We start from the raw sequence: 115,343 nt of genomic DNA, 5'->3' as shown, positions 1-115,343 counted from the left end.
CCGACCGCCTGGGCGACCGGGTGCCCGCCTGGATCACCCTCAACGAGCCCTTCGTCCACATGGTCTACGGCTACGCCCTCGGCATCCACGCCCCCGGCCGGGCCCTGATGCTCGACGCGCTGCCCGCCGCCCACCACCAGCTGCTCGCCCACGGCCTCGCCGCCGCCGTGCTGCGCGAGCGGGGCCTGGAGGTGCTGATCTCCAACAACCTCACGCCCGTGTGGCCCGCCTCGTCCGCCGAGGCCGACCTCGCCGCCGCCGAGGCCTACGACGCCCTGCACAACCGCCTGTTCACCGATCCGCTGCTGCTCGGCCGCTACCCCGACCTGTCGGCCTACGGCGTCGGCCCCGACCTCGGCGGCAGCGTCCACGGCGGCGATCTGAAGCTGATCGCCGCCGCGCCGCTGGACGGCCTCGGCGTCAACTACTACAACCCCACCCGCATCGCCGCCCCCACCGACCCCGGCCTCCCCTTCACCGAGGCCCCCATCGACGGCGTACCGCGCACAGCCTTCGACTGGCCCGTCGTCCCCGACGGCCTGCGCGAACTCCTCGTCGGCCTGCGCGACCGCTACGGCTCCGCCCTCCCGCCCATCACCATCACCGAGAACGGCTGCTCCGTCGCCGACGAGGTGACCGCGGACGACATCGTCCCCGACCAGCCCCGCATCGACTACCTGGCCGGCCACCTCGACGCCCTCGCCCAGGCCGTCGCCGAGGGCGTCGACGTCCGCGGATATTACACGTGGTCACTTGTCGATAACTTCGAGTGGGCAGAAGGGTTGACTCAAAGATTCGGCCTCGTGCACGTTGACTTCACCACCCAGCGCCGCACCCCGAAGTCCTCTTACGCCTGGTATCGCCAGCTGATCGTGGCCCACCAGGCTCGGCACGCGAGGTAGGCCTGGCGTCGGTCCCGGCCAGGCGATGCGGATCTGCATCGACTGACCGGACAGTGGTAAGACAGTAGGCGGAGATTCCGGCCGCACCAAACGACCACCCGGGCAGGACCCATGCACCACTTCCCTGGACGCAACCGGGCCATGGCAGGCGTGGCTAGTGCCGCATCAAGCAACGTTTGCCCTGTGACGGGCTTGTGGCAGGGGTTTGGCCTTACTGGTAGTACGGAAGCGCTTCGCGTGCGGGCTCAGCCGAATGAGCCGTCGCTCTCCGCGCTCTCGAACCCGCTGGCGGAGGTGAGGCCCTCGACGAAGGAGTGGAAGTCCGGAGCGAGGGCCAACTCCGAGTTGTCGTCCGCGTCGAACCAGGCGACGGACGGTTCCCCCTGCCGGCCACAGGCCCGGTAGTCGAGCCCGATCCAGCAGGGCCCGTGACCCGAGACCAGCACCACAGGGCGGGGAGGTTCCACTCTTCGACCAGGTACGGGCTGTCGAGCAGGGAGATCGTTCGCTCGCGGTGGCCGATGCCCAGCAGACTGTCGAAGGGGACGTGGTCGGCACTCCACCCATGAGGTCGGCCTGCTCGTGGGGCAAGCATTCCGGCTGCTCGTGACCTGGCCCCCGTTCTGCTGTCGCAGCAGGTCGAGCAGGGAGGTGGGGAGCGTGACGTTCAGCAGCCGCTCGGCCGCCAGAATCACCTGGTCGGTCACGGGCGGCTGCACTCCGTAGTCGCTGTCGGTGTCCCACAGGGACTGCTGGAGATCCTCAAAGCGCGCCATGCCTGGCATCGTAGGAGCCGTGCCCGACAGTTGACCGCCCAACCCCACCCCGGACGAGCACAATGCTCAAGTGACTGGACGTGTGCGGGTGCGGGGCATCGATGACGATGAGGGGCGGCGTCTGCTGCGGATCGTCCGGCGGGGCACCGGGTCGGTGGTGACCTGGCGGCGGGCCCAGATGGTGCTGCTGTCCGCCCAGGGCATGCCGGTGGTGAAGATCGACCCCCTGGGCGCGGCCGCGTCGCGCCCAGCTCACTGACGTCGCACCGCCCTGGTGACGCTCACCAACACAGTCGCCCCGAGGAACCACCCTGCGACGACGAGGGCCGAGGCCAGGAATGCGGTCCCGGCATCCGCGGGGTGCCAGCGGTCCTTCTCCCCGAACCCGACCAGGGGGATAAGCAGATCGGCGGGATAGGTGAAATGTTCGACCCAATTCATCCGCGGCAGCTCCGCCCCCTTTGCGGTGATCACAGTCTGCCGAACGTAGGGATCCGGCGGGACGAGGAAGAACACGGTGACGGCGATGCCCCAGAGGAACAAGAGCGAGACCAGCGCCCGGAGCGGTCGGTATCCGTAGCCGATGAGGAATCTCTGGGCGAGATTCCAGACGAAGGTCAGGCCAGCAACCGTGCGGTCCTTGAGCCTCCGCCACCTGGGGATCAAGCGGTCGCGTGGAACGGTTCGACGGTGGAGCTCGATCTCCTCGTTCTTCCTCAGCAGGACGCTCCGGGAGTCGTCGTCCTTGCCTGCCGAGACGTATGCCGCGGCGAACTGGTCGTACGGCTGCGGCGCCGGCGCGCCGAAGCTGTAACTCGCGATCTCCCGCTCGGCCCGGCGGCCCGAGCGTGCGTAGCAGGACGTGGTGGCGAGCCAATCCAGGCGTGACTCGAACGGCACGTCGCTGGCGTGGATAGCCTCGTACCGCAGGCCCTTGAGGACGTAGTAGAGGCCCTCGGACTTCGGCCGGGCGCCCTGCCAGACGTCATCCTGGTCCCAGAGCACGACGAGTTTCGCCTGGGTCAGATCAATCAGCCCACCTTCTGGGGCCCGTCGTACGGATCCATGTTCGCCCGAGAGCCTGAGGATCGTGGTCTGTAACCGGGTGAGATCAGCGATCACCCTCGTGCTGTTCCCGAGGGCTCTGGTTCGGTGGCGGCCAGCTCTGGTGGGCTTGACCTTGGCCCGGTAGAGGTCCGTGCCGCCGCCCTGCACACCGGTGACGTCGAGGTGGACCTCCAGTCCCACTTGAGCGCCAGTCAGGGTGACCGCACCCCTGGTCCAGAAACGCAGTCGTCCGTCGGTCTCTGCTTCGGCCGCTGTGGATCGGCGGTATTCCTGCACGCGCTCGACCACATCGCCGTCGGCCGAGCCGTTCTCCAAGGAGATCAGTGAGCCGATGACCACCCGGTCGAGTTGCAGCGCGGCACCGTCGGTCTTCGGTCCTGCAATGATCGTGGCGCCGTCGAAGACGGCGGAGGCGTTCACCCGCATGCCCTTCGCGTGGAACGTGCCGTAGCAGACGAATCCGTTCGAACAGAAGAGACTCCCGTCGATCTTAGAGCGGTCGAGCATCACGGCGCCCTGTCGGCGTTCGGACCGCCCGCTATCGCGATGAACCAGCGCACCCTGGAGTTCGAATGCTCCGCCGATGGTGGCGCCGACCAGTCGTACCTGACCGTGGGCCCTCAGCCTTGCCCCGTAGATCGAGCCGCCGACGATCATGCCATCCCCGTAGACGGCATAATGTGGTTCGTCTTTGGTCCGACCGAGCATCGCGTCGCTGAGATAGACCGAACCATCGATCCGCGAGTCTTCGAGGATGACTGCTCCGCTGCACTCGAACCGAGCCTGGAGCGGATCCGCAGATCCGTGGGACACCTCCTTGCTCGTGCTGCCGCAGAGATTTCCGCCGAGCCGCATGTTCGTCGCCTTGAGCGAGTAGGTGTCCCCAGGCTTCGCCGCCAGCCGAGCTCCTTCGAGGTGGAGGTCGTCGCGAATGCGGGCCCCACCGAGATCGACGACGCCTTGGAACCCCTTCAGCTGGAGATCACCATCGGTGATACTGAGATGACTGGCGTGGAGTTCCCCCGTCCAGTTCTCGGGCTGACCCACCTTGCAGTTGATCAAGTGAAGTTGCGGGAAGCTCGCCTCCGTCAGCACGATCCGCTCGAAGGTACAGTCCGTCAGGGTGACCGGAGTTCCGATCTTCGCCTGGGCAAGGTCGAGGGAACCCGTCACCTGAAGGTCGCGCATGTCGTGACGCCGCTGTCCAGGCCGGGGTTGGGCAACTAAGCGACGGGCCAACTCGTCCCCGGAGATGGTTTTCAACATCCCGGCTTCACCACCCCTGTGGTACAAATTCGGGGTTCGGTCGCAGTCTGGTTTCCGCTTCCGATTCTACGCGCCACCCACGGCCACTGCGCTGCTTTCCTCCACCCGCCCCTGGCTGGCTGTGAGTCCGTTTCTTGCTGGTCCTTCCAGACGGGCTGGGCCGACCAGCTCCGCCTGGGCATGCCGCAGCGCCACGCCGCGGTCCAGCCGCGGTCTGAACTGGTCGGGGTGGGTGAGGGCGAGCTGGGTGACGGCGAAGGCCGCCGCAGTGGGCCCAAGCAGCTCGCTAGTGTCCTGCGCCGGAGATCGGCAGAATCGGGCGAGGGAGTCGAGGATCTCGTCGGCGGTCTTGGTCCAGGTGAACGGTGTGGGGTCCTCGTTCCAGTTCTTGATCCAGTTGCGGATGTCGCGTTCGAGGGCCTGGACGTTCTTGTGGGATCCGCGGCGGATCACCTGGTCGGTGAGGAAGCCGAACCAGCGCTCGACCTGGTTGATCCATGATGACCCGGTCGGAGTGAAGTGCATGTGGAACCTGGGGTGTTGGGCCAGCCAGGTGCGGATCGCCGGGGTCTTGTGGGTTCCGTAGATGCCCCTATGGTTCGTCAAGCGGCAGCAGGCACCACGCTTGCCGCTGGGTGCCGGATGTGCCGGTAGAGCTCTCGGGTGACGTAGCGTTTGAGACAGCGGATGATCTCGCGCCTGGACATGCCCTCAGCAGTGCGTCGTTGCAGGTAGGCCTGGGTGCGTTCGTCCCAGCGTATGCGGGACTGGACGATGCGGTAGAGCGCGGCGTTGGCTTGCCGGTGGCCACCCCGGTTGAGGCGCCGGTGCTGGGTCTTGCCGGAGGACTGCTCGACGGGACTGACGCCGCACAGGGCAGCGAACGATGCCTCATCTGCGAGTCTGTCAGGGTTGTCGCCTGCGGCGATGAGCAGAACCGCGGCGCTGTCGGGCCCGACGCCCACCAGCTCCAGCAGCTCTGGCCGGCTGGCCTTGACGGCCTTGATGGTGCGTCTGGTCAGCTCCTTGACCTCCTGGGTGAGGTTCTGGACCCGGCAGGCGAGCAGGCGCATCGTGAAGGCTGCCTCGCTGTGATCACCGTCGAGTGCCGCGCAGGTCGCGATCAGCGCCAAGTTGGTCATGCCGCTGAGCTGTTCGCGCAGATCGGGGTCAAGGACCAGGAGGACGGCCTTGAGCTGGTTCATCGCCTGCGTGCGCGCCTTGACGGCCGATTCCTTCGCCAGCCGTAGGACGCGCATGTCGGCTGCCGGACCGTCTGCGGTCTTCGGCGTGGTGGTGGCGCGTCCTGACAGGACGGCTCGTGCTGCTGCGTCCGCATCGATGGCGTCGGTCTTGCCGCGCTTGCGCCGGGTGGCGCGGTCGGGCTGGTTGACCTCGACGACTTCAATGTCAGCCCGGTGCAGGGCTCGGGTCAGTGCGACTCCGTAGGAGCCGGTGCACTCGACGCCGGCACGTCGAACGATGCCGAACGACCGTGCCCAGGTGATCAGTTGGCGATAGCCGACGGCCGTGGTCGGGAACTCCTGGTGGGCGAGCGAGGCTCCCAGGGTGGTGATCACGGCGGCGACGTGGATGTCCTTGTGGGTGTCGACCCCCAGGATCACATCCTCGGCCAGAGCTGGGACGTGCTGCGCGGGCAAAGCGCAACGTCGGAGCCGACGCGGTCGACAGCAGCGGGCGCTACTACGAGATCAAGGCACACGGCGGCCCCCGCCCGAACGAGGTCACACTCACTGCCTCGGAGTTCCAGCGGGCCCAGGAGAAGGGCGAGGACTACGTCCTGCTCCTGGCCGAACACCTCGAAGAAGGCAGCGGCGGCGACCCGGCCCTGATCCTGATCAGCGATCCCCTCCACCAACTCGGCATTGAGCCCGTTTCGGATGTCCGACTCAAGGGCACACGCGGTGCCGGTGTGGAAGCGGCCGTCTGGAGGTGGCCGGCGAGCTGAGCGGGACGGCGACGCCTGAGGCCAGTCGGCAATCCCTCCGGTGGTGCTGTAAGGCGAGGGCCCGAGGGATTCCTGCCAACGCGTTGTGGTCCCCGCCGAGCCGGCGGGGACCACAACGTACCAAGGGGAAGCCGATGTCCTGATACCTGGCGATACGGTCCAGCAGGGCTTCGAGAGCGGCCATGCGAGACCGGTCTCGATGCTCGGACAGCAATCCCTCGGCCCGACCCCGGGATGGCCGGACACACTGCCCGTATCGGGCTGTTCGGACAGTTTCCTATGGGACGAACAGTAGCCGGGGCCCAGAACAGTTCTCCGTTACCACTCGGCGACGATCTGCACGGCGGTCGAGTCGTAGGCCGAGGCGAGCGCCCACGAGTACAGGTGATAGCGGCTTCTCGGCTCGTCCGCCGGGTGCTGGGAGCGCAGGGAACAGACCAGCACGCCGGACTCTATCCATGGCCAAGATGGGGGCTGCTTTCCGTAGGCGAGGCCGTAGTAGGGGTTCTTGGCGACTACGCCGACCGTCCACAGCCGGTCACCGCTTCGCTCAGTCACGAACCCGACGACCTCCAACTCCGGCCGGTCCTGGGACGAGCCCCCCGTAACAGCCCTCGCAGCCAGCGGCCGGTAGAAGCCGCGAAGCGGGACCTCGAACTGCTCCACAAGGTGGCGCAGCGGACCTTGGTCAACTGGCACTCCTTCGAGTTGGAAGGAGAGCACCGCTTCCGCTGCTCGGCGTGCCTCGTCGCAGTCCACGCCTGTGGTGATCGTGTACCAGCCGCCGTCGATCTTGTCGAACAGCGTGATGATCTCAGAGGAGTCTCCGCTACTGGCGGACAGGCGGTCCCGCCACTCGGGCAGGGTGGCGGCGAAGGTCCGAGCTCCGACGCCGTGCCAGACTTGGTCCGCCTTCTGGATTGTCCAGTGTGCGTGCCTGCTGAGCCACCCATGCTCATTGAGTCTTCGGAGGGCATCGAGGAGTTCGATCTCACTTCGGGCGCCGAGCGAGACGTCAAGCGTGACCCCGTAGCCCCACGAGAAGCGCGAATCGACGTTGGGTAGGTCCAGGGTGAAGACGTAGGGCGAGTGGTTGCCGACGGCGGTGACGACGGTGAGCGGCTCGCCGTCCAAGTCGACAATCTGCCGCGTGGAATCCGGGAGGACGTAGTCGGTGTCGACCGCGGGGCGGTGCCAGTACTTGCCGTCGGTTCCAACATGCACGCGGCCGGCCATCTCCAGCTGCATCCGCTTGAAGGAGAGCAGCCGGGAGAGTTCGTGCGGGTTGTTGAGGACGAGATTGATGTCGGTTTCGTCGAGGACGACGATAAGGGCCTCCTCGCGGTAGCGCACGATGCGTGCCGCGCACGGGCCGGTGACTCCGGCAACGGTGATCAGTACGCCTACGGCCTGCCTGCCGACCTCCTTCACCCGCACACGCAGGTTGTCGGCCACGTCCACGTCCGACGGGCTGTTCGTCCACTTCGACTCGATGAGGAAGGTGCCGTCCCGAGAGGAGGCCATCAGGTCGATCTGCCGGTCGGCCGTGGCGGGGTCGTGCTCGACCCGGAAGTGGGCGCGCCTCAGGACCTGCGCGAGCAGCTTCTCCAGCTCGGCGCCTCTGACCCATGGGTTCGACTGGGCCTTCAACCGGTCGAACCGCTCTTCCAGGTCGTCCCACTGGCTTGGTGGCAGCAGCTTCCGCAGGTCGGCATCCAACGCCGCCTCGGACGGGGGTGTATCCGGTCGGGGGGTGTCCGCCATGGGCTGCCATCTCCTGCTGTGCGCACGATGCCGGCTGCAGCCGGAGACAGTGATGCTAGATCCCTCCCATGACAGCGGGGGTGCTCCTCCCCGCTGTCATGGGAGGGATCGCAAACAAGTGCGCCAGCCTAAAGGTCACGGGCTACGGAGCTACTCGATCCGAATCCCATCCACAGCTTGCCCCCAGTGCCCTCTCGGCGTTCTCTGGACACCACCCTTACCGTGCGGCTCATGAGTCAGCAACGGCCACCTTGTAGGGCCGACTTGGGCGCTTCCCAAAAGAGCGTACTCATGATCCAACTACAATGACAGGGTGTCCGGCGGGCCGAGGGGTTCAGCCAGAGGTTCGGGCTTGTCCATGTCGACTTCGAGACCCAGATGCGCACCCCCAAGGCCTCGTACGCCTGGTACCGCGACCTGATCGCCACTCATCGGCCCTATAACGCACAGTAGTTGAGCTCTGTGGTGGCCCGTGGCGCTCGTCAGGACCGATCCGGGTCGGTGAGGGCGCCGTCGAGCGCGGGCCCGTTACCGCGCGCGGCCGTGGGGCGTGAAGACAGGGTGTTCGATGGTTGATAAGGCCGTCACCAGCGGTTCGAAAGTGGCTACGGTCTGGCGGAGGCCCAGTGGTTGGTGGTTCCATCTTGCAAGCCGCTGGTCACAGTTCGATGCGGTGCGATCGCGAGTTCGCGGTCGTCCACCGGCACCTCGGAGAGGGCGGCGGTGAGCGGGCGGAGCCAGAAGGCCAGCCCGGTGCCCTCGTGGGCGACCTCGCCCAGGTTCAGGTGGCGGATGTGGGCGGTGGGGACTGCGTGCAGGTGGCGGAAGCCGAGGCGTGCGGTGATGGCGGCCATGGAATGCACCTCTTTTCGTCAGTACGACGATAATCGCCCCGGCGATGGATATCGTCAAGATGACGAAAATAGGTGCACCCCCGACCGGAATGCCGAACGGGTGATCCATCGTCAGATTCTGCCGACGGTCCGTATCCGAACAAAGCTGCACGTCGAACCCGTTCCGCACCCGCTCGCGCGGGCCTTTGGGCCGCGTGTCGCGATGTCCCGGTCGCGCGGGCCCACCGCCATGGTGGAGGGCATGGCAATCGACTTGAAGCAGACCGCCATCGATCCCGATGCGCCGACCATCCCGCCGACCCGCAACACCCAGGAGGCCGTACGGGCCGCGCTGGGCGACCTCCAGGGCAACATCCTCAAGAGCCACGGCCGGGACCACAGTCGGCACCTGTTCATCACCTTCGCGACCGGGACCCCCGACGAGCGGACGGCGGCCAGGCAGTGGCTGGCCTCGCTGGTGCGGGACGCGTACGTGACATCCGCGCTGACGCAGTGGGGGGAGGCGGCTGGCTACCGCGAGACGCTGAGGACGATCGCCAAGAACGGCGCGCTTACGGCGGCAGACCGGATGGCCCTGGTGCTCTCCGCCAGCGCGCCCTTCGTCGGGGCGATGGTCTCGTCCGCCGGGTACCGCGATCTGCGGCTCGGTGCGGACCTCACCCCGGACGACCCGTCCTTCGCCCTCGGGGCCAAGAACCGGACCGTCCTCCTCAATGACCCGCCGGTGACGGCCTGGGAGCCCGCCTTCCAGGCCACGCTGCACGCGCTCGTCATCGTCGCCGACGACGATCCGACGCAGCGGATCGACCCCCTCGTGGCAACGTTCAAGCAGCAGCTCGCGGCGATCGGCGCCACCGTCGCCGAGGAGACCGGCACCGCGATGCGCTTCGACGCCCAGGGGAACCCGAGCCCGACGGGCACGGTGCACGAGCACTTCGGCTTCGCGGACGGGGTGAGCCAGCCGCTCTTCTTCGCCCGGGACATCGAGGAGGCGAGGGTCAGCAACGGCGGCATCGACAAGTACGACCCGAGCGCGCCGCTGGACCAGCTGCTGGTCAAGGACCCGGCGGGCTGTGGCGACGGCTACGGCTCGTACTTCGTGTACCGCAAGCTGGAGCAGGACGTACCGGGCTTCCGGGCCGACGAGTTGGCCCTGGGCCTGGAGATCGCCCAGCAGGCCGACCCCAAGGCGCAGGAGGCGAGTGATGCCGACGTCGCGCTGGCCGGGGCGTACATGGTCGGCCGGTTCAAGGACGGGACGCCGGCGGTGGACCAGCAGGTCGCGGGACTGACCACGCTGCCGAACAACTTCACCTACGACAGCGATGTCGACGCGGTGCGTTGCCCCTTCGCCTCCCACGTCCGCAAGGTCAACCCGCGCGGGGACAAGCAGCGCCAGTTCGCGGTGCCGCTCACCCAGGAGCGGACGCAGCGGATCGCCCGACGGGGCATCAGCTTCGGTCCGGCGACGCTGGACCCGGCGCCGGGCGACAAGGTCGGGCTGCTGTTCCTGTGCGCGCAGAGCAGCATCCCGGACCAGTTCGAGTTCATCCAGGCGCTCTGGTCGAACTTCGAGGAGTTCCTGCGCCCCGGCACCGGATTGGACGCGGTGATCGGCCAACTGCCGTCCGGGCAGCCGCGCGACGCGGCGAAGGAGCAGCCCTGGCCCAAGGTGTACGGCTCGCACAACCAGCTGGACTTCTCGCAGAGCCCGCCGCTGCCCACCGACCCGTTCTTCCCCAAGCGGGTCGGCCAGTGGGTGACGATGCGCGGCGGCGAGTACTTCTTCGTGCCGAGCCTGAGCGCCCTGCTGCGGTTCGGCACCGTGGCGGAGGCAGTGTGAGCAGCCATCACCGGGCCGTCGACCAGCTCGCCCGGAAGCTGAGCGGGTACGTCTGCGAGCCGGGCAGCCCCGGCTACACCACGGCGATCGAGATCGACAACGGGCGCACCAGGACACCCCCGGCGTACGTGGTGCGCGCCAACTCGGCCGCCGACGTGGCCCTGACCATCGCTTTCGCCCGGGAGCTCGACCTGCCGATGACGGTCCGCGGCGGCGGTCACAGCGCCGCCGGGTACTGCCTCAACCGGGCCGGCGTCGTGCTGGATCTGAGCCTGATGAAGGCCATCACGCTGGACAAGGAGCGCAAGCGGCTGCGCGTGCAGATGGGCGCCATCTGGGCCGACGTGTACCAGTACGTCATCGACCACGCCGCCCCGCTGATCCCCGTCGGCGGCGGGTGCCTGACGGTCGGGCTGCCCGGCTTCCTCCAGGGCGGCGGGTACAGCTTCGTCTCCCGCTCGTACGGGCTGGGCAGCGACAACGTCACCGAGATCAAGCTGGTCGACGCCGCCGGCCGCCTGCGCACCCTCACCGCCGACGCCCCCGACGCGGCCGACCGGGACCTGTTCTGGGCCTGCCGGGGCGGGGGCGGCGGCAACTTCGGCGTCGCCGTCGAGATGACGCTGCAGCTGCACACGCCGGGCGCTTCGACCGTGCTGGGCGGCGGGCTGTCGTACCCGCTGGAGCGCGCCGAGGAGGTGATCGCCGCGTACGACGCCTGGGCCAAGGACCTGCCCGGGGCGATGGCCGCGTACGGCTACGTCGGGCGCGACCCCGACCCGGCCGAGCCGACCCGGAAGATCCCCACCTTCCGGATCACACCGGTCTTCAACGGCGAGTACGCCGAGGGCGCCGATCTGCTGCAGCCGATGCTGCGGCTGAAGCCCTTCGACGTGAACCTCTACTCGATGCCGCTGCCGACCCTGGAAGCCACCATCGGCCGCTCCACCCTGGTCGGCGACCGCCAGGCCTACATCCGCTCCGGCGTGATCGGCGAGAGCGGCTGGCGCCCCGGCATGATCGAGGCCGTCAAGGAGGCCATGGCGAGCGCCCCTTCACCCGACAGCTTCGTGGTCTGGACGCACGGCCAGGGCAAGGTCAGCCACCCGGACGGCGACAGCCACGGGCCCTACCCGCACCGCGACATGCGCTACGTCTTCGAACTCAAGGCGATCTGGGACGACCCGGCCCAGATCCGCGCCAACGTCGAGTGGGCCCACGGCGTCGGCGAGTCGCTCAGCGCCGACTTCCACGGCGCGTACGTCAACTACATCGACCCGCTGCAGAAGGACTGGGCGCGCGCCTACTACGGCGAGTACCTGGACCGGCTGATGGCGATCAAGGCGGCCGCCGACCCGACCGGCTTCTTCCGCTTCCAGCAGTCGGTCGACTCCACCTTCGAGCCGGACCTCAGCCAGCCGCTGGACCTGAGCCCGCTCAACCGCACTCTCCTCCCAACGACGAACGGGAGCACCCCGTGACAGACACCCCGCGTGAGATCTTCACCGAGCTCTCGGTGGCCCTGACCGGCTTCGACCGGGTCGAGCTGGCCGGCACCGGCCTGATCGAGACGTACTACTCGGCCCTGCTGCGGCTCATCGGCGAACGCGAGGCCGGCCACTTCTTCCTGGCCGCCGCCGAGGCGCTGGCCGCCGACCGCAAGGATCCGGGCGGCGACGCGCTGCGCACCCGGGTGCTCGACAGCGAGCGGTACGGGCCGGTCGCGGTCAACCTGATCAAGCTCTGGTACCTCGGCAGCTGGTACCCGCTGCCGGCGAGCTACCGCGACGTCAACGGATCGACCGCCGACGACCTGGAGCACGTCCTCTCGCCCCAGGCCTACCGCGAGGGCCTGGTCTGGATCGCCGCCGGAGCCCACCCGATGGGCGCCAAACAGCCCGGTTTCGGCTCCTGGGCCGAGCCGCCCTACCTGCCCGTCAGCTGAGCCGGAGACAAGCGCCATGAGCAGCAACGAGTACGACCTCGTCATCGTCGGCGGCGGAATCTCCGCCGCCACCATCGCCAAGACCGTCATCGAGAAGGCCGCCGCCCAGACCCCGCCCCGCCACCCGCGCATCCTCATCCTGGAGGCCGGCCGGGCCACCGCGATGAGCGCCGACAAGTACGACACGTACGTGGCGGCCTACCAGGAGACGGTGGCCAAAGTCCCCAATGCGCCCTACCCCGCGAGCAGTTCGGCACCTCAGCCGAACGTGCTGGACATCGGCCGACCGGTGATGGGCCCGGACGGGACCACGCTGGTCCCCAGCGACAACGGCTACTTCGTCCAGATGGGCCCGCTGCCCTTCGGCAGCGACTACACCCGTTCGCTCGGCGGCACCACGCTGCACTGGCTCGGCACCTGCCTGCGGATGCTGCCCAACGACTTCCGGATGAAGTCGGAGTACGGCCGCGCGGTGGACTGGCCGATCAGCTACGAGGAGCTGAAGCCCTACTACGAGCGGGCCGAGTGGGACATCATCGGTGTCGCCGGATGCGTCGAGCACCAGTACTACCCGGGCATCGGCGGCGACCCCGAGCGGTACTTCCGCAGCGCCGACCGCGGGCGCTTCCCCGACGGGGTCTACCACTTCCCGATGGAGGAGATCCCCAGCAGCTACCTCGACCAGTACCTCGCCAAGAAGTCCGCCGGGCTGGTGGTCGAGCTGACCGACAGCAACGGTGACGCGCACGACTTCCCGATCGAGATCAGCAACACCCCGGTCGGCCGCAACTCCCAGCCGTACAAGGACTACCAGGTGGTCGGCGCGGTCGGGAACGCCGACCACGGGCAGCGCTGCGAGGGCAACTCCAGCTGCATCCCGATCTGCCCCGTCCAGGCCAAGTACAACGCGCTGAAGACGCTCTACGAACTGATCGTCAAGTATCCCGACCGCGACCCGGTGGACGGCGGCCCCCGCAAGGCGAGGGTCGAGATCCGCAGCCAGTGCGTCGTCTCACGCGTCCAGCACACCCAGCAACCGGGCGGGACAGGGACGGTCACCGGGCTCACGTACACGCGGTACGCCGACGACGGCAGCGCGTCCGTACAGGACACGGTCACGGCGGACCGGTACGTGCTGGCCGCCAACGCGATCGAGAACGCCACCCTGCTGCTCGCCTCCGGCGCGGCCAACAACAGCGATCAGGTCGGCCGCAACCTGATGGACCATCCGCTGCTGCTCACCTGGGGCCTGCTGCATGAGAACGCCGGCGCCTACCGTGGCCCCGGCTCCACCTCCGGTATCCCGGCCTTCCGGGACGGCTCCTTCCGCTCGGAGCAGACCGCCTTCCGGGTCGAGATCGGCAACTGGGGCTGGAACTTCCCCGAGAACGCCCCGTACGACACCGTCGCCGACCTGGTGGGCGGCGGGGCGCGCGGGCCGGTTGGGTTGTACGGCAAGGCGCTGCGCGAGCGGCTCGGCGAGATCCTGCCCTGCCAGTTCCGGATCGCCTGGGAGCTGGAGCAGGACCCGGAGCCGACCAACCGCGTCACCATCGACGACCGGTACAAGGACGCCTTCGGCAACTACCGCCCGGTCATCCACTACGACCTCTCGGACTACATGCGGGCCTCGCTGCCCTGGGCGGCGGAGGCGAGCCGGCAGCTGTTCGAGCGGCTCGACATCGCCAACCCCGAGCGCCGCCCGGAGTACCGGCCCGGCGACTACACCCACTACGACCCGAACGACCCGTCGGCCGTCTCCTACGACGGCGTGACGTACTGGGTGCGGGGTGCGGGCCACGTCGTCGGTACCCACCGGATGGGCGAGGACGCGAGCAGCTCGGTGGTCGACATCCACCAGCGCAGCCACGACCTGGCCAACCTCTACATCGTCGGCTGCGGCAGCATGCCGACGCTGGGCACCTCCAACCCGACGCTCACCATGACGGCGCTGGCCATCCGGACCGGCGACCGGATCGCCGAGCAACTGAAGGGGACGGACGCATGACCGAGCCGACCGGCATTTCCACCCTTGCGGACCTCAGGGCCGCACTGCAGCTGGCCATCGGGCTGGAGCTCAGCACCATCCCGGTGTACCTCGCCGGCCTGTACTCGATCGAGGAGGGCCACAACACCGACGCGGCGACTGCCATCCGCGGCGTGGTCATGGAGGAGATGCTCCACATGACGCTCGCGGCCAACGTCCTGAACGCCATCGGGGAGGTGCCCAGCACGGCGCCGGTCACCTTCCAGGGCCGCCCCGGCCTCAGCCCGATCCCGGCCTATCCGCTGGACAGCCCGCTGATCACCGGCATCGGCACCCTGGAGCTGCGCCCGCTCACTCCCGCCGCCGTGGACAGCTTCGTCCAGATCGAGCACCCCCTGCACGGCGCCGCCAGCCTGAGCGCCATCTCCTTCGAGCCCGGTTCCTTCCGTACCATCGGCGAGTTCTACCAGGCCGTCGACGCGGCGCTGGCGGACCCCGGGATCTGCCCGGACTCGCTCTTCCGGCCCGTGCATCAGATCCCCGACAGCGACTACTACGGCGGCGCTGGCCACATCATCGAGGTCGCCGATCGGGCCTCGGCGCGGGCGGCTGTATTGAAGATCATCGACCAGGGTGAGGGCCTGCCCGAGGAGTGCCTGCGCCAGCCGGCCTTCACCGTCACCGACACGGACCGGCTCGGCTCCGGCTGGCAGATGTACTCCCACTTCGCCCGCTTCCGCGAACTCCAGGAGGGCCGCCGCTTCCGCCCGGACCAGGCGGCCGAGGAGACCCCGAAGGGCGCCCTGCTGCTGATCGACTACAGCGCAGTCCAGCCGGCGCTCTACACCCCGCGCAACGGCGACTGGGCCGGCAGCCCCGAGGGCCGCGCCATGGACGCCTTCGACCTGGCGTACTCCCGCCTCGTCGACGCCCTCTACCGCGCTTTCGCGGGCGAGCCGACGGAAGTCGCCGACCCGCTCGACGGCCATGAGAAACGGCGTCGGCCCACCCTGCAGCTGGCCGTGCACGCCATGTACACGCTGAAGAACAGCGCCGTCGCCCTGATGCGCACCCCCAACCCGACCAAGCCCGGGCACACGCTCTGCCCGCGCTTCGCCTACGTGCCGCCCGGCGGCGACCGGGACAAGCTCGTCCAACTCGTCGAAGGAGGGCAGTAGCGGTGATCTCCATCGTCACGAAGTGGTGGCACGCCCCCGGCAAGGAGCGGGAGGCGGTGGCCGCCCTCAAGGACCTGGTGCAGCAGGTGGAGGACGGCGAACCCGACACCCTCATGTACTGCCTGCACACCGCCGTGGTCGAGGGCTCGCTCCCGCCGCCCACCCCGAACGAGGTGATCTTCCTGGGTGCCTGGACGGACCGTCAGGCCTTTGAGGACCACAAGAACGGCCCGATCTTCCAGAACTGGCTGAAGCAGCACGTCGACCTCTTCGTGCAGAACAGCGGCAACCTCTACGTCAGCGCCGAATTCGCCGACCGCTTCGCCGGCTTCGTCCGGGGCGAGGCCATCGGCTGAGCGCGTGCACGGGCGGGAACGACGGTGGTGCGCCGACGGGAGCAGACTCCCGCCGGCGCGCCACGTTCCTGCGTTGCGGGCCTACCGGAAGTTCTCCGGACGGGCGGCGATACCTGCCCGGCCTGCGGGCAGCCCCTCCAGCGTCTGCGATCGGCCCGGTGCGACCGTCCACGCTGATCCGGCCCTCCACGCTCCAGTAGACGTCCTGCAGGTCGAGGGGGTGCTGGCCAGCTCGGAGTAGCGATGTTGCCGACGGCCGTTGTCCTGGTCGGAGCTGCTGCGAACGCCCGACCAAGCTGGCAAGGCTCACGTAACCGTCCCCGAGGCCTCCGCCGCCGAGTGGCTGTTGGCCGCTTCGTCCGATCCTGCCAACACGCGAGCTCATCCCTGCGCTGGTGCCCATGGACGGGCAGGGGCAGGCTGGGAAGTACGCCCGCACCCGGCAGCGCAGGCCCCACCGCCGCACGCGCCGCGCCGGCCGGACGTCTCCACGCCCGCCGAATGCTTGGAGGTCACCGATGACCGATCCTCACCTTCCCCACCCGGTCGGCCCGATCGTGGTCGGTACGGACGGTTCGGCCCCAGCCCGGCAGGCTGTGACCTTCGCGCTCCGCGAGGCCCAACTGCGCGGTACCGGCCTACGGGCCGTCTGTGCGTACGAGTACACCCCCACCCGGCACTCCGGCTTCGAATGGATTGCCGCCTCCGACCCCGGCAGCGGCCCTGTCCCGCAGCAGCGCGATCTCGTCACGCAGGCCGTGGCCGACTCCGTCGAAGAACTGCAGCAACAACTCGGCGGACCGTCCGTGGAGGTGGAGATCGTCTGCGAACCCGGCCGTCCGGCTCAGGTCCTCCTCGAAGCGAGCAAGGACGCCTGCCTGCTCGTGGTCGGCTCCCGCGGATCGGGTGCCTGGGGGCGCCTCGCCCTCGGCTCAACCAGTACCGAGATCGTCCACCACGCCCGCCTCCCGGTCGTTGTCATCCCTGCGGAACACGACACCGCACCTTCCTGAACGCTGACTCCAACCACGGCGCCGCAGGCGGCCCCGGGCGGGGCCGCATCGAGCGTGGCGGCCGGTCCGTGGCGCCGACGGTGCTGCCACCGGCGGGACAGCCTGGCAGGCCAGTAAGGTGACAGCCTGTTCGACGCGCTGAGGGGTTCAGCCAGAGGTTCGGCCTGGTCCACGTCGATTTCGAGACCCAGCGCCGTACGCCGAGGGCTTCGTATTCCTGGTACCGCGACCTGATCGCGGCCCATCGGAAGCGGTCCGCCCGCTAGGTCCTTCCTTTGGATCGGGGACAGACACACGAACGCGAAGCAGGTCTCCGGCCAGAAACAGGACATGCGTGAGACGCCGCATCCCAACCGAACGTGATTGCTTGGTTCCCGCTGGTCAGGCATGGCCTGGCTCGGGATTCGGCTGCGTGCGCGAGACGGCGGCCGGCAGCACCCGTGTCGTGGGCTGCCGATCTGAGCCGACGGGCGCAGGGCCGAACCGGACACGCCTGTGCGGCGTCTTCTGAGCCAGCACGCAGTCTGATCAAGGATGGTCCACCGTGAAGATCCACCCCGTTACCGCCCTGTACCCGCCGCTCGGGCCCGACGAGCTTCTTGACCTTGCCCAGGACATCGAGACCAACGGCCAGGCGGAGCCCATCGTCCTTGACGCGGACGGCATGCTCCTGGACGGTCGCGGCCGGGTCGCCGCCTGTGAACTGGCCGATGTCGAGCCCCGCTTCACCACGTACCGGGGTGACGCCCCGTTCAGCCTGATCGTCTCCGCCAACCGCCACCGCCCGAACACCACCCCGGGCCAGCGCGCCATGATCACTGCCATGGGGCGGTCGCTCTCGCAGCACGCTCTTCCCACCGACACCATCCGCTGCGGTATCAACCTCACCCGCCTCTCCATCGCCACCACCGTGCTCGAACACGCCCCCGACCTCGCCGAACAAGTCCGCACCGCTACCCTCTCCCTGAACGCCGCCCACAAGGCCGCCCGCAGGCGCAAGGCCGATGCCAAGGCCGTCCTGGCCCAGCACGCACAGCTGCGCCGGGCCGCTCCCGACCTCGTCGAACAGGTGATCGCCGGCGATCTCACCCTCGCCGAGGCGACCGCGGCACTCGACGTCCGGCGCGAGGAGGAGGTGCGAAAGCATGTCGAGGGGGTCGATCCCGGTCCCGCCGACAACAGCACGAACTGGCGCCACGCCCACCGGCAGGTCGAACAGTTCTTCACCCAGCGGCACGAGGCCGTCCGCGACACCCGGCGCAGCCTGGCAGGTATCGCCGAGGTCTGGAACGCCGTTCAGGATCTTGCCCACCACTCCCGGAACCCGCATGCCCGGGAAATCCTCAAGGGCCTCACCGGCCCCGCCCGCGACCTCGCCAACCGCCTCATCGCCCACGAAGCCGGCCTCGCGGTAGGCGGCATCTGAAGCCGCACTCCGTCGTCCTGACGCAGGCACTCCGGTGAGCGCGGCGGAAGGGCGCCCGCCCGCCGCTCGCGCGGCGGGCGGGCGGGGGCGTGTCGGTCAGTTCTCCAATCCGAGGTAGCTGCGCAGGTAGCCGATGATCTCCGGTGCGTGGGGGAGGAGGGCGGGAATTCCCGCAGTCGCGTGCCGCCCGTGCCCGATCACCGCCGTCCGGTCGCCGCCGAACGGAAACCGATGATTCTGCTTGTTCACCGGACAAATTCGCGGCCGACGTGACCGCCGCGGCCTCGAGACCGACAGAGATCCGGATCCGAGATTCCGGTCCGGATGACCGAGGCGTCCCGGGGCGTGCGGGCGGCGCTCTGCTCCGCGCCGGCTCGGTCGGGCGTGTCCGGTCAGTCGGGCGGGTCCGGGAGCAGCGGGAGGTGCGCGGTGATGGTGGTGCCTTCACCCTCGGTCGAGTGGATCTCCAGTCGGCCCTCGTGGTTGGTCACGATGGTCCGCACGATCGCCAGACCGAGGCCGGTGCCGGGGATGGCCCGCTCGGTGGCGTTCGAGGCACGGAAGAACCGGTTGAACAGATCCTTCTGGTCCTTCTCGGGGATGCCGATCCCGTTGTCCTCCACGGTCAGCATTGCCTCGCTGCCGCAGCGGGAGGTGCTGACCGTGACCAGGCCCCCGGACGGGGTGAACTTGACGGCGTTGGAGAGCAGGTTCATCAGGACGCGGTCCAGCTGGCGGGGGTCGCCGAGGACGAACAGGTCGTCCGTGTCGGACACCTGGTTCAGAGTCACCGAGGCGGCCAGCGCCACCGGGCGGATTGCCTCGACCGACGAGTTCGCGAGCTGGCGCAGGTCGACCGGCAGCCGCTCGGAGGTGAAGGAGCCTGACTCGATCCGCGAGATGGTGAGCAGGTCCTCGATGAGGTTGCGCAGCCGGATCGCGTTTCGGTCCACCACCTCCACCATGTGACGTTGGTCGTCGGTCAGCGGGCCGGAGTCGGTGGCCAGCAGTTCGACGTAGCCGACGATGCTGGTCAGCGGGGTGCGGAGCTCGTGCGAGACGGTGGAGAGGAAGTCATTCTTGGCCTTGTCCAGGGCTGTGAGCCGCTCCACCAGTTCGGTTTCGTGACGGTAGGCCCTGGACTGCCGCACCGCACGGCTGAGCCCTGCCGCGATGGACTCGACGGCCTCGATCTCCATCGGCAGCCAGACGTCGCCCGGCCGGGAGCGGGCGAGGACCACCGCGCCCATCGCCTCCGTGCCCGACCCGAAGGGGGTCGCCAGGACGGCGACCACGCCCATCGCCGTCATCGCGGCGCGGACTTCGGGCGGCAGCCCGATGATCCCGAAGGAGCCGGGGGCTCCCGGCACGGGGGCTCCGGAGGCGAGGAACGGCCGGATGTCGTCGACGGACCAGCTCGTGCCCTGCTTGTAGTGCACCCGGATGTTCTCCGCCGGGGCCGGCGGGAGCCGGTGCAGCTCCTCCGACGGCATGCCGCCGCGCTCCGCGTTCCAGGCCCGGACGACCGGCATTTCGGGTCCGTCGTCGTCGTTCGCGAGCAGGACCAGGACCTGGTCCGCCCGCAGTGCCTCGCCCAGGCCCCGCACGGCGTCGTCGAGGATCTGGTCGAGATCGAGGCCGGACCGGATACCGATTCCTGCCTGCCGCGCGGCCGCCCCCAGCCGGTCGCGCTCGGCGTCGAGACGCCACAACCGGTCGTTCTCGTCGGCGAGCATGTTGACGGAGCGGGCGACGGCCCGGATCTCGGCCGGGCCGCGATCCGGTGCCCGGGCGGCGCGGTCGCCCTGCGTCAGCCGGCCGAGCACCGTCCTGATGTCGGCGAGCGGCTGGGTGATCGCCCGTACGGTGCGCAGGGTCACGATCACGGCCAGCGCCGTCGCCAGTACCAGGAGGGCGCCGGTGACGGCGGCCGTGCTGCGCACGACCAGGACGGCGCGGTCGTACAGCCCGTCGGCATCGTGGGTCAGGCGTCCGTCCAGGTCCTCGTTGGTGGCCTCGAAGGCGTCGTAGGGGGCCTGCGCGGCGGCGACCAGCGCAGCTGCCTCCGGGCTCCCGGGCCCGGCCGTCCGCGCCCGGTCGGCGATCCGCAGGTAGTCCTGGATCTGCCGTTCCTGGGCCGACAGGTAGGGCCTGGCATCGGCCGGCGCGTGCGCGATGGCCTCGGCGAGTGGGGCCTGGAAGGCGTCGCGCGAGCTTCGGAACGCGGCCAGCTGCGCGGGGTCGCCGGTCAGCAGGTAGGCGTTCATCCGCCGCGAGCCGTCGGCGACCTCAGCGTGCAGGCGCAGGTTGGCCTCCTGGGTCGGCACCACCTTGTGCGCCAGGTCGTCGAGTGCCGAGCCCTGGAGCAGCGCGCCGGTCAGGGCCACGGCGCCGGCGAGCACGACGAGTCCGATCAGCAGACCGAATGACCGGTAGAGCTGCCGGACGACCGACCGGTCGTCCCGGTCGGATCGGGCAGGCCGGCGGCCGCTCACCGAGGGCCGCCTTCGGTCGGCTGTCCGGTGAAGCCGCGGCGCGTCATGACGCCCCAGGCCTTGGGAGCGCCGTGGACGGCGTCCCAGATCCCCCGGACCCGCCACCATGCCGTGAACTGGCGGTAGCCGAGGTTCTCGGCAACCGCTCCCAGAACGGCCGAACCGGTGTCCCGCCAGCAGCTGTAGCGGTGGAAGGCGTACTCCTCGGCCAGGAGCGACAGCAGGCTGACCACCATCGCATAGCCGTAGGCGGCCATCAGGAAGCGCCACATGAACGACAGGTCGATCGCCCCGACCAGCAGGCCCAGCGGCACCAGGACCAGGCCGGCGAGTTCGACGATCGGCGAGAGCAGTTCGAACAACAGGTAGAAGGGCAGGGCCACCAGCCCGATCCGGCCGTAGCGGGGATTTCCGACCATGGACCGGTGCTTGAGCAGGATCTCGGTCAGACCGCGGTGCCAGCGCCGCCGCTGGCGGCCGAGCACCCGCAGGGTCTCCGGGGCCTCGCTCCACGAGATCGGCTCGCCCACGAAGACGATGCGGTAGTCGCGGCCCGTTCTGCGCAGGTGCCGGTGGAGCCGGACGACCAGCTCGGCGTCCTCGCCGAGGCAGTCCGGATCGAGCCCGCCGACCGCGACCACGGCGTCGCGCCGGAACATCCCGAAAGCGCCGGCGATGACCAGCAGGCCGCCGATCCGCGACCAGCCGGTCCGGCCGAGCAGGAAGGCCCGCAGGTACTCCACCGTCTGGATCTTCGCCAGCAGCCGGTGGGGCATGCGGACCCGCACGACACGGCCGGCCACGACCGTACAGCCGTTGGCGACACCGATCACGCCCCCGGCGGCCACTACCCGCAGCGGGTCGTCGGAGAAGGGCTTGGAGATCGCGAGCAGCGCCTGCGAGTCGAGGATCGAGTCGGCGTCGACCATGCACAGGAGCGGATAGCGGGCCAGGTTGACGCCGACGTTGAGAGCGTCGGCCTTGCCGCCGTTGCGCTTGCGGGCAACGATCAGCGGCACCGGTCCGCCCCTGGGCAGGTGGACCGACTCCACGGGGCCGCGCACGGCCACCTCGGTGGAGACGACGTGGGGCACCTCGACGAGGTCGAAGGCCTCGCGGAGCCGGTCCAGGGTGGCATCGGTGGAGCCGTCGTCGATCACGACCACTTCGAACGAGGGATGGCGAAGCAGGAGCAGCGCCTGCACCGCGTCCACGATCCCGATCTCCTCGTTGTACGCGGGCACGATGAGCGACACCGGAAGTGTGAAGGGGCTGGCCGAGGCGTCGTCGTAGCCGGCGAAGGGCGCGCGGCGCAGATGCCGGACGAAGTCGCCGGCCGCGATGACGACCAGCAGCAGATAGCCGGTGTTGATCGCCAGGAAGTACCCCAGGACCAGGATGTTGCTGACGGTGATGACCTGTACCGGCAGGTCGTTCGCGCCGTCCGCCGCCCACGTGGCCGTGCCGAGGGCGGCTGTCGCGAGGGGCAGCGTCATGTTCCCACCGCCGCGTACCAGGGAGCGGAGGGCGTCCCGCCCTCACCGATCGCCGCCTCCGCGAGCGCGGCCAGCGCGTGGGCGGCCGCCCGCTCCCCGCAGGCCCCGGCGGCAGCGCGGCGCAGCTCGTCGCGTCCGGCCGGCCTGAGTTGCAGCAGCGCCCGGGCCGAGGTCGCGGCCACACGGTGGACGGGGTCGTCGAGCAGTTCCCCCAGGCGTGGGGCCGCGCCTGATGCCCCCAGGCGGCCCAGCGCCCTGGCCGCCACCGCGCGCAGCGGGTCGGGCCGGCCCCGCCGGACCGCGTCCAGCAGCGGTTCCAGGCCGGCCGGCGTGCCGAGGGCGCCCAAGGCACGCGCGGCCCGGATCCGCACTTCGAGGCGGGGGTCCGCCCCCAGCGCGGCCGCGATCCTGGTGGTCCACGCCACTCCGCCGGTGGCGCCGAGAGCCTCGACGGCCACCGCCCGCACCAGCGGCTCGGCATCGTCCAGACCGGTGGCGACCTGGTCGTGCCCGGCGGACCCGAACGCGGTGAGTGCCTGCAGCACGACCGCGGGCGGTACCGGGTGCGGGCCGTGGAGGCAGTTCAGCAGGCCGGGGATGTCCGCGGGGTCCCCGATGTGGCCCAGAGCCCGGGCAGCGACCGTCCGGACCTCGGGGTCGGCGTCCGAGAGCAGAACGCGGAGCTGCGGGGTGGCCGCCCGGTGCCGCAGCAGCCCCAGCACCTCAGCCGCCCGGCCCTTCCGGACCGACCCGCGCCGTCCCAGGTCCGCGATCGCCCGCGTGGCGACTCCCCGCTGTTCGAACAGGCCCACCAGCGAGGCCCTGGCCTGTCCGCTCACCTTCGCCAGGATCGCTCGCGCCGTGGGTTCGAGGGCGGCCCAGGTCCGGTCGTCGAGAGCGGACAGTGCTCGGAGGCTTTCCGCCTCCTCGCCCTGCTCCGCGCAGAGGAGTTCGAGCAGGAGGACCCGGCGCGGCTCGGCGGCGCGCTCCCTGCGGCGCTGCCGCTCCCGTCGGACGAAACGCACGGAGGCGAGGAGCGCCAGCAGCACCACGACCGCCCCGGCCGTCACCCACAGGCTTTCGTCGACGATGCTCCGGCCGGTCATCTGCTCGCCCTGGCCAGGACCGCTTGCACCCGGCTGCTCAGTTCACGGGGGCTGAACGGCTTGATGATGTAGTCGTCGGCGCCGGCCGCGAAGCCGGTCTCGACGTCGAACTCCTGCGAACGGGCGGTGAGCAGGATCACCGGCAGTTTCTCCATCGCGGGCGTGGCCCGCAATTCCCGGCAGACGTCCAGTCCTGACAACCCGGGCATCCTGATGTCGAGGAGGACGAGATCCACGGTGTGCTCACGGAGAGCTTCGAGGGCGGCCAGGCCGTCGTTGACGGCGGTGACCTCGTGGCCTGCCTGGGTGAGCTTGTAGGCCACCAGGTCACGGATGTCGGGGTCGTCGTCGGCCACCAGAATCGATGCCATCGTCCCTCCTCGGGGCGAGCCGGGCACCAGCGGCTGGGCTACAGCGGTAGTGGCCTGCCCGGCGAGCGAGTGCGGCGGCCTTGCAGGGGTGCGGGTCGGCTCACGTTCGCCCCTTTCCGGCACGGGAGACGCGCGCTCCAAGAATCATGCTAGGAGCGCTCGGTGGGGTGTGCGACACGTGCCGCAGGCGGTTCGCGGAGGCGCTTGACGCAGAGTTACGGCCGAGGCCACGGGGCTGGGTGCACCGGCTGCGTCGCGGGGCCTGCCATGTTGACGCTCTGCTACCCCGCGACCGGCGATGACCGGCACCCAGGGCAGGGGTTGCGGGGACGGGCGTGCCGTCACCCGTTACGGACGGTGCGCACGGCTACGGTCCGTCAGGATTTCTGGGAGACCGGCCGGCGCCCTCGCGGCCGGTGCCCGACCGGCGGAGCCGTCCGGAGCCGGCGGACGGGCAGAGCGTCGGGAGTCATGCGTTCGGCTGTGGCATGCCCCTCGCCCGCGCCAGGAGGTACCACTCCATCACCCGACCCGTCATCGGCCGGCCGAAGTGGAAGCCCTGGCCCCACGGGCAGCCGAGGGCGCGAAGGCGTCCGGCCTGCTCGGCGGTCTCGACACCTTCGGCGACGATGTCCAGGCCGAGGTTGCGGCCGAGGTCGACGATGGTCCGCACGAGTATGTCGTCCCGGGCCGTGTCGGCGCTCCGCGCGAAGCTCTGGTCGATCTTGATGATGTCGACGGGGAAGTCGCGCAGGCAGGCGAGGACGGCTCCGGAGCCGAAGCCGCCGACGGAGATGCGGACACCCAGGTCGCGGAGTGTTCCGAGGTGGGCGGCGGCGGCCGTCCCGTCGGCACTGAGAGTGCGCTCGCTGACTTCGAGAACCAGCGAGCCGGCCGGCAGCCCGTTCTCCCGGAGGACGTCGGAGACCGTGTCGGCGAACCCCGGGTTCCGGAGCTGGGGGCCGGAGATCTTGACCATGACCGCGACTTCCCGCCGGGAGGGGAGAGCCTCGTGCCAGCGGCGGGCCTGAAGACACGCCTGCCGCAACACCCAGGCGCCGATCGGCACGATCATCCCCGTCTCCTCGGCGACCGGGATGAACTCGTCGGGCTGGACGAGGCCGCCCTGAGGCCGTGCCCAGCGCAGGAGAGCCTCCACCGTGGTGACCTCGCCCGTGACCAGATCGACCACCGGCTGGTAGTACACCAGGAGTTCGTCGCGGTTGAGCGCGTTGTGCAGAGGCTCGGCCAGTTGGGCGTGGTCCTGGGAGGTGTCCCGCATGTGCGGCTCGAAGAGCACCATGCGGTTCTTCCCCTCCGCCTTGGCCACGTAGAGCGCGACATCGGCATCACGCAGCGCGTCCGTCGCTCCGGTCGGCTCCCGGATCAGCCGGGCGCCCACGCTCGCGGTCACGTGGATCGAACGGTGATCCGTGATGACGAACGGGTCCCTGAACTGTCCGAGGATCCGATCGGCGTACTCGCCCGGGTTGTTGTCGTTCAGCTCGTCCACCAGTACGGCGAACTCGTCGCCGCCCAGCCTGGCGACCAGATCGCGGCCGCGCACGCCGCCCGTCAGCCGGTTCGCGACGGCGACCAGCAACTCGTCACCGGCCGGGTGCCCGAGGGTGTCGTTGACGTGCTTGAAGCCGTCCAGGTCCAGCAGTAGGAGCAGCCCCACGGAGCGCGGGACCGGCCGCCGGTGGACCACGTGCTCCAACCTGTCCCCGAGCAGCAGCCGGTTGGCCAGGCCGGTCAGCGGATCATGGAACGCCTGGTGGCTGAGCCGCTGTTGGAGCACCGACTGCTTGCGCAGCGACGCCTCCAGGTCCCGGGCCCGCCTGTGTGCCTCGGTCGCCCTGGCCTGGGCGTAGCGGGCCAGGAAGCTGACGCGCAGCACCAGCAGTGCCGCGAGAGCGGCCACCATGCCCACCACGACCGCGACGTGCGAGGGGTCGTCGCGGACCCCTCGCACGTCGCCCACCACGATCGCCGGTCCCATCAGGGCGAGTGCGAGTAGGACCGCCAGCCTGGGGTGGGAGAGGGTCAGCTCTCCGTTCCCCGGCGACTTCATCTTCCCGGCGAGCGAGGGGTGCAGCGCCGCCGCGCCCAGGCAGGCGTAGGAGATCATCCAGCCCACCTCGGAGACGCCTTCCGCGATCGCGCTCCCGGTCGTCGCCACCGTGCCGTAGTAGAGGGCATCGGCACCGAGCGTGGTGACCAGCCAGGCGATCAGCAGCAGGAAGAACGGGCCTCGGGAGCCGGTCGTCAGCACGAGACGGACCGCCAGGCAGAGCAGTACCAGGTCGGCCACCGGATAGGCCACCGATACCGCGAGCGGCACCGGCGGCAGCCCGCTGCGGACGTAGGGGCCGAGGATGAAGATCCAGGAGAGCGTGGCGAATCCCAGCGTGACGATCCCCGCGTCCAGCACGCCCGCCCAGTGCGCCCGGCCGGTCGGCCGCCCCGCCAGCATCAACAGACCGGCGGCGAAGAGGAGATAGGCGACGAGGTACAGGCCGTCGACCGGCCCCGGGAACGGCACCTCCTCTTCCCGCACCTGGTACGCCCCCCAGACCACGTCCGCCGCGGCGTACGGAACCATGCCCGCCGCCAGCACGTACCACGCGACTGCCGTGGCCGGGCGGTTCATGCGCACCCCCGCCACGATCGCGGGGACCGTCGCCACCGACAGCGTCGCGGGCAGGACGTAGCGGACGGAGGAGGACATGAGCGCGAACGCCACGATCATCGCGGTGCAGGCCACCAGGAACGCCGGCCAGATACAGGCGCGGCGGCTCCACCGGCCACGGAGCCAGCCCATACGCCCTCCTAACCGGCGGGTCGGGACCTCGGAACAGCCGGACCCGCCTTGGGGTACGACCGGCACGCGGAGGGTCGCGGGACCGGACACCTCCAGCCAAGAACGAACACCACGAGATCGCAAACCAGGGACACCCGTCTCCAACCGCTCGACCGGCTGAAGGCCGGGCACGGGACGCGGGCGCCGGAATCGGTCCGTGCCGTCGCCGTGGACGTTGACGTCCGCCCAGTTCTTCACGGCTGCCCCGATCCGGCACCGGCGGGCCCCGCATCACCGGCGCGGACATCACGCAGCGTCACGGCGACGGCCCCTCGCCGGCAGCTGGCCGGAGCGGGGCGGCGGCCACTGTCCGTGAACGTGTGAATCCTGCGAACTGGGTATACTGGGAGAAGATTTGCGCCGAAATGTCTGGCCAAGAGCCTCAAGGCGGAGCCTGCCGTTCCACTGCCCCTCCACTTGCGAGGCGGCCTTCTCCGGCTCCGCGTCACTGGTGTCGAGTGCCCGAACGGTCTCGGGCTTCCTCAGGATTCCTCAACGCGACGCGTCGGAGGTGGCTGGGTTGAATACCCAACGGCGCTGGGTCCCCCTGATGATCGTGTTCGGTGTGACGGTGGCCCTGCTCACGGCCCTCTACTATGCGTTCCCGGGCCAACGGCTGATCTTCGTCGGAATCGGGCTGACCGGTGTCACCAGCATGCTCGTCGGCGTCGCCGTCAACCGTCCGTCACACAGGCTGCCCTGGCTGGTGCTAGCCGCGGCGAACTTCAGCTTCGCGGCCGGCGAGGCGACCCAGATCGTCCTCATCCAGTTCCTGCACGAGGAGAACCCGTTCCCGTCTCCCGCCGACGCCTTCTACCTGGCGACGTACGTGCTGTACGCGGTCGGGCTGCTGGGATTCGTCCGCTGGCGTTCGGCCGGACGCGACCGGGCCAGTTTCATCGACGCGCTGACCCTGACGGCCGGCCTGGCCCTGCTGTCCTGGATCTACCTGATCGTGCCCTACACCCACGTCGCCGGTCTCACCTGGCTCCAGAAGGCGATCTCCGTCGCCTACCCACTCGGGGACATCCTCGTGCTGGCGATGCTGCTGCGCCTGCTCGCCCCCCGGGGGGGCAAGAGCCCGGCACTGGTGCTGCTCACCGTGGGCACGGTCGGTCTGCTCACCTCCGACGTCCTGTATGCGCTCATCCAACTGCACGGAACGTGGCACACGGGTTCGGCGGTGGAGCTGGGCTGGGCGTTGTTCTACGGCGCCTGGGGCGCCGCGGCCATCCACCCCTCCATGGTGACACTGACCCAACCCGTCAGGTGGCGCGCCGACACCGCGCCCGGCCGCCTCGGCCTGCTCACGCTCGCCTCACTGATCGCACCGGCCGTGCTCCTGCTGCAGGCGGCGCGGGGGGTCATCGCGAACGTCGGCGTCATCGGGGCCTTCTCGGCCATCCTCTTCGCGCTGGTGCTCTACCGGCTGGCGGGCGTCGCGGCGACCCATCGGCAGGCCGTCGGCCGGGAACGGGTCCTGCGCGTCGCCGTGGCGTCGCTGGGGACCGCCACCGAGATCCGGGACGCGGCCGCCGCGATCCGCGCCGCCGTCGCGTCGCTGCTGCCGGACGCCCAGAACCTCAGTGCGCTGCTCGCCATCAAGGACGCCGACATCCTCCTGCTGCTCGACTTCGAGAACGGGGAGCGCCGCGCGGCGTCCGTGGAGACGGCCCGGGCCGTGCACGCCCTGACGCAGACGAGCGAGGCCCGTCTGGTGAGCCGCGCCGACCTGGACCAGGAGCTCGCCGCGGAACTCGGTGAGGCACACAGTGTCCTGGTGTGCCCGCTGGCCGTGCCGGATCGTCCGGAGGACCAGACGCCGCAGGACGACCATGCGGACCCCGGTATCGGGGCGCTGATCGTGGCCGGGGACGAGCAGCGGCTCGTCGTCCTGCAGGACTCGCTGGTCACGCTGACGGCCCAGGCCGCGCTCGCGATCGAACGGATCGCCCTCAGCGAGGAGGTCGACCGGCGCAAGAGTGAGGCCTACTTCCGGACGCTGGTGCAGAACTCGTCCGACGTCATCCTGATCCTCGACGACGAGGACAGGATCCTGTACGCCAGCCCGTCGGCCGACCAGATCCTCGGACATCCCTCGCTGGAGGGAATGCGGCTGACTGAGATGATCGCTGCGGAGGACACCGGCGGGGTCGTCCAGAGCCTCGCGCAGATGCGGGTCCGGGACTACCAGGGCAGGCGCGAGCACTGGCGGATGACGCGCATCGACCACGCGGTCATCGAGGTCGAGGTCAGGTGCAGCGACCTGAGGGCCGAGACGACGGTCGGTGGCATCGTGCTCACCCTCCGGGACGTCACCGAGCAGCGCATGCTCGAACGCGAGCTCACCCACCGGGCGTTCCACGACTCGCTGACCGGCCTCGCGAACCGAGTGCTGTTCCAGGACCGGGTCTCCCACGCACTGACCCAGAGCCAGCGCGACGGCGCCGTGGTCGGTGTGCTCTTCGTCGACATCGACGACTTCAAGGTCGTGAACGACATGCAGGGGCACAGCGTGGGCGACGAGTTGCTGGTTGCCGTCGCACTGCGCCTGTCGTCAACCGTCCGGGCGTCCGACACCGCGGCCCGCATCGGTGGCGACGAGTTCGCACTGCTGGTCGAGGACTCGGTGACGCCCGGCGACGTCGAGACCTTCGCCGACCACGTGATCAGCGTGTTCGCGGAGCCGTTCCGCCTCAGCGTCGGGCCGGTGAGCGTCTACGCCAGTGTGGGCATCGCCACCACCGAGGACAGCATCGACTCGGTCGAGCTCCTGACCCATGCCGACCTGGCCTTGTATGCCGCGAAGACGGCCGGCAAGCGCCAGTGGCGCGGGTACCAGCCCGTCCTCCAGAGCGGTATGGCCGAGCGGCACCAGCTCCAGGAGAGTCTCGACAACGCGTCCGTCGAATCGTCGTTCGTGGTGCTGTACCAGCCCATCGTGGAACTCACCACCGGGGAGATCGCCGGGTTCGAGGCGCTGGTCCGCTGGCCGCACTCCTCGCGCGGCATGGTGTTCCCCGAGGAGTTCATCACCCTGGCGGAGGAGAGCGGCCAGATCGTCCCGCTGGGCGCCTGGGTGCTCGGCCAGGCGGCGGCCGAGGCCGTCCGCTGGCGGGAGCTGCCGACGCCGCGGCGCGATGCGCTGCGCACCGGGCCGTACGTGAGCGTCAACGTCTCACCGCGGCAGTTCCGGGACGACGGGTTCCTCGAAGAGGTCCACCACATGCTGGAGCTGTCCGGTATCGAGCCGTCGAACCTGATCCTCGAACTGACCGAGACCGTCCTGATGCGGCACGACGACCGTATCCGGACCGTGATGAGGAGCCTGACCGATCTGGGCATCCGGATCGCGATCGACGACTTCGGAACCGGTTACTCCTCGTTGAGCTATCTGCGCGAGTTCCCGATCTCGATCCTCAAGATCGACAAGTCTTTCGTCGACGAACTGGGACGCTCCCCGCAGCAGTACGCTCTGGTGGAGGGAATCACCCATCTGGCGGAGACCCTGGGCGTCAAGGTGATCGCCGAGGGCGTGGAGAACCCGACCCAGCAGGAACTGCTGATCTCGATGGGCTGCCCGCTCGGCCAGGGCTTCCTGTTCTCCCGGCCGGTCACCTCCGACGAGGCGGAGATCCTGATCGCGACCCCGTCCGTCTCGTGGGCCCCGGCCGGCCGGCTGGCGGTCTGAGGCGGCGTCGGCAGGCTCGGCGTCGGCCGGGTCGGTGCCACCGGCCACGGACCCCGACCGGCGCACCGTCGCCCTCGACCCGCCGTGGCGCGGCCGAGGGCGACGGACGCGATGACAGCCCGTTCGACGGGCTGAAGGGTTTCATCAAAGGTTTGGCCTGGTTCACGTCGACTTCGCCACGCAGAAGCGCACCCCGAGGGCCTCCTACACCTGGTACCGCGACCTGATTGCCACCCACAAGGCCCCTTGTGCCCGGTAGTTGGCGTTCATCCGCTGCGAGATGGGTGGCCTCTCGACGCCGGCCGAGAGCCTGGTTGAATGACGCGGACCGTAGCTGCTGCGCCTGGGGTTTGCGCAAATGACAGGCTGTTCGACAAGTCCACGGCCGCCCAGGCCAGGGGACTTGACCGCCCGCCTGGCGGCAGAGGTTCCACAGAACTCGGCGCGACTCATAAAATGATCACCGGCTTACTCACCCCTCGGGAGTTGACCACGGCTCAGCACTCGCCGGGTCGGCCCGCAGATCACCAGCCCAGGAGTCGCGCCCATGACCACACCTGAAGCCGCCACGGAACGGGAGACGTTCGAGGCCTTCCTCTCCTCCCTCGGAGCCGACGGACCTGCGGCTGGACCCGAGTGGCTCAGGGGCGTGGGGGAAGCGCTCTTCGAGGCGATGGAGGCCGACGCGGCGAGGGACTGGGCGCGTCGGGTGCACCTTGAGCTGGTGCGGCTGGACGGGGAGGTGCCGTTCGGCGTCGTCCACGACTGGCACCACCGCAGCGTGCAGCCGGTCCTGGTCGAGGCGAGCGAGCGGCGCGGTGGGGTCGCCGCTCGGCATCAGGCCGTGGCGGACCTGCACGAGCGGGCGTCGAACGGCGAGAGGATCGGCGAGACGGCCTGGACCGCCGAGCTCCGGCCCGCGCTGCGGGAGCTGTACGGGTACGCCTACGCCTATGCCGACGCCTACGCCGCGGCCGCCTCGGCGGCGGGCGCGTACGCGTTGGCGAACGGCTACGGCGAGGCCGAGGCCGCCGCGTACGGTGCGAGCTACGCCGAGCTGAACACCGAGGCCAACGCGCGGGCCCACGCCGACGCGAACGTCCTCGCCAACGCCCCGGCCGTGGCAAGCGCGTTGGCGGCCACGGACCCGGCGGCCTACGCCGCCACGTACCCGGCCGCGCGGGTCCGGGCCGTCGTCCGGGCCCACGCGGAGCAGGACCGGACGCAGACGAGGGACGTCGGCGCGCGGCTGGCCGACGGCCTCGCCGACAGTCTGGCCCGGGTCGCGGGGGCCTGACGGTGAGCGGCGGACCGAACTCCCCGGGCCGCCTCAGCCCATCAGCGGGCCGCCGTTGATCGCCACGCGCTGCCCGTAGCGCGTGAGGGGGTGGTAGTCGTACGTCGCGTGGTGCTGGACGCAGCGGTTGTCCCAGAAGACCAGCGTGTTGGGGGTCCAGCGGACGCGGCAGTGCAGCAGGGGGCGCTCGGATATGACCTTGAAGAGCATGTCGAGCAGCGCCCGGCTCTCCTCGGCGGACAGCTGCGGGATGCGCCCGGTGTAGGCCCGGTTGACGTAGAGGATCTTGCGGTCGGTCTCCGGGTGGCGCACCACCAGCGGGTGTTCGCTCTTCGGGATGACGTAGTCGGCCGGCGGGGTGTAGCCCTGGAAGGCGATCCGGCCGTCGTGCACGGCGGTCAGACCGTCCAGCAGCTCCCGCATGGTCGGGGACAGCATCTCGTAGGCCAGGTGCATGTTGGCGAACAGGGTGTCGCCGCCGCTGCCGCCCTCCGGGATGCGGGTGATGTAGAGCATCGACCCGAGGGAGGGTTCGGCGTCGGCGGTGCCGTCGGCGTGCCAGCCGTTGCCGGCCACGTTCTCGGCCTCCGGTGTGGTGCTGATCTCCAGGATGTACGGATCGGCGTCCACCGGAGGCGGGTTGACGGGGCGGAGCTCGCCGAAGTGGGCGGCGAGGCGCTTGTGGTCCTCGGCCGTGATGATCTGGTCGCGCAGGACCAGCACGTGGTGGTCGAGGAAGGCGGACTTGAGCTCCGCCAGCTGCTCCTCCGGCAGTTCCTGTGAGAGGTCGATGCCGGTCACCTCGGCGCCGATGACCGGGGTGAGGGACTTCACCTCGATGGTCCGGTACTTCCGCGCGGGCCTCGTGGTGAGCTGCTTGACGGCGTCGAGTTCGTACTGCTCCATGGGGGACTCCTGAGTGGGGTGAGGGGGATTCGGGTCGGGGATGGAAGAACTACAGGCCGCGCTCCTGCAGTTCGGCCAGGATCAGACGGCCGAAGGCGAGATTGCCGTGGATCGCGTCGTCGGGTTCGCACAACTCGGGCCGCTGGAAGCCGTGTTCGTCGGTCGTCCGGGCCCGCAGGTCGACCATCTCGACGCCGAGGCCGGTCAGCGCCTCCCGGACGACGTCCTGTGCCGCCATGAAGACCAGGGGGTCGGCGTGCGCCGGTACACGTTGCGGTGGCATCACGGCCAGCACCCGCAGGCCCAGGCTGAGTGCGTGGCTGTAGAAGGCCAGTGCGGCGCGGACCGAGGCGCGGACGATGTCGGCGAACAGCGCGCTGGACAGGAAGCCGGGCATCAGACCGTGCGGGCCCCGGTAGAGCTGCCAGTTGTCGGCGGTGGCGACGAAGTGGACGCTGAGCCCGAGGGTCGAGACCACCGGTACCGCGACCGCTCCGAGACCGGTCACCTGCAACCCGGACAGGAAGCCGCGGTAGTGCTGCTCGGCCTCGGGCGTGCGGAACACGAGGTCCGCGTCGCGCGGTTCGAAGAAGTCGGCGATGAACTCCCGCCCGGCACCGAGCGGTCCGCCCTCGAAGGGCAGGCCGGCCGCGCGAGCGGCCCGCCCGATCGGGCCGGCGTGCGAGTCGCCGAGCAGCAGGAACCTAGCGGGGGCGGTAGTAGTCGAGGACGGCGTCTTCACAGGGGTCTCCTCCCGGTCCTGCAGTGGGGGTCAGGGACGGTCGAGCTGCAGGGCCGGGCGCGCCGAACGCGGCCAGGAAGTGGCGCAGGACGAAGGCGACGCCCTCGGGGGTGACGGTCCGCAGATTCGGCTCGTACCAGGCGCCCTTGAAGGGGGCTCCGGTGATGAGCTCGTACGACGGGAAGTAGTCGATGTGGGCGTGGTCCCGGGCCAGCTGCCCGGCGACCGCACGCAGGACGGACTTGGAGTAACTGTTGGCGCTCAGCACGTGCTCGCCCGTCGCGGTCGCGGTGAGCGGGACCGGCGAGACGGTGAGGAGGATCCGCAGGTCCGGATTGGCCGAGCGGGCAACGGCGATGGCCGCGAGCAGGTCGCGGTGCACCTCGTCGAAGGTGGCGTGGTGGAGGACGTGCCGATCGGCGTCGAAGGTGCCGCGTACGGTACCGGGGCAGACCGGGTAGGTGGTGCCGTCGGCGCGGTCCCGCCACGCCTCGGTCAGACCGAGGGTGAAGACCAGGCAGCTCGCCGTGGTGATGCCACGGCGGATCGCGGCGAGGGTCGCCTCCCGGGCGTCCAGCATCTCCTCGGCGGACGCGTAGCCGTCCGGTTCGACGGCCGGGCGGTAGGGGTCGTAGTGCCGACCGTCCTCCGTCCACGCCGTGCGGGGTGCGGCGGTGTGGCCGAAGGCCCAGGACAGCCACTGGTGCAGGACGGCGGGGGTGTAGATGTTGCCGGTGCGGAACGAGAACAGGCCGTAGCGTCGGTTCCTCCGCTGCTCCCCGGTCAGCCCGGGAGGGGCCGGTTCGGCGTCGTACCAGTTCATGCCGCGTTCCAGCAGGGCGCGGCCGATGTGGGCGGCGAAGCAGGAGCCGGCGGTCAGGACGGGATCGTCCTGGCCGAGGGCGAACTTCGGTGTCCAGAGGCCGTCGATGGCGAGCAGGTCGGGCTCGGCCACGGCCGGGCGCCAGAAGGAGCGAGCCGGCAGTGACTGGTAGGGGTTTGCTGGGCTCACGGCAGTGCGTCTCCGATGGTGGGGCGGCCGGTGACGGCCGGGCAGGTGCGGACGGTGGGCCGAGGCGTCATGAGGGCTCGGGCACCTCGTCCAGAGCCGCGTTGATCGCGGCCGCCACCGCGTGCACGTACGGCGGCCGGACGACGCCGTAGTGGGTGGTGGCGAGCCGGTGCCGGCTGCTCGGCGCCGGGAAGTGCTCCTCCCACAGCGCCAGTTGCTCGTCCGGCGTGCCCTGGTGGGGAAGTCCCTCCACCGGTTGTTCCGCCAGCCACAATTGGCCTGGCGTGGCAGACAGTTGCGGTAGCTCGTGGTCGGCCATGCTCGCCAGGTTGGCTCGGCAGCACTGGGTGAGCCGTTCGGCGTACGCCTTCGCTTCGTCGGTGAACGTGGCGCCACTGTCGCCGAGTTCATGGGCGAACACCGCTTCTAGCTGCGTCTCGTCGTAGCCCTGGAACAGCGGGCCGGAGCCGGGCGCGGGCGGGTCGAGCAGGTAGAGCCCCTGCGCCGGCCGGCCGGCGGCCTCCGCCTCGGCCGCCATGCCCATCGCCGCCCAGGCGCCGAAGGACCAGCCCGCCAGGTACAGGCGCCGCGTGCCGTCGGCGAGGTGTCCGTGCAGCGCGGCGTGGTAGCGGCGGGCGCGTTCGGCCAGCGGCCACGCGGGCGGGGCGGGTTGGTGCGGGCCGGTCCGGCGCAGGGCGGGGTCGGCGATGAGGCAGACGGTCAGCCGCCGGTCGATCGCGGACACCAGGGGCCGGTAGGCCTGGATGTCGCCACCGACCGGGTGCACCAGGCACAGCACGTCGCGCCCGGTACCTTCCTGCCAGATCTCCACCGTCACGTCGTCCGCCTCGCCCGCCCCGCGCGGGGCGGCCTCATCGAGCCGGGTCAGGATCTCGTTGACGGAGACCTGGTGGCTCAGCCGGGACAGTTCGAGTTCGACGCCGAAGTGCTGTTTGACCGAGCCGATCAGGTCGAGCATGGTCAGCGAGTCGGCGCCCAGGTCGTACAGGGCTTCATCCGGGTCTATGTGCTCGACGCCCAGCCACTCGCGGAGCCGGTCGGTGAGGACGTCGGCGGGGGAGAGGGCTTCCTCGGCCGTCGTGGCGGACAGGGCGGTCGGAGCCGGGGCGGGGACGGTGTAGAACACCCGAGACTTCTCGATGTCCGTGGTGGAGACCAGGAGTTGGGGTAGCTGGAGAGCCACGGCGCGGGCGAACACCCGCTTCCCCTCGTCGGCCGTCAGGCCGGTCGCCAGATGGGCTTGGTGCCGGGCGTCCGTGGCGGGCGCGCGCAGTGCCATACCCGTCTCCCGCCACACGTCCCAGGCGATGCCGAGCCGCGCGGTGGCCTGCGGACCCGTCCCGGTGCCGCCGGGCCGGTGGTGGGCGAAGCCGTCGAGCAGGCCGTTGGCAGCGGCGTAGTCGAGCTGGCCGACCCCGCCCAGCAGGGCTGACATGGAGGAGCAGTAGACCGCGAGAGCCGGTGCGTACTGCTCGATCAGCCGCTCGACCAGCAGCGCGCCATTGAGCTTGGCCGCCTGGCTGGTCGCTGCGGCGTCGCGTCGGACGATGAGGCCGCCGGTGCCGACACCGGCGGCGTGGACCACACTATCGAGCCGCGCGGTACGGCCGCCCACGCGCCGCAGGATTTCCTCCACCCCGGCTTCCTGGGCGAGATCCCCCTCGATCAGGTCCACCCGGTCGGCCCAGCAGGCCAGTTGGACCGGCAGCTGCGGCCGTCTGGCCAGCAGCAGGACCCGACCCCCCGTCTGTTCCAGCAGCCAGGCCGCCACGCTCGCGCCGATACCGCCAGTACCGCCCAGCACCAGGTGGACGCCGTCCCCCTGCGGGATCGCCGGAGCGAACGCCTCGGCCACGGCTACCGGGGAGGTGACCTGCTGCCACCAGTAGCCCTGCCGTAGGGCCAGCTGCCTGGTGCGCCCGATGCCGTCCCCGGTGAGCAGGGCGGTCAGCGTCGCCGCCCAGTCGGCCAGGGCGGCGCTCGGCAGATCCACCCAGCGACCGTCCACGGGAGTCTCCTGCGGAGCGACCTCGTTGATTCCGGCGAGCAGGCCCGACTCCGGTCGCTCGACGGCTCCTTCGACGGGCCTGGCTCCGTACGAGAGCCACCACAGCCGCACTTGGGGTGATCCCGGCATCCCGGCCAGCGCCTGGACGAGGGCGGCAGGCGCGTCGACGCACGCCCAGCGGGCCTGCCTCACGGAGCGCGGGCCGACCGGGCCCGCGACGCCCAGGGGCAGCGCGTGCAGCCAGTCGACACCCTGCTGTCCCGCCTGTGCGGTCACCACGTCGAGCAGTCGGCGCAACGAAGCGGGGTCGGTCGCATCGACCTCGAAGACCTCCTCCCCGTGCCGGGCGAAGGCGTCGGTCGCGCTCACCCGGACGACCCGGGCGTAGGCTGCCTCGAACACCCGGATCGCTTCAGCGGGTGCCGGGCCGTCCGTGACCACCACCAGCACGGCGGACCTGCGAGGGCCGCCTGTGGTGGCCGCGCGGCGCAGCCGCACCCAGTGAGGCTGGCTCAGCCAGTCGGTTTCCGCGAGCCGCTGTGGACCTTCGGGCCCAGGGTGGGGCGCCGTAGCTGTGGCGCGCTCGAAGTCGTACGCCGCCAGCCCGAAGGCGGGTGGCGGGAAGTCCCACGGTGCCTGTGCCGGACCCTGCGGCCAGTCGATCTCACACCCGTCCACCCAGGCGTCGGCCAACTCGCCCGCCGTACGGCCCGCAGTCGGCACGGACGCCACGTCCGCTCCCACCGGCGCGACCGGTACGGCCGTGCGCAACCACTCCACCGCAGCGGACGCGTCGGGACAGACTGCTGCCAGCCGCCACTGCCGGGCCGGCCGGCCCGCCTGCAGGTGCCGCAGCACCTCGCCGTAGGCCTCGGGGCGGACGGCCAGGTAGTCGGCGATGCGGGCGGCGTCGGTACGCAGGGCAGCCGCACTGCTGCCGGACAGCACGAGGCAGCCGTCCGGGGCGGTCACCGTGGCGCCGGACGCCGGGACCGTCGGCGCGGGCGCCTCCAGCACCACGTGGGCGTTGGTGCCGCCGATGCCGAAGCTGCTGACGGCTGCCACCCGGGGACGGTCGGTCGGCCAACTGTGGCCGGTCGTAGGGATGTAGAAGGGAGTCGGGTCGGCGGCTATGTGCGGGTTGAGGGCGTGGAAGTCGACGTTGGGCGGGATGAGGCCGTGGTGGACGCTCAGGGTGGCGCGGATCAGGCCGACGACACCGGCGGCGGCACCCAGGTGGCCGATCTGGCTCTTGACCGACGTCAGCGCGCAGCGGCCGGAATCGGCGACGCCGAACGCCTGTCGCAGGGCGTCGACCTCGACCGGGTCGCCCAGGCGGGTGCCGGTGCCGTGGGCCTCGACGTAGGCGAGGTCCGCGCCGGTGCGACCGCTGCGGCGCAGGGCGGCGCGGATCACCTCACGTTGGCCGGCGAGTGAGGGTGCGCTGTAACTGAGCTTTCCGGAACCGTCGTTGTTGAGCGCGGAGCCCGTGATCACCGCGTAGACGGTGTCGCCGTCGCGCCGGGCGAGCCGCAGCGGTTTGAGCACCACCACGCCGACGCCGCTGGCACCGATCGTGCCGCTCGCGTCGTCGCTGAAGGGCCGGCAGTGGCCGTCCACGGAGAAGATGTGCTGGGGCTGGTAGCGGTAGCCGCCGGTCAGGGCCGGGTCGACGAGCACACCGCCGGCGAGCATGACCTCGGCGTCGCCCTGGCGGAGCAAGCCCGCGGCGAGATGGACGGCGACCAGCGAACTCGCGCAGGCCGCCTGGGCGGTGAAGGCCGGGCCGGTCAGCCCGAGATGGTAGGCGGCCTTGGTCGCGAGGAAGTCCTTCTCGTGGTGCAGGGCCATCCGGAAGCCGTCGGGCAGCCACCCGGGGTCGGCCTCCCGCAGCATGGCCTGGAAGTACGTGTTCTCACCCGCCCCGGCGATCAGGCCGACTCGCGGACCGGACGACGGATCGTGGATTCCGGCATGGGCCAGCGCCTGTGTACAGGCCATCAGCAGGTGGCGCTGCTGAGGGTCCATCAGTCGGGCGTCGTAGCGGCTGATGCCGAAGTGGTCCGGGTCGAAGTCCAGCGGTCCGTCCAGCTGACTGCGCGCCCCGACCAGGCCGTCCGCCGCGTCGAAGTGCTCGATGCCCCGGCCGGCGGCGGTCACCATCTCCCAGAAGGCGGCCAGGTCCGGGGCGCCGGGGAGCCGTACGGCCATGCCGGTGATCGCGATCGGTTCGTCACCCGCCACGGCCTCGGCCCGAGCACCCGTCGTGCCCACCGTGCTACCGGTCGAGCCTCCGGGTCCGTCGAGGAACCGGGCCAGCCGTCGTACGGTGACGTGCTCGAACAGCTCGGCGACCGTGAAGCGCAGACCCAACTCCGTTGTGCAGTACAGGTGGTAGCGCATCAGCGTCAGGCTGGACGCACCCGCGTCGAAGAAGGAACGGTCGGGGCCGATGGCCGCGCCGGTCACCGCCTCGAACGCCTCGGCCAGCCGGGCTTCGCGCTCCGACAGTACGGGCGCGCCACCCGTACGTCCGTGCAGCTCCTCACCGGGGGAGCGCAGGGCTCCCGCGCGGTCGAGTTTGCCGCTGGGGGTGCGGGGCAGGGTCTCCAGACGCCGGAAGCGGTCGATCCGTACGTAGGCGGGCAGCAACGCGGCCAGGTGGGCGGTGAGTTCCCCGGCCGTGGGTGTCCGTCCGCGACCTTGGAAGCAGGCCACCAGCAGCTTGCCGTCGCGCGCCACCACGGCGTTGACGATCTCCGGGTGCCGCAGCAGGGCCACCTCGATCGAGCCCAACTCCAGCCGGTGACCGCTCAGTTTGATCTGCTGGTCGTCGCGGCCCAGGTAGTGCAGCAGGCCCTGCCGGTCGAAGCGGGCCCGGTCGCCACTGCGGTAGAACAGCCCCAGGCCCGGCAGTTCGACGAAACGCCCGTCGCCCAGTCCGTCCTCGCCGAGGTAGCAGCGCTCGGCCATCGTGCCACCGATGAGCAGGTCGCCGGGGCAGCCGGCCGGGACGGCCTGGTCGGCCTCGTCCACCACCCGCAGCACGGCGCCGGCCACGGGTCGGCCGATGGCGGGGCGATCCGGCCAGTGAGCGGGGTCGCCTTCGAGGCACAGGCTGCTCACCACGTGCGTCTCGGTCGGGCCGTAGTGGTTGAAGAGACGGGCACCCGGCAGGCCGGCGAACCAGCGTCGAATGGCCTCGGTGCAGACCAACTGCTCCCCTGCAGTGACCACTTCACGCAGCCGAGCGGGGTAACGACCGAGGTGGACGGCGTGCTCGGCGAGGAGTTGCAGGGCCACGTAGGGCATGAAGACGCGCTCCACCCCCGCCGACTCCAGCTGCGCCAACAGGGCCGGCCCGTCCTGCCGCCAGCCGGGCCGCACCAGGTGCAGGCGGCCGCCTCCGCAGAGCGTGCCGAAGATCTCCTGGAAGGAGACGTCGAAGGAGAGCGCGGAGAACTGCTGGGTCACGGCGGGCGCCCCCAGGCCGCCCGCCTCAGCCTGCCACTGGAGCAGGTTGCACAGGGTCCGGTCCGACACCTGGACGCCCTTGGGAGTCCCGGTGGAGCCCGAGGTGAAGAGGGTGTAGAGCGGCCGGATGCCGTCGTGCGGAGGAAGAGCGGGCGCGGGAGTGCCTACGGGGGCCAGCGTGACGGCGTGTCGCGTTACGCCGCCCGGGTCGACGGCGTCGAACGCCGCCTCACCGCCCGGCGGCAGCAGAACACACAGCGGCTCCGCCTGTTTCAGGATCAGCCGCAGCAGGTGCGGCGGGTAGGACGGGTCGAGCGGCACGATCGTCAGGTTGAGCCGGGCCAGCGCCAGCAGTGCCACCACGTGCTCGACGCAGGGGTCGAAGTACAACGCGACGCGGCGCGGGAGGTCGTCCTCGTCCGGTGCCGGGCACGCCGACCGCAGTTCGACGGCGAGCGCGGCCGCGTGGGCGTCGAGTTCGGCGTAACTCAGCGTGCGGAGACCGTCGTCCAGGGCGGCTGCGTCCGGGGTCCGGGCGACCTGCCGGGCGAAGCCGTCGGCCACGGTCGTGTACGTCAACTCCGCCGTCGGGCCGTCGCCGTGCTGCGGCAGGCTGTTGCGGTAGGGAGCCGCCAACTCGGCTACGGTGGCGGGCTCGTCGGCGGCGAGCAGGTCCAGGCCGCGCCGGAACAGCCCGGCCATCGCCTCGACCTGGGCGGCGTCGAAGTGGTCGGCGGCGTACTCCCACACGCAGTCCAGGTCACCGGCGTGCTCAACCACGAACAGGGTCATGGGGCACTTGGCCTCGGCCGGCGCCCACCACAGCGGGCGGGCGGCGCAGGATGGCAGGGCCAGTGCCCCGAAGTCGGTGTTCTCCTGGACGAAGAGGACGTCGAACGGCGACTTCCCCGCCGCTGGGCCCAGGTCGGCCAGCACGTCGGACAGCGTGACGTCCTGCCGGTCCAGCACCTCGCGCACCCCGGCGCCCAGGCGTCGCAGTTGGTTGCGCAGCTCCTCACCGGGCGTGAGGGACAGCGGCAGCAGCACGGTGTTCGCGAACATGCCGACGCCCGCCTCGAACTCCTGCACCGGCCGGTTGGCCACCGGAGCGGCCACCCGCAGCCTGGTCCGGCCGGTCACGGCGTACAGGCTCCAGGCGAAGACGCCCAGCAGCAACTGGAAACGGGTCAGGCCCAGTTCGCTGCAGAGCCGGTCGACGTGGGCGCGGCGCACGACGTCCAGCGTGGTGTGCAGCAGCCGCCCCTCGGAGAACGGGCGGGCGTGGCTCGGCTGCAGCGGCTCGGCGACGTCGTCCAACCCGGTGTAGTGGGCCAGCAGTTCGGCGCGCTGCGCGCGGTATCCCGGGTGGTCGGACCACTCGGCCTGCCAGTGTGCGAAGTCCAGCGGCGTGAGCGCGGGCGTGGGCTGCGCCCGGGGCGGTCCGTTCCCGCCGCTCAGGGCGGGCTCGTACCCGGCCGACAGGTCGCGGAAGAGCACGTTGAGCGACCAGCCGTCGACGGCGATGTGGTGCAGGTGGAGCAGCAGGACGCCGCCCCCGTCCTGCGGCAGCCAGCAGGCGCGCAGCATCCGGGGCCGCGCCAGGTCGAAGGCAGGAGCGAAGAACGCCTCGGCGAAAGCCCGTTGGCCGTTCTCGTCGTCGGGCGTGTTGGTGCCGGGGTCGGTCCAGGGGTCGTACGGCTCGCCCACCACCTGGCGCAGGCCCTCGGGCGTCGCCTCGAACCCGGTACGCAGCGCCGGGTGTTGGTTCACCAGGCGTCGCAGCGACCGTCGGAGAGCCGCCGCGTCGACCGGACCGTTGATCCGCACGGCGGTGGTCACGTCGTAGGCGCGGGAGCCTGGTGAGCGCTGCTGGAAGAGCCACAGCCGCTGCTGCTCGCTGGTCGCCGGGGCGGTGCGGGCCTCGGTGGGCCCGGTCGGCACGGGATAGTGCGCCTGTCCGGAGGCGCGGGCGGTGGCGATGGCCTTGGCGAGCGAGGCGAAGTCCCCTCGTAGGACGGTGGACTGTGGCAGGTCGCAGCCCCAGCGGCGCCTGACCGCGAAGCGCAGCCGCAGCGCCTTCAGCGAGTCGCCGCCGACGCTGGTCCAGCCGTCGTCGAGCCGGGGGTCGGGCATGCCCAGGACCTCCGCCACCAGCTCCAGCACCTCACGCTGCCAGGCGGTCGCGGCGGTGCCCCGTCCGTTCGTCCGTCGCCAGGCCCGGTCGTCGCGGTCCAGCAGCGCGGCCTGGTCGACCTTGCCGTTGGCGTTCAGCGGCAGCGCGTCGAGCAGATAGAGGTGGTGGGGCCGCATGTAGGCGGGCAGCCCGCTCGCCAGGTGGCGGTCGAACTCCTCGAAGGTCAGCTCGCCGTCGAGCACGAGGTAGGCGAGCAGCTCGTTCGGGCCGTACTCGCCGTCGCGGCGGGTGCAGACGTACGCCTGCCGCACGGCCGGGTGCTTGACGATCTGCCGTTCCAGCTCGCCGGGTTCGATCCGGAAGCCGCGGACCTTCACCTGGCGGTCGGCGCGTCCGACGTACTCCACGACGCCGTCGGGGTCGGCACGGACCAGGTCGCCCGTCCGGTAGTGGAGGTCACGGCCGTCGTCGTACCAGGGCAGCCGGACGAAACGCCGTCCGGTCTCCTCGGGCAGGTTGCGGTAGCCGGCCGCCAGACCGGCTCCGGCCAGGTGGAGTTCGGCGACCTCGCCGGGTGCGGCCTCCCGGTCGGTACCCGGCACGACGAGGACCGCCCGCGTGTCGGGCAGCGGGCGCCCGATCGGGACGACGTCCGCGCCGAAGTCCCGGGGGATGGGGTGGTAGAGCGCGAACGTGGTGGTCTCGGTCGGGCCGTAGACGTTGTGCAAGCGGGTGAGGCTGTCCGCGTTGTGACGGTACCAGCGGCGTATCAGGCGGGCGTTGAGCTGCTCGCCGCCCACCAGCACCTGCCCCACGCCGGCGAAACAGCCGGGGACGGCGTCCACCACGGCGTTGAAAAGTGCCACGGTGACGAAGAGGGTGTCGATCCGTTCGCGCAGCAGTGCGGCCGCCAGCCGGTGCGGGGTCTGGACGTCCGCGTCGTCCATGATCACGCAGCAGCCGCCGGTCAGCAGCGGCGCCCACACCTCGAAGTTCAGCGCGTCGAACGCGGGGTTGGACATGCAGGCGTAGCGCGCACCCTGCTCCAGCTTGATGTACCCCGGGCGGGCCAGCCGCAGCACGCCGCTCTCCGTCACCTCCACTCCCTTGGGGAGGCCGGTGGTTCCGGAGGTGTAGAAGAGGAAGGAGACTGGCGCTCCGGTGAACATGGGTTCCGGCGTGGGGTGTTGGCCGGGCAAGGTGGCGAGCAGGGCGGCTGCCGGGAGGGGGCGTACGCCCTCCGGCAGGTCCTCGGGCGCTGCCTCCGCGTGGATCAGTGCCACGGCGGCGGAGTCGGTCAGGATGTGACGACGGCGCTCCGGCGGGCTCTGCGCGTCGAGCGGCACGACCTTGGCGCCGACGCGGAGGACGCCGAGCATGGCGCAGACCAGCTGCCAGGAGCGGGGGAGGTGGACCGCCACCGCCTGGCCGGGCTGGACTCCGCTGCGGCGCAGCCCGTCGGCCACCGCCGTTCCGGCCTCGTCCAGGGCGGCGTAGTCGAGCCGCTGGTCGCCGTCGATCAGCGCGAGCGCGCCGGGGGTCTGCAGCGCCCACGCGTGCACGCCTTGGGCGAGGCCGGTGACGGGCGGTGCGGTGGCGGGTTCGGCAGTGCTTCGCATCACGCCTCCCGCACGGCGTGCAGGTCGCCGGTCGAGGACACCGACGGCAGGGGGGAGGCCGGGTCCGGCACCCGTGGCAGTTCCGCCTCGATCAGCTCCGCGATCCGCGGCACCGCGTCGCTCTCCAGCATGTCCCAGTGGCCGCAGCCCACCGGCTCCACCAACAGGCCGTCGCCGGCGCGCCGTTGCCAGAACGCGCGGGCTTCGCGCTCTGCCGCCTCGTCCCCCCCTCCCTCGGACGCCTGGACGAACACCAGCCGGGCCGGTGACGGCGGCACGAGGTAATCGCGGGCGGACATCCGGTTGTGGTTGTAGATCCGGAAGTACCGGTCGATCTGGTCGTCCTCGATGCCCGGGTACATCCCGTTGAACCTGACCAGCTTCTCGCGGAAGTCCGCCGCCTCGACGGGCTCGATCGCGGCCCGCTCCTGCGGGTCGTCGGTGCCACGGGTATCGAGCAGGACCACGCTGAACCGGGGGTGCCCGGCCTCGGCCAGCAGCCGTCCCATCTCGTGGGCGACCAGTCCGCCGTAGGAGAGCCCGCACAGCACCAGCGACTCGTCCGCGCGCGGCCCGACCAGCTCCAGGTAGTGCCGCGCCATGGCCTCGACGGTGGGCAGCGGCGTTTCGCCGGGGTCCAGGCCGGGTGACTGGATGCCGTACACGCCGATCTCCTCCGGCAGCGCGGCGGCAAGCGAGAGGTAGCAGAAGGCGGTGCCGCCGGCTGGGTGGACGCAGACCACCCGCCGGCGTCCGTCGCCCGCACGGAACTCGATCAGGCTGCCGCTCCGCTGCCGGGCCGCGCCGGTGCGCAGGCGCTTGGCCAGCGTCTCGATCGTCGGGTGCGCGATGACGTCACGGATGGGCAGGGTGTCGCCGAACTCCTCGCGGACGGCGGCCGCCACCTTGATGGCGGAGATCGAAGTGCCGCCGATCTCAAAGAAGTTGTCGGTGATGCCGATCGCGGGGTGCAGCAGCACGCGCTTCCAGATGCGGTAGAGGGCCATCTCGACGTGGTCGCGCGGGGTGGCCGTGTTGACCTGCCGAGGGACGGCCGCCCGGGCCTGCCGCAGTAGTTCGGCGCGGTCCAGCTTGCCGCTGCGGCCCCGCGGCAGCGCGGGCAGTTCGACGAAGAGCGCGGGAATCATGTAGTCCGGCAGCCGCTCGGACAGCGCGGCGCGCCACTCGTGCGGCTGCCTCGGCTCGGCGCCGCCCCGGCCGATGGTGGCCACCAGGCGCAGTTCGCCGGCCTCGTCGCGGTCGGCGAGGACGGCCGCTTCGCGCACACCGGACACGGCCAGCAGTGCCGCCTCCACCTCGCGGGGCTCGATCCGGAAGCCGCGCAGTTTGACCTGATCGTCACGGCGGCCCAGGAACTCGGCGTTGCCGTCGGGGAGTCGGCGGGCGAGGTCGCCGGTGCGGTAGATGCGCTCACCCGGTACGAAGGGGTCGGGGAGGAACCGTTCGTCCGTCAGGTCCGGCCGGTTCAGGTAGCCCGCGGCGAGTCCGGCGCCACCGGTCCAGACCTCTCCTGTGACCCCGGCGGGCACCGGCTGGAGCCGTTCGTCGAGCAGGTAGAGGCGGGTGTTGCCCAGCGGCCGGCCGATCGGGCAAGGTCGGTCGAGGGGCTGCGGGTCGGTGTAGAAGGTGCAGTAGAGCGTGCTCTCGGTGGGGCCGTAGCCGTAGCAGATCCGCAGGCCGGGCAGCACCTGTGTCATGCGGTGGAGCGCGATCTCGGGGAGGGACTCCACGCCGGTCAGCAGCTGGCGCAGGGCGAGACCCGCCAGGCGCTCCTCGGGTGCCTCGTCGATCCACCGGATGTACGCCGGAGGCAGGAACGCCTGCACGATGCGGTGCCGGCGCATCCACTCCATCAGCGCCTCGGGGTCGGCGCGCAGGTCGTCGGGGACGACGTGCAGCACGGCACCCGTGGTGAGCGGCAGCAGGATCTCGTGGATCGTCGCGTCGAAGCCGATGCTGGACCACGCGGAAGTCGCCTCACCGGGTGTCGCGCCGAACCGGGCGAGCCAGGTGTCGAAGAGGTTGAGCACACTGCCGTGCGTCACCGCGACGCCCTTGGGGCGGCCGGTGGAGCCCGAGGTGTAAAGCACGTAGGCCAGGTGCGACGGGCCGACCGCGATCGCTGGGGCGTCGTCACGTACACCCTCCGCCTCGACCGTGCGCAGGTCCTGCCAGCCGTCCTTGGAGGTCGCGGTGCTCAGTACCAGGGCCGGCGCGGAGTCCGCCACCATGGCGGTCAGCCGCTCGGTGGGCTGGCCGGGATCGAGCGGGAGGAAGGCGGCACCCGCCTTGATGATGCCGAGGACACCCACGACCAGTTCCGTGGACCGTCCGGCGTGCAGGCCGACCACCTGGTCGGGTCCGATCCCGCGCGCGATCAGCGCGTGCGCCAACCGGTTGGCGCGCCGCTCCAGCGTGGCGTAGTCGGTTCGCTCACCGGCACAGACGAGCGCCGGTCCGTCCGGGCGGGCCCGCGCCTGCGCTTCGAAGCGTTCGATCAGGCCGCCCAGCCCGGAGGGCGGTACGGCTTCGGCGCCCTGGGTGGCGTCCCAGTCCGTGAGCAGCCGGTGCCGCTCGTCCGCGTCCATCAGCGCGAGCTCCGCGACCTGCACGTCGGGCTCGTCCACCATCTGGGCCAGCACTCGTCGCAGGTAGCCCGCATAGCGTTCGGCGCTGTCATGGTCGAACAGGGCGGTGGCGTAGTCGAGATGGCCGACCAGACGGCCGTTCTCCTCGGCCAGCGACAGGGCGAGGTCGAACTTGGCGGCGGCGAAGGGGATTTCGAGGGGCTCCGCCTCGACGTCCGGCAGGTCCAACAGGCCGCTGCGCGACGGCTGCCAGGCGAACATGGTCTGGAACAGCGGCGAATGGGCGTTGCTGCGCGGCGGGTTGACCAACTCCACGACACGCTCGAACGGCAGGTCCTGGTGGTCCAACGCCCCACGGACGGCGGCGCGTGTCCGACCCAGTGCGGTGGAGACCGTCGGTGCACCGGACAGGTCGACCCGCACGGCCAGGGAGTTGACGAAGAAACCGATGAGTCCGGCGAGATCACGGCTGCGGCGGTTCGCCGTCGGTACGCCGACCACGATGTCGGTCTCTCCGGCCAGCCGCGACAGCATGAGGGACCAGCCCGTCAGCGCGGCGACGAAGAGGGTGCCGCCGTGCCGCCGCGCGAGCGTCCGCAGGCCGGCCGTCAGCTCCTCGTCCAGGGTGATCGCCACCCGGCCGCCGTGATAGTTCTGCTCGGGCGGGCGAGGCCGGTCGGTCGGCAGTTCGAGCAAGGGCGGGGCACCGGCCAGGTTCTGCTGCCAGTACGCGGCCTGGGAGGTCTGCTCCTCGCTGTCCATCCACTCGCGCTGGCGGCGGGCGTAGTCGGCGTACTGGAGGGGCAACGGTGGCAACGGGTCGTCGTCGCCGCGGAGGAACGCCGAGTAGAGCACGGTGAGTTCGCGCATCATGACGTCCATGGACGATCCGTCGAACACCGTGTGGTGCATCGTGAGCAGCAACGCGTGATGGTCCGCGGCCAAGGTGACCAGGCGGCCACGGGCCAGCGGGCCGCTGGCCTGATCGAAGGGTGCGGTGGCTTCCGCACGTTGCAGGGCGGCCAGCCGCGCTTCGGGATCGGGGACACCGGTCAGATCGTCCGTCAGGAGCGGGTACCCGATGCCCGGCCGATCGATCCACTGGTGCACGTCGCCGTCCGTGGGGACCAGGCGGGTCCGCAGCACCTCGTGCCGAACGACGATCGTGTCCAGCGCCCGGGCCAGCACCCCATGGTCCAGCGGCCCGCGCAGCCGGTGGACGACCGACTCGTTGTAGGCCTCGCCGGCGTCGGTCAGCTGAGCCAGCGTCCAGAGCCGTTGCTGCGCGAAGGAGAGCGGCTGCGGTTCGTCCCGGCGGGCCGCCGCCGATTCGTCTGAGTCGTGCCGTGACCCGTCGCGGTGGCTGCTGGTGGTCGAAGGGGAGGTGCGTATCGTCGGCAAAGCCAGCTCTTTCCTCTGATTGGAGGACAGTTGGGGAGGCGTGAGAAAACAACTCACCGGCCCGGCGGCGGGCGCGAGGGGATGAATGACTACTCGACGGGTGCGCCGCTCGGACTGCGGACACCTGGTGTGCCTATCAGCGGCGCGCCCACAATGGGTCGCCGGGCTGTTCCTCGTTCAGGCGGACTCAGTGCCTGCCGATGAGCGGAGACCGCGTATGGCCGGCGCGGGCGGAACGGCCGCCTCCTTCCACAAGTGCCCCTCGGCGGAGCGGATGTTCGGCCCGGCGTGTATCCACCATCTCACCCACCGCGTGCTCATTTCCTGGCAGGACAGGCAGTCAACGGCCAACTGTCTGAACAGGGAGAAAGGTTGGTCGCCGTTCTGATCCAGCGTCTCGCTCGATGATTGATCATGTCGCTGGAGGTGTCAATGCCCGATCTCCTCCGCATGAGCAGCACGGGTTTTCAGCACCTGGAACAGGCAAGTGATCCGGAGACCGGCAGTTGGCGGGTCTCCGTGCCGACCCGGGACATCCACCTCGACAAGGCCCTCGCCGAGGGCATGGCAGCCTCCGTCCCTGCGGATCGTCGGGACGCCACCGGCGGAGCGATGTGTGCAAGGGGAAGGCTTGACCTTGACCGATGCACCGCGTCTCAAGCACGACCGGGCCGACCCGGGGCCGAGGGGTTCGGTCGGCGCTTTGGCCCGGTCCACGTCGACTTCACGACGCAGAGGCGTACTTCCAAGGCCTCGTACACCTGGTATCGCGACATGATTGACACTTACAGGACGGAGTATGAAAGGTAGTTGGGTGACGAGCTCAGATCCTCCCGAGGTCCGGGGCCCGATCGATCGCCAGCAGTGCGGCGCCGATCGCGCCGGCATCATTGGCGAAGCGGGCCGTCAGTACGGGCACGGGCGGGCGATCTCCGGGTGAATAGAGCCAGCGGGCGAACGAGGCGCGCGCGGGTGCGAGCAGCAGTTCTCCTGCGGAGATCGGACCGCCTCCGACGACCATCACGGAGGGATCGAACAGGTTGGCCAAGGCGGCCAGTCCGGTGCCGGTGAGCGCTCCCACCCGGTCCAGGATCGCCAGGGCCTGCTCATCGCCGCTGCGGGCGGCCTCGGTGACCGCCTCTCCCGCGCCTGCGGGGCCCTGGCCGATCAGGCGGGCCAGCAGCGACGTCGGGTGGGCCGCCGCAGCCTGGCGCCCGAGTCTCGCGATGGCGGCGCCGGACGCCGACACTCCCCAGCATCCGCGGTTGCCGCACTCGCACAGTGGGCCGCGGGGATCGACCGTCAGGTGGCTGGCCTCGGCCGCGAAGCCGTGCGAGCCGCGAAGCAGACGGCCGGCGACGACCACGCCGCAGCCCAGACCCGTGCCCAGCGTCACCAGCACCAGGTGGTCATGTCCGCGCCCTGCACCGAGGCGGTACTCGGCCCACGCGGCCGCGTTCGCGTCGTTGTCGGTCACCACCGGCAGTCCCACCGCGTCCGCGATCAGCGTCCGAAGCGGAGCTCGCGCGAAGTCCAGACCGGGCGCGAAGGCCAGCGCCCCGGTACGGGCGTCGACCATCCCGGGCAGCCCGACGCCGACCGCGGTGACCCGCCTGCTCCGCACCTGCGCCACCAGGTCGCTGATGGCACCGACCAGCGCGTTCGCCGTGCGGCGCGGTGTGGCACAGCGGGCCCGCACCGACACCGTGCCGTCGGCCGCCACCCGCACCGCCGCGATCTTCGTGGCGCCGACATCGACGCCGACGGCCTCTGCCGGGGCGGCGGCCGGGAGCGATGGGGACGACGGTGTCATGGCCTCTCCGGAAGGAGCACGCGGGCCTTGCCCTGCACTGCGGCGGTGCGCAGCCCGAAGCCGCCCGGCCCGCGCACGGCGGACAGGTCGCACGGCCGGTCGGCGTTCAGCAGATCGCGTCCGACCCGCACCCGGACCGGCACCCCCGCGCCGGTCCGCTCGTTCAGCCCCTTGACGTAGCACGCCCCCAGCCGTCCGTTGGACACCCGCACGACGGCGCATCCGTCCCCGACGAGGTCGACGGCGACGACGTGCTCCCCGCACGTGGTGCGTGCCCGTAAGGGTCCGCCCGAGCGGTTGAAGAGGAAGACGAGCACGTCCTCGGGTTCCGCGGTGGTCCTGCGCAGCTCGAGCCATTCCCGCGGTCCGGTACGCCGAGGTACGCCGCTGCTCTCGCCAAGCCACTCCTCGACGGCCGTTCCGACGGGCTTCCCGCCGAGGGCCACCGCGCGCACCCTGGCCGGCTCGCCCAGCGGCGCGGCGCGCCGCCGCACGGCATCGGCCAGATCGGTACAGGAGCGCAGGTTCTCATCCAGGTGGGGGAGTTCCCCCACCACGAGGAGCGACCCGCCCTGCTCGGTGAACGTGGCGAGCCGTTGTTGCAGTGCCTGCTCCATGAAGCGGCCCGACACTGCGACCAGTGGCCCTGCATCAGGGTCGAGTGCGACCCGGCCGGTCAGTTCCTCCAACTGGAAGGGCAGGTTGTGTCGCAGGCAGTGGGCGACGAAGGGCAGCAGGGTCCAGCCGGCCGAGGGCACGGGCCGATCCGCGGCCCCGACGCTGCGCCGGCTCGTCGCCCGGTACCACGCACCGATTGCCGCGTACGGCGGATGGACACCCCACCGCACTCCGGGCTCCGGGCGGGAGACGGCCAGCACGTCCTGCTGGCCGGCCAGAAAGTGGGTCAGCACCTGTACGGCGGCGAAGGCCGGGCCCGGGCCGGCGTCGACCAGGATCGGAGCGGCGTCCCCGTACGGCGGATCGAACTGCGCGGGATCGCCGGCCGTCTCCGTCAACCAGGAGCGATCCACCGCAAGGTGGTCGCCCCAGCCCGCAGTGGCGCAGGCCGGATAGACGCTGATGCCGGTCGCCCCGCACGCCACGCCGAGCAGGGTGTGGTGGATCGGGACCACCGGGAAGGCGCAGCTCGCATCCGCCCAGCGGAGCCCCCAGTTCTCCTCGATGTTGGGGCCTCGTCCCCCTTTGGCCGCCAGAACGTAGTTGACCAGCGCCTCCTCGTCCGTCAGCACGTTGCCCGCCCAGCTCGTGTAGGCGCGGGGCAGGGCAGTGGGCGCGCCGACTCTGTTCCTGGCCAACCAGGCGTCGTACCGTCCGGCCGCCCGGCCGGGGATGCGGTCGGCCCTGGCCGGCGGCGAGTACGTGGTGAAGACGGGGATGTCCGGCCCGAGCGCCTCGGCCAGCCCCGCCATCCCGGTGGCGAGGACCTCGGCCGACCACTGCCCCCAGCTGACCAGGGAGAGCAGCCCGTTCGGGGACGGCGGACACTCCGCCCGGGTGGGTGCCTCCACGCCGGGTGCGAAGCGGGCGAAGGCGTCGGCACAAGGCTGCGAGTAGTCGAGCGCGTCGATCGGCAGGGCGGTCTCCCCGTAGTGCCCCTCGTTGCCGATCTGGACGGCGACGACCGGCCCCTGCGGATGAACGAATGGCCGGAGGAACCGGCCGACAGCGCGAAGCCAGCCTGTCGCATCCTTCAGGAATTTCGGGTCCAGAACCGACGGAAGCGCGAACTGCTGGCAGGGCAGCGGTCGGCCGTCGGCCGACCGTGCGGCGTGCCGATCCGGATCGAGGGTGGGGCTGACGCGGTCGGGCAGTCCACCGAAGGGCAGTTCGGCATGGACGAAGGGGCCCGGCTTCAGGAGTGCGAGCAGGCCCGTCGCCGCAATCAGCTCCAGGAAGGCGGCCAGATCGCGGTTGCCGTCCCGGTCGAAGCACAACCGCCGGCCGCCGCCCTGGCTGATCTCGTGGTGCCGCCAGGGAACGTAGCAGGTCACCACCTCGATGCCGGCGTCGCGCATGGCGCCCAGCTTGGCCGCCCACCGCCCGCGGTGATCCCGGTAGTAGGGGTACTCACCGGCGATGAGGAACCGGGGGCGGTCGTCCAGCCAAAGCGTTCCGTCCACGAAGGACGGGTGCGCACCATCCTGTCCGGCGCTCATGAGGCCGGGTTCTCGTCCGGGGCGAGCAGGACCTTCATCGCACTGTACCCGCGGCCGGGCGACGGCCGTCCCCGCCCGTCGGGTGCGACCGCCAGCAGCGCCAGGGCCTCGGTGTACCGTTCGAGCGGCAGCACGTGGGTCACCAGTTCTTCGAGTGGCAGATCCCGTGCGAGGTCCAGCGCCAGCTCGAAGTCCGTCGGCCGGTACGGTCCTGCCCCCACCAGACGGATCCCCCTGGTCACCAGAGCCCTCAGCGGGATGGTGGCGACGCCGGCCTCCCGCTCGCCCATCACCACGACGGTGCCCCCGGCCGCCACCGCGCTCAGGACATCACCCGGTACCGACCCTGTCGTATCTATGACCACGTCGGATACCGGCCTGCCTGACCCGGCCGCCTCCTCCGGGGAAATCACCCGCACCGTTCGCGGCAGCATCAGGCGGGCGATCTCCGCCCTCCTCGGATCACGCTCGGTCAGTGTCACCCTGGCGCCGCGCCGTGCCACGACCATCGCGCACAGTGTGCCGATGGGGCCGCCGCCGAGCACGAGCACCTGGTCGTCCCACCGCAGCCGAGCTGCCCTCAGGTTGTTGAGCACGCAGGCGAGCGGTTCCACCAGCGCCCCTCGCCGGTAGGACACCGAGACGGGCAGCTGATGGACGAAGCGCTCGGGCACGACGGCGAAGTCGGCCATCGTCCCGTCACGGTCGACGCCGACCTCCCGGCCTTCCTTCGCCGCGCAGTGCGCCGGCATCCCTCGGCGGCAGGGACGGCACCGGCCGCAGTAGTACGTCGGGTTGATCACCACACGGTCGCCCGGCATCACCGAGCTGATGCCGGATCCGACCGCGGCCACCGCGCCGACCGCCTCATGCCCCAGCACCACACCGCGTCGTGCCGGGAACTCACCCAGCAGGATCGCCCGGTCCGTGCCGCAGACACCGGTGGCGGCCACCTTGACCAGGACCTCGCCGACGTCGAAGGAAGGGACCTCACGATCGTGGATGCCCGCCAGGCCCACATCTTCGAAGACGATGGCCTTCATCACAGCCTCCCATCGGAGCTCTCACCAAAAGTGTCATAAAATGCCTGATATGAGCTTGTTTCGGCGGCCGGGCGGGAGCGAACTCCCGTCGAACTCGCGCCTGAGGATCCTGCTGCTCGGCGCGTCGGGGTTCGTGGGGGGCGGCCTGTGGACCTACCTGACACCCCGTCACAATGTCGTCGGCACCTTCGGTACCCGGTCGATCGCGGGGCTGGTCCACGTGGACCTGCGCGACGAGCGGCGACTGGCGGCGCTGGTGGCCGACGGCTTCGACCTGGTCGTCCACGCAGCCGGCCTGGTCCCGTTGGAGGCGGCCGAAGCCGACCCGGAGCTGGCCCACCGCCTCAACGTCCGCCCCGTCGAGGTGCTGCTGGATGCCGTGCGCGCCTCGGCGGCGAAGCTGGTCCTCCTGTCCAGCGACAACGTCTTCGACGGCACCCGCCAGCAGTACACCGAGGAAGACCCCCGATCCCCCGTCAACGTCTACGGGCGGACCAAGGCGGCAGCCGAGGACTTGCTGCTCGCCGACGGCGCACACCTGATCGTACGGATCCCCTTGGTCTTCGGACGCGGCCCCTGGTCGAACACCTTCCTGGCACGGCTGGCCCAGCCGACGACCACCGCCCGTACGGACCTGGTCTGCGCCCCCGTCTACCTTCCCAGCCTCGGCCCGGCCCTGGCCCGGCTGTGGGACCGCACGGGTGTCGTGCACTACGGCGGCAGCGATGTGGTGACCCGATTCGAGCTGATGTCCAGAGTCCAGCAGGCACTGGACCTGCCCACCCAGGTGGTGGCCGCCCAGGAGAAGGAGGCCTGCCCCGGTTGCCGCCGCCCGCCGCGGCTGGTGCTGCGCAGCACCCGGCACCGCCTGCTGGGCCCCGGACTGGACTCCGCGCTCGCCCACCTGGCGGGCCTGCCGCCCACCTGATGGCCTGCCATCTGCGGGCCGGCTGCTCGCCATGTCACCCGCCGGGGAGGTGGTCGGTCACCAGAGCCAGGTGGCTCTCGGCGTCCACCCGCCCGGCGCGGCCGAGCTGCTGGGCGAGATCGTTGATCAGCAGGGTGCCGAGCAGATAGTGGCCGAGCGCGAGCTCCGCGGGTGCGGAGTCCCTTCCCCGCAGGTCGGGCTTCGGCTTGCGGTCCGAAAGCCGGCACGGCGCCTCCGCCAGGACATGCAGGTCGTGCGTGAGCAGGAGCCGCTGCGTCCAGCCCGGATCGTCGCGGAACAAGCCCGACAGGCCCTCGCACGACTCCAGGTGGGGCAGGAACCGGTGAATCGCCGCGCGGTAGCCCGGGAAGGGCGGCTGCCGGAACCCCACCTGGTAGGCGTACCGCTTCGACCTGCGCACCGAGAAGCCCATCCGGAGCGCGGGATCCCACACGGTGAGGCTGAAGAGCGTCTTCGCCACGTCGTAGACCGGATCCCACGGCTCGGTGGAGCCGCGCGGATCGATGAGCCGGAAGTCTCCCGCTGCCGCACCGGGGCGGGTGGACAGCAGCACGTTGCGTGTGTTGGCGTCCCCGTGGGCAGGGGCCATCAACCTGGCCGGCGCCATCCGGGCCGACCGGCCCGCCAGGCGTTCCAGCACGAGCTGTGGGGCCTCGCACGCCACGCCGTTGACCGTGACGCGCTCGGCCGTCATCAGGCCGGCGGGCAGCGCCCCCCGCAACGCGGGCAGCCGCCGGAGGAACCGGCCCACGACGACTTCCGTAAGGTATCCGGCCGGGGTGGGGTGGGACTGCACGGCGTACCCGTCCAGGACAAGGGTCTTGACGAGCGCCGTGTACCGGCTGAAGAACTCCCGCGTGCCCTGTGGCGACTCCCGCAGGGGCGCCGCCAGGTCCGCCGAGTCGTAGAACGGCGTCGTACAGGCCGACCATCCGTCACCATCGACGAAGTGCACGATCGGCAGGTAGTGCGCCGCCAACCGCGGTGCCAGGGTACGCAGTAGCTCGATCTGGCCCAGCTTGCGGCGGAAGGACACCAGGTCGTGGCCGTCCACGGCGCCCTGTGCGGGCACCAGGACCTTGACCGCCAGGTCCTCCCCGGCCGAGGTGGTGGCCCGGTACACCCGGGCCGGGGATCCGCCGTCCAGGATCTCGTGTGCGACTTCGAGGCCGAGGGTGTCGGTGACGGCCGCCAGGGCCGCCTCGTCGGTCCACCCGCCGGGCGGGCGGGAGGTCATGGCCGTGATGTGCCGGCGATCGGTCACCACAGGTGTCTCCTCGCTGAGCTTCGCCGCCCCGCCTACCAGCGGATCGAGTCGATCAGTGCCGTGTGCAGCTGCTGTGTGCAGGCGGCGATGCACGACCGCTGGTTGAACGGGCTGATGTCCAGGAGCAAGGTGTCGTGCAGCGACTTGCCGTAGGCGTCGGTGATGGTGACCCCGGCCCGTTCCGCCAGGAACACCGAGGCTGCGATGTCGTACGGGAACAGATGCAGGATGCTCCCGCGGCCGACCCGGCGAAAGTCCGCCTCGGTGGCAGGGCGGTCGCGGAGCAACCGGTTGCCGATGTCGACGTAGGCGTCCATCTGTCCGGTGATGATCCGTGAGATGGAGAAGGAGGCGCTGTTGAACACATACACGCCGCCGGTGTTGGCCGATGCGTCGATCAGGTGGCCGTAGGCACCGGTCATCAACTCCGCCGGATGGCCGTTGAACTCCAGCGACCAGAACATCCGGTCGAGATCGACGCTGGACGACGGCTGGGGTACCGGAGCGGGATAGCCGCCGGACTCGATCCCGGCCCCTTGGGCGTCGGCGTAGAGCCAGTTGCCGGACTTGATCTCCTGGAGCATCGCGTACCGGATGTCCCCGATGGCGGGCGCCTCACCGAAGGGGGCCGCGGCGATGGATACGCAGGCCATCTCCAGATCGGCGGCAGCACCGCGCGTGCCGTCGATCGGATCGATGATCAGGACGTACGCGGGGTTCCGGCCGAGCGTGCGCAGCCCCTCGCTCTCGGTGTAGACGGCGACGGGCTCGTTCTGCTCCCTCAGGAAGTCCCATGCGGCGCGTTCGGCGAGCACATCGACGGGGAACTCGGCGTCTCCCCCCTTCGCCGTGCCCGTCACGTAGCGGCTGCCGACGTCGTGCAGGCCGGTGCGGACGGCTGCCCGGATTCGCCGGGACAGCTCCTGGACCAGGCCCCTCATGAGACCGAGAGGAAGAGTCGTTCCAGCAGGTCGCACATCTCGTCCGCCTCCTGACGGGTCATGATCAGCGCCGGTCGGACCTTCAGCACGTTGCCGTGCCCGTACAGCGAGGTCCGCAGCAGCAGCCCGTGGTCCATGCCGAGTTCGGCCAGGTGGTTGGTGAGCTGAGGGTCGGGCCGGCCCGCACGGTCCACGATGTCGATGCCGATCATCAGCCCCACACCGCGGACCTCCTGAACGAACGGCACCTTCGTGGCCAGGTCGCGCAGCCGGTCGAGAACGTACGCGCCGACGGCTCGCACGTTCTCCAGGAACCCGGGGCGGCCGATGATCTCAAGTGTCTTCAGAGCGGCCGCGGCGGCCATCACGTTGCCGCCGAAGGTCGAGTTGATGTGGTGCCCCTCCACACCGGCCAGCCGGTCCTCGGTCAGGATGCCGGCGATGGGCATCCCGGAGCCGCCGAGCCCCTTGCCGAAGGTCATCATGTGCGGGGTGACACCGAAATGGTCGGCCGCGAACATGCGGCCGGTGCGTCCGAACCCGGTCTGGATCTCGTCGAAGACCAACACGATGCCGCGCTCCTCGCACAGCTCCTTGAGCGCCTTCAGATAGCCGTCGGGCGGGACCACGTTGCCGCCGTTGCCGCTGATCGGCTCCAGCACCACACAGGCCACCCGGCCGGTGCTCGCGTAGTCGATGAAGTCGTTGATCCGCTCGACGCACATCAGGCCGCAGGTGGCCCGTTCCTGCCCGTAGAAGCAGCGCAGGCAGTGCGGATCGGGGACGTGCACGACACCGGGGAGGTGCGAGGGGAAGGGGGTGCGCCGGAACGCGGCGCCGGAGGCGCCGATCATGCCGAGGGTCTGGCCCAGGTGCCCGCGGAAGAGCGTGATCACGTCGGAGTTCCCGGTGTGGACCTGGGCGATCTTCACCGCGCTCTCGTTGGCGTCGGAGCCGCTCGCCGACTTCAGGTGTACCCGGGTGAGGTTCGGTGGTGAGACCTCGGCCAGCTTCGACACCAGCGCGTTCAGCGGTTCGGTCTGGAACTTCGAGGTGACGTGGATGAGCTGGCCGGCGTGCTCGCGGACGGTCGCCACGATCTCGGGGTGGGCGTAGCCCAGGCTCAGGTTGAACGTCCCCGAGGAGCAGTCGAGATAGCGCCGACCGTCATCGGAGTAGAGGTAGACACCCTCGCCCCTGACCACCCGGAGCTTGTCCGGCAGGTAGTAGTAGTGCTGAAGGACGTCGGCGGCGTCCGTCCCGGACGGCCGCTTCGGTGCCGCGGTGCTGACCTGTTCCATAGACTTCCCTCTGAGAATTCCTGACAGATCGATCTGATCGAACGATTCGAAACGCAGATCCGCCTCACCGAGATCGAGCGAGGCGGTTATTGAATTGGGTATGACGACGCATCGAATGCCGGCCCGTTTCGCCGCACGCACGCCGCTCGGTGAATCCTCGAATGCCACCGCCCGCCCGGCGGGAATTCCCAGGGAGGCGAGTGCCGCGAGGTACAGGTTCGGCGCGGGCTTCGCGCTGACCCGGTCTCCGTCGGCGCACTGCACCGTGCTCCACCCCTGGGCGATACCGCATTGCCGGGTGTATCGGGTGATCCATTCCCGGGTCGAGTTGCTGACGATCCCACGGGTCAATCCCAGCGCATCAACCGCCCGCAGGGTTCCTTGTACGCCGGGCCGGCTGGACAGCCCGCCGAGCAGTTCCCGCTGCCGGCAGTGAAGCCGCTCCTGCACCTCGCGTCGGTCCACCGTGCGCCCGGTGAGCCGTTCCAGATGTGTCCACAGGTCGAACCCGATGGTGCCGACGAGCGATGACCACACGTCCATCGCGAGCTGATGACCGAAGTCCTGGAAGATCTCCGCGTGGGCGCGGAAGATCTCGGATTCCGGATCCCACAGCGTCCCGTCGAAATCGAAGAGGACCGCATGCACTTCCCTCACGTTCACCTCCGTCGGGCGGTAGAAGGCCGCGCGGCTAGGAGTTTGTACACGGATTCGAAGCACCCGGGCATCCATCATCGCGGAGCCGCAACAGGCTCGCCATTCATAGTTCGCCAACATACCCTCGGTCGGAGTATTTCGCGCGGCGTGGATGGCCGGACGGTGATCGACTCGGAGGGGTGCCGACGCACGGTCGGCGCGAGAGTCGAGGAGTCATGGACGAAGAGATCCACCCCGCCGGTGCGGCGGCGCCCTCGGGCAGGCCGCGGGTGGCCGTGGTGGGACACGTCGAGTGGACGACGATCGCAGGTCTTGACCAGGTGCCCACCGCCGGTGAGGTGATCCACGCGGAGCGGCTCTGGCGGGGCCCGGCAGGGGGTGGTGCGGTCGCGGCCGTCCGGCTGGCCGAACTGACCGGCGGTTGCACGTTCTTCACCGCCTTCGGCGACGACCACGCGGCGCGGCGCTCGCGCGCGGAACTCGAGCACCGGGGCGTACGGGTGCTGGCCGCCTCCCGGGCCGGCCCCACGCGCGCGGCGGTGAGCATGGTCGACCGGTTCGGTGAACGCACCACCATCACCCTGGGCGAACGCCTGCAACCCGCCGCGGCAGATCCCTTCGACTGGGGGGAACTGGCGTCGTTCGACGCGGTGTTCTTCACCGCTGGGGATGCTGCCTTGCTGCGCCGGGCCCGTCAGGCCAGGGTGCTCGTGGTGACGGCGCGTGAATTCACCACCGTGCTGGACTCCGGTGTCAGGGTCGACGCGCTGGTGGGCAGCGGCTGCGACCCGGCAGAGCGGTGCGACCCGGCGCTGCTGCGCAGGCCGCCGGATCTCGTGGTCAGCACCGAAGGTCATCGCGGCGGTGTGTTCACCTGTGGTGGCCAGCCCCCCCGTCGCTACCGACCCGCCCGCGCACCGGGCCCCCTGGTGGACACCTACGGGGTGGGGGACAACTTCGCGGCCGTCCTCACGTATGCGCTCGCCGCCGGCTCGGCCACCGCCGAGGCACTGGACCTCGCAGCCAGGCATGGTGCGGCCTGTACCGCGCGGCGGGGCCCGTTCGCGGCCGGGCCGACTGCTGGGCGACGGGCAGCGCGGGTATGAAGCGCATCCTCCTCCTGTGGGACATCGACGGCACGCTGATCGACTGCGGGGCCGGCTGCGAGGCCGTCTACCCGCTCGCGTTCGAACGCCTCACCGGCAGGCCGGCCCGCCACCGGGTCGCCACCGCAGGCCGCACCGAACTGGACATCATGGACGAGTTGTTCGTCCGGCACGGTATCAACGGGGTCGAACAGAGCCGGGTCGCCTCTGAGTTGGCCACGCAACTCCGTCGGCGGGCCACCGAGCTCCGTACGGTTGGACGGGTCCTGCCCGGCGCCGTCGAGGCCCTGCGGGCGTTGCGAGCACGGCGGGAGGTGGCGCAGTCCGTGCTGACCGGGAATCTCCGGGCCAACGCCGTCCTGAAGCTGCGGCTGTTCGGGCTGGCGGGATTCGTGGACATCGGAGTCGGCGCCTACGGCAGCGACGCCCGCGAGCGGGCTGCTCTCCTCCCGGTGGCCCGGCGGCGCGCAGCTGCCGCGTACGGGCACCACTTCGATTCCGACAGCACCCTCCTGATCGGCGACACTCCGCAGGACGTGCACGCGGGACGCATCGGCGGATCTCGGGTGATCGCCGTCGCCTCGGGCGCGAGCAGCGGCGCCGCGTTGCGGGAGGCGGGAGCTGATTCGGTTCTGGCGGACCTGCGCGACACCGCTGCCGTGCTCCATGCCGTCCAGGCACTGAGCCCGGGTGCGCGGAGCGCCGGATGAACGAGAACAATCGTCCGGTGAGCCTGGTCTCGGTGGTCATGCCCGCGCGAAACGCCGAGCTGACGATAGCCGCGCAGCTGGAGGCCCTGCGTCGGCAGACCTATCCGGACCGGTGGGAGCTCATCGTCGTCGAGAACGGATCGAGCGACGGCACCCGCGCGCTCCTGCGGTCCTGGCAGCAGCGGATGCCGCAGCTCAGGGTGGTCGACGTCGCCGAGGACTGCGGCGTCAACCGTGCGCGCAACATCGGTTGCCGGCGCGCGCACGGTGACTTCGTGCTCTGCTGCGACGCCGACGACGTGGTGGCCCCCGGATGGATGGCCGGCCTGGTCGACGTCCTACGAACCAGCCCGGCCGTCGGGGGCGCGCTCGAACGCCGCCTGCTCAACGCGCAGGTGGCCCTCGCCGCGCGCCCGCCGAAGGAGGCCGACGCACTGCTCGACACCTTCGGCTTCCTGCCGTACCCGGCGGGAGCCAACTGCGGGTTCCACAAGGAGCTGTGGAGCCGGCTGGGCGGCTTCGACGAGAGCTACCGCTACGGCAGCGACGATGTCGAGTTCTTCTGGCGCGCCCAGCTGGCCGGGGACCAGTTGGCCTTCTCGCCCCACGGCGTCGTGCACTACCGGCTCCGTGGTGATTCACGGGCCATCGCACGCCAGCTCTACCGCTACGGCCGTTCGCACCCAAAGCTATTTCGGGACTTCGCAGGCCACGGCATGCCCTCCTCGCGGCCGGGCGACGTCGCCGGCTCCTGGTGGAGGATTCTGGTGCACGCGCCCGACCTGGTCGGCCCTGCGGAAAGTCGCGCCGCATGGCTGGCCCAACTCGCCCTCCGGGTCGGCCGCATCGTCGGCAGCGTCAGATATCGGCGGTGCTACCTGTAGACCGTCCGAAGTCCGACATTCTCGTGGATCAAGGCCGCGGACCTGGCATACCTCTGGAGCCACGCCACCGAGCACTTACCACCGGCCGCCAGGGGATACGGTGACAGGGTGTTCGACACGCCGAGGGCTTCGAGCAGCGCTTCGGCCTGGTCCACGTCGACTTCGACATCCAGCGCCGCACCCCGAAGGCGTCGTACGCCTGGTACCGGGACCTGATTGCAGCCCACCGGGCGCGGCACGGGCGATAGGACGGGCGGGACGAAGACGGCGCAGATCGAAATCCCCTGACCGAGCCCGTGGCGGGACAGTCAGGCGGGTGTCCGTGAGGTGGCTGCGCCTCATCGCCGCCGTGACCTGCTGCCCGAGATGCCTTCCTTGCCCAGCGGTCGATGTCGGGCTCTGGAGAACCCCACCGAGCCGTTGTTGCTGTCGAGTAACAACGGCTCGGGTAAGTCGAGATGCGGATGGGGGCCTACATGTCGCATTCCATGTCGCAGGGACGCAGTGCCGGGATCGTGGGCGGCGGGATCGGCGGCCTCGCTTCCGCGATCGCGCTGCGCAACGCCGGATGGCAGGTGATCGTCTACGAGCGGGCGTCGGAATTCACCGAAGTGGGCGCGGGAATCTCCCTGTTCCCCAACGCGATCACTGCGTTGGACGCGCTCGGCGTGGGTGCCGCTGTTCAAGCCGCAGGGGTCGGCGAGGGTCCCGGTGAGGTCCGCAACGCCGCCGGGCGGGTCCTGTTCACACGCTGGGCGAAACCGCTCGTGGGCGGATTCACGGTGCTGCACCGCGCGGACCTCATCTCCCTTCTCGCACAAGCACTTCCGAGCGACTGTCTGCGGCCGGGCAGCTCGGTCGACGAGGTCACCCTCGACGGCACCCTGCGCGTCGGCGGCGAGACGGTGCGCCACGACCTGATCGTGGGTGCCGACGGAGTACACAGCGCGATCCGGCAGCGCCTGTGGCCGGGCGACACCGCCGTGCGTCGCACCGGGATCACCGCCGGTGTCCCCTGAGACGAGGACGGCAACTCTCTCTTCGCGGGCCTCCAGAAGGCAGGCATCATGCTCGGCATCACCGGGCCGTGGTGGCGCCCCGACCGCTGAGCCCGACACAGGGGATCGGTGGCCACGGGACTCCCCGCGGCCACCGATCCCGCTGTTGTGCGACTGTCCTTACGGGCGTGGCACAGGGGTGAGGATCATGCCGCTGGGTGCCCGGTCCACCACCTGCTTCGAGTAGCCGACGACGATGTGCTGGCGCTGGACATTGATGACCGTGCCGTAGCCGAACTCGAACGTCTGCGTGATCGCCACGTCCTGGACGCGGGGGACGAGGATCAAGGTCTTGCCCTCGTCTCCCGGCCTGACCTTGAACGTCTGGTTGACCGTGTTCGTCAGCTGGTTCTGCTTGGTGGATTGGACCTCCGCGGCGACGCCGCCGCTGACCTCCATCTTGCCGATACCCATGGCGCCGAGGGCGTCGCTCTCGATCTTGACGCCGACGCTCGAGGAGAGCCTGGAGGAGAACGACTCGGTGATGGATGTCTGGTTGCCGAGCTGGATCTCGTCGCCATCCCGGAGGTCGTCGCTGATGAACGTTCCGGCCGTCATGTCGAGGTATGATTCGCCGGCCTCGGTCCGTTCCGTGAGGGTCGGGTGCCGTCCGTCGAACCGGGCCATGATTATCATCCCGCCGACCTCCCGCTCCGGAACGTCCCGGTAGACCGGGCCCGGGTGAAGGTCGGCCAGCCCCGACTCGGCGATCTTCGCCGCCTGGTTCACGTGGCACTGGAGGTCGCAGGAGTCCGAGGACGTCGTGGATCCCGGGTGGCCGCTGAAGTGATGGGAGGGGACCTTGTTGATCTCCGCCTGGAGCTGCCGCGACGTGCCGGCACTGATCCCGGTTGCCTGGTCGTACTGCATCCGGCCGCTGGGGTCGGCCATGGTGACCGGATTGTTGCGGCTGTACGTGTAGGCGTTCCACTGCTGGGGATCGGAGCCGTCCAGCAGCGGGTCGACGCTGAGGAAGCGGCCCGTGGCCGGGTCGTACTCGCGGGCGCCGAGGTGGGTGAGGCCGGTGTCGGCATCGGTGGTGCCGCCGACGAAGGACTGCTGGCCGGGCCAGCCGGCGGGCGCGGTGCCGCGCGGGACGCCGAAGATGGTGCTTTTGCGGCGGGTGACGGCCTGGGTGGCGGCGTCGACCGAGGCGGTGGCCGTGCCCTGGTGGTTGCTCAGCAGGTAGCTGAGCTGCCCGTGGGTACGGACCGCGACGGTCTTGCCGAGGAAGCCGTAGTAGCGGGTTCCGGTCAGGGTGCCGCCCGCGGTGAGGCCGACTTCGTTGCCGTTCGGCAGGTAGAGCGTGGCGCCACCGGAGTCGTGACGGATGAGACGGTTGCCGTCGGCGTCGTAGAGGTAGCTGGTGGTCAGGGCTCCCTGCGTGGTCGATACGAGGTGACCCTCCACGTCCCAGCTGAGGTTCTGGGCGGGGGAGGTACCGGTCTTGTGGCTGGTGGTGTTGCCGGTCTCGTCGTAGGTGAAGGTCTCGGTGCGGTTGCCGGACGGGCCGGTCTGGTCCACGGACGTCAGGCTGTGCGGTTTGCCGCTGCCGGGGGCGGGGGTGGTGTAGGCGCGGCTGGTGTCCCCGGCCGACTGGTGCTGCTTCTCGGTCCTGCGGTTGCCGAGGGCGTCGTAGGTGTAGGACGTCCAGTAGGCGTCCGGTCCCCCGACGTTGGAGCTGCTCGGGGCGGCCGGGCAGGCCCCGGTGGTGGTCCAGGCCTCGGTGATCCGGCGCAGGGCGTCGGTGGTGAAGCACTGGGTGTCGGTCACCCGTTGCGCGTCCTGGCCGGAGGTGGTGCCGATCGAGGTGATGTTGCCGGCCGGGTCGTAGGTGTAGCGGGTGTCGTCGATCCGCTGGGGTGCGGTCTCGCGGTCGGAGACGGTCTCGGCGAGGCTCCCGGTGTGCTCGTCGTAGGTGTTGCTCTCCCAGAGGTGGAGGCCGAAGTCGCCGTACTCCTCGCGCAGCACCCGCCCGTAGTGGTCGTACGTGGTGCCGCCGGCGATCGGGTCGCCGCCCGAGACGTCCAGGGTGGACGGCAGTCCCGCGCCCGGCGTGAAGTCGTACACCAGGCTCTCCGCCGGGAGGTCTCCGACGGCGGGCTGATCGACCGTCTCCACCTGGCCGGTGTTGGTGTTGTAGGCGGTGACCCAGGTGTACGTCCCGGCCAGGCCGCCCTCTGCCACCGGGATCGTCACCGACGTGCGGACGGGCTGATAGGCGCTGTTGTACGAGCCGATCGCATAGGTGTAGGCCGCTCCGTCGGCGTAGCGGGTGGATGCGGAGAGCTTCCCCTTGGCGACGGTGTCGTACGTCCACGCCGTGAGCGTGGTGCTGCCCTGCTTGACCGCGGTGCGGCGGCCGAGCGCGTCGTAGTCGCTGTGCAGCACGGCGCCGCGGGCGTTCTTCGCGTCGGTCAGGCGGTCACCGCTGTCGTAGGTGTTCTCCGAGACTCCCTTGTCGGGATCGTCGACGCGCACCTGACGGCCCTTGACATCGTAGCCGTAGGTCCAGGAGGCACCGCCGGCATCGGTGTGCCGGGTCAGGCGGCCCGTCCTGTCGTAGTCGAAGGTGGCGCTCTGGAAGGCGGTGCGGCCCGGATCGGTGTAGTCCCGCAGCTCGACGGTGCGACCGCGCGCGTCGGTCACGGTGGTCCGGGCGGTGCCGCCCTGCGGAGGGATCACGGTGACGCTGTCGCCGCCGTAGCTCGTGGTGGTGCGCTTGGTCTCGTCGCCGAACTTCTTGCTGATGACGGCGGTGGGGCGAGCGGCGCCGTCGAACAGGGTGTCGGTCGAGGCCGGGTACTTGGTCTCCTGTCCCGTGATGAGCACGCCCTCGGCCGGGCCGTCGGCATAGAAGCTGCCGGAGGTGCGCCAGGGCAGGCCACGGGTGTCGTAGAAGGTCTCGCTGACGAGGCGCCCCGCCCGGTCGGGGGAGGGTGCCTGGGTCTGCCGCGTGCGCAGCATTCCGTCGGAGACGGCGTAACTGGTGGAGTACGTCGAGTCGAAGCCGAGCGTGCTGGTGCTCACGACGACCGGAGCGTCGTTGCGCACCTGGTAGTCGAACCGGTAGCTCGGCGCGTTCGGGTACGTCGCCGCTGGGTGGCTGGGCGTCCACGCCTTCGTCACCCGGCCCAGCGGGTCGTAACTCGTCGTCGATACCTTGTTGTTGGCATCGGTGACGCTGAGCGGATCGCCGCGCAGAGGGTCCAGGGTGGTGCTGACCCGGTGGCCGAGCGGGTTGGTCGCGACACTGCCGGTGGGCGCCTCGCCGGTGGGCGGTGTGAAGGCCAGGGTGGACGTCCTTCCGTAGACGTCGGTGGTAGAGACGGCACGGCCGTAGCCGTCGTAGGCGACGGTGCCCTTGCTGTCGTAGCCGTCGCCCTTGCCGTTGACGACGCGGATCTCGGTGGCCAGGCCCTTGGTGGGGGCGGCGTCGAGGGCGGTCGAGCCGTCGTAGTAGGTCGTGGAGTCGGAGACGACATCGCCCGGGCGGGTCACCGGATCGCCGCACCTGGCCGCGACGGTCTCGGTGCGGGACGCCTTGTCCAGCAGCCAGGTACCGGTGTTGCGGGCGTAGGTGGTGCTCGTGCACTGCTCGTCACCGGGCTTGCTCTCGTCGCCGAGGTCGGAGACGGTGCTGACCAGGCCGTACCGGTCGAAGGTACGGGTGAGTGAGGTGCGGCGCTCGTCGCCCGACGTGGTGGTGCGGGTCTGCTCGGCGCCGATGCCGGTGAGGTACGCCTTCAGGTCGGGGAGGCCGGTGCGGGGGTGGGTGGCGGTCGGGTCGGAACGCCACGGGGTGTAGCCGACGGCGGAGACGAGCGGGCCGCCGTCGCCGTTGTAGGTGGCGGTCTCGCGGAGCAGCCCGGCGAACTGGGGGCGGTCGGTGACGGCCTGACCGGCCGAGTCCTTCACCCCGGCGCCGTCGATGCCGCGGAAGTAGCGGGCCTCGCTCAGGGTACGGGCGTCGGCGGCGGCGCCGGTTCGGGTCTGCACGCGGCCGTAGCCGCGGGCGACGGAGTATGTCCGGTCGCTGTCCTTGGTGAGTTCGTCCTCGCTCCTCGTCCAGGCGGCGCCGTCGAGGTAGCTGTACTCGGTGACCTTGTCGGGGCTGTCGGCGAGGTTGTCGCCCTCGACGACCTTGGCCACCACGTAGGTGTTGAACCAGTCGTCCTTCGGCGTGCTGCCCTCGTACCGCCGGGTGGGGAAGCAGCGGGTGCTGTTGGTGCCGTCCGTGGGCGGGAGGGCGGTGGCGGTGCAGTCGGGCGCGGAGTAGTAGACGCCGATGGTGCCGCCGGTCTCGGTGGTGATCTGCGAGAGCCGCAGGCGGATGAAGGGGGCGAGGCCGTCGCCCGTCCGGTCCACGCGGTTGGCCAGTTGCTCGCCCGCGAAGGTGACCGGGGGGAGGGCCAGGGAGCCGCCGGCCTTGCCGGTGCGGGTGATCGACTTCAGCCACATGGGCGTCGATATGCCGTCACCGGAGGGCGGGAAGCTCTGCTCCAGGGCCCAGCTGTCGACGTCCTTGTGCGTGCCGCCGGTGAGCAGCCGGGTGGTGATCGCGGTCAGCCGCTTGCGGGACCAGAAGGATGGGAAGGCGTTGGTGCGGCAGTCGTCGCCGTCCTTGCAGTCCAGGTCGTACGGCACGTCCGGCCAGTTGGCGGCGTTCGTCCGGTCGAAGGTGGCACAGCCCGTCAGGCAGCGTTCGGCGACGTCGAACTTGACCTGCCCCATCGCCTTGGCGCTGTAGACGGTGTCGGAGCGCAGACCGTAGTCGATGTGGTCCAGCCAGCCGCCGCGCACGTACGGGGTCGCGGTGGTGAGGTTGCGGTCGTAGTTGTTGGTCTCCTGGTTCCAGTAGTACGCCATCGCGTCGCCGCGCGGGTCGACCACGTAGTCCAGCTGCCAGCGCCAGGCCTGCTGGCACCAGCTGTCGGCGAAGGAGGCGTTGTGGCAGGGCTCGCCGGGCTGGTTGCCGTAGACCGGGACGGTCCAGGCGGATTTGGTCTCGGGGGTCGAGGCGTCCTTCCAGCCGGGCAGGCGGTTGAGGCCGAAGTAGTACTGGACGCCGTCGGTGGCGGTGATCCGCCAGTACTCGCCGTTGTCGTCGCCGTTGACGGCGCCGGTCAGCTTCTCGACCCGCTCACCGGAGTCGGAGGCGGGGTGCCAGCCCTTGGCGGAGTCGTACACCAGCTCGGTGTTCCTGCCGCCGAGCGAGAGCACCGCGTTGTCGTTGTACCAGCACTGGTCGCCGGTCTTGGCGGTGTTGTTGCCGCCGGCCTGGTCGTCGTCGCAGGGCTTGTAGCGGCGCTCGATGAAGCCGGGCTCCCAGCCCCAGCCGTCGCCGAGCCAGCCGGCCTGGTTGTTCGAGGCGCTGGTCCGGCCGTCGACGGCCTGCGAGGAGTACGCGAGCGAGACGGAGGGCTGGAGGCCGCCCGGCACCGCGGGCACCCCGATCGGGTAGGACCAGGTGAAGGCCCCGGAGGAGCTGCCGGCGGACCAGGAGCCGGACGGCTGGAGCGACGTGGCCCGGTAGCTGCCGGAGTCACCCGAGGGCGCGGCGGTGGCCGCGAGCAGCATCGGCCCCGAGGAGGGTGCTGCCCCCAGGGCGTCCGGGGCGAGCTGCTCGTTCTTCGCGCGGGCCGGTGCAGGTGCCGGCTCGACCTTGGCCGAGACCGTACCCGCCTGGGGGTCGTTGACCGAGGCCAGCGGCTGCTGGGCGCGGCACTCGGCGCGCTCGGGTGTGGTCAGCGCACAGGCGGGCAGCTGTACCAGCCTCAGCCGCGTCGCCCAGTCACCGCCGTAGGCCTCGGCGAACGACGAGTAGTCGAGCTTCACGTCCGAGGGCGTGGTGGTGTCGACCGACAGCAGGACGCCCTCGATTCCGGCCCTCGCGGTCGCGGCCCGGTCGGCGACGGTCACCGAGACCTTGGGCGCGGCCGCCGAGCCGGCTGTGCCGGCCTTCGTGACCGGGGTGACGGCGACGGGGGCGGAGCCGGGTGCTCGAAGCCCCCTACCGCCGGGGTCTGCGGCAGTGGTGCCCGCCGTGGGCCAGGTGGCCCGGGGTGCGCGCCGGCCCGGCGGCACGGCGGCCTGGTCGGGCCGCTGGGCCCCGTGGCCGGTGGCGACCTTCGTGACCGGTACGGCCTTCGGCTGCAGCAGCGCGGGCAGGTGGGGGCCGCTCCGGGCCGGGAGTGCGATCGCGGCCGAGGCGGGAAGCACCCCCAGCCAGAGGGCGGTGACGACCGTGGCCGTCAGCAATCGTGGACTTCGACGGTGCACGCCGACTCCTCAGAGGGAAATGGGGGAGTGACCGCGGGCGGAGCGTGATCGCTCCGCCCGCGGCTGGAAGGGAAAGGGTGCTCAGCCGGTCGGCGTGGTGTTGTACGGCTTCAGGAAGGTGCTGTTGCCGATCCACCAGTTGCCAGGGGTGTCGCTCCAGGACGGCGAGGACGAGGCGAACCCGCCGTCCGGGTTGGTGAGCCAGGTGAACATCCGGACGCTGCCGTCGCCGTAGCCGTACATGGCTCCGAGGTCGTCCCGGCCGTCGCCGTTGTAGTCACCGGGCACGATCTTCATGTTCTCCAGGTACCAGTTGCCCGGACCGGAGGCCCATGAGCCGACGGGGGGATTGAAGCCCCCGTCCGGCTTCGCCGTCAGCGTGAACAGTGCGTCGGCGCCGCTTGCGTAGTCGTACCAGAAGGCGGCGTCGTCCCGGCCGTCGCCGTTGAAGTCGCCGGCGTAGACGTGTGTGCGGCTCCAGTCGCCCCAGGCCGTCGCGGTGCTGCCCCAGGACTCGGTGTTCTGCTGGAAGCCGCCGGTCGGGTCGGTGAGGAAGGTGTGCATCTTCAGTGACCCGTCGCTGTATCCGTAGAGCGCGCCGAGGTCGTCGCGGCCGTCGCCGTTGAAGTCGCCGGTGATGAACTTGCTGCGGGTCACGTCCCACCAGCCGGACGGGAGGTAGGCGGAGCCGAACGGGGAGTTGAAGCCGCCCTGGACGTTGGCGGTGAAGGTGAACAGCCGGTCGCCGCCGTCGCCGTAGGCGTACCAGGCCATCAGGTCGTCGCGGCCGTCGCCGTTGAAGTCGCCGCTCTCCAGTGTCATGTTGGGGCAGTACCAGTTACCGGCCGGCGAGCTCCAGGAGCCGACGAGGTCGGCGACACCGCCGTCCGGCTTTCCGAGACCGGTCAACAGTCTGACCGAGCCGTCGCCGTAGCAGTACAGCGCGGCGGTGTCGCTGCGTCCGTCACCGTTGTAGTCGCCGGTGGCGAACTTCATGTTCTCCGCGTAGTACCAGCCGTCCGGTGCCCAGAGCGACTGGAACGGCTTGTTGAAGGACCCGTCCGAGTTGGTGGTGAGGGTGTGGACGGCATCGTGCCCGTCCGCGTAGTTGTACCAGGCGGCCAGGTCGCTGCGTCCGTCACCGTTGTAGTCGTGGCGCACGGCCGTGCCGGTTGCCCAGAGGGACTGGCCCTTGACGTTGTAGAGCACCAGGTTGCCGCGATCCTGCAGCACCGCGTAGTCGTTGGTGTTGCCCGGGGTGCCGGACTGCCAGGCCGTGCTGCCGTCCGGCCGGCGGACCACCAGGTTGCCGTCCGCCTGCAGGATCGCGGTGGCGCCTGGAGTGCCCGAGGTGTTGGTGGACCAGAGTGCCTTGTTGCTCTTGGAGTAGACCACCAGGTTGCCGTCGGCCTGCATGGTCAGCCTGTTGGAGGCGGAGGTGAACGACTGCCCCGAGGAGATCGAGGTGCCGGACGGAATCCGGGATCCACCGGTGATGCCGTCGATCACGGTGCTGTCGCCGAAGGCGTAGCGGTCCGCGGCCGGAGTCTTGCCGGGCCACATCCGTACGGTGTTGTCGGCCTTCCTGGCCCACAGGTCGGCGAGGCCGTCACCGTTGAAGTCGCCCACCGAGCCGATCACCGGGTAGTCGGCGGCGGTGACCCCCGAGCCGATCCACACCAGAGTGGCCGGGTCGCCCCAGGCGGTCGGGTCGAGCTTGCCGTACGGGTCGAGCTTGCCGGGGGAGCGGTAGAGATCTCCGCTGGCGTTGTCGCGCAGCCACAGGTCGGGGACCTGGTCGCCGTTGGTGTCGCCAGGGGCGATCACCGTGTACTTGTCCCAGTTGGCGCCCCCGACCAGCGTGGGCCCGGTGTAGGCGTCGAGGCGCTTGCTGCGGTCGCCGTAGTAGGCCCAGAACAGCTTGCCCTGTTTGACCAGGAGATCGGGCCTCCCGTCCCCGTTGAGATCGGGCGAGCCGATGATCTGATCGGCGTCCCGCCAGTGATCGTCGCCGGTCCAGTCCGTACCGCCCTGGTCGCAGCCCCGGTCCGGATCCGGCACGGGGCAGCGGACCTTGAGTTCCTGCCGGTTCTGGCCGGAGGCGCCGCTGGAGGCGATGCCGGAGCCGTTGTTGGGGTAGGACCAGAGGCGCTTGCGCTTCTCCACCGGGTCGTACTCCAGCGTGACCAGGTCGGTGTAACCGTCCCGGCCCCAGTCGCCGCGGTAGGTGACCTGGCTGCCCGCGAGGTTCGGGCCACCGTTGGTCGCGGTGGAGAACTGGCCGTTGCCCTGGCCCGCGTACGTGAGCAGGGTGCCGTTGGAGTCAACCGTCCAGATGTCGTTGTTGGCGTCGCCGTTCAGGTCACCCGGGTTGTCACGGGCGCCGGTGCCGGCTGCGTAGTACACGTACACGGCGATGTCGGAGCGGTTCTGGGCCTCGTCCATGCTGAAGGCGTAGACGAAATGAGGGCCATAGCCGGGCGGGGTGATCTGAACCTCCGCCGAACTTCCCTTGGCCACGCCCACGTTGCGGATGGTCGGGTCGAAGTCGGTGTAGTAGCCGAATTGGACCACGTCGGTCTCGCCGTTCGGCGTCAGGGTGAACGCACCCGGCGTCCGGGCCTTTCCGGTACCGGCCGGCCAGCCGGTCTCGCCGGGGGGGAAGACGGCCGAGGAGACCGCGGGTACGTTCCTCGGCCTGGTGCGGTCCACCGCGAACCTGCAGGTGCCGCTCCAGTCGGAGTACTCGCCCAGCTCGTCCTTGGCCCGGACCTTCCACTGGTAACTGCCGTCCGGGAGCTGGGCGTCCGGTACGACGAAGGTGGCCACGCGGTCCTTCAGCGCGGGGACGTACTGGTCCACCGAGGGCGTGGTCGCACCGTTCTTGAAGACCTGGAACTCGGCGTACAGGTTGCCGGCGTCCGGGTCGTCGACGTGTGCGTGCAGGCCCACTGTCGTATTGCCGATCAGGCCGCCGTTGGCGCAGTCGGTGGACGGGTTGGTACCGAGGCCCCAAGGAGTCAGCGGCGGGTTGTTGTAGGTGGTCTCCAGAACGAAGCTCCGCGGGTCGAACTTCTTCCACGCGAAGGTGTCGGTCTCGTCGTGTGCGTAGAGGCCGAAGGTGACGCTCGCCTGCTTGGCGACCGCGAGTTCACGGACCTTGTCGGTCACGTCGAACTCGAGGTTGCCGCCCGGGCAACCGGAGGACCAGCCCTTGGACTCGTTCACCGTCGCGAGCAGGTCGCGCCGTGCGGGCTGGTTGTTCCACGTCGTCCACTGGTTGATGCCGTCGGTGCGCCAGAGCTCCACGGGCCGCGCCTGGCACGACCACGACCACACGTTGTCGATGCGGAAGGTCGAACTGATCACCTTGGCGCCGGCGATGTTGCTGGTGTCCGTCTGGAAGAACGAGCGCGACAGGCCGCCGGTGTCGTTCTCGTAGCCGACGCGCGCCACCTCGTTCGCGTTCCAGTACGAGGTCGTGCGGTACTTCGCCGACACCCGGGTCCAGTTCTGCCGGATTCCCCACGCCGTGGAGGGGTCGATGAACACCGGGTACTTGGTGTCCGACGCCTTGAGCAGGTTCTGGTCCGGCGTGATCCGAAGTGCGTTTCCACTGACCGTGGTGGGCATCTGCGCGTCCTTCGAGCCGGCCGGCTGCTCGAACGAGGAAGCAGCTGTCGTGGAGGTCGTGTCAGCCGCCGCGCTGACGGTGTAGGAGGCCTTCACCGCGTTGCCGGCCGGAGCGGTGGTGCTGGAGTCCCACATCACCGGCGTCGGGCTGGTGAAGACCGTCTGCCCGGCGGGGTCGGTCGCCTTGATGCTCCCCGTCGTCGAGTCCGTCGTGACGGTCAGCCCGACGGTGGACATCGTGTACTTCAGCGTGGCCAGCTGGGGATTGGCCGCCGCCTGGGGGGACTTCACCACGAGCAGCTGCGAAAAACCCTCGACCTCGGCCTTCAGCTGGAGGTCCACGTCCGGCAGCACCTCGGCGTACGTCGCGACGTTCGCAGCGAGGGTCGGCCTCGGGAGGGCCGACGGCCAAGAGTACGCCAGCGTACGGCCGTCCTTGACCCCGGACAGCAGTGGGCCGGTGCCGCCACCAGAGAACGTCACCGAGACCGATGCCGCCTTCGGCCGTACCGTCCCGTCCGCCGCGAACTCCAGCGTCGGGTCGGTGGGCACCCACGCGCCACCGCGCCAGATGCGGACCGGCGAGCCGTACCGCTTCACCGTGAAGGTGCCGTCCGGCTTCGCCCAGGTGTCAGACAGGTCGGTTCTGGCAGCGGTCACCTCGACCGGTGCGCCGGCGGCCTTCGCGTCCTTGAGCGCCTGGTCCTCCGGGCTGACCGAGCCGTCGTCGACCGCAGCGGCCGCGGCAGGGGCGGCCGCGGCCCGGGGCGCCGCGCCGGCCGTAGCCGGTACGGCGAGGCAGGAGAGACCGACTCCTCCGGCCACGGCCAGCGCGATGGCAGGCCGCAGGCGAGAACGCCCCGCCCGGCGTCTTCCGACCGATATCAACACGCGACTCCCTCATCAACGATCCCCTTGGCGGACGAGGCGAGGGTGCCGGGGCCCACTCATGACGCACTAACATTCGAATAACACCGATTGTTGGAAGGTCAGATGCTGCGGTTCGGACTGCTCGGCCCCTTGACCGTCCACGACGGAGCCGACGTGCTCACTCCGAGCAGCCCGCTCGGCAGGCGCCTCCTGGTCGCGCTGCTGCTGAACCCCAACCGGCCGGTCTCCGCGGACCGCCTGCAAGCGGTGCTGTGGGGCGAGCACCCGCCGCAGTCCGCCGCGGCCTCCCTGCACAATCATGTGCTCAGGCTGCGCCGGACACTCGGGTCGGCGGGCCGCGACCGACTGCGATCGGCGCCGTCGGGGTTCCTCCTGCAGATAGAGGAGGGCGAGTTGGACACCGACGTGTTCTCCGCGCACGTCCAGCGGGCACGGGGCGCCCACGCGCGGCAGGACTGGCTGGAGGTCGGTCGCGAGACCGCCGCCGCCCTTGCCCTGTGGCGCGGGGAGCCACTGGCCGACCTGCCCGATCTCGCTGGATCCCAGGAGGCCGCGCACCTCGCCGAACTGCGCCTCCAGGTCCTGGAGTGGCATGGTGACGCCGAGATCGAGGCAGGCCGTCACCAGGGGCTGGTCGCCGATCTGGCGAGACTCGCTGCCGAGCACCCGCTGCGCGAGGCATACCAGCGACTGCTGATGACCGCCCTCCACCGCAGCGGACGGGCCCCCGAGGCACTGACCGTGTACCGGGCCCTGCGGGCGACTCTGGTCGAACAGCTGGGCGTCGAGCCCAGTGCGCCCCTGCAGCAGCTGCACCAGGAGATCCTGGCCGCCGACGCCCGCCCGGCCACGCGGCCGACCACCCTGTCGGCGAGTCCCCAGCAACGGGGGGCGCCGTCCCAACTCCCGGCCGACCCCTTGGTCTTCACCGGACGGCAGGAGGAGTCCGCGACCCTGCTCCGGCAGCTCGGCGCCGGCGTCGGCGGCACGGCACTGATCACCGGCATGGGCGGGATCGGCAAGACGGCGCTCGCCGTCCACGCTGCTCACCGGCTCCGCGCGGACTACCCCGACGGGCAGCTCTACGCCGACATGCGCGGCTTCGGATCCGGCGATGCCCGCACCTCCGAGCAGTTGCTGGCCCGTTTCCTCACCGACCTCGGCCTCGCGGCCTCGGCCGTCCCGGCGGACCCGGACGACCGCAGCGCGCGATACCGGGCCGTCCTGGCCGAGCGACGGGTGCTGATCATCCTGGACAACGTCCGCGACACGGCCCAGATCGCCGATCTGCTGCCCGGTCCCGGCCGGTCCGCGGTGATCGTGACCAGCCGTCACCGGCTCCCCTCCCTCCCCAACGCGATCCACTTCGGGCTCGCTCCGCTGGACGACACCGCGCAGCACGGGCTGCTCGCAGCCCTGTGCGGGGAGGAACGGACTGCAGCGGACCGGGAGTCGGCCGACCGCATCCTCGCGGCCTGCGGTGGCATGCCGCTCGCCCTCCACATCGCCGGGGCCCGCCTCGCCAGCCGGCCCGCCTGGCCGCTCAGTACGCTGGCCCGGCGCCTCTCCCTCGCCAATGGCCGCCTCACCGCGCTGGCCATCGACCACCTCAGCGTCACCGGCACCCTGAGCGTCAGCTACCACGCCCTGAAGTACAGCGCTCATCCCCTGGAGCGGGACGCCGCCCGTGCCTTCCGCCTGCTCGGCGTCTGGCCGGCCCAGCCGCTGTCACCCGAGGCCGCCGCCGCCCTGCTCGGCGAACCCCTCGACCGGGCGATGGACTTGCTCGACAGCCTGGTCGACTCCCACCTCCTGGAGACGCCCGACGGCATCCGCTACCGCTTCCACGACCTGCTCGGCGAGTTCGCGAGCGACCTGGCCCGGCAGGAGGAGCCGGATACCGAGCGGGACGCGGCCGTGCGGCGGCTGCTGATCTGGTATGTCCACGCCGTGACCGGGGCGCTTCACATGACCGTCCCTGGCATGGCGGCCGTCAGCATGCCGGACGAGCCGAGCCTCGCGCCGCCCCCCGTGATCGGGGACGCGGAGCAGGCGGTGGCCTGGTGCGAAGCGGAAATGCCGGTCCTCCACGAGGCCATTCGCCGGTCGGGGCAACTGCGCCGTCCCGACCTCGCCTGGCGGATCGCCCGCGGGCTCTTCGGCTACGGCCAGGCCAGACTGCGGAGCGGAGAATGGGAGCGGTGCATGACCGCCGCACTCGAAACGGCGATCGAGTACGGGGACCTCCAGGGGCAGGCCTGGATGAACCACTGCCTCGCGGCCAGCCATGGGCTCGCCCGCCGCGACGAGGTGAGCCTCCGGCACCTTCAGGAGGCGGCCCGGCTGTTCGAGCTGACGGGGGAGACCGAGGCGCTGGCCAACAACCTCGCCAACCAGTCGTTGGTCCATCTGCTCCTGGGACAGGTCGAACTCGGTCTGGCCACCCTCGACAAGGCGGACCGCCTCCGTGCGGTGGCCGGTCTCGAAAAGGCTCCCCTGCACGCCGTCAGCGCCAGGGCGGACCTGCTGCTGAAGGCCGGCCGGACGGACGAGGCCGAGGCCGCCTACCGGCAGGCACTCGTGGGGTGGCGGGAACGGGACGCCCCCACCAATGTGGCGACCACGCTGACCAATCTGGGCGACACCCTCCGGGAGCTGGGACGACCCGATGAGGCGTTCGGGGCCTTCGAGGAATCGATGGCCATCCGCCGGGCCCTTGGTAATCGCGTGGGTGTCGCCGACACCCTGGAGGCCATGGCCCGGGCTCATTTCGATCTCGGCGAGTTCCGCAAGGCCGAGGACTGCTGGCGGAAGGCGCTTGCCATCGGCGAGGAGGCGGGCGTGGAATGGCTCGTCGAGGACTGTCGGACGGGGCTCGCCCGAGTCGGCGTCGCCTGACATCGCTGTGGCGGTCAGCGGCGGACCCTCGCGCCTGGTGCGGCGTGGAGTCAGTCGGGCGGCAGCTGGTTGCGGCTACGATGACAGCCCGTTCGACGGCCTCCTACTCCTGGTACCGCGACCTGATCGGCGCCCCACTGGGCCTTGCGGAAAGGGTAGTTGTAGTTGGGCATCGGAGCAGGAACCGATCCGTGTCAGGTTCGATGCCGATCGGCTGCCTCTGCGGCGGAGCACGTTCGAAGGGGGGCGGGCCGGCCTTCGCGAGGGGCGAAGACCGAGCGGTCAACGGGTGCAGAGGTCATCGCCTGCGGTTGGTCCGTCCCGACCGGGCGTGCAAGTGGTCCTGACACGGTGCAACATCTTCGCTCGAACGAGCGGGGTGAGGTGGTGTCACGCGGGCCTGACGGAGCGGGCGGCTGCGAGATCGAGGGCGATGTCGGTGAGCATCCTCCTGGCTCCCGCCGCTTCCGCGCGAGCTCGTCACTTCGTCGGGTGAGCTTCTTCTCCTCCGCGAGCAGCTCCTCTCGGGCCGTCTCGTATTCCTCCTGCGTGCCGATCCTGTGTTCGGGCATGGCCTTTCCCTCCTGTACGGGAGCAGAACACCACATCGCGACGTGCGGTCACCCGCAGTGGCAGCCGGTAGTGCCCGCCACCGGCCGACCGCCCCGGCCGATTCGACGCCGGCTGGCGCAACACCTTGACCAGCCGGCTCTCCACCCCGCAGCCGGTCGACGACCTGCTGCGAACCGCCGCGACCACGCCGGCCTGCTCCCCCAGGGGGTCCTGACCACGCTGTCATGACGGCATGTCAGAATCCCCCGCATGGTCGAGAACACGAGGATGAACACCTACCAGCGCCTTGCCGTCCGGCTGCACGGACTCGGCATGATCACCCGCCAGAAAGCGGACGAGTCGGTCGCGTACACCGCCGACTGGGGCGAGCCCCACCCGAACCGGCGCACCGAGGAGCTGACCGGGGTGCTCGAGGTCTGCGACGTGGCCCTGCAGGCCCACGGCGAGGACGTCGACTTCGCCGAGGGCGCCTACGCCGGCATCTTCGAGGACGCGGAGCGGATGATCGGCGGCGCGGTCACCGTCACGGAGGTGGAACTGGTCGGCGAGATCGGCTCGCCGCGGGATCTCGACTTCAAGGTCAACGGCGATCCCAAGTCCTGGCGGATCGAGCAGGAGTCCGACGACTACCTCGACCTGGGCGCCGTCGAGCAGGGCATCTCGGACCTCGTCCCGGGCGGCGACGACCCGAGGGTCTTCCACCGCGTCCCCGGCGACGGCGCCTGCGCCGACGACTACTACCTGCTGGCCACACCCGGGCAGGCGGCGGTGCTGCGCGACGAGTTCGACCTGCGCATCGAGGTCCGCGGCGCGGACGGACTGCCCATCCACGAGCAGTAGCCCCGAGCCGGGCCGCCCGCCACTCGCGGCCCGAAGAGCGGCTGGCTGACGGGCGACTCCGGAGGTCTGACGCTCCGTCGCAAGTCAGCCTGTTGTGGGTGGGGAACTGCGGTGAGCAGGTCTGTCGCACCGCGAGCACGGGGTGGGGATTTTCAACGAGCCTCATCACTGGCGGGACACCTACTGCCCTGGGCATCGCCAGGCGTCTGGCCAGTGCTTGCCGCCATGCGGGCGGGGTGAACGGCTCGCCCCAGTAGTCGGTCACCCTGACTGCCCTCCCGCCTTGCAGCTCGGCGACCGAGACGTTCAGGTGGTAAGGGTTTTGCCATAATGACAGCCTGTTCGACGGGCAGATGGGTTCCATCAAAGGTTCGGCCTCGTCCACGTCGACTTCGACACCCAGCGGCGCACCCCGAAGGCCTCGTACGCCTGGTACCGCGACCTGATTGCCGCTCACCGCGGGTAGCCGACCCCGAATCACCGGACCGCGGGCGTTGTGGGGCGCCCGCGGTCCGGGCGATCAGCCAGTGGACCTCAGCTCCAGCGCCGACGGCAGGGGACGCGCCGCCCGACGGATCAGCTCTCGGCCCGTCCGGTTCCTGGCTCTACGGGTGTGCGTCTCCCGTCCTCGTGGTCGACCGGCGGCGAGCTCGGATCGATCACTCCCGCTGAGTGGTCGCGCGAACGGGTACGACTGCCACTGCCCAGCTCGTCCCGCACCTGCCGCCAGGCGCGGATGATCTGAGGCACCTTCGACAGCACCTCGCTGATCTGCGTCAGCAGAAGACCGACGCAGCCGAACGTGGCGACGATGGCCAGGGTCACTTCGTCCCAGTTCACAGCGTGCCCCCATCGGTCCGTCGGAACGGAGCGCGCAGGCCGGACAGGCGAAGGACTGCCCGACCGAGCCTGACGTCGATGTGGTCGTCGACGACATGTGCGACGGCGCCGGAGACGCCGACTGGCGAACTGGTCAGTGAGGCTGCGACATCGTCGCTGTAAGGGAAGCCGTTCCACCGGAGCTTCCATCGGTGCCCGGACCCGCTGAGTTGCTTCTCGTACCGGTCCAGGGCCGCGTTGTTGGTCCAGCCCGGGCGTTCAAGAGGATCGGAGAACCAGTTGCCGATCGCCCATCCACCGTGTGGATCTCTGGCCGCGAGGCGGCAGGTGAGGCCGGCCAGCAGTTGTTCCGCTTCATCGCTGATCTCAGGCACCTGCTCCAAGTGTGACTGCTCGGCCTCGGACAGAGGAGTCCCGATGGTATGGAAATCCCATCGAGGTGAAGGACGCGACGATCCGGTCCAGGTGCCCGAACGGTTTCCGGTGATGACGAGCTTGGTGCCGGTGGGCTGATGACATGCCAGATATGTGCGTCGCCCGCGGTACTGCTCGAGCCGGAGCCCAGGCAGACCCGTCACTCCGTCAGGCCTCGGCAGGAGATATGGGGCCACGTTGTGAGGTACGTCCGTGATGAGCACGAGCTGATCGAACTGTGCGGAGACGACGATGTCGTAGGCGACAAGGGTGTGTAGTCCCCACGCGGCACTTCCGCCATAGGGTTGCCAGGTCCCCGCGCGGTTGAAGAGTCCGAGCGCCAGCAGGGCGCGGAGCCTGCGCTGCTGCGGTGAACAGGTGTCAATTCCGAGTGTGCCGTCACGCGGCACGGCCGCGAGAGCTGCTTGCTTGGGCTCGTCCAAGAACTGGACACGGGCGCGGGCCAGCGCCCTGTCAGCGCTTCTGGGCATGTCAGTACCTCGTGCCCCCGGCTGGCACTTCAGGTCACATACCTCGTGAACCACTGTCGTGGGCGCGGAGCTGGGCGAACCACGCCCATGTACAGCGCCCTCGGGTGCCGGGCCCGTTGGAATGCCGTCCACCGACTCTCCGCGAGCCGGACGTGGCGATGCTACACCCCGGGATAGTGCCTGCCGCCATGCGATACATGGGGGTTCAGGATCAGGTCACCCCTGCAAGGCCAGAGCGGAGGGTTGGCTGGCCGCGGCGCCGGCCCGTAGGGCAGGGTGGGAACCATGGGAAGTGTGGCGAACCCCGCCCCGGCGTGGCGCTCGGTGCGCGAGGCCGCGCTGCCGCAGGTGTCCTCGGATTGTGAAGGCGTCATGCTGTCGGTCCTGGGTACCCGCGCCCTCCTGCTGTACCGGGTCGATGAGACCGAGCACCGCAGGCGGCATGCGGTCGGTGCCGAGCGGCTGGACAGCATCCCTGCGCCGGCGTGCCTGCTCGGTCTGGAGCGCGCAGGCCGGTTCGCGCCGTTCTGCCGCCGGGCTGTCCTGCTCGATGAGGTCCCGCGCGCGGGGTTGGCGGAGATGCTGGCGGAGGCCGCCTTCTACGGCATCGGCGTGCTCGTCAACGAGCCGGTCATCGATCCGGCCGGCGCGCTGTCTCCGGAGGCGGTCCGGTACCTGCCGGGCTCACGACGTTCGCGACCGGGGCAACACCGAAGGTGTCCGGTCGCGTGCGTGGGACGGCGTTCTTCCGGGCCATGGGTGGCAGTCCATCACCCCGCGACAGTGGGCGGATCGCCACCCTCGACTTCGTCCGAGCCGCTCCTTCGCGGATGCGATGTCAGGGTTCCGGCCGGGGTGTCGGTGGGTCCGCGTACGGTGGTGACCACCGGGGACACGGGGAGTCGAGGGGAGGACGGGCATTGCGGAGGGTGCCGCCGGAGATGTTCCGGTTCACGACGGGGGACAAGGCCGAGCTCTACGGTGCGATCCTGCAGGCCTTCGGCGCGGCCAACGAGCGGTTGGAGACCGCGCTGGGGCTGGACGATGTCCGTGCCCGTCTACGGACGGTCGGCTGGCTCGATGCGGTGCACGACGACGATCTCCAGGAGGCACTGCGGAAACTCAGGGAGTGGCAGCTGCTGGACGTCGTCCAGAACCATGCGGAGAACTACCGCACGGCGGAGGAGTACGAGCGCCGCAACCTCCAGTACTCACTGACCCGGCGTGGTGAGGCCGCGTTCGCCGGGGTCGAGCACGCCCTGTCCGTGCTCGCATCGACCGGGGCGCTCCAGACGGCGGTGCTGGAGGCGATCACGGACCGGCTCGATGAGCTGTACGTCCTGCTGGGGGACTCCGCCTCCTCGGACCGGCGGGTGTTCACCACGCTGCAGGAGCTGGAGGGCCACCTGGAAGCGCTGCTGGCCAACACCAAGGCGTTCAACGGCGAGTTGCAGCGCCTGCTGCGCGCCGAGGGCGCGGACCTGGCGACGTTTCGGGAGGTGAAGGCGGCGACGGTGGCCTATCTCCAGGAGTTCCTCGTCAACCTCGATCAGCGGGGAAACGCGGTTGCCTCTGCCGTGGAGCGGCTCGAGGAGCGCGGGGTGAACCTGCTGCACGCGCGGGCGCTGCAGGGCGCCGAGCTGCCACCGGTCGCCGACGGCGATCCCGCGCCGGCCTGGCTGGAACGGCGGCGGGCGCGTTGGGAGGGGCTTCAGGCCTGGTTCCGGCCGGCGGACGGGTCGCGACCCCGCGTGGAACAGCTGCACGACGTGGCACGGCGGGCGATCGTGACGCTCTTGCGGGTCCTCGACCGGATCACCGAATCACGGCGCCGTTCGTCCAGCGCCGTCCAGGACTTCCGGGAGCTGGCCCGCTGGTTCGCCGCGGCGCCCGGTGAGGACGACCTCCACCGCCTGTGGTCGGCCGCCTTCGGTCTCGGCCCGGCCCGCCACGCCCATCTCGCGCACCCCGATCCGGAGTTGGTTCCCTCATCGGACACCTGGGCCGAGGCCCCGCCGGTGGAGGTGTCGGCCCTGTTGCGCACCAGCGGCCGCACCGAGCGGTTCACGCGCACCGGCAAGGTGCGCGACATCGGGGGCCTCAAGGCGTCCCGGGCCGAGCGGGCCCGGAAGGAGCGCGCCGAACTCGAAGCCGCCTGGGACGTCCTGGGCACCGACGGCCCGGTGCGGCTCTCCGGCTTCGGCACGCTGGACCACGCCGTCTTCGAGCGGTTGCTCGACCTGCTCGGCCGGGCGCTGGCGGTACGACCGGACGCCGGCGGAGCGCGCCGGACGGTCACCTCCGACGGCCGCGTCGAGGTCGTGCTCCGGCCGCTTTCCGACGGCGGGCGGTCCGTGCTGCGGACCTCCCGCGGTCGTCTGGAGGGGCCCGACTTCCTGGTGGAGATCCGCAGCGCGGGCGCCCTGCGGGCGGTCACGCGTGAGGACACCGCATGAGCGACCGGAGCGTGATCATCATCGGGAGGGGCGCATGAGCACCCTGGCCAACCAGCTGGTCCTGGCCGAGAAGCAGGACGTCGCCCGGGGCATCAGACTGCTCCTCGGGCGGCCGCTGATCACCGAGCGCGGCGACGCGCCGGCCTTCGAGCTGATCCGCCGCCGGCAGGACCCGCTGACGAAGTGGTTCGACTACCACTGTGGCTGGCAGCTGGTGGTGGAGCCGCGCCTGGGGTACGCGCGCCTGCTCAAGATCCGGGCGGTCCCCGACGCCTCGCGCCCCGCCCGCCGGCTGCGGTCGGGCAAAGCTCCGTTCGACCGTCGCCGCTACACCCTGCTGTGCGTCGTGGCGGCCGAGCTGCTCCCGGTCCCGGTGACGACGGTCGGCCTGCTCGCGGACCGGGTCGTCCAGGCCTGTGCCACCGACGAGGCACTGCCGTCCTTCGACACGGCGAGCAAGTCCGAGCGGATGGCCTTCGTGGACGTCCTCAAGCTTCTCGAGGCCCATGGCGCCCTCCTCACCGTGGACGGCGCCACAGAGAGTTTCGTCGACTCGGCGAAGGCCAAGGTCCTCTACCGCGTGGACGCCACCGTGCTGATGAGACTGCTTGCCGCGCCCGTCGGGCCGTCCCGGCTGGCCGTGCCGGCGGAGGACGTACCGCTGCGCTTCGAGGAGCTCCTGCGGGGGATCGTGCGCGAGAGCCGGTACGGCGGTACCGACGCCTCCGACGCGCAGCGCAACCTCCGGCTGCGGCACTCGGTGCTGCGCCGGCTCTTCGACGATCCCGTCCTCCACCACGACGAGCTCGGCGCCGACGAACTGGCCTACCTCACCTCGCCGACCGGGCGCCAGATCGTGCGGCGCGCCGCCGAGCAGGGCGGCTTCGTACTGGAGGAGCGGGCCGACGGCCTGCTGCTCGTCGACCCGGACGGGATTGCCACCGACAGTCGCTTCCCGGACGACTCTGCGACGGCCCGCGTCGCCGCGCTGCTTCTGCTGGATCCGCTGACGGCTGCTCCGGACGGGATGACACCGGAACAGCTCACCGTCGAGGCGAACGAACTCCTGCGGCGTTTCCCGCAGTGGGCGAAGAGCTACCAGTCGGAGGACGGCGCCCAACGCCTCACGGCCGATGCCGTTCGCGTCCTCGGGGACTTCGGTCTGGCCTGCCGGATCGGCGACCGCACCGTTCCCCGGCCGGCGGCGTTCCGGTACCGGACGGTACCGGGCCACCGTGACCGACGGTCCCCCGAACCGAACAGGGAAGACTTCCGATGACCGTGACACAGCTACCGCAGCGCTCGGCGTTCCCGACAGCGGCCGCAGCAGTGCGATGGCAGCCCTCCAGAGCCGGCATCCTCAACGTCTGGCGCTACTACGACGAGACCTTCACCTTCCACCAGGGCCGATTGCTCCTGCGGGGGCAGAACGGCACCGGCAAGTCCAAGGCACTGGAGGTGCTCCTGCCGTTCCTGTTCGATGCCAGCCTGCGCCCCAACCGGCTCTCCACCTTCGGTGGCTCCGAGCGCACCATGCACTGGAACCTGATGGGCGAGGGCACCTCGGGCAAGACCCGTGTCGGGTACGTGTGGCTGGAGTTCGTCCGCGACGACGGCAGCCCCGTCCATTTCACCTGCGGAGCCAGACTCCAGGCCAGCGTGCACACCACCGGTGTCACCGTCGACTACTTCACCACCGGTGCGCGGATCGACCACCCCGGCGGTCTCTCCCTGGTCAACGACGCGGGCCAGCCACTCACCCGCGCCGCCCTGGCCGAAACCCTGCAACACCGGGGCGAGCTGCACGGATCACCGACCGACTACCGCAACACGGTCCGTAGCACGCTGTTCCCCGGGCTGAGCGAGCAACGCTACGACGCCCTGATCACCGCACTGCTCCAGCTCCGCACCCCCAAGCTCTCCGAGCGCCTGGATCCCTCGCTGCTGTCGTCCCTGCTCTCACGGGCCCTGCCCCCACTCGGCCAGGGCGAGATCACCGAACTGGCCGAGGGCTTCGAACGCCTCGACCGCCAGCGCGAACACCTGAAGACCCTGGACGACGAGGTGGCCGCAGCCACCGCCGTCTCGAACCAGCAACGCGGTTACGCCCAGCGCGTCCTGCGTGCCGGGGCGGCGGCGCTGATCTCCGCGACGACCGAGATGGACAATCTCACCCGCATCGCCAGGGAGAGCGAGGAGGAGCACGCCGCGGCCCTGCGCCGGCGCGAGGAGAGCAGGGGAGCGCAGCAGGAGCTCGAGCACCGACGACAAGAACTCGACGGCGCCGTCGAGGGACTGCTCGGCTCCGAGGTCTACCGGCAGGGGCAGGAACTCGACCAACTCCGCGGCAGGGCCGACCAGGCCGCCCGGACCGCCGACCGTGCCCGCGCCGCCGCCGGCCGGAAGGCCGACGCGGCCACCGAGGACGCCAGGCGTGCCGACGACGCGCGGCTGAGATCCGAGCAGCGGGCCGAACACACCCGTGCTGCCCGGGAGGAGACGCGGGGCGCAGCCCGGCGAGCAGCCATGGAGTCCGTATGCACCGAGGTGCAGACGCTGCTCGGCTCCGCACCGGATCCGTCCGGCGGCACGGAGGAGCGGGGGCGCAGGGCACGCCGCCTGTTGCGCGGTGCGGTCGTCTCGCGGCACGGCCGGATCGCCGAGGTCCGTGCCGCCGTCGAGCGCCATGAGCGTTCCGCCGCGGACCGGACGACGGCGGAGCAGCACCTCGACACGGCGCGCGAACGGCTGGCCGACGCGACCGCGCGACGCGAGGGGAACGCCCACGCCTACGAGACCGCCGTCGACGCCCACGCCGACCTGCTGCACCGGTGGGCGACGGTCGATTGCACCGAGCTCTCCATCGACGACGCAGTGGAACTCGCCTCCCGTGCCGCTGTCGAGACCGACGTCCTCGCACTGGTCGAGGCCGCCGCCCGGGCAGCGGAGAGCTCCATCACCGCCGACGAGACGACCGCCCGCGCCGGCCGGGACGACGCCCGCGCCCGGCGTGACCAGGTCGTCGAGGAACTGGAACGCACCGCGGCTGCGGCCGACCTCCAGCCGGTCCCGCCACGCACGCGTACGGCCGACCGGTCGGTCCAGCCAGGAGCGCCACTGTGGCGCCTGCTGGCTTTCCGGCCGGACGTGCTGCCCGCCGCCCAGGCAGGCATCGAAGCGGCGCTGGAGGCGGCCGGCCTGCTCGACGCCTGGATGACCCCCGACGGCGGCCTCGTCGTCGCCGGCCACGACACCCTGGCCGACCCGGCGTCGGCCGTGCCCGTCCCTGGCCCCTCGTTGCTCGATGTCCTCTCCCCCGAACCCGACGGCCCGGTGCCACCTGGCCGGGTACAGCGGCTGCTGGCCGGCATCGCCTACGGCCCCACACTCCCGGCGGGCCACCCGGCCGCCGTGGCGGCCGACGGAAGCTGGCGGCTGGCGACGGCGGTCGGCTCCTGGGCCAAGGAGGAGGCCGGCCACATCGGTGCCGCGGCCCGGGAACGCGCCAGGCAGCGGCGGATCGCGGACCTCACCGCCGAGCTGGCCGCGGCCGACACCACCGTCACCGGCTTCGAGACGCGGCTGCGGGCCCTCGCCGACCGCCGGACGCGCCTCGGCGCAGACCTCCGCTCCCGGCCGCACCACCGGGAGGTGGAGCAGGCCAGGCGCACCTGGGAACGGTCCGAGTCCGATGCGGGCGCCCGCGAGGAGACCGTGCGCGAGGCCGTCGAACGGCTCGCGCGGCAGGAGGACGCGGTCGCGGACGCGCTGCGCGCGCTCGCCGTCGCCTCTGCCGAGCACGCCCTGCCGACCGATCGCGCGGCCCTGGACGCGACTGCCACGGCGGTCGACACGCTGCGCGAACTGGCGGACGTCTGGCTCGACGCCCATCTCGCCTGGACGGCTGCTCAGCACGCCTGGGACACCGCCCGCGGCCACGCCGAGGCGTCCCGGGTCGCAGCAGCCGAGAGCCTGGACGAGGCCGAGGCCGCCGAGGCCACCGCCCGCGGACTCCGGTCCGGGCTCCAGGCCGTCGAACGTACCGTCGGCGAGGACTATCGTGAAGTGGCCGCCCGGATCGGCGACTTGCGGATCGCGCTCGACCGGACCCGTCGTGAGATCGACACCGGCACCGCGACACTCCTCACCCTCGAAGGCCGGATCGGTGCGCTGGGCGCCACCATGGCCCAGGACGCGGTCCTGCGCGACGGCGCCGTGGCGGCCCGCAACGAGGCGGCCCGCAGCTTTCGGCGCCTGTGCGTCCTCGGGTTCCCCGAGGACGCGGGCCTCGGCTTCGTCCTCACCTCCGCGGACGGTACCCGCGCCACCCTCGAAGCGGCGCGCGAGACGGCCGCCGCCTGGCCCAATCTGCCGCACGGGACCAGGAACCTCGGCGACTCCCTGAACCGTCTCTCCGAGGCCGTGCACCGAGCCCGCCAGAGCCTCAGCAGTCGCGTGGACCTCGAACTCGAAGCCGAAGAGGACATCCACATCCTCACCGCCACCATCGACGGCATCCGGGTCGGTGCGACCAGCCTCCTCGCCATCCTGACCGGCGACCGCGACCGCAGCCGGGACGACATCACGGCCGCCGAACGCGGCCTCTTCGACCGGACCCTCACCGGTGACACCCGCCGCCACCTCGCCTCCCGGATCCGCCAGGCCGGTGAACTCGTCGAGCGGATGAACGGCCACCTCGAACGGGTCCGCACCGCCTCGCGGGTGGCCGTCCGTCTGGTGTGGCAGATCCACCCCGACCTGCCGGCCGGTACCCGGGCGGCCCGTGAACTGCTGCTCAAGGACCCTGGCCGGATCACCGAAGCCGACCGAGAGGCCCTGCACGCTTTCTTCCGAGGCCGTATCGAGGAGGCCAAGACCCGCAACACGGCGGCGACTTGGGAGGAGCAGCTCGCCGAGGTCCTCGACTACACGGCCTGGCACCAGTTCGTCGTCAAGCTGGACCGCGCCAATGGCTCCGGGTGGCAACTGCTCACCAAGAAGCTCCACGGCGCGCTCTCGGGCGGCGAGAAGGCCATCGCCCTCCACCTACCGCTGTTCGCCGCCGTGGCCGCCCACTACGAGGCGGTGCCGGAGTCCCCGAGGCTGATCCTGCTCGACGAGGTCTTCGTCGGCGTCGACACGGTCAACCGCGGGCAGGTCTTCGGCCTCCTCGCGGCGCTCGACCTCGACCTGGTGCTCACCTCCGACCACGAGTGGTGCACCTACCGGGAGCTCTCCGGCATCGCCGTCCACCAGCTGATCACCGGAGGCGACGGCGACGACGCCGTCACCAGCGCCCGCTTCACCTGGACGGGTACCGACCTGCTGCCCGACGAAGCCGGCCCGGACGGATCGGCATGACGGGCCGCCACCCTCTCGACGTCCCCGAACTCCGACCCCTCTGGTCGGCCGTCCACGATCGCCTGTCGGCGGGCCGCCCCGTCAGCCGGGTGCGGTCCGGACCCCTCGACGATGCCGGTCGCGAGGCGTTGGCCGACCTCCTCGGACTCGACCGGCTCCCCGGCGCCGAACCGACGATCCAGCTCGCCGGACTCGACCGCGCCGTGCTGGAGACCTGCGGCCGACCCCTCCGGGACGTGGTCGCCGCGATCCTCGGCCCTGTCCACGACCGGGCTGCCGAGCGTGAACGCGAGACCGGCCAACGCGACGCCCTGTGGGGATGGCTGGCCGGCCACGAGGTGGTCACCGCCCAGCCCGTTCTCCTGGAGTGGGTCGGCCACCTGCGGTCCAACGGCCTCGTCGACGGCTCACCCGACCGGACCCGCGCCCTGCTGACCACCGCGCTGACCGTCCTCTCCGCACTCCCGGCCGGCGGTGAGCCACTGCCGGTCCTCGCCGCCCGCCTCCTCGACGGCGACTCCCACGCGCTCGACGACGGGACTCGGCTGTCCTCCCTCGTCCTGCGCGCACTGGCGGTGCTGTACGGCACTGACATGCCGGACGCCGCCGAGGGGCGCCGCGCCCTCTGGAGCCGGGCCGGGGTGGCCGACGACGAACTGTCCGCCACGGTGCTCGCCGTCGGTCTTCGCCCTGGGGGAGAGGGCCCGGTCGCCGGGGTCTCCCGCATCTGCGCCGGAGCCGGTCATCCCGTCAGCCTCACCCTCGCCCAACTGCGCTCACCCGGCGAATTCACCGGTCCGGCAGGGCCGGTGCACGTCACCGAGAACCCCAGTGTGCTCGCCCTGGCCCTACGGCGCTTCGGTCACCACTGTCCGCCGTTGGTCTGCACCTCCGGCTGGCCCAACACCGCCGTGCTCCGCCTGCTGCGTCGACTCGCCGACGACGGCGCAGCCCTGCGCTACCACGGCGACTTCGACGGCGAGGGCATCCGCATCGCGGCCCACGTCCTCGCCAGGACGGGAGCCGTCCCCTGGCGGATGGGATCCGACGACTACCGGGCCGCCGTGCCCAGGGTTCCCGCAGGCCCCGGCCCGGGGCGTCTCACGCCCGCGCCGTGGGACCGGGCGCTCGTCGACTCCATGGCCGAACTGCGAACCGCGGTGGTCGAGGAGGTGGTCGCCGACATCCTCCTCGACGACCTGGCCGAGCACCGGAACGTGGAATGACAGCCCGTTCGACGGGCCGAGGGGCTACCACCAGCGCTTCGGCCTGGTCCACGTCGACTTCGAGACGCAGCGCCGCACTGCGAAGGCCTCGTACGCCTGGTACCGCGACCTGATTGCCGCCCATCGGGTTGGGCACACAAGGTTGGACCCCGGGTGGGAGCTTGCAACCGGTCGGCCCCGATGCCGCTTCGGCGCGGCTCTGCCTCCGGTGTTCGGCCGGGAGGCCGCCGGAGGAATCGACGTTCAGGAGGATGTGGTGTCGTCGTCCATCGGGACGACGACGACCGGGAGGCGGGCGTGGTGGACGACCTCGGTACTGGTTGACCCAAGGGTGAGGCGTCCCCAGGCACCCGATCCTCGGGAACCGACTACGAGAAGGCAGGCGTCCCTGCTTGCTTCGAGGAGGACCTGCGCCGGACGTCCGCGTTCACACACGATCTCCACTTCCACCGGCGGGCCGCCGAGCTGTAGCTGCAGTTCCTTGATGGAGTCGGCCACGGACTGCATGACGAGATCGCGCTGCTGCGGGATGGGACCGCTGTCGGGGCCCGAGCCGGCCGTCCGCTCGAAGCCCGAGTACTGGGTCGGGGTGTACTCGAATGCACAGGCGGCCCGAAGGCCGGTGCCACGCAGCTGCGCCTCGCGGAGCGCGAAGATCACGGCCTGCCGGGCTGGGGCTGACCCATCCGTGCCGACCACGATCGGGTGGGTCGGGCGGGAGACGGGAGTATCGGTCATCGGAGACCTCCGGCGATTCGGCGGGCGGGGAGGTGCGGTCTCTGCGCAGTGAGGGTCGGGGATGTCTCGGGTGCCCCGCTCGCTTGCCGCGTGCGCGGACCACCGTGCACCGCTGCCGATCCCTGCTCGGCTGGCCCTGAGGACGCTGGTCCGAGCGGGCCTGACCAGAGGTTGGTAACCCGTGCGCTTCTCAGCCTGCGCCCGTTCGTGCGCGGGCACCAGCGCACGTCCGGCGTCGGTGGCAAGCGCGCCTTCCCGCAGGACCGCGGGCCCGACTCCGCGATCGGCGGTTCCTGTACGACGACCGTTGGGGGGACGGTGTAGCCGGGCGACCCGCATGACGGTCGGTACGGTCCCGGGCGGCTCGATCGGACGGGCGGCCGCGGCGGTGAACCCACGCGACGGTATTCGTGCACCTGACGGGCCCGGTTACGCGCTTTGCCGGAGTAACCTGGGAGGTGCCGGAGAACTTACCGGTAGGACGATCGCGAGGAGTTGAAATATGCAGATCAGCGGAGCAGGAGCCCTGATTCTGCGACTCGTGGTCGCTAAATCCCAGCCCAGCCTTCTGGTCGGGGCATAAAGGGACCGCCGAGGTGGCGGGGGCGCAGGTGCAAATCCTGTTGTTCAGATCAGCGTTTATTCAGGGCGTGGGCCGTTTTCGCAGAGATGCGGAGGCGGCCTTTTTGTTTTCCGCCGGACGGTGGTCGCAGTGCGGTCCCATCGCGCGGTCATAAGCGTTCGGGCCGTTTCTGCCCCGCCGGGCGGCGGGACCCCTACCCAGAAGTGGATCTCAGGCACGAGGTGGTCCGCGGACATCCGGTGGCCGTCCTGGCCGAGGCCTCCGAGCATGCCCTGGCCCTGGTCGTCGGCACGCGGGGCGCCGGAGGTTTCACCGGCCAGCTGCTCGGGTCCGTCGGCCAGGGCGTCCTGCATCACGCTCGGTGTCCCGTCGTCACAGTGTCGGGGCCGGTCGGGCCTGGCGGATTCACGCGAGGGCCTCAGGCTGGAGGGCCGCAAACTGCCCGGCACGCTGTTCGCAACAAGGGCTGTCGGGCCCTTCCTCAAGCGTCAGTCGTAGGGCACCGAGCGCGCCAGGAGGGCGACGCCGCGACGCCTTGCGTGCTCGTGGGTGATCCGGACGATTTCGTGCCAGAAGGGCGCCGCGGTGAGGTACGTGCCGAGCGCGGCCATGATTCCCAGGGCCACGTCCACGCTGATCCGGCCCTCCTCGGTCCAGTACACGTCCTGGAGGTCCAGCAGCAGCGCGAGCTCGTCCGCGATCAGGGCCGTGCCGGCTCCGTAACCCGCGGCGACCAGCGGATGCCGGACGGCCCGCTCGTCGCCGCGTACGGCGACCAGGCCGACGCCGGCCAGGGCCGCGATTCCGATGTTGTAGTGGTGCAGGTGCCGCCCGCCCACCGACACGTTGCCCCATGGCAGCCAGCCGCCCCGGATGCCGTGGGTGATCAGCCGGACGGTGCCGAAGGTCGTACCGAAGGCGGTCCAGGTCACCAGGAGAGACCGCTTGGTCGGTGTCAGGTGCGTGTCGGCCGCCTGGCTCCAGCTACGTGCCAGGCCTGTGGGCGGGGCGCCGTGCTGCTGTCCTGTGCGGGCGCTCATGAATCAGCCCCTTCTCGTTGTCCTGCGGACGCTCGGGCGATGCGTTCCCGCCGGACCCCGCGCGGGCGCATTCCCGTGGATCTGCCACCCCGACGGCGCAAGGCCGCTGCCGCCGGCACGAGGACTCGGCGGTGCGCGGCCGGTCCTGACGGCCCAAACCCTGTGGTCCTGTCAACGACTCGGCGGAGCGGCCGGGGCAAGGGACGGAGCGGCAGCCGGCAAGTGGGGTGGAGGTCGCCCCCGGAAGACTCCGTTCAGGTTGGCGCGGATCCAAGAGAAGCGAGCCCGCGGCTGCGCAGCACATTCAGGAGTGATGACAGGGTGACTTCGAGACGCAGCGCCGCACCCCGAAGGCCTCCTACGGCTGGTACCGCGACCTGATCGCCGCCCATCGGACTCGAGGAGTGCAGTGGTTGATGTCTCATAGGGCTTGGCGCTCGTCTGGCTTGCTTCGTACTCGGAGGGGGTCGGTGCGAGGTAGGTGCGCTGTCGCCTCGTCGGTCGGTGGGCGCGGCCCGGGAGCTGTTGCTGCGACAGGTCCGGGCCGGGCGCATGCGGTCGACGGGACGGGCGCAGAGGCGGGCGTCACGGGTGTGACATCAGACACATCGTTGCCGCCCGGGTGGCGGCCAACTGGCTTTCGCAGCGGCCGAATTTGCAGGTCACGGGCACAATCCGCGGGCCCGGGCGAACCGGGTCCGGTCAAATGATCTGGCCACCCGGGGAGGATTGACCCTAGCCTGCCCGCCATGTCCCAGAACACGAACACCCCCGGCTTCCCCGGGCAGCCGGCCGCTCCGGTCGGCGACTCCGCCAAGGTGCAGCGCCAGGTACAGCAGCAGGCGGGCGTCGGACCGGTCTCCGGTGGCGGCGGCACCCTCTTCTCCGAGCCGGTCCTGGTGGTGAACCAGAAGGCCAAGCTGATCGAGCTGACCAACGAGTACGCGGTCTTCGACCAGCAGGGGGCCGCGCTGGGCTCGGTGGTCCAGGTCGGCCAGAGCGCTCTGCGCAAGGTTCTACGGCTGCTCTCCTCCATCGACCAGTACCTGACCCACAAGCTGGAGATCCGTGACGCGCAGGGCACCCCGGTGCTGCTGCTGACCCGCCCGGCGAAGCTCATCAAGTCGCGGGTGGTCGTGCAGCGTCCGAACGGCCAGGAGGTCGGCCAGATCGTTCAGCAGAACGCCATCGGGAAGATCAATTTCGCGATGGAGGTCGGCGGGCAGAAGGTCGGCGCCGTCAAGGCCGAGAACTGGCGGGCCTGGAACTTCTCCATCGTCGACGAGACGGACACCGAGATCGCCCGGATCACCAAGACCTGGGAAGGCCTGGCGAAGACGATGTTCACCACGGCCGACAACTACGTGCTCCAGATCCACCGCCCGCTCGCCGACCCGCTGCTCAGCCTCGTCGTGGCGACCGCGCTGACCGTGGACACCGCGCTGAAGCAGGACGCTCGCGGCCTCGGATAGCCGCAACCCGTACGTGGTCCGAGCCCCGCCCCCCGACGACGGTTTCCGGCGGGCGGGGCTCCAGCATCATGGCCTCGCGGGCCCCGGCGTCCGAGCCGTCCGCGTAGGCGCGGCGCAGATTGCGGCCGATGGTGCCGATCGCGGTGAGGGCGAGGCCGTGACCGAGTCCGCCCGGTGCTCGTGCAGCGCCGCCAAGCCCGCGACCGGCGAGTCGGTCGTCGGGTCGGGCACGGTGTCGGCGAACAGTCGTGGGTTCAGCCCGGCCTGGAGCAGCGTCGCCGTCAGGCGCTCCGCCGCGCCGGTCCCGACCAGGAACGCGTCCGTGACGAGCAGGGGGCGGTTCAGGCCCAGTCCTGCGACGACGTCGCCCAGTTCCTCGGCGGCGCCGCGGCCGACGCGCACGATCCGGGGCAGGGACAGGCCGGCAACCACGGAGTACACCTCGAGGTGTCACAGTCGGAGCACCGTCGGCCGGCGCACCCGGCCGCCGTTCCTCCCACGGCACGTTCGAAACGCTCCCTAGCCGACCGGGACGAGGCGGCTTCCGGTGGCCAGTTGGTGGAGTAGTCCGATGGTCTCGTCCTCGTGTGACGCGAAGACTCCGTGGTCGCTCTGCCAGGTGATCGCACGGGTTGCGCGTGTGGCGAACCGGTGTTGCAGGTCTGGGTGCATGACGCGGTCCTCGGTGCAGATCACGTAGGTGCTGGGCCGCTGGTGCCAGGCGGCGCTGGTCGTCGGCTGATGGCCGGGGGCCATCCTCTGGGGGACGAGCTCGGCGGTGTGGCGGGCACGTTCTTCTTCGCCGAGTTGGGCATGGAAGAGTCTTCCCGCAGCCTTCGGGTCGATCGTCGTGGTTCCGGCAGGGTCACCGATCATGCTGGTCCCCAGGTCGGTGGCCGGTGCACCGGCGAGAAGGCCGAGGGCGGTCTCGCCGCGGTCGGGCATCATCGCGGCGAGGTACACGAGGTGGTCGATCCTTTGTGGCGGAAGGCCGGTGATGACGGCTCCGCCGTAGGAATGACCGCACGCGATGGCGGGGCCGCCCTCGGGCAGCTGGTCCAGTGCGGTCTCGGCCGCGGCTATGTCGGCTGCCAGCGACCCACGGTGCAGCTCGGCGACGGCCACGGCGACACCACGTGCCCGCAGCCCGGCCGCGACGCCGTCCCAAGCATGACCGGTGTGCCATGCGCCGTGCACCAGCAGCACTCCCCGGGACGCGAAGGAAGGTGGGGAAAGGATCATGAGGGGCCTCTCGGTGGTCGGTCGATTGCGGAGCAGGGGCGGCATGTGGGCGGCACCCGCACGCGGGTGCCAACGGTGTGGGACGGCGGCGGGCGCCGCCTACGACAGCGCCGTAGCCGTGGCGCCTGCTGCGAACGCGGCGTCGTACATCTCGGGCTCGGCATGGCTCAATGCGCTGTCGGAGGTGCTGTTCATGGTGCGTTCTCCTCGGGATGGGTGTTCAGGTGCTCGTGCACGGCAGCGCGCACGCACTGCAGCCGCGACTTCCTTGCCGTGGTGCCGGCCATGGCGACTCGACTCCCTGCGCAGCCGCAGGACCGCCACGCACCTGCACACCGGCACCGCAACGGCCACCGTGCCGACGACGACCCACAGCTACCGAACCTCCTCCACCGCGCCCTCCCAGCCGTTCGACCATAAGAGCCACCAGCCGGGAAAAGGATTCAGCTTCCGCCCGGAAATCCTTCGTAGGGGGTCTGTGCGGCCGTCGGCGTCCGCGAGCGGTACGGGCCGTGGGAGCGGATCCACGATCCCCCATGCCCACCCGCGAACCGAACACCCTCGGCGTCCTGATCACCCGCATCGATCTCGCCGCGACCCAGACCGCGCTCCAACAGGCCGCCGTGAAGGCGGAGTTCCAGCGCAGGAACAAACCCGTTCTGGAAGCGCACCCTGCATCCGATCCGAGCGCCGACTCCGGCGTCGGACGCTCCCGGCCCGATGAACCGCTGACGGAGGTCCTCGACCAGGCCGGCCGCGTTGCCCTCGGACCGGCCGTCGCGGATGTGCTGCCCGAGGCTCGCGGGTATCCGAAGCTCAGTGACTCGTCGGCGCCGGGGCCTTCGCCGGCGCGGCCAGGTGCTCGGGTTCGAGTACGAAGACCGGAATCACGCGGTGGGTCTTCTCCTGGTATTCGGCGTACGGCGGATACGCGGCGACCGCGCGCTGCCACCACTGGGCCTTCTCGTCCCCCGCGAGCTCACGGGCCGTCATGTCCTGGCGTTCCGGGCCGTCCTGGAGCTCCACCCGCGAGTAGGCCTTGAGGTTGAAGTACCAGGCCGGGTGGCGCGGGAAGCCGCCCTTCGAGGCCACCGCTGCGTACCGCCCCTCGTGCTCCACGCGCATCAGCGGAATCTTGTGGATCCTGCCGCTCTTCGCGCCGCGCATCGTGACAATGACGACCGGCAGGCCCGTGTCCCAGAGCGTCGTGCCCTGTGTGCCACCCGAACTCTCATACAGCTCGACCTGTTCGCGCACCCACTGCGCCGGACTCGGCTCGTACTCGCCCTCAAGAGGCATCGCATTCACCCCATTGTCGTGTACGGACTATGTCGGGACAGTCCGACACAAGCCTCGCACGAAGGGGAGACCGCCGCCCCCGCTCTGCCGACGGATTCACGTGTGACGGCAAGGTCCCGGTGTCGCACCCGGCTTTGCGTCTCCGCAGGTCAGGGCAGCCCCCGGCAGCAAGGTCGAATGAGACAGGGCAGTTGCGGTCGGTGTCCGGTCAGATGCCGGGGGCGGTCCGCCGAGCACGGTCTCGCCGGACCGAGGGGGACCGCGAAAGGTCCGGACGGCGCTGCGCGACGTCGCGCAGCCGTCGGGCGCGGGCCCTCCAGTCACGGCACGGCCGCTCGCCCGGCGGCGCCCGCCGCCCGACCGCGAGTACCGGGTGGCGGTCCTTTCCGCTGTTGGTCAGCGCCGCCGGTCGGGTGCAGCCACTGGCGTGGTCGACCCGCGGTCCTCCGGCGCGCGACGTTGCGGTGACCGGGGAGACTCCGGTGTCACGCGTAGGTGCAGTGCGGCGAGCAGTACGCAGAATGCGGCCATTGCGGACCACAGCGCGGTCGTCCCCGCGTGGGCGAGCAGCTGGGTGCCGAAGACGGGTGCGAGCGTCGCGGCGATCCCCCAGCTGGTACCGAAGACGGCCAGGTAGCGGCCGCTTGCGCCGGGTGGTGCGAGGTCGGTGACGAGCGCGTAGACGCGGCCCATGACCAGCAGATCGCCGAGGCTCTTCACGGCGGCCGAGGCGAGCAGCGTCGGCAGGGTGCGGCTGAGGGCGAGGCCGGTCAGCCCCGCGGCCAGGAGGAGATGGGCGAGGGCGAGCGCGACGGGGGTGGTGAGCCGGGTCGCCCAGGGCAGGCGGATCAGCGGCTGGGCGAGCACAGTGGTGGCCGCGGCGGCGGTGAACAACAGCCCGGCGTCGGCGGCGGGCAGGCCCTGCCGCGCGAGTGCGAGCGGCAGGGCGATCACGGCCTGTTGGTTGATCAGGGCGTAGGCGGTGCCGGTGGCCAGGACGCTCAGCAGGGCGCGGTCGCGCAGCGGCCGTACGGCGGTGCCGTCCCGGTCCGTTGCGGGCGGTGCCGGGCGGTCGCGGGGGAGGGCCAGGTGGATCAGCAGCGCGCAGGCCAGACAGGTGGCGGCGTCGGTGACGAAGAGCCAGCGCAGGTCCCAGCGGCCGAGGAGGGCGGCGAGCAGCCCTGCGCCCATGGCGCCCGCCGCGAGCGCGGCGCTGAACAGGCTGAAGGCCCGCACCCGTTGCTGCTCCGGCACGGACTCGCCGATGATCGCCTGGCTCGGCGGCTCGTAGAGCTCGAAGGCCAGCCCGAGCAGCACCGCCCCGGCGACCGCCCAGGTGAGCGACGCGGAGGCCGCGATCGCCAGCTGCGCGACCGCGCATCCGCAGAGTCCGAGCACGATGGTCGTGCGTCGGCCGATCCGGTCGGCCAGATGTCCCCCGGCCAGCCGTGAGGGGATCGTCGCGAGCCCGAAGACGGCGCTGACCAGCCCGGCGGCGGTCAGGCTCGCGCCGTGGTCGGTGCTGATCAGCACGGTGAGAAAGGGCAGTGAGAAGGCCCCGAGCCGGTTGACGACCCGCGCGAGTAACAGCAGGCGGACGGTGCGGGGCAGCGGTTCGGAGCGCGACATGGCGCCTCCTGTTCTCGTGGAAGGAATCGTCGATGACGGGGAGCAGCGGGGGGTACGTGCGCCGAGGTCCGTCTCGTCCTCGTGTGACCTGCGAGCCCTGCCCGGCGCCGGCGGCGCCGGCCGCAGCACCGGTCTGTGCTGCCGGGGCCGGCGATCCACCGTCAGGTCGGACCGACGCCGCGGGCGAAGTGCGGCAGCACCATCGCGACCAGGGCGTCGACATCGGCATCGACCATCGGTTCGCCGGTCATGCCCATCCGGTGGAGCAGGGTCCCGACGACGGCATCGATGAAGAACAGGACCCTGTTCTCCGGCTCGTCGAGCGCGTCCTGGAGGGCGAGGCGGTAGGGGTCCTGCAACCGTGCGGAGAGGATCTCGCGCAGGGCCGGGTCGCTGACGGCGTCGCTGAACACGCCCGCGAACGCGTCGCCCACCCCGGGCTCGCCGATCTTCGCCGCGATCCAGCGGATGACCGAGGACATGAGCTCGGCCCGGTCGGTGCCCTCCTGCAGCGGCACCGGGCCGAACGCGTCGAGGAGGCAGTCCACGATCAGCGCGCCCTTCGACGGCCAGCGGCGGTAGACCGTCGTCTTCGCGATGCCGGCCGCGGCGGCGATGCGCTCGACCGTGGCGCGCGCGTAGCCGAGTTCTCGGACGGTGCTCAGCGTGGCGGTGAAGACCTCGGCGTCGACGCCGGTGCGCGGGCGTCCGGGCGGTCGGGCGGGAGGAGGCGTTCGAGTCATTCCCTCACCATAGCTAGTTCCGCTACCTTGGGTATCGATACCTAAGGTAGCGGAACCATCCGGGGAGGAGAAGGCATGAGCGGGGACAGCGGTGCGCGGCAGCCGTCGGCGGGCGGCAGCGGGTTGCGACAGCAGGCGTTGGGGGGTGAGCCGGACTGGGCGGCGATGACTGCCGAGGAACTGGCCGCCTACCGCGAGGCGGAGAACCGCAGGCGGGCGTCGCCTGCGATGCGGGCGATCACCGGGATGCCGGACCCCGGTGCCGCGATCGACTGGCAGTCGCTGGAGCTGCCCGGCCGCCGCCTGCCGGTCCGGGTCCACCGGCCGGTACGCCAACGCGGCGCCGGCTCCGCCGGCCGGGCGGCGGCCCTGCCCCTCGTGCTCCACGTCCACGGCGGCGGGTTCGTGGGCACGGCGGTGCAGAGCGACTGGATCAACAGCCGTCTCGCCGTCCGGTTGCCGGCCCTCGTCGTCTCGGTCGAGCACCGCCTCCTCGCCCCGGACACTCCGCTGTCGGCCGCCGCCGACGACGGCTGGGACGCGCTCGACCACCTGGTGCGGCACGCCGCCGACTGGGGCATCGACCCGGCGCGCACCGCCGTCTTCGGCGAGAGCTGCGGCGCACTGATCACCGCCCTGGCCGCGATCCGCGCCAGGCAGTCCGGCCTGCAACTGCGGGCGCAGGTGCTGGTCAACCCCGTCGCGGACGTGACCGGGGCGATGTTCGACCACCCCTCGGTCACCGAGCACGCCCACAGCCCGACCCTGACCGTTCCCCAACTGCGGCTGGTGCACCGGCTCGCCGTCCCCCCGGGAACCGATCCCCGTGCGCTGTCGCCGCTGCACGCCGGCAGTCTCACCGGGCTCGCCCCGGCGCTGGTGGTGGTGCCGACCCATGACCCGCTGGCCGACCACGGCCGCCGCTACGCCGAGCGCCTGCGCGCGGCCGGGACGCCCACGCGGCTGACCGAGTTCCCGGAGGCCACGCACGCCTTCGTCAGCATGCCGGCCGTCGTGCCGCAGGCCGAGGCGGCACGGGCGGAGATCACCGAGTTCCTCCGGGACGCCCTCGGCGGTCGCCCCGGCGGTCGCTGACCAGGCGAGTCCGACGGACGGCCCGCCGCATGCGGCCCCTGGCGGGTCGGTGCCGAAGCGGTGGGTCGGTGCCGGAGGGGTGCCGCGACGGGTGATGGGGGCTGGTAACACCTGTGCGCGCGGAACCACTGCCTGCGTGTACCGGCCCGCGCCCGGCAGGGGCAGAGCGAGGACACCGCGACCTGTCACCTCGGTTTCCGGTGCGTCATCCGCTGACGTCCACTCATCCGGTCGGACGACCCGGCCTGCGGGCGGTCGGGCGCAGCTCGAGGATGGGGCAGCGGCGGCCTGTGCCCGGCACGGTGGCGTGGCCCGTGTCGGAAGGTGGTGTGCGGTGGTCGGGGCGTTTCGCGGTGTGGTGAACCTGGACGTGCGGGACTCGGTGCCGGACTGGTCGGCGTACGAGCAGCCGAAGGCCCCCGAGGGGGCGCCGAACCTGGTGTACGTCGTGCTGGACGACGTCGGTTTCGGCGCGATGAGCTGTTACGGCGGGCCGATCGAGACCCCCAACATCGACCGGCTCGCCGCACAGGGCCTGCGTTATTCGCAGTGGCACACCACCGCACTGTGCTCGCCGACCCGCTCCGCACTTCTGACCGGGCGCAACCACACCACCAACGGCATGGCGTGCATCAGCGAGGCCGCGATCGGATTCCCGAACGCCAACAGCAACATCCCGCCCGAGTGCGCGACCCTCGCCGAGGTCCTGGTCGAGCGCGGCTACAGCACCGCCATCACCGGCAAGTGGCACCTGTGCCCCGAGGACCAGATGAACCTGGCCTCCACCCGCCGCAGTTGGCCGCTCGGGCGAGGATTCGAGCGCTTCTACGGCTTCCTCGGTGCCGAGACCAGCCAGTGGTACCCGGACCTCGTCCACGACAATCACCCCGTCGAGCAGCCCGCCACCCCCGAGGACGGCTACCACTTCGGCATCGACATCACGGACAAGGCGATCCAGTACTTCGACGACGTCAAGGCCGTCGCCCCCGAGCGGCCGGTCTTCCTCTACTACGCACCGGGTTGCGCGCACGCCCCGCACCAGGCGCCGAAGGAGTGGATCGACCGCTACCGGGGCCGCTTCGACGCCGGCTACGAGGCGATGCGCGAGGAGATCCTGGCCCGCCAGAAGGAACTGGGGCTGGTCCCGGCCACGACCGAACTGCCGCCGCTGAACCCGATCGGCACCCCGGACACCCGCACCGGGCCGGGTGGCGAGCCGTTCCCGGCCCTGGACTACACCCGGCCCTGGGCGGAGCTGAGTGCGGACGAGCGGCGCCTGTTCGCGAGGATGGCCGAGGCGTACGCCGGGTTCCTCTCGCACTGCGACGACCAGGTCGGCCGGCTCATCGCCTACCTGGAGGACATCGGTCAGCTCGACAACACGATCTTCGTCGTGGTCTCCGACAACGGCGCGTCCGGTGAGGGCGGCCCGAACGGTTCGGTCAACGAGAACAAGTTCTTCAACAACGTCGCCGACGACATCGACGACAACATGGCCATGATCGACAAGATCGGCGGTATCGAGACCTACGGCCACTACCCCAACGGCTGGGCGATGGCCTTCAACACACCGTTCAAGATGTGGAAGCGGTACTCCTTCAACGGCGGCACCTGCGATCCGTGCATCGTCACCTGGCCGGCCGGCATCGCCTCCCGTGGTGAGGTCCGCACCCAGTACCACCACGCCATCGACATCGTCCCCACCGTCCTGGACTGCATCGGCGTGGAGATGCCCGAGACCGTCCGCGGGCACGTCCAGGTCCCGCTGCAGGGCGTCAGCATGCGCTACTCCTTCGACGCGCCCGCCGTGCCGTCCGCCCGCACGACGCAGTTCTACTCGATGCTCGGCACCCGCGGCATCTGGCACCAGGGCTGGAAGGCCGTCACCACCCACCCCGCGATCAGCGGCTGGGGCAACTACAGCCAGGACACCTGGGAGCTCTACCACACCGAGGAGGACCGCTCCGAGCTCCACGACCTCGCCCAGCAGGAACCGCAGCGCCTCACCGAACTGGTCGGCCTCTGGTTCTACGAGGCCGGCGTCAACCAGGCGCTGCCCCTGGACGACCGGTCCGCACTGGAGATCCTCTCCACCCCGCGCCCCCAGCTCACCCCGCCCCGCAACCGCTACGTCTACCGGCCCGGCGGCTCCGAGGTCCCCGAGGCGGTCGCGGTCAACATCCGCAACCGCTCCTACGCGATCGGTGCCCTCGTGGACCTCCCCGGCCCGGGAGCGTCGGGTGTGCTGTTCGCCCACGGCGGCCGCTTCGGCGGGCACGCCCTGTTCGTCCGCGACAACCGCCTCCACTACGTCTACAACTTCCTCGGTACCGACCACCAGCTGATCACCGCCACCGAGGACCTCCCGGCCGGTGAGAAGCTCATCCTCGCCGCCGCCTTCGACAAGGACGGCGAGGCCTCGCCCGGCGTCGCCACCGGCATCCTCAGCCTCTACCACGGCGACCACAAGGTCGGCGAAGGCCGCATCAAGACCCAGCCCGGCCGCTTCACCCTCGCCGGCGAAGGCCTCACCATCGGCCGCGACAGCGGCGAAGCCGTCACCGACCACTACCCCGGCACCGCCCCCTGGGCCTTCACCGGCGCCACCCTCCACCGCATCGCCGTCGACGTCAGCGGCGAGCCGTACATCGACCTCGAAACCGAGGCACAGGCCATGCTCGCCCGCGAATAGCCCGTCCGGATACCCGGCGCGTGCGGTCCGCCAGGAGCAGCGCCTCGACGGGACCTTCGCGGTCGGACAGGTCGTGCCGTCGGTCTGCTGGCGGCGTTCGATCGCGCATGGTGAGGGCCGGAGGTGGCGCCGGCGCGCCCTCACCCGGTGGCGCCGGCATCGGTTTCTCCGAAGGCGGCTGCCGTGGACGGGGCCGGCCGCGGGGACGGCGCGTCGGGTGGGCCGGGGCGCACGGGGCCGTTCTCCTTCGGCGCCCTGCGCATGCGTCGAAGCGGTGACGCGAGGCTCGGGACGAAGCTCAGCGTCATGCCGACCGCGCCGATCCACAGGGTGGCCCTCGCCCCCAGGGCGGCGCCTGCGGCTCCGCCCAGAACTCCGCCCAGCGGTAGACCGCAGCCGGAAAGGAACCGGGTGGTCGCGCTCATCCGGCCGAGCATCCGGACCGGCGTGAGCGCCTGTTGGACGCTCGACTGGGCGACGACGCGGACGACTCCGCCCAGGGAGAGGGCCGCGAGCCCGGCCGCCGCCACGGCGACGGGCCAACCGGGGCGGGCCAGTGGCATCAGGGCTGTCAGCGGGCATGTGGCGAGGGGCGCGAGCCAGATGACCGGACCGGGCCCGAATCGCGCGGACAGCGGCCTCGCGCAGAGCGCACCCACCAGGGCGCCGCAGCCCATCCCCGACAGCACGAGGCCGATGCCGGCGGAATCGAGGCCCATGTCCCTGGGCAGGAGGACCAGCAGCATGGCCTGGTACATGGCCAGGAAGAGATTGAAGAACGCGTCCCCCCACACGGTCGCGCGGAGCACGGGATCCGTGAGAACGAACGCCAGGCCCTCTTTGACGCCACGGAGCAGCCGGGGCCGTTCAGCGGGTTCCAGCCTCCGTTCGCGCTTCCGGATACCGGTCGTGAGGATTCCGGACACGGCCATCCCCAACGAGCTCGCCAGGAGCGCGGCAGGGGCGCCCGTCCAACCGACCAGCGGCCCCGCCACCATGGGGCCGCTGATGCTGGTCACCGAGCGCACCGCCGAGAGCTTCGAGTTCCCTTCGACGAGGTCGCCGCGACCCACCAGGTGCGGGAGGAAGCTGACGTGGGCGGCATCGGCGACGGCGGTCAGTGCCCCGTGGACCAGGGCGATCGCCAGGAGCCAGCCCATGGTGAGGAGACCGGCCCACCATGCGATCGGTATCGTCGCGAGCGCCAGCGCCCGCACGAGGTCGGTGCTGATCATGACCGTCCGCTTCGGCAGGCCGTCCACCCACGCTCCGGCGGGCAGCCCGGCCAGGAGCGAGCCCGTGGTGACCATCGCGGTCACCAGTCCGACGTGGAGCTCATCGGCGTCGAGGGCCGCGACGGCGACCAGCGGCAGCGCCAGGAACATGATCCGGTCGCCCAGTTGAGCGGCTGCGGTCGTGGCCAACAGACGCCCGAAGTCGGGGTTGCGCAGGAGTCCGGAACGCAGGACCGAGGGCACGCGGTCACCGACCATCGGAGGTCGTTCGGTATCCCGCCGGATCCGGCGGCGAGGGGTGGTCGACTCCGAACTCGTAGACCACTTCCCGTCGTCCGTCCGGAATGACGATGTCGGCGGTCTCCACGGGGCGGCCGCCGGTGTCGTAGATGGTCCGCTCGATCCGGAGCACCAGATCTCCTGGGCTGATCCCCAGGAGATGTGCCTGCGCCCGAGTGGCATGAGCCGGGCGGAGCCGCTCGACCACAGTGTGGGCCACCACGCCGATGGAGTGCATGCGTGGGACCACGCCCTTCCCGGCGAGTGGTCCGGACTCGGGGAGCACGACCGGCGTGCCGCCCGTGATGGCCATCGGCTCCCAGGATCGGGAGAGTTGGACGGGTTGACCGCCGGCGAGGAACTCGTAGTGGGTGGTGACGCAGGGATCGCCGGGGCTGATGCCGAGCCGCTCGGCCACGGCCTCGGTGGCGGGGACGCACACCAGGCTGTGCGTGTCCCAGGCGTCGGCCCTGCCCCTCTCGTCCATCGAGGTGGCGAGAGGGGAGCCGGCCCGGTGTTCGCGGTGCCGGGAGCGGATCACCGGCAGGCGCTCGCGCGCGACACCGACGTACGTCCCCGAACCCGCGCGTCCTTCCAACAGGCCCTCGGCGATCAGGCGTTCCACCGCTCGCTGCGTGACGTTCCGCCCGACCCCGTACTCCTCGGCGAGCCTCATCCGCGACGGCAGGCGCGCCCCGACCTCCCACTCTCCCGCGTGGATGCGTGCGCGCAACGCGTCACTCACGGCAAGGTAGGGCGCCTCCCTGGGCATTGTGGCTCCTCCGGTCGTTGTCCCGCATGGCCGCTGGGTGCCGTCAGACGGCATCCACAAGCTATTCGACGGACCGAAAGCTGCTGGAGTAGCACGCGTTGGGGTTGTGCGCCGGCGACGAGTACCTCGCGCGGTGCGGGCCCCGGCGGGCTCGGCCGTCGGGCTGGGGGAGCGTCCGCCGACTCGGGTCGGACAACGCTCGCCGGGCACCGCCCGTCGGGGTTCAGCTGACGGCGATTCCGCTGACGGCAGATGGGGGTGGACCAACCGGCACGCGGTGGGGACAGTGGCTCACATGCGACTTCTCATGCTCGGTGGATCCGGCTGCGTCGGACGGGCCGGCACAGTCGCGGCGACGTCGCGCGCGGCGGCCCGTCCGGCGCTCCGCACCGCTTCAACTCCACGATGACACCGCACACCTGCTGGGATCACCATGCCTACTCTCATAGCGCCTGACGGCACCGAGCTCGCCTACCGTGTCCTCGGGGAGGGCACCGGCACCCCCGTGGTCTGCCTGCCGGGCGGACCGATGCGGGATTCCGTCTACCTCGGCGACCTCGGAGGCCTCCCCGCGCACCGGCGGCTGGTCGTGGCCGACCAGCGCGGCGCCGGGCTGTCCGCGACACCGGAGGACCTCGCCTCCTACCGCTGCGACCGTCTGGTCGGCGACGTCGAGGTGCTGCGCGAACACCTCGGCCTGGACCGGATCGACCTGCTCGCGCACTCCGCCGCCGCCAACCTTGCCGTGCGATACGCGGAGCAGTACCCGCACCGCGTCGGCCGGCTCGTCCTCGTCACGCCCGGCACCGCCGCCGTCGGCCTGGAGGTCACCGGCGAGGACCGGCGCGAGGTCGGGCGGCTCCGCGGGGACGAGCCCTGGTACGCGACGGCGTCGGCGGCATTCGACGCCATCGACGCCGGCCGGGCCGAGGCCGATGACTGGGTGGCCATCGCGCCGTTCCTCTACGGCCGTTGGGACGAGACGGCGCGCGCCCACCGGGCGGCCGAGGAGGCCCAGTGGAACGCGGCGGCGGCGGAGGTCTTCGGATCCGAGGGTGCCTTCGACCCGGATGCCACCCGGGCGGCGCTCGCCTCGCTCGACACGCCGGTCCTGGTCCTCGCCGGGGAGTTCGACCTGGCCTCGCCCCCGCACCTGCTGTCCCGCTTCGCCGCGCTGTTCCCGCGCGCCGAGTTCGTCGCCCAGCCCGGCGCGGGCCACTACCCCTGGCTGGACGACGCCGACAGCTTCGTGTCGACCACCGTGCGGTTCCTGACCTGAGACCCGGCCCGGCCGCGCGGCCGGTGGTCGCATGACACCGGGCTTCGTACCGGACGTCCGGCCCACCCCGAGCGGCCGCGAGCCCGGGTTCAGCCGGCCCGGCCACCGGCGCTGTCGCAGAGCCGCGCCGCCAGCGCGGTCGGGCCGGGCATCGCGGAGATCTCCCCGCTGACCTCGCGCGCGGCCCGGGCCAGCGCGTCGTCGGTGAGCAACCGGTCCAGCAGCGCCGGCCCGATCTCCTCGGCGCCTGCGCTGAGTCCGGCTCCCCGCTCGCGCACCGCGTCCGCGTTGACGAAGCGGTCGGACCCGTCGGGCAGCGCGAGCTGCGGGATGCCCGCGTCCAGCGCGGCGAGCGCGGTACCGCTGCCGCCGTGGTGGATCGCGGCCGCGCAGGTGCCCAGCAGCGCCCGCCACGGCACCCAGCCGTACGAGCGGACGTTGTCCGGCAGTGTGCCGAGCGTACTGAGGTCGAGCTCGCCGGTGGCCAGCACGAAGTCCGCGTGGACGTCGGCGGCCGCCGTGATCACCCGCTCGATCCTGGTCAGGCCGTCCGTCCTGGGCGGTACCGTGCCCAGGGTCACCGCCACGCGCGGACGACGGGCGGGCGCGGCCAGGGGCTCGGGGAGCGCGCCTTCGCCGTTGTAGGCGACGGGCCGCATCGAGCAGCCGTAGCGTTCTCCCCGGACCATGCTCGGCGGCGCGAGGTCGACGGTGTCCACCGGCTCCGGCAGCCGGTCGATTCCGTGCCGGGCGAAGGTCTCCGCCATCTCCGCCAGCATCAGCGCGCGCAGCCGGGGGGTGCGGACGAATCCCAGGTCGTGCTGGACCGCGGGCACGCCCAGCCTGGTCGCCGCGAGCAGTGCCACCGGGAACAGGTACTCGTACACCACCAGATCGGGTCGCCACCGCGCGGCGAGTTCGACGGTCGCGTCGGCCACCGCGCTGTTGACGTGGGCGGCCAGCGGGACGAAGGCCTCGCGGTCGGCCGCATCGGTCTCGACCACCCGCCGCATCAGGTCGGGCCGCCGGGTGCGGCCGGCCTCCCGGATCTCCTTGCGCCAGTCCACCCCGGGGGCGAGGGGCAGGTACGGCAGCCCGCACGCGGCGACCGGCTCGCCGCCGTCCATCGAGGCGATCGCGACCACATGGCCCAGGTCGCGCATGGCTCGGGCCAGCGGGACCAGGGGGAAGAGATGGCCGACGCCGGGGGCGCCGGCGAACAGTACACGCATGAAAGTACCTCGGTGATCGACCGGCGGTATCAGCCGGCGGCCCGGTGCAGGGCGGCTTCCAGACCGTTCAGCACGGCGTTGCAGTCACGGCGCAGGGTGGCGGCGTCGGCGGCGCTCAGCAGGTACACCCCGAGCCAGTTGCGCGACCCCGCGGCGGGGTCGAATGCGGGCACCCGCTGTCCCGCCGGCATGGCGAAGGCGGGTACGTCCTCGATGGTGCTGCCCGGTGACAGCAGGCTCTGCCAGTCCACGGCCTGCGGGTTCCAGACGGGCCTGCTCCGCCAGGGCACTCCGGCCGCGTCGGCCGGGACGACGGCCACCGACGCGGCGGCCCGCGCGCCGTCGGTGAGCATGGCCTCGGGGTAGTCGACCCGCTCGCCCAGCAGCTGCCGGACCAGCATGCCGATCGGGTCGAGCCCGAACACCTCGTGGACCTGCCTGGTCGTCAGCAGGCCGCCGAACCGGGCGGCGGTCTCGATGACCACCAACTCGCCGTTCTCCATCAGCTTGAACTCGGTGTGGGTGCCGCAGTTCTCCAGGCCGAGCGCGTCGACGGCCTGCCTCGACACCTCCTCGATCCGGCGCTGCAGCGGCACGGGCATGACGGAGGGCGAGGTGCTGGCCACCTCGACGAAGGACGGCACGGTCGGCAGTTTGGCGGTGATGGCCAGCGGACGGTACACACCGTCCGCGACGATCCCCTCCACGCTCACGTAGTCGCCGTAGCCGGGTTCCGGGTACCAGCCCTCGGTGGAGCCCAGGGCGATCTCCTCGACCAGCCGGTCCCGGTCGGTGTCCGCGGCGTAGAGCTCGTTCATGCCGACCCGGCTGCCGGCCTGGAGTCCGCGCTCGATCTCGCTCCACGCCGGGGCGGCGTCCCCGGCCGAGTCCAGGACGATCTGGGCGACCGACCCGGCGCCCCAGGCCGGCTTGAGCAGCAGCGGGGGTGTGAACTCGGCCAGCGCGGCGTCCAGGTCCGCGAGGCTGTCGACCCGGCGGAACCGGGGTATCGGCACCCCGGCGGCGGCCCACGCCTCCCGCATCAGCCGCTTGTCCCTGGCGCGGATGATCCCCGGGCCGGCACCGGCCAGGCCGAGCCGACGCGCGGCGTGCGCGACGGCCAGCACGGCGAACTCCGAGAGCGTCAGCACCGCGTCCGCCCCGATGGCCTTCGCGTGCTCCACGATCAGCTCGACCAGTTCCTCGCCGCGCGGCGCGTCGGGGAGCAGCTCGATGCCGGTACAGCTGGGCCGCCACACCTCCTCGGCGGTCGTTGGCAGCGGAGCCAGTGCGAGCACGTGCAGCTCCCCGCAGGCGGCGATGCGCGGGAAGGCGTACTCCAGCGGGGCCCCGCCCTTGACGTAGACGTACAGAATCCTGTTCAACGTGCTTTCTCCTGACGGAAGTTCACTGTCCTCGCGGACGTCGGCCGGCGCGCTTCAGCCGGCGACGCGGAAGGGGCGCAGCTGCAGCAGGCTGACCCGGCCGCCCTCGATCGCCCACTCGATGTCGACCGGGGCGGCGTAGCTCTCGTCGGGTGAGAAGTGCGACTGCAGCAGCCGGCTGATCAGCGCCAGTCGGCCCAGGAGGTCCTTGGTCGCGGAGTCCAGATCGGCGGTGGCGGTGCCCAGCGAGACCGTGCGGCTGCCGCCCTCCACGGTGTTGCACAGGTACTGGAGCGGGGCGCCCTGCCCGGAGACCACCTCGGTCACCGAGTGCGGTGAGATGTTGAGGTAGACGTTGCGGAAGTCCTGCGGGCTCAGCGGGTTGCAGGTGACCAGGACGCCGCCGGTGGTGGCGCCGACCTGCTCCTGGACGATCACGCCCATGCGGCAGTGGTCCATGGGGATGCCCGCCTGGTGGCGCAGCAGTACGGCCCGTGGCGAGAACAGCGAGGCCCAGACCTCCCGGACCGCGTCGAGGACGGCGTCGGCGCCGCTGACGTGAGCCACCGACTCGTAGAGTCCGGCGGCCGAGAAGCCGGGCAGGTCCTCGGCGTTGGAGGAGGAGCGGACGACCTGGACGGGTGCGCCGTACAGGTGCCGGTCGATCGCCCGGTCGATCTCGGTCCGGATCGGACCGGGCAGCGGGGTGGCGCGGATCAGCTGCTGCGCCTCGCGACAGAGGTGCTCGATCCGGGAAGTACCGTCCGCACCTGCGGAGTCGAGCCGGTCGACGGCGGCTCGGAGCTCCGCCGAGGAGTCCAGGAAGCGCTGTTGGAGGGAGAACGGCAGCACGATCCCGCGCGGCACCTGGGCGTGCTCCTTCACCAGGAGCTGCACGGCGGTGGTCAGTTCGTCGTCCGTGCCCCCGGGGATGTCGAGTTGCCGGGCCAGGTAGTGCAGCAGATTGTCCCGGGGCGGCCGGGGGACGCGGTAGTAGCCGAGCCAGCGGGGTGAGCCGTGCTGCAGCAGGTGGATGACTTCACCGAGGTTCGCGGCCTTGGTGCCGAACCGGACGTGGTCGCCCGCGCGCAGTTCGGACAGGGGGGTGATCGGGCTGGCCGAGAGGTCGGGCCGGTCCACGGTGATGCGTTCGGCCGGCGGCGGCGGCGTCGGCCGAACGCCGTCGCGTCGCGGCTGCGCGGCTTCGAGGAGGAGGTCGGATCCGTCGGCATCGACCCGGTAGTGGATCCAGCGGCCGTCCAGCCCGGCGCGGGCGATCCGGTCGGCGGCTCCGATGCCGACCGCGTTGGGGATCCGCCATCCGGCGGCCATCACGTTGATGTGGGAGAGCGGGGTGGTGTGCTCGGTGTGGATGATGCCGGACACCCGGGGGATGTCCTCGGGCACCCGGGGCATCGCCACGATGTCGTGCCACTCCAGCGGTTCGGGACTGGCCCGGTACTCCTCCTCGGAGCGGAACACCCGCAGCCGCCCGTGGGCCGCCCCGGGGTTCAACGGCACGAAGGAGGCCGTGGAGTAGAGCTCGTGGGACAGGACGCGCGGTATCTCGGTCTCGGGGATCCGGGCGACGTAACCCTCCTGCCGGTGGTTGGCCGGTTTGAGGACCAGCGGCAGCGACGGGTCAATGTGGTCGCGCACCCGGTGGTAGAAGGACCGCAGCATGTCCTGGGACATGGTGTCGACGTCGACGGTCTCCAACGACATGAAGGTGTCGGCCGCTCGGCCGCCGGCGGCGCCGCGCCGGGTGTGCAGGGCGAGGGTGCCGAGATAGAAGCGGCGGTCGGGATTCCGGTAGACCTCGTCGTTGAACGAATCGAGATCGCGGGCCAGCTCTTCTATCGACATGCCGAGTATCTCGGACGCGATGTAGCGGACGTGGAGCGTGCCGTCCGCACTGTCGATGAAGTGGAGCACCGAATCGGTGCGGTCGAGCACGATTTTCACGTAGGGATAGCCGCCGACGTTGCCGGCGAGCCGCGAGAACTCCTGGAGGGTGAGATTTTCGCCTGCGAGGCGAGGCCGCGTGGTCGCTTCGTTGCGACCCGAACGGTTGCTGCGCAAAGTTGAGCCATTCGTCATCGAGTACACGTTCAGTGTGCAGAAGGTCAGAGAGGTGGTACGGCCGCACACATATTGCCATCAAAGCAGAATGTCTGATGAAGTGTCAGATTGGATTTGGCCACTGCGCAATGATCCGGCCATAAAGGCCCGCGTTCGTGAACGTGACTGCAGGTCAGGCTGTGGCAAAGGTCACAACAAAGATGCGTATGGCCCGGGACAAGATCGAATTTCTCCGGAAATGTTGATTCCTGCACGATCTCTGTTCAGGGTGAACTGTGTCCGGGTGCCTGTCATGCTCAATGCAAATTCGTCGGCGCAATGCGAGGCGAACCCATGGCTGTGCACAGCGCCCGGGGAGGTCATGACGGGGTGTCCGAAAGGCTCCACGGTCTTCGCGGCGGTTCGGCCGGTGGCCCCGCCGAGTTCGGCTCCGGCGGATTCGCTCCGCACGTTGATTCCCGGAGCCGGACGGCCGGGCTCGTGCGGGGTCGGGCCGGCCCGCTTCCTTCGGTGAACGGAACGAACGACGGACACGGGTGTGCCGTCCGAGGTCCACGCAACCGGGTTCGTGACAATGGGGTATGGCATCAAGCCCCGGGGCGGCCGGTCCGCCGCCGGTGACACTCGATCAGGCCGACGCGCGCGGCGAGCGCTGATGGCCGGTGGCGATGGCGATCGCGACTGCCGCGATGCTCCATGTGGCGCTGCCCGCGTCGCACCGGCTGGACCCGGCCCGGGTGGTTCCGGCGGTCATGTTCACGCTGCTGGCGGTACTGATCATCGGTGACCCGGGGCGGATCGACCGGCAGAAGCCGTGGCTCAGGGTGGTCACCGACCTCATGATCGGCTTCATCACCGCGGCCAACCTGTACGCGGGCGTCCACCCGGACATCCTGCAGTGAACGACGCGTGCACCGGCCCGGGTGAGGAGCCGCGTCATCGAGGAGGTCCGTCGGACGGGCCCGGGCGCGGCGTGGCGATGCCGGTGGTGGGCGTCGCGGTCGTGCTGCGTGGATCGTCTCGCTCGGACCTTCTCCGGCGCGCGCCCTCCGCCCGCGCCGACGGGTCAGCCGTCGCTGCGGAAGTGGTCCATCGAGATCTTCACCGGGCCGTTGGGGGTCACGGAGACGACCCGCACGATCGCGATGTCGTGGGTGCTGCGAGCGCGTAGGCAGAAGGCTCGTCCGGCGGGCAGGTCGCCGAAGCCGAGAGCCGTCGCCGGCTGCCGGTCGATGGCCGCCGAGCACTCGGTCGGGGTGGGCCGGCCGCCCGGGGCGATGGCGGCGTCGCTTCCTGTCGGGATCAGGAACTCGTTGGCGTTGTGCCCCACGGACCACTGGGTGGACTCTGCGGGGATCAGCCTGCCGGTCTCGATGTCGAAGTCGTAGGACTCGTCGGGGGCGGTCAGGTCCGCACCGGTGTAGACCGCGGTGTACGTGGCCGGGTTGGCGGTCGTCGGGCCGTCGGCCACCGGTGCCGATGTGTCCGGGCCGGTGTCACGGGCCGTCGGGCTGTCGTCGGCCGATCCCGTGGCGGCGAGGACCCGGTCGAGCTTGTCGGACAGGACCACGCCGCCGACCGTGCCGCCGAGAGCCACCACCAGCGCCGTCGACAGCAGCACCGTCTTCCAGGTCACGCCCTTGCGGCGGGGTCTGCCCACCGCGGGTGCCGCGGGAGCGACGACGGTCGGCGGCGGGGGCGGAAGCAGAGCGGTCGGCGCCTCGGGCAGGGGCTGCGCAGCGCCGTACGAGCCGGGCGGGGCCTGGACGGCGACGATGTCGGGGGAGATCACGGTGGGCAGGTCCTGCGGGAGGCCCTGCGCCGGGTCCTGCGGCAGGTCGGAGCGGCGGGTGATGTCGCCGGTGACCCGCGTGGGCAGCCAGTCGTCGGCGAAGCGCAGCGCGCCGCCCACGGCGGGGTGGTTGCGGGCGGCCTCGATGATCTCGGCGGGTGTGGGCCGGTCCTCGGGTTGCTTGGCCAGGCAGCGCAGCAGCAGCGCGTGCAGGCCGCCCGGGACGCGGCCGAGGTCCGGCTGCTCGTTCACCACCCGGTAGAGCACCGCGGTCTCCGGTCCCTCGCCGAACGGCTGGGTGCCGCCGGCGGCGTACGCCGCCAGCGAGCCCAGCGCGAAGACGTCCGTCGCGGGCGTGACCGGCCGGCCCAGCGCCTGCTCGGGCGCCATGAAGGAAGGCGAACCGATCCGGAAACCGGTGCCGGTCAGCGCGACGGCGTCGGCCGCGCGGGCGATGCCGAAGTCGATCACGCGCGGACCGTCGGCCGCGATCAGCACGTTGGCGGGCTTGAGGTCCCGGTGCACCACCGCGGCGCCGTGGATCGCCTGCAGGGCCTCCGCGATCCCGCCCATCAGCAGCAGGACCGTGCGCACCGGCAGTGCGCCGTGTTCCCGGACCACCTGTTGCAGCGACGGGCCCGGAACGTACGCGGTGGCCAGCCAGGGCACGTCGGCGTCCGCGCCGGAGTCGATCACCTGGGCGGTGTACAGCCCGTGGATCCGCCGGGCGTTGGCCACCTCCTGTGCGAAGCGCCACCGGAACTCGGTGTCCTGCGCGAACTCCGGCCGGACCGTCTTGAGGGCCACCGGCCGGCCACCGGGGGTGTAGGACAGGTAGACCCGCCCCATGCCGCCCGCCCCGAGCCGGGCGTGCAGCCGGTAGCCGCCGACGTCACCCGGGTCGTCGGGCTGCAGCGGCTGGAAGGGCGGTGACGTGGTCAAGGAGTCCGGGGACATGTCGACGGGCACGTGGAAGGTCTCCAGTAGGGCGAGCTGGGGGCGGGGGCGGGGCGGCGCGGGGGAGTCCCGGCCGTTCAGCAGGTCGTCCCGCTCGGAACCGGCTTCAGGTCGACGAGGTAGGCGTCGACGGCATCGGTGACGCAGGCATTGCTGCGGCCGTAGGCGGTGTGGCCGGGCCCCTTGAAGGTGAGCAGCATGCCGCCGGGCAGTTGGGCCGCGAGGCCTTGCGACCACGGGTAGGGCGTGGCCGGGTCGCCGGTGGTGCCGACGACGAGGACCGGGGGCAGGCCCTCGGCGTTCACGCGGTGCGGCTGCTGCTGTCCGGCCGGCCAGTCCTTGCAGGTGAGTTCGGCGAGCACGGCGGAGGTGCCGAAGACTCCGGCCTCCCGGTCGGCGCGCTCCATCAGGTCCCAGTAGGGCTGCGGGTCCCTGGGGTGCGGCTGGTCGAGGCAGTTGACGGCGGTGATGGCGACGGCGGAGTTGTCGGGGGCCCGCTCGCCGGAGCCGCCCGGTTCGGACCCGGAGCCGGCGCCGTCGTTCTGGCCGGATATGCCGGGGCCGGCGATCTCGGCGAGTTTCGTCCCGTCGCCGCCCCGCGCGGCGCGCAGTGCCTCGGACAGGTCCTGCCACTGGGACTCGGGCGAGTACATCGACTTGGTGAGGGCGGTGAGCAGCATGTTCTGGTCGAGCCGCTCGGTGGTGCCCTTGATGGGCAGCGGGTGCCTGGCCGTCCGCCGGTGCAGGTCGGCGATCACCTTCTGGATGCCGTCCGGGGTGGTGGCGGGGCAGGCGTCGTGGACCACGGTGGCGCACTGCCGGGCGTAGTCGTCCACCGACTTCCGGAAGGCTCCGCCCTGCTGGAGGGCGGCCTCGGACCACCCGAGTGAGGGGTCGACCGCGCCGTCGAGGACGAGCGCGCGGACCCGGTGCGGGAACAGCTCGCCGTAGACGGTGCCGAGGTAGGTGCCGTAGGACCAGCCGAGGTAGCTGAGCTTCTCGTCGCCGAGGGCCGCACGCAGCACGTCCATGTCGCGGGCCGCGTCCAGCGTCCCGACGTGCGGCAGGATGGCTCCGCTGCGGGCCTTGCAGGCGGCGACCTGCTTCTCGGCGTCCGCGAGCGCGGCGCTGCGTTCGGCGGCGGTCTTCGGATACGCACTCGTCGGGGCGGTGTCGGATTCGGGCTGGTCCTGGTCGGCGGAACCGGGGGAGCCGCAGTCGACGGCCGGCTTGCTGCCGGCCACGCCCCGGGGGTCGAAGCCGACGATGTCGAAGCGGGCGCGCGCCCGTTCGCTGAAGGAGGAGAGGCCGCCGGACTTCAGCTGCTCGACCCCGGATTCGCCCGGTCCGCCGGGGTTGAAGACCAGGGAGCCCATGCGCTGGGCGGGGTCCGTCGCCACGGACCTGGCCAGCGGCAGGGTGAAGGTCCGGCCGGTCTCCGGGTGCGCGTAGTCCATCGGGACGGTCAACGTGGCGCACTGCAGTTCGCCGCACGTGGTCCAGGACGGCTTCTGCCGGTAGAAGGTCTGCAGGGCGCTCTGCTGCGCGGAATCGGTCGGCGCCGTGCCGGCGCCCTCCTCAGCCGTGTCCCCGTACGCCGGGATGCATCCGGCAAGTGCCGTCACGCCGAGTGCGGCCAGGGCCAGGATCAGGCCGGCACGCTTGCTCGTCGGGTGGTTCATGGGGGTGCTCCAGAGTGAATCGGCAGGGTTGTTGCGTACGGCGGGCCGCGGTGGTCGGTGGTCGGCGGGACCGGCACCACCCCGGTGGCCCGGGGCGGCCGGGCCGAGGGCTCCGCCCGCCGGCCGGTACAGCGGTCCCCGGGCGCGTGGGGGATCGCGCCCGGGGATGTCTCACGGCGCCGCGTGCCGGTCCGCCGACGGATCTCCCGGGCGAACGGCCGCGCTGTTCGGCTCCTGCCGGTTCGCTCCGCTGTGACCTCACAGATGATGGCCGGGCGAAGCTGAGGATTTGATGAGGGCGGCCCCGGCCGCACATCGGGCTATCCTGGCCGCCGTGCGAGTACTGGTGGCCGAAGACGACGATGACCTGCGGTTCGCGGTGGCCGCGGCGCTGCGCAGCGAGGGGCTGGCGGTCGACGAGGTGGCCGATCTGCCGGCCGCGGACGAGGCGCTGTTCGTCACCGAGTACGACTGCGCGGTGTTCGACCGGATGCTGCCCTCCGGGGACGCCGTCGACTTCGTGCGCGAGCTGCGCCGGGCGGGGCGGACCGTCCCGGTGCTGTTCCTCACAGCCCGGGACACGGTCGCCGACCGGGTCGAGGGGTTCGCCGTCGGCGGCGACGACTACCTGGTCAAGCCGTTCGCGGTGCCCGAGCTGGCGGCCCGGGTGCACAGTCTGTGCCGACGGGCGGCCACCGTCCGGCCCCCGGTGCAGCGGTTCGCCGACCTGGAGATCGACACCGCCCGCCGCCAGGTGCACCGGGACGGCGTGCTGCTGATGCTCACCCGCAAGGAGTTCGCCGTACTGGAGCTGCTCGCGGCCCGGGCGGACCAGGCGGTGCCCCGCGCCGACCTGATCGAGAAGTGCTGGGACGAGATGACCGAGCCGAACTCCAACGTCGTCGAGGTGCTGGTCTCCCAGCTGCGCCGCAAGCTCGGCGACCCGCCGCTGATCCACACGGTCCGCGGGGTGGGCTACCGGCTGGCACCGCCCGGCGGCGCCGGCGGCGGACGGTGATGACGGCCGCGGCCCGGATCCGGCGGCTGCGCAGACGACTCACCGCACTGTTCGCTCTCACCAGCGCGATCGGACTGATCGGGCTGGCGGCGTTCGCCATCCGCACCGACGACAACGCCTGGAGCGACCGGCTCGACGACGCGCTCACCCTGCAGACCAGCCAGGCGATCCTGCTCCTGGGCTTCGACGACGACGGCCAGTTCGACGCGCAGGCCCTTCAGGACGGGATGGAGACCGACTGCCCGCCGGTGACCGTGGTGACCGGCACGGCCGACCGGCCCACCGTCGCCTACACCCCGCGCAAGCCCTGCGTTCGGGCCCACCCCGAGGACCTGGAATCGGTGGCCGCGGAAGCCATGCGCGAGGGATCGGCCGTCGTGGCCGACGCGCGCAGCGACAACGGCCACCGGATCCGGCTCCTCGCCGAGCCCTACGCGGGAGCCGACGGCCAGTCGACGGCCGGTGCAGTGGTCGCAGCCGATGACACCACCGCTGACCGGGCTGCGCACCGCAAGCTGGCTCTGCTGCTGGTGGCCGGCTGTGCGGTCCTGGTTGCGCTGTCCGCGGTGGCCGGGCACCTGCTCTCCGGGCGGGCGATCCGGCCGGCGCTGACGGCGCTGCAGCAGCAGGAGGAGTTCCTCGCCGACGCGGCCCACGACCTGCGCACACCCACCGCATCGCTCCGCGGCCTCGCGGAGACCGCGCTGCGCGACGACGAGCACCGCACCGCCGCGCTCGAACGGACCGTGCGCCTGGCCTCCCGGATGGGGGACCTGATCGACGGCCTGCTGACCCGGGCCCGGCTGATGGCCGGTGTCGGCACCCTGGCCAGCCAGCCACTGCGCCTGGACCAGCTCGTCGAGGTGGTCGTGGACGACATCGAGGCCGGCGAGCACCGCGTGACCGTCCACACCGACCCGGTCGTCGTGGTCGCCGATCCCGACCTGCTCCGGCGGGCGGTGGCCAACCTGCTCGGCAACGCGCTCCTCCACGGCCATGCCCCGGGCCTGCCCGCGGAGGTCGACGTCACCGTGGCGGCCGACGGAACGGTGACCGTCGACGACGCCGGCCCCGGCGTCCCCCCGGCTCTGGCCGACTCCCTCTTCCAGCGCTTCCACAGCGGCTCCGGCTCCACCGGACTCGGGCTGTCCATCGCCTCCTGGGTCGCCCAGGCCCACGGCGGCACCCTCGACGTCGGCACCAGCCCGCGCGGCGGCGCCCGCTTCACCCTCCGCCTCCCGCCCCGGACGAAGTAGGCCGACCCCTGTCGACGGGCGGGGAACCGGCCCCGTCCCGTGTCCCCGACCGGCCGCCCACCCCGAGTGCGGCTGCCGGAGCCCGCCGCGAGCGCAGCCGCCGGCACAGAGGTGCGCCGGACTGCCTGCCGGCGGAGCCGGTCGGCCGGCCGGACGGCGCTCGGTCCGTGGTCAGGTCCGGCGCAGGGCCTCGGTGAGGTGGCGGGCGGCTTCGATGATGGCCTGGGCGTGCAGCGGGCCGGGGTGGCGGGTCAGGCGTTCGATCGGGCCGGAGACGGAGACGGCGGCCACCACGCGGTTGGAGGGGCCGCGGACGGGTGCGGCGACCGAGGCCACGCCCGGTTCGCGCTCGCCGATCGACTGGGCCCAGCCGCGGCGGCGGACGCCGCTCAGGGCGGTGGCGGTGAAGCGGGCGCCCTGGAGGCCGCGGTGGAGCCG

General features: G+C 71.0%; 71 protein-coding genes and 11 pseudogenes (1 of these 82 running past the window's edge). 39 read left to right on the top strand and 43 right to left on the bottom strand.

Features of this window, described 5'->3' with window-relative positions; all coding sequences use genetic code 11:
- Nucleotides 1–902, top strand: partial view of a GH1 family beta-glucosidase gene (locus ACZ5WK_RS25975; RefSeq protein ID WP_465550545.1) — the 3' portion only. Its footprint begins 454 nt before the window's first position; the window shows 902 of its 1,356 coding nt (coding positions 455–1,356); its start codon lies off the left edge, out of view; it ends in the stop codon at nt 900–902.
- A 245-nt stretch (nt 903–1,147) separates the two neighbouring features.
- Here the strand turns inward: ACZ5WK_RS25975 and ACZ5WK_RS25970 are convergent, their stop codons facing one another.
- Nucleotides 1,148–1,678, bottom strand: coding sequence for an SMI1/KNR4 family protein (locus tag ACZ5WK_RS25970; protein ID WP_465550543.1), 531 nt, complete (start codon nt 1,676–1,678; stop codon nt 1,148–1,150).
- Between the two features lie 70 nt (nt 1,679–1,748).
- Here ACZ5WK_RS25970 and ACZ5WK_RS25965 point away from each other — a divergent pair.
- Nucleotides 1,749–1,898: pseudogene (locus tag ACZ5WK_RS25965) on the top strand (IS630 family transposase); the annotation flags it as partial.
- 32 nt (nt 1,899–1,930) lie between these two features.
- Here the strand turns inward: ACZ5WK_RS25965 and ACZ5WK_RS25960 are convergent.
- The 3 genes and pseudogenes from ACZ5WK_RS25960 to ACZ5WK_RS25950 all read right to left on the bottom strand — a co-directional run bounded on the left by ACZ5WK_RS25960 (nt 1,931) and on the right by ACZ5WK_RS25950 (nt 5,673).
- Complete coding sequence (locus ACZ5WK_RS25960) at nt 1,931–3,934, bottom strand: hypothetical protein (RefSeq protein WP_465550541.1); 2,004 nt, start codon at nt 3,932–3,934, stop codon at nt 1,931–1,933.
- A gap of 390 nt (nt 3,935–4,324) precedes the next feature.
- Nucleotides 4,325–4,597 (bottom strand): annotated as a pseudogene (locus ACZ5WK_RS25955) (transposase); the annotation flags it as partial.
- A 17-nt stretch (nt 4,598–4,614) separates the two neighbouring features.
- Complete coding sequence (locus ACZ5WK_RS25950) at nt 4,615–5,673, bottom strand: IS110 family RNA-guided transposase (RefSeq protein WP_465550539.1); 1,059 nt, start codon at nt 5,671–5,673, stop codon at nt 4,615–4,617.
- Between ACZ5WK_RS25950 and ACZ5WK_RS25945 the strand changes: the two genes are divergently transcribed.
- The gene (locus ACZ5WK_RS25945; RefSeq protein ID WP_465550563.1) at nt 5,652–5,981 is read left to right on the top strand and encodes a protein NO VEIN domain-containing protein; all 330 of its coding nucleotides are present in this window, start codon (nt 5,652–5,654) and stop codon (nt 5,979–5,981) included. The two genes, ACZ5WK_RS25950 and ACZ5WK_RS25945, sit on opposite strands and share 22 nt — an antisense overlap.
- Before the next feature lie 318 nt (nt 5,982–6,299).
- Here the strand turns inward: ACZ5WK_RS25945 and ACZ5WK_RS25940 are convergent, their stop codons facing one another.
- Nucleotides 6,300–7,745, bottom strand: coding sequence for a hypothetical protein (locus ACZ5WK_RS25940; protein WP_465550537.1), 1,446 nt, complete (start codon nt 7,743–7,745; stop codon nt 6,300–6,302).
- 324 nt (nt 7,746–8,069) lie between these two features.
- Between ACZ5WK_RS25940 and ACZ5WK_RS25935 the strand changes: the two are divergent.
- Nucleotides 8,070–8,198: pseudogene (locus ACZ5WK_RS25935) on the top strand (family 1 glycosylhydrolase); the annotation flags it as partial.
- A 152-nt stretch (nt 8,199–8,350) separates the two neighbouring features.
- Here ACZ5WK_RS25935 and ACZ5WK_RS25930 read toward each other — a convergent pair.
- The gene (locus tag ACZ5WK_RS25930; RefSeq protein WP_465550535.1) at nt 8,351–8,599 is read right to left on the bottom strand and encodes a hypothetical protein; all 249 of its coding nucleotides are present in this window, start codon (nt 8,597–8,599) and stop codon (nt 8,351–8,353) included.
- 241 nt (nt 8,600–8,840) lie between these two features.
- Between ACZ5WK_RS25930 and ACZ5WK_RS25925 the strand changes: the two genes are divergently transcribed.
- From ACZ5WK_RS25925 to ACZ5WK_RS25885, 9 genes and pseudogenes are all read left to right on the top strand, one after another.
- Nucleotides 8,841–10,442 (top strand): Dyp-type peroxidase, encoded by a 1,602-nt coding sequence (locus ACZ5WK_RS25925; protein ID WP_465550533.1) that lies wholly within the window; start codon nt 8,841–8,843, stop codon nt 10,440–10,442.
- Nucleotides 10,439–11,923 carry an FAD-binding oxidoreductase gene (locus ACZ5WK_RS25920; protein WP_465550531.1) on the top strand — a complete coding sequence of 495 codons (1,485 nt, stop codon included), beginning with the start codon at nt 10,439–10,441 and terminating at the stop codon, nt 11,921–11,923. Before ACZ5WK_RS25925 ends, ACZ5WK_RS25920 begins: the two co-directional genes overlap by 4 nt.
- On the top strand, nt 11,920–12,387 hold the full coding sequence (locus ACZ5WK_RS25915) for a hypothetical protein (protein WP_465550530.1): 468 nt from the start codon (nt 11,920–11,922) through the stop codon (nt 12,385–12,387). The genes ACZ5WK_RS25920 and ACZ5WK_RS25915 overlap by 4 nt, the downstream gene beginning before the upstream one ends.
- Nucleotides 12,388–12,403: 16 nt before the next feature.
- Nucleotides 12,404–14,395, top strand: coding sequence for a GMC family oxidoreductase (locus ACZ5WK_RS25910; RefSeq protein ID WP_465550528.1), 1,992 nt, complete (start codon nt 12,404–12,406; stop codon nt 14,393–14,395).
- Nucleotides 14,392–15,552, top strand: a complete 1,161-nt coding sequence (locus ACZ5WK_RS25905; protein ID WP_465550526.1) for a ferritin-like domain-containing protein — start codon at nt 14,392–14,394, stop codon at nt 15,550–15,552. The genes ACZ5WK_RS25910 and ACZ5WK_RS25905 overlap by 4 nt, the downstream gene beginning before the upstream one ends.
- A 2-nt stretch (nt 15,553–15,554) precedes the next feature.
- Nucleotides 15,555–15,908, top strand: coding sequence for a putative quinol monooxygenase (locus ACZ5WK_RS25900; RefSeq protein WP_465550524.1), 354 nt, complete (start codon nt 15,555–15,557; stop codon nt 15,906–15,908).
- Nucleotides 15,909–16,426: 518 nt separating this feature from the next.
- On the top strand, nt 16,427–16,921 hold the full coding sequence (locus ACZ5WK_RS25895; RefSeq protein ID WP_465550522.1) for a universal stress protein: 495 nt from the start codon (nt 16,427–16,429) through the stop codon (nt 16,919–16,921).
- Between the two features lie 137 nt (nt 16,922–17,058).
- Nucleotides 17,059–17,187, top strand: a pseudogene (locus tag ACZ5WK_RS25890) (family 1 glycosylhydrolase); the annotation flags it as partial.
- 278 nt (nt 17,188–17,465) lie between these two features.
- On the top strand, nt 17,466–18,347 hold the full coding sequence (locus ACZ5WK_RS25885) for a hypothetical protein (RefSeq protein WP_465550520.1): 882 nt from the start codon (nt 17,466–17,468) through the stop codon (nt 18,345–18,347).
- Nucleotides 18,348–18,443: 96 nt separating this feature from the next.
- Here the strand turns inward: ACZ5WK_RS25885 and ACZ5WK_RS25880 are convergent, their stop codons facing one another.
- The 6 genes from ACZ5WK_RS25880 to ACZ5WK_RS25855 form a co-directional block, all read right to left on the bottom strand.
- The gene (locus tag ACZ5WK_RS25880; RefSeq protein ID WP_465550518.1) at nt 18,444–18,596 is read right to left on the bottom strand and encodes a hypothetical protein; all 153 of its coding nucleotides are present in this window, start codon (nt 18,594–18,596) and stop codon (nt 18,444–18,446) included.
- Between the two features lie 143 nt (nt 18,597–18,739).
- Nucleotides 18,740–20,842 (bottom strand): ATP-binding protein, encoded by a 2,103-nt coding sequence (locus ACZ5WK_RS25875; protein ID WP_465550516.1) that lies wholly within the window; start codon nt 20,840–20,842, stop codon nt 18,740–18,742.
- Nucleotides 20,839–22,338 carry a glycosyltransferase family 2 protein gene (locus tag ACZ5WK_RS25870; RefSeq protein ID WP_465550514.1) on the bottom strand — a complete coding sequence of 500 codons (1,500 nt, stop codon included), beginning with the start codon at nt 22,336–22,338 and terminating at the stop codon, nt 20,839–20,841. The genes ACZ5WK_RS25875 and ACZ5WK_RS25870 overlap by 4 nt, the downstream gene beginning before the upstream one ends.
- On the bottom strand, nt 22,335–23,444 hold the full coding sequence (locus tag ACZ5WK_RS25865) for a HEAT repeat domain-containing protein (protein ID WP_465550512.1): 1,110 nt from the start codon (nt 23,442–23,444) through the stop codon (nt 22,335–22,337). Before ACZ5WK_RS25865 ends, ACZ5WK_RS25870 begins: the two co-directional genes overlap by 4 nt.
- Nucleotides 23,441–23,815 carry a response regulator transcription factor gene (locus tag ACZ5WK_RS25860; protein ID WP_465550510.1) on the bottom strand — a complete coding sequence of 125 codons (375 nt, stop codon included), beginning with the start codon at nt 23,813–23,815 and terminating at the stop codon, nt 23,441–23,443. Before ACZ5WK_RS25860 ends, ACZ5WK_RS25865 begins: the two co-directional genes overlap by 4 nt.
- Before the next feature lie 469 nt (nt 23,816–24,284).
- Complete coding sequence (locus ACZ5WK_RS25855) at nt 24,285–26,639, bottom strand: putative bifunctional diguanylate cyclase/phosphodiesterase (protein WP_465550508.1); 2,355 nt, start codon at nt 26,637–26,639, stop codon at nt 24,285–24,287.
- Between the two features lie 559 nt (nt 26,640–27,198).
- Here ACZ5WK_RS25855 and ACZ5WK_RS25850 point away from each other — a divergent pair.
- The 3 genes and pseudogenes from ACZ5WK_RS25850 to ACZ5WK_RS25840 all read left to right on the top strand — a co-directional run bounded on the left by ACZ5WK_RS25850 (nt 27,199) and on the right by ACZ5WK_RS25840 (nt 31,666).
- Nucleotides 27,199–30,369, top strand: coding sequence for a putative bifunctional diguanylate cyclase/phosphodiesterase (locus tag ACZ5WK_RS25850; protein WP_465550506.1), 3,171 nt, complete (start codon nt 27,199–27,201; stop codon nt 30,367–30,369).
- A 130-nt stretch (nt 30,370–30,499) separates the two neighbouring features.
- Nucleotides 30,500–30,628: pseudogene (locus ACZ5WK_RS25845) on the top strand (family 1 glycosylhydrolase); the annotation flags it as partial.
- Nucleotides 30,629–30,916: 288 nt separating this feature from the next.
- Complete coding sequence (locus ACZ5WK_RS25840) at nt 30,917–31,666, top strand: SpcZ (protein WP_465550504.1); 750 nt, start codon at nt 30,917–30,919, stop codon at nt 31,664–31,666.
- 33 nt (nt 31,667–31,699) lie between these two features.
- Here the strand turns inward: ACZ5WK_RS25840 and ACZ5WK_RS25835 are convergent, their stop codons facing one another.
- The 5 genes from ACZ5WK_RS25835 to ACZ5WK_RS25815 form a co-directional block, all read right to left on the bottom strand.
- Complete coding sequence (locus ACZ5WK_RS25835) at nt 31,700–32,572, bottom strand: TauD/TfdA dioxygenase family protein (RefSeq protein WP_465550502.1); 873 nt, start codon at nt 32,570–32,572, stop codon at nt 31,700–31,702.
- A gap of 49 nt (nt 32,573–32,621) precedes the next feature.
- The gene (locus tag ACZ5WK_RS25830) at nt 32,622–33,314 is read right to left on the bottom strand and encodes a hypothetical protein (RefSeq protein WP_465550500.1); all 693 of its coding nucleotides are present in this window, start codon (nt 33,312–33,314) and stop codon (nt 32,622–32,624) included.
- The gene (locus ACZ5WK_RS25825) at nt 33,277–34,326 is read right to left on the bottom strand and encodes a GSCFA domain-containing protein (RefSeq protein WP_465550498.1); all 1,050 of its coding nucleotides are present in this window, start codon (nt 34,324–34,326) and stop codon (nt 33,277–33,279) included. The genes ACZ5WK_RS25830 and ACZ5WK_RS25825 overlap by 38 nt, the downstream gene beginning before the upstream one ends.
- Before the next feature lie 67 nt (nt 34,327–34,393).
- The gene (locus ACZ5WK_RS25820; protein ID WP_465550496.1) at nt 34,394–43,582 is read right to left on the bottom strand and encodes an amino acid adenylation domain-containing protein; all 9,189 of its coding nucleotides are present in this window, start codon (nt 43,580–43,582) and stop codon (nt 34,394–34,396) included.
- On the bottom strand, nt 43,582–47,592 hold the full coding sequence (locus ACZ5WK_RS25815) for a non-ribosomal peptide synthetase (protein ID WP_465550494.1): 4,011 nt from the start codon (nt 47,590–47,592) through the stop codon (nt 43,582–43,584). The genes ACZ5WK_RS25820 and ACZ5WK_RS25815 overlap by 1 nt, the downstream gene beginning before the upstream one ends.
- Before the next feature lie 681 nt (nt 47,593–48,273).
- Between ACZ5WK_RS25815 and ACZ5WK_RS25810 the strand changes: the two are divergent.
- Nucleotides 48,274–48,402: pseudogene (locus ACZ5WK_RS25810) on the top strand (family 1 glycosylhydrolase); the annotation flags it as partial.
- 13 nt (nt 48,403–48,415) lie between these two features.
- Here ACZ5WK_RS25810 and ACZ5WK_RS25805 read toward each other — a convergent pair.
- The 3 genes from ACZ5WK_RS25805 to ACZ5WK_RS25795 are packed head-to-tail and all read right to left on the bottom strand — an operon-like array spanning nt 48,416 to nt 52,625.
- Nucleotides 48,416–49,405 (bottom strand): ROK family protein, encoded by a 990-nt coding sequence (locus ACZ5WK_RS25805; protein ID WP_465550492.1) that lies wholly within the window; start codon nt 49,403–49,405, stop codon nt 48,416–48,418.
- Nucleotides 49,402–51,546: a beta-galactosidase gene (locus ACZ5WK_RS25800; RefSeq protein ID WP_465550490.1), complete on the bottom strand. Its 2,145-nt coding sequence runs from the start codon at nt 51,544–51,546 to the stop codon at nt 49,402–49,404. The genes ACZ5WK_RS25805 and ACZ5WK_RS25800 overlap by 4 nt, the downstream gene beginning before the upstream one ends.
- 32 nt (nt 51,547–51,578) lie before the next feature.
- Nucleotides 51,579–52,625: a zinc-dependent alcohol dehydrogenase gene (locus ACZ5WK_RS25795; RefSeq protein ID WP_465550488.1), complete on the bottom strand. Its 1,047-nt coding sequence runs from the start codon at nt 52,623–52,625 to the stop codon at nt 51,579–51,581.
- Nucleotides 52,626–52,674: 49 nt separating this feature from the next.
- Here ACZ5WK_RS25795 and ACZ5WK_RS25790 point away from each other — a divergent pair, with 49 nt between their 5' ends.
- Nucleotides 52,675–53,553, top strand: coding sequence for an SDR family oxidoreductase (locus ACZ5WK_RS25790; protein ID WP_465550486.1), 879 nt, complete (start codon nt 52,675–52,677; stop codon nt 53,551–53,553).
- Between the two features lie 34 nt (nt 53,554–53,587).
- Here the strand turns inward: ACZ5WK_RS25790 and ACZ5WK_RS25785 are convergent, their stop codons facing one another.
- Genes ACZ5WK_RS25785 through ACZ5WK_RS25775 form a run of 3 tightly spaced genes read right to left on the bottom strand, consistent with a single transcriptional unit; the run spans nt 53,588 to nt 57,740 of the window.
- Complete coding sequence (locus ACZ5WK_RS25785; RefSeq protein WP_465550484.1) at nt 53,588–54,838, bottom strand: phosphotransferase family protein; 1,251 nt, start codon at nt 54,836–54,838, stop codon at nt 53,588–53,590.
- A 35-nt stretch (nt 54,839–54,873) separates the two neighbouring features.
- Nucleotides 54,874–55,782 (bottom strand): inositol monophosphatase family protein, encoded by a 909-nt coding sequence (locus ACZ5WK_RS25780; RefSeq protein WP_465550482.1) that lies wholly within the window; start codon nt 55,780–55,782, stop codon nt 54,874–54,876.
- Nucleotides 55,779–57,740, bottom strand: a complete 1,962-nt coding sequence (locus tag ACZ5WK_RS25775; RefSeq protein WP_465550480.1) for an aminotransferase class III-fold pyridoxal phosphate-dependent enzyme — start codon at nt 57,738–57,740, stop codon at nt 55,779–55,781. The genes ACZ5WK_RS25780 and ACZ5WK_RS25775 overlap by 4 nt, the downstream gene beginning before the upstream one ends.
- 215 nt (nt 57,741–57,955) lie before the next feature.
- Here ACZ5WK_RS25775 and ACZ5WK_RS25770 point away from each other — a divergent pair, with 215 nt between their 5' ends.
- The 5 genes and pseudogenes from ACZ5WK_RS25770 (at nt 57,956) to ACZ5WK_RS25750 (ending at nt 61,459) form a co-directional block, all read left to right on the top strand.
- On the top strand, nt 57,956–58,846 hold the full coding sequence (locus ACZ5WK_RS25770) for a PfkB family carbohydrate kinase (RefSeq protein WP_465550478.1): 891 nt from the start codon (nt 57,956–57,958) through the stop codon (nt 58,844–58,846).
- On the top strand, nt 58,843–59,556 hold the full coding sequence (locus ACZ5WK_RS25765; RefSeq protein WP_465550476.1) for a haloacid dehalogenase-like hydrolase: 714 nt from the start codon (nt 58,843–58,845) through the stop codon (nt 59,554–59,556). Before ACZ5WK_RS25770 ends, ACZ5WK_RS25765 begins: the two co-directional genes overlap by 4 nt.
- Complete coding sequence (locus ACZ5WK_RS25760) at nt 59,553–60,440, top strand: glycosyltransferase family 2 protein (protein ID WP_465550474.1); 888 nt, start codon at nt 59,553–59,555, stop codon at nt 60,438–60,440. The genes ACZ5WK_RS25765 and ACZ5WK_RS25760 overlap by 4 nt, the downstream gene beginning before the upstream one ends.
- 119 nt (nt 60,441–60,559) lie before the next feature.
- A pseudogene (locus ACZ5WK_RS25755) lies at nt 60,560–60,688 on the top strand (family 1 glycosylhydrolase); the annotation flags it as partial.
- Between the two features lie 216 nt (nt 60,689–60,904).
- A complete protein-coding gene (locus ACZ5WK_RS25750; RefSeq protein WP_465550472.1) occupies nt 60,905–61,459 on the top strand; it encodes an FAD-dependent oxidoreductase in 555 nt (184 codons plus the stop codon).
- A gap of 159 nt (nt 61,460–61,618) precedes the next feature.
- Here the strand turns inward: ACZ5WK_RS25750 and ACZ5WK_RS25745 are convergent, their stop codons facing one another.
- Together ACZ5WK_RS25745 and ACZ5WK_RS25740 are read right to left on the bottom strand one after the other, a co-directional pair.
- Entirely contained in the window at nt 61,619–67,780 is a 6,162-nt protein-coding gene (locus ACZ5WK_RS25745; protein ID WP_465550470.1) for an RHS repeat domain-containing protein, read from the bottom strand.
- Between the two features lie 81 nt (nt 67,781–67,861).
- Nucleotides 67,862–72,238, bottom strand: a complete 4,377-nt coding sequence (locus ACZ5WK_RS25740) for an FG-GAP-like repeat-containing protein (RefSeq protein ID WP_465550468.1) — start codon at nt 72,236–72,238, stop codon at nt 67,862–67,864.
- Nucleotides 72,239–72,406: 168 nt separating this feature from the next.
- Here ACZ5WK_RS25740 and ACZ5WK_RS25735 point away from each other — a divergent pair, with 168 nt between their 5' ends.
- Complete coding sequence (locus ACZ5WK_RS25735) at nt 72,407–75,202, top strand: AfsR/SARP family transcriptional regulator (protein WP_465550466.1); 2,796 nt, start codon at nt 72,407–72,409, stop codon at nt 75,200–75,202.
- Nucleotides 75,203–75,396: 194 nt separating this feature from the next.
- Here the strand turns inward: ACZ5WK_RS25735 and ACZ5WK_RS25730 are convergent, their stop codons facing one another.
- Nucleotides 75,397–75,774 (bottom strand): DUF899 family protein, encoded by a 378-nt coding sequence (locus ACZ5WK_RS25730; RefSeq protein WP_465550464.1) that lies wholly within the window; start codon nt 75,772–75,774, stop codon nt 75,397–75,399.
- A 250-nt stretch (nt 75,775–76,024) separates the two neighbouring features.
- Here ACZ5WK_RS25730 and ACZ5WK_RS25725 point away from each other — a divergent pair, with 250 nt between their 5' ends.
- Nucleotides 76,025–76,615, top strand: a complete 591-nt coding sequence (locus ACZ5WK_RS25725; RefSeq protein ID WP_465550462.1) for a hypothetical protein — start codon at nt 76,025–76,027, stop codon at nt 76,613–76,615.
- Nucleotides 76,616–76,964: 349 nt separating this feature from the next.
- A pseudogene (locus ACZ5WK_RS25720) lies at nt 76,965–77,081 on the top strand (family 1 glycosylhydrolase); the annotation flags it as partial.
- Between the two features lie 110 nt (nt 77,082–77,191).
- Here ACZ5WK_RS25720 and ACZ5WK_RS25715 read toward each other — a convergent pair.
- Complete coding sequence (locus tag ACZ5WK_RS25715; protein ID WP_465550460.1) at nt 77,192–77,455, bottom strand: hypothetical protein; 264 nt, start codon at nt 77,453–77,455, stop codon at nt 77,192–77,194.
- Entirely contained in the window at nt 77,452–78,312 is an 861-nt protein-coding gene (locus ACZ5WK_RS25710; RefSeq protein WP_465550458.1) for a hypothetical protein, read from the bottom strand. Before ACZ5WK_RS25710 ends, ACZ5WK_RS25715 begins: the two co-directional genes overlap by 4 nt.
- A 989-nt stretch (nt 78,313–79,301) precedes the next feature.
- Here ACZ5WK_RS25710 and ACZ5WK_RS25705 point away from each other — a divergent pair.
- The 5 genes and pseudogenes from ACZ5WK_RS25705 to ACZ5WK_RS25685 all read left to right on the top strand — a co-directional run.
- On the top strand, nt 79,302–80,816 hold the full coding sequence (locus ACZ5WK_RS25705; RefSeq protein ID WP_465550456.1) for a TIGR02677 family protein: 1,515 nt from the start codon (nt 79,302–79,304) through the stop codon (nt 80,814–80,816).
- Nucleotides 80,817–80,850: 34 nt separating this feature from the next.
- Nucleotides 80,851–82,095, top strand: coding sequence for a TIGR02678 family protein (locus tag ACZ5WK_RS25700; RefSeq protein ID WP_465550454.1), 1,245 nt, complete (start codon nt 80,851–80,853; stop codon nt 82,093–82,095).
- Nucleotides 82,092–86,177 carry a TIGR02680 family protein gene (locus ACZ5WK_RS25695; protein ID WP_465550452.1) on the top strand — a complete coding sequence of 1,362 codons (4,086 nt, stop codon included), beginning with the start codon at nt 82,092–82,094 and terminating at the stop codon, nt 86,175–86,177. Before ACZ5WK_RS25700 ends, ACZ5WK_RS25695 begins: the two co-directional genes overlap by 4 nt.
- Entirely contained in the window at nt 86,174–87,403 is a 1,230-nt protein-coding gene (locus tag ACZ5WK_RS25690) for a TIGR02679 family protein (protein WP_465550450.1), read from the top strand. The genes ACZ5WK_RS25695 and ACZ5WK_RS25690 overlap by 4 nt, the downstream gene beginning before the upstream one ends.
- A 7-nt stretch (nt 87,404–87,410) precedes the next feature.
- A pseudogene (locus tag ACZ5WK_RS25685) lies at nt 87,411–87,530 on the top strand (family 1 glycosylhydrolase); the annotation flags it as partial.
- A 116-nt stretch (nt 87,531–87,646) separates the two neighbouring features.
- Here ACZ5WK_RS25685 and ACZ5WK_RS25680 read toward each other — a convergent pair.
- A complete protein-coding gene (locus tag ACZ5WK_RS25680; RefSeq protein WP_465550448.1) occupies nt 87,647–88,141 on the bottom strand; it encodes a universal stress protein in 495 nt (164 codons plus the stop codon).
- Between the two features lie 759 nt (nt 88,142–88,900).
- Between ACZ5WK_RS25680 and ACZ5WK_RS25675 the strand changes: the two are divergent.
- Nucleotides 88,901–89,104: pseudogene (locus ACZ5WK_RS25675) on the top strand (universal stress protein); the annotation flags it as partial.
- 108 nt (nt 89,105–89,212) lie between these two features.
- Here ACZ5WK_RS25675 and ACZ5WK_RS25670 read toward each other — a convergent pair.
- The gene (locus ACZ5WK_RS25670; RefSeq protein ID WP_465550446.1) at nt 89,213–89,764 is read right to left on the bottom strand and encodes a hypothetical protein; all 552 of its coding nucleotides are present in this window, start codon (nt 89,762–89,764) and stop codon (nt 89,213–89,215) included.
- A 770-nt stretch (nt 89,765–90,534) separates the two neighbouring features.
- On the opposite strand from ACZ5WK_RS25670, the pseudogene ACZ5WK_RS25665 reads away from it, so the two are divergent.
- A pseudogene (locus ACZ5WK_RS25665) lies at nt 90,535–91,236 on the top strand (LURP-one-related/scramblase family protein); the annotation flags it as partial.
- A 66-nt stretch (nt 91,237–91,302) separates the two neighbouring features.
- Here the strand turns inward: ACZ5WK_RS25665 and ACZ5WK_RS25660 are convergent.
- The 5 genes from ACZ5WK_RS25660 to ACZ5WK_RS25640 all read right to left on the bottom strand — a co-directional run bounded on the left by ACZ5WK_RS25660 (nt 91,303) and on the right by ACZ5WK_RS25640 (nt 96,149).
- Nucleotides 91,303–91,668 carry an iron-containing alcohol dehydrogenase gene (locus tag ACZ5WK_RS25660; RefSeq protein ID WP_465550444.1) on the bottom strand — a complete coding sequence of 122 codons (366 nt, stop codon included), beginning with the start codon at nt 91,666–91,668 and terminating at the stop codon, nt 91,303–91,305.
- 87 nt (nt 91,669–91,755) lie between these two features.
- Nucleotides 91,756–92,478 (bottom strand): alpha/beta hydrolase, encoded by a 723-nt coding sequence (locus ACZ5WK_RS25655; RefSeq protein WP_465550442.1) that lies wholly within the window; start codon nt 92,476–92,478, stop codon nt 91,756–91,758.
- Between the two features lie 816 nt (nt 92,479–93,294).
- Nucleotides 93,295–93,777 (bottom strand): nitroreductase family deazaflavin-dependent oxidoreductase, encoded by a 483-nt coding sequence (locus tag ACZ5WK_RS25650; RefSeq protein ID WP_465550440.1) that lies wholly within the window; start codon nt 93,775–93,777, stop codon nt 93,295–93,297.
- 396 nt (nt 93,778–94,173) lie between these two features.
- A complete protein-coding gene (locus tag ACZ5WK_RS25645) occupies nt 94,174–95,406 on the bottom strand; it encodes an MFS transporter (protein WP_465550438.1) in 1,233 nt (410 codons plus the stop codon).
- A gap of 161 nt (nt 95,407–95,567) precedes the next feature.
- Nucleotides 95,568–96,149 (bottom strand): TetR/AcrR family transcriptional regulator, encoded by a 582-nt coding sequence (locus tag ACZ5WK_RS25640; protein ID WP_465550436.1) that lies wholly within the window; start codon nt 96,147–96,149, stop codon nt 95,568–95,570.
- A gap of 165 nt (nt 96,150–96,314) precedes the next feature.
- On the opposite strand from ACZ5WK_RS25640, the gene ACZ5WK_RS25635 reads away from it, so the two are divergent.
- The gene (locus ACZ5WK_RS25635; protein WP_465550561.1) at nt 96,315–97,244 is read left to right on the top strand and encodes an alpha/beta hydrolase; all 930 of its coding nucleotides are present in this window, start codon (nt 96,315–96,317) and stop codon (nt 97,242–97,244) included.
- A gap of 334 nt (nt 97,245–97,578) precedes the next feature.
- The gene (locus ACZ5WK_RS25630; RefSeq protein ID WP_465550434.1) at nt 97,579–99,936 is read left to right on the top strand and encodes an arylsulfatase; all 2,358 of its coding nucleotides are present in this window, start codon (nt 97,579–97,581) and stop codon (nt 99,934–99,936) included.
- Nucleotides 99,937–100,076: 140 nt separating this feature from the next.
- Here ACZ5WK_RS25630 and ACZ5WK_RS25625 read toward each other — a convergent pair whose 3' ends face one another.
- A complete protein-coding gene (locus ACZ5WK_RS25625; RefSeq protein ID WP_465550432.1) occupies nt 100,077–101,429 on the bottom strand; it encodes an MFS transporter in 1,353 nt (450 codons plus the stop codon).
- The gene (locus ACZ5WK_RS25620) at nt 101,419–102,222 is read right to left on the bottom strand and encodes a GntR family transcriptional regulator (RefSeq protein WP_465550430.1); all 804 of its coding nucleotides are present in this window, start codon (nt 102,220–102,222) and stop codon (nt 101,419–101,421) included. Before ACZ5WK_RS25620 ends, ACZ5WK_RS25625 begins: the two co-directional genes overlap by 11 nt.
- Nucleotides 102,223–102,655: 433 nt before the next feature.
- Between ACZ5WK_RS25620 and ACZ5WK_RS25615 the strand changes: the two genes are divergently transcribed.
- Nucleotides 102,656–103,501: an alpha/beta fold hydrolase gene (locus ACZ5WK_RS25615; protein WP_465550428.1), complete on the top strand. Its 846-nt coding sequence runs from the start codon at nt 102,656–102,658 to the stop codon at nt 103,499–103,501.
- Between the two features lie 89 nt (nt 103,502–103,590).
- On the opposite strand, the gene ACZ5WK_RS25610 is transcribed toward ACZ5WK_RS25615, so the two are convergent.
- Genes ACZ5WK_RS25610 through ACZ5WK_RS25600 form a run of 3 tightly spaced genes read right to left on the bottom strand, consistent with a single transcriptional unit; the run spans nt 103,591 to nt 108,074 of the window.
- Nucleotides 103,591–104,733, bottom strand: coding sequence for a glycosyltransferase (locus ACZ5WK_RS25610; RefSeq protein WP_465550426.1), 1,143 nt, complete (start codon nt 104,731–104,733; stop codon nt 103,591–103,593).
- A gap of 29 nt (nt 104,734–104,762) precedes the next feature.
- Nucleotides 104,763–106,118, bottom strand: coding sequence for an ATP-grasp domain-containing protein (locus ACZ5WK_RS25605; protein ID WP_465550424.1), 1,356 nt, complete (start codon nt 106,116–106,118; stop codon nt 104,763–104,765).
- Between the two features lie 54 nt (nt 106,119–106,172).
- A complete protein-coding gene (locus ACZ5WK_RS25600; RefSeq protein WP_465550422.1) occupies nt 106,173–108,074 on the bottom strand; it encodes a PEP/pyruvate-binding domain-containing protein in 1,902 nt (633 codons plus the stop codon).
- A gap of 794 nt (nt 108,075–108,868) precedes the next feature.
- Between ACZ5WK_RS25600 and ACZ5WK_RS25595 the strand changes: the two genes are divergently transcribed.
- Nucleotides 108,869–109,102 carry a hypothetical protein gene (locus tag ACZ5WK_RS25595; protein WP_465550420.1) on the top strand — a complete coding sequence of 78 codons (234 nt, stop codon included), beginning with the start codon at nt 108,869–108,871 and terminating at the stop codon, nt 109,100–109,102.
- Nucleotides 109,103–109,266: 164 nt separating this feature from the next.
- On the opposite strand, the gene ACZ5WK_RS25590 is transcribed toward ACZ5WK_RS25595, so the two are convergent.
- Both ACZ5WK_RS25590 and ACZ5WK_RS25585 read right to left on the bottom strand, forming a co-directional pair.
- Nucleotides 109,267–110,961 carry a serine/threonine-protein kinase gene (locus ACZ5WK_RS25590; RefSeq protein WP_465550418.1) on the bottom strand — a complete coding sequence of 565 codons (1,695 nt, stop codon included), beginning with the start codon at nt 110,959–110,961 and terminating at the stop codon, nt 109,267–109,269.
- A gap of 65 nt (nt 110,962–111,026) precedes the next feature.
- The gene (locus tag ACZ5WK_RS25585; RefSeq protein WP_465550416.1) at nt 111,027–112,631 is read right to left on the bottom strand and encodes an alpha/beta hydrolase; all 1,605 of its coding nucleotides are present in this window, start codon (nt 112,629–112,631) and stop codon (nt 111,027–111,029) included.
- A gap of 334 nt (nt 112,632–112,965) precedes the next feature.
- Between ACZ5WK_RS25585 and ACZ5WK_RS25580 the strand changes: the two genes are divergently transcribed.
- Nucleotides 112,966–113,649, top strand: coding sequence for a response regulator transcription factor (locus ACZ5WK_RS25580; RefSeq protein ID WP_465550414.1), 684 nt, complete (start codon nt 112,966–112,968; stop codon nt 113,647–113,649).
- The gene (locus ACZ5WK_RS25575; protein ID WP_465550412.1) at nt 113,649–114,905 is read left to right on the top strand and encodes a sensor histidine kinase; all 1,257 of its coding nucleotides are present in this window, start codon (nt 113,649–113,651) and stop codon (nt 114,903–114,905) included. The genes ACZ5WK_RS25580 and ACZ5WK_RS25575 overlap by 1 nt, the downstream gene beginning before the upstream one ends.
- A gap of 171 nt (nt 114,906–115,076) precedes the next feature.
- On the opposite strand, the gene ACZ5WK_RS25570 is transcribed toward ACZ5WK_RS25575, so the two are convergent.
- The coding region (locus ACZ5WK_RS25570) for an IclR family transcriptional regulator domain-containing protein (protein WP_465550410.1) at nt 115,077–115,343 on the bottom strand (267 nt) is incomplete at its 5' end.

It is taken from the genome of Kitasatospora sp. NPDC032757 (assembly GCF_055579305.1).
This window is presented reverse-complemented; position numbering and strand designations above follow the sequence as displayed.

Coding starts and splice junctions, on each gene's coding strand:
- ACZ5WK_RS25970 (WP_465550543.1), bottom strand. CDS start 1,678: ATGGCGCGCTTTGAGGATCTCCAGCAGTCCCTGTGGGACACCGACAGC.
- ACZ5WK_RS25770 (WP_465550478.1), top strand. CDS start 57,956: ATGGACGAAGAGATCCACCCCGCCGGTGCGGCGGCGCCCTCGGGCAGG.
- ACZ5WK_RS25895 (WP_465550522.1), top strand. CDS start 16,427: ATGACCGATCCTCACCTTCCCCACCCGGTCGGCCCGATCGTGGTCGGT.
- ACZ5WK_RS25620 (WP_465550430.1), bottom strand. CDS start 102,222: ATGCCCAGGGAGGCGCCCTACCTTGCCGTGAGTGACGCGTTGCGCGCA.
- ACZ5WK_RS25635 (WP_465550561.1), top strand. CDS start 96,315: ATGACTGCCGAGGAACTGGCCGCCTACCGCGAGGCGGAGAACCGCAGG.
- ACZ5WK_RS25680 (WP_465550448.1), bottom strand. CDS start 88,141: ATGACCGATACTCCCGTCTCCCGCCCGACCCACCCGATCGTGGTCGGC.
- ACZ5WK_RS25780 (WP_465550482.1), bottom strand. CDS start 55,782: ATGAGGGGCCTGGTCCAGGAGCTGTCCCGGCGAATCCGGGCAGCCGTC.
- ACZ5WK_RS25925 (WP_465550533.1), top strand. CDS start 8,841: ATGGCAATCGACTTGAAGCAGACCGCCATCGATCCCGATGCGCCGACC.
- ACZ5WK_RS25625 (WP_465550432.1), bottom strand. CDS start 101,429: ATGGTCGGTGACCGCGTGCCCTCGGTCCTGCGTTCCGGACTCCTGCGC.
- ACZ5WK_RS25960 (WP_465550541.1), bottom strand. CDS start 3,934: ATGCGCGACCTTCAGGTGACGGGTTCCCTCGACCTTGCCCAGGCGAAG.
- ACZ5WK_RS25840 (WP_465550504.1), top strand. CDS start 30,917: ATGACCACACCTGAAGCCGCCACGGAACGGGAGACGTTCGAGGCCTTC.
- ACZ5WK_RS25670 (WP_465550446.1), bottom strand. CDS start 89,764: ATGAGCGCCCGCACAGGACAGCAGCACGGCGCCCCGCCCACAGGCCTG.
- ACZ5WK_RS25575 (WP_465550412.1), top strand. CDS start 113,649: ATGACGGCCGCGGCCCGGATCCGGCGGCTGCGCAGACGACTCACCGCA.
- ACZ5WK_RS25860 (WP_465550510.1), bottom strand. CDS start 23,815: ATGGCATCGATTCTGGTGGCCGACGACGACCCCGACATCCGTGACCTG.
- ACZ5WK_RS25910 (WP_465550528.1), top strand. CDS start 12,404: ATGAGCAGCAACGAGTACGACCTCGTCATCGTCGGCGGCGGAATCTCC.
- ACZ5WK_RS25870 (WP_465550514.1), bottom strand. CDS start 22,338: ATGACGCTGCCCCTCGCGACAGCCGCCCTCGGCACGGCCACGTGGGCG.
- ACZ5WK_RS25700 (WP_465550454.1), top strand. CDS start 80,851: ATGAGCACCCTGGCCAACCAGCTGGTCCTGGCCGAGAAGCAGGACGTC.
- ACZ5WK_RS25765 (WP_465550476.1), top strand. CDS start 58,843: ATGAAGCGCATCCTCCTCCTGTGGGACATCGACGGCACGCTGATCGAC.
- ACZ5WK_RS25655 (WP_465550442.1), bottom strand. CDS start 92,478: ATGATCCTTTCCCCACCTTCCTTCGCGTCCCGGGGAGTGCTGCTGGTG.
- ACZ5WK_RS25795 (WP_465550488.1), bottom strand. CDS start 52,625: ATGAAGGCCATCGTCTTCGAAGATGTGGGCCTGGCGGGCATCCACGAT.
- ACZ5WK_RS25695 (WP_465550452.1), top strand. CDS start 82,092: ATGACCGTGACACAGCTACCGCAGCGCTCGGCGTTCCCGACAGCGGCC.
- ACZ5WK_RS25930 (WP_465550535.1), bottom strand. CDS start 8,599: ATGGCCGCCATCACCGCACGCCTCGGCTTCCGCCACCTGCACGCAGTC.
- ACZ5WK_RS25610 (WP_465550426.1), bottom strand. CDS start 104,733: ATGCGTGTACTGTTCGCCGGCGCCCCCGGCGTCGGCCATCTCTTCCCC.
- ACZ5WK_RS25645 (WP_465550438.1), bottom strand. CDS start 95,406: ATGTCGCGCTCCGAACCGCTGCCCCGCACCGTCCGCCTGCTGTTACTC.
- ACZ5WK_RS25760 (WP_465550474.1), top strand. CDS start 59,553: ATGAACGAGAACAATCGTCCGGTGAGCCTGGTCTCGGTGGTCATGCCC.
- ACZ5WK_RS25615 (WP_465550428.1), top strand. CDS start 102,656: ATGCCTACTCTCATAGCGCCTGACGGCACCGAGCTCGCCTACCGTGTC.
- ACZ5WK_RS25790 (WP_465550486.1), top strand. CDS start 52,675: ATGAGCTTGTTTCGGCGGCCGGGCGGGAGCGAACTCCCGTCGAACTCG.
- ACZ5WK_RS25750 (WP_465550472.1), top strand. CDS start 60,905: ATGGGGGCCTACATGTCGCATTCCATGTCGCAGGGACGCAGTGCCGGG.
- ACZ5WK_RS25735 (WP_465550466.1), top strand. CDS start 72,407: ATGCTGCGGTTCGGACTGCTCGGCCCCTTGACCGTCCACGACGGAGCC.
- ACZ5WK_RS25940 (WP_465550537.1), bottom strand. CDS start 7,745: ATGGCGGACACCCCCCGACCGGATACACCCCCGTCCGAGGCGGCGTTG.
- ACZ5WK_RS25690 (WP_465550450.1), top strand. CDS start 86,174: ATGACGGGCCGCCACCCTCTCGACGTCCCCGAACTCCGACCCCTCTGG.
- ACZ5WK_RS25650 (WP_465550440.1), bottom strand. CDS start 93,777: ATGCCTCTTGAGGGCGAGTACGAGCCGAGTCCGGCGCAGTGGGTGCGC.
- ACZ5WK_RS25595 (WP_465550420.1), top strand. CDS start 108,869: ATGGCGATCGCGACTGCCGCGATGCTCCATGTGGCGCTGCCCGCGTCG.
- ACZ5WK_RS25705 (WP_465550456.1), top strand. CDS start 79,302: ATGTTCCGGTTCACGACGGGGGACAAGGCCGAGCTCTACGGTGCGATC.
- ACZ5WK_RS25835 (WP_465550502.1), bottom strand. CDS start 32,572: ATGGAGCAGTACGAACTCGACGCCGTCAAGCAGCTCACCACGAGGCCC.
- ACZ5WK_RS25865 (WP_465550512.1), bottom strand. CDS start 23,444: ATGACCGGCCGGAGCATCGTCGACGAAAGCCTGTGGGTGACGGCCGGG.
- ACZ5WK_RS25805 (WP_465550492.1), bottom strand. CDS start 49,405: ATGACACCGTCGTCCCCATCGCTCCCGGCCGCCGCCCCGGCAGAGGCC.
- ACZ5WK_RS25725 (WP_465550462.1), top strand. CDS start 76,025: ATGGTCGAGAACACGAGGATGAACACCTACCAGCGCCTTGCCGTCCGG.
- ACZ5WK_RS25905 (WP_465550526.1), top strand. CDS start 14,392: ATGACCGAGCCGACCGGCATTTCCACCCTTGCGGACCTCAGGGCCGCA.
- ACZ5WK_RS25855 (WP_465550508.1), bottom strand. CDS start 26,639: ATGGGCTGGCTCCGTGGCCGGTGGAGCCGCCGCGCCTGTATCTGGCCG.
- ACZ5WK_RS25730 (WP_465550464.1), bottom strand. CDS start 75,774: ATGCCCGAACACAGGATCGGCACGCAGGAGGAATACGAGACGGCCCGA.
- ACZ5WK_RS25820 (WP_465550496.1), bottom strand. CDS start 43,582: ATGCGAAGCACTGCCGAACCCGCCACCGCACCGCCCGTCACCGGCCTC.
- ACZ5WK_RS25640 (WP_465550436.1), bottom strand. CDS start 96,149: ATGACTCGAACGCCTCCTCCCGCCCGACCGCCCGGACGCCCGCGCACC.
- ACZ5WK_RS25585 (WP_465550416.1), bottom strand. CDS start 112,631: ATGAACCACCCGACGAGCAAGCGTGCCGGCCTGATCCTGGCCCTGGCC.